Here is a 115,343-nt window from a genome sequence, read left to right on the forward strand (position 1 = left end):
CACCGCTGTCCATTTCGAATGCTTGATAGCCAAGCTGTTCACCAGCATCCCTGACTCTGGCCATCAGTTTGCCGTCCAGTAGAATGGAAGAGTTGTCTACTAGAGTTTCTATTGACATTGTAACATTAAACTCTTCTTCTAAACCTCTGCAAAATGCGATAATTTCATCAGCCATTTTACGTTTCAATTGATCGTCTACCGAACGGATATCGATTCCCGCTCCTGCGTACCCGGGAATGACATTCATGACATTCGGCTTAACGTCCAGTGTGCTGACTGTCGCTACAAGAGGTTTCGATGAAGCGGCCGACAACGCCTCAGCTGTATTTGACACAAATGAGATAAGGGGGGCAAGCGCTGCAAGAGCGTCTCTTCTTTTTCCCATCGGGGTCGTGCCTGTATGGCCGGCCATTCCACCTGCCTTCACCTTCAACCGAATCGGACAGGCCACCCCGCGCACGACACCGAACTTGGCCCCGTGATCCTCGATTTGTGTACCCTGTTCGATATGAAGTTCGATGAATGAAAGAATCTCGTCTTTTGAACGCTCTGCATTCAACATATTCTCCCATTTCAACCCGACAGATTCCACCGCCTGTTTCACGGTGATTCCGTGTCGGTCTTTAACCTCCTGAACAGCAGGCTCAAGGATACCGGAGACACTTTTACTCCCAATCGTAGACACCCCAAAACGCGCGGATTCCTCAGAGGCAAAACAGACAACTTCAATCGATGCTTGCGGCACAAATCCATGTTCCTTCAATTTTTTCACAGCACCAAGGCTGCAAAGAACACCCGCAGCACCGTCATATCCTCCCCCGTTTTCAACGGTATCGAGATGGGAACCCGTCATGACGACGTTCTCGGAAACGCCTTCCCATCTTGCAAAGAGATTCCCTGCTTCATCACGACGGACCTTCAGACCTAGTTCTTCAGAAACTTGTTTGAAGACAGCCATGGCTTCAAGCTCTTCCTCCGAATATCCGAGTCTGGTAAAACCGTCAGGACGTTTCATCGAATCTGTGAGGTTAAGAGATTTCAATGTGCATTCCAGCCATTCATTCATCATAAGACCCTCCCGCTTTAAGAATTAATCGTGCAAAGGCATCAACCGCAATGGTCAGGACATCTTCTTCAAAATCAAACCCTTCGTGATGGTGTCCCTTTTTCAAAGGAGTCCCAAAGATCATGAAGGTCGCTTTACCCCCGTGCCTTTGAACTTCATTGATCATGTAGGTGACATCTTCTGAAGCTTTAAGGGGCACACTTTCATGCACCTCCGTTATGCGGCTGCTTTCTTTACAGACTTCTCTCAGCCACTCAAACCATTCATGATCACAGGCTGCTTCAACCGTATTTCCGACTTTTTCAATGACCACCCCTACATCATACAAATTGGCAGACGCCCTGATAATCCGCTCAGCTTCGTTCAGCATGTATTGATTGAGGTCCCTCGTTTCACCGCGGGTTTCAATTTCCATGTAGGCTTCATCGGCAATAATGTTTCTCCCTGATCCAGCTTCAAGCCTTCCCACGTTGATTCTTGTCGCACCTTCTGAATGTCTTGGGATCGAATAAAGATGAACGCTTGCAGACGCAGCAGCGAGCAGTGCATTCTTTCCTTTCTCCGGTTCAAGCCCTGCATGCGCTGATTTCCCCTTGTATTTCACATTTAGTTTGGAGGAGGCGAGAAAGGAGTGAGTGGCGGCCGCCACAGCCCCTAAGCGGGAATCCCGTATCCCGATATGTCCGCTTGCAAAATAATCGACATCCGCCAACCATCCCTTTTGAACCATGGCGTTTGATCCCCTCCCCCCTTCTTCAGCAGGTTGAAAGAGGAGGGTAAAGGAACCGTTTAAATCATGTTGATAGGCTGATAGAAATTTCGCTACCCCCAGGCCGATTGCTGCGTGACCATCATGACCGCATGCGTGCATGACCCCTTCTTCCCGGGAGCGGAAACCCTGGTTTGCCGGGAAATGACCATCCAAATCATCGGATTCTTTGATCGGAAGTGCATCGATATCAAACCGAAAAGCCATTTTCGGTCCCTGTTTGCCTGTATCGATTGTCGCTGCAAGCCCGGTATGACCGCCTTTCATTTTGACAATCCAGGCTTCTTCCACTCCTTCCCTTCTCGCTCTTTCTTCATGGAGAAGAAGAGTCTCTTCGGATGGGACCCCCATTCTTTCTTCAGACACGAGCGCATCCTTGCCCAGATGAAGGGTGAAACCAAGATTCTGCAATTCTTTTCCGATCAGATAGGTAGTTACATATTCGGTGAAACCCAGTTCAGGTCTTCGATGTAACGTCCTTCTGAATTCGATGAGTTCAGGTGAGAGCTCTTTGAGAAACGCTTCAAGCCGTGACATCTTTCATCTCTCCTTTCTTTCCAGTTCGCTCAAGGAATCAAGAGCAAGTTGAACCATTAGTTTGACACCTTCAGGCAAGGCATCTTCATTCAGCTTAAAATGTGGATCATGCAATGGAAATTGCTGCTCTGTCTCCCGGACAGAAGTACCCAGCCAGTAAAATGCGCCGGGGTACCGCTGTAAGAACCGGGAGAAATCTTCCCCTCCAAGAGATGGAGAAACCTCGGGCACAGAATCTTCACCCAATACCTTTTCAGCAGAGGACCGAACCAGCTCCGACCATTCAGGAGTATTCACTGTCGCCGGGTATCCATCTGAATAGTCCACTTGCACATCTGCCCCAAAGCTCCTTTCAACCCCTTCAATGATCGTATGAAATCTGCTTTTCACCATCTCTTTCACTTCTTTTCTGAACGTCCGGATCGTCCCTTCAAGTGTTACCTGATCTGCGATGACATTATAGCGGTAACCTCCCTCGATTTTCCCAATTGTCAGGACAGCCGAGTCCAATGGATCTGTATTTCTGCTTACGATCGTTTGCAGTTGAGTAATCAGATTGCTGGCGATGATAATCGCATCATTTGACTGATGAGGCATACTCGCATGACCTCCGGAACCCTTTATCGTAATCTTAAAGCGGTCAGATGCCCCCATGATTTCATTTGGTAAAACGCCGACTTTTCCCACAGGCAGATCCGGCCATACATGCTGGCCGAAAATCACATCCGGCTTAAATTCGTCAAAGACACCATCTTCCATCATCTGCAGTGATCCGCCTGTCGGAGCATCTTCTTCCGAAGGCTGGAACACGAGGAGAACGGTACCTGAAAGCTCGGATTTCATCTGCTCCAGCACCTTTCCAGCTGCAATCAGCATGGCCGTATGTGCATCATGTCCGCATGCGTGCATTTTGCCTTCTGTTGACGATTTAAACGCAAGGTCACTATCTTCCTGAATGGGCAGGGCATCTATATCCGCCCTTAACGCCACGGTCCCGCCAGGTTTGTCTCCTTGAATAATCCCTAACACACCTGTCTTTGCATAACCGGTCTTGAAAGGGATTCCCGCTTCTGATAATTGCTGTTGAATAAATGAAGACGTTTCAAATTCTTCTCCGCTTAATTCCGGATGCCGGTGAAGATGCCGCCTCGTCTCGATCACTTTATTCTCTACTGATTTCACAAGCTGTTCTAAAGTCATTTCAACGAACTCCTTTTTCTGTCGATTGCTCATTTAAGGAAATATTCCTTAATGATTCCGTTAATAGATATATTCGTGATAACATTTGAAAATCCTACATGAATTGAAAAATATTCAACAAAAAAAACCAGATCCCCTCATTAAAAGGATCTGGATTCTTTATTAGTTACCTTTCTTTTTACCTTTACCTGAATTCCCAGGAATTTCAGGACCTTCTTCACTCATGAAGAACCATTTTCCTTTGGATTTAACCCATCCATTCTTGTCCTCTTCATTAGGTCTCAGCCATTTCGCATTCGAATTGGCTCCTCCGAATTTAAGAGTCCCGTCTTCATTCAAGTGATACTTCTTGCCGTTCCACTTGATTTTGCCTGTTTCCATTTCACCATTGTCATTATAGAAGTACCAGTTGCCATCTGTATATACCCATCCAGTTAAAACAGGCTCTTCCGCCTGTGCTTCTTGAACGATTCTTCCTTCAACCTGAGGTGAAACAGGACTGTTTAGATTCAAATAATCCGTAAATACTTCAAAGTCCACCAGGAACAAGTCGGTTTGACGGCCTTCCTCTTTCGCCTGTTTGAACATATCATAACCGTCTCCGCCATTCGCCGTAAATGCGTTGGTCGCTACACGGTATGTCTGTTCCGGATCGATATCCCTGAAACCGTCAGCCGTGTTCACTTCGACAGACCATACTCTCTCTCCGACCGGTTTGTTTACATCATATTTAAAGTGAATACCGGATACCTGCAGGAATTCACCCGGTGCATCTTCACCTTCCACACGTGACACACTGTGCTCAAGGGCATCCAGGATCTCTTGCCCTGTCAGATCAAGAGTGACAAGCTGATTGCCGAATGGCATCGTTGTCAGCACTTCACCAAGGGTGATTTCCCCGGCGTCGATTGATGCGCGGATTCCCCCGCCATTTGTAAGTCCGATATATGTTTCGACAAACTCATTGGCTTTCGCAACCATTCCGTCTGCGATCAGGTTACCCAGGTTGGTTTCTTGTCTGCGGACGTCATTACGCTCACCATTAAGCGCGACTTCCGTTGATCCCACTACTTCGCTTTTCAGTTCCTCAAGCGGAGCTTTATATTCCTGTACTTTCGCAAGAGCTTCAGGATCTTCTTCGTAATTTGCTAAATCAAGTACTTCACCTATATGGCTTGTGACAACCCCTTCAGAGTTGAACGTCACATCCAATAACCCAAGGAGATTCAAGTACTCCCCGGCCTGCACGATCAGGGTCGGTTCTTCTTTGTCGATCACGACCGGCTCTTCAAGAACCGTATGGGAGTGACCTCCAACGATGATGTCCAGGCCGTCCACTGCTTCAGCCAGCTCCAGATCATTCGAATAACCCAGGTGGGAAAGCGCGATGATTTTATTTACGCCTTCTTCTTTCAGCATATTGATCGTAGCAGTTGAACTTTCAACTGCGTCTTCAAAGACAACATTCTCTCCCGGACTGGAAATAAATGCTGTATCCGGAGTTGTCAGTCCAAAGATTCCCACTTTTTCACCATCTACTTCTTTGATCATGGCAGGGTAAATGTTCCCGCCTTCTCCCGGCTTGCCAATTTCATTTTTCACTAATGGTTCAAGATCAGCATCACCTGTCACCGTCACGTTTGATGATACCATCGGGAAGTTCATTTCTTTGATAAAATTAGCAAGTGTTTCTGAATCTTTATCGAACTCATGGTTGCCCAATGTCATTGAATCGAAACCAAGTTCGTTCATGAACCACAAATCAGCTAATCCTTCATATTGACGGAAGTAAAGTGTACCTGAAAATACGTCTCCAGCGTCTAAAAGAAGAGAATTCTCTTTTTCAGCACGGATCTCGTTCACTGCCGTGAATAAACGAGGATATCCTTCAACATGGGCATGTGAGTCATTTGTGTGCATGATAGAAAGATTAAAGTCTTCGTTGGTATGTTCTTCTGCAAAATCAAGCTGTGCAACCAATGCATCATGATCGCTCGCACGGCCGTGTTCTTCCATATAAGGAGAATTGAAGTTCACGATGTCAAACTCAGCGCCTGCAGCCAGTTGGTTGGATACAAGCATATGATCAAGAACCTGCGCGTTCCCTTGATAGGTGTACGTATATCTTTCGTTTTCAGGAAGTGTTTCAACAAGATTTGTTAAAACGTCTCCTTTAAGAGTTTGCAGCGGGTTGGAGAATTCAAAATCATTCAGGTCTCCCATCACCACAACGTTCGCCTCTTCATTCTTTTCATGAATGTCAGATACAAACGAGTTTACGATTTGGGCGATTTCCAGACGCTGCGCCTCGCTTCCCAGTACTGGAGGTTGATTTTTACCGAATAACGGCTCGTCCCCTCCTTTTGAATTGAAGTGGTTGTTGATTACAATCACTTCTTCTCCGTTAAAGTCGAATTCGGCTGCAAGCGGTTTGCGGCTGTCATCGAAAGCCGGATTCGTCGGATCGATTCTTCCCGGGTTTACCGTTAGTGAACCGTCTTCATATGCAACAGCAGTAGTTGCATCACCCTTTTGAGCTTCTGCAAGAGTCACCCGTTCAGGATTGTAAAGGTAACCGACACGGATATTCCCGCCCGGCACGCCGCCATCCTGCTTATCTTGCGGTGCAATCTCGGTCCACGCATAGGTTGGACCTCCAAAGCTTGCAACAGCATCGCTCAATGCTTTGTAGTTAGCATCTGCTTTTACAGTGCCGTCATCTGTCGTTCCGCTTTCATCAAGCACTTCCACAAGCCCGATGATGTCAGGGGAATTCAGGTTCTCCACCATCGATTTGGCAAGCTTATCACGCTTATCCGTGTCAGCAGCTGCGAAGTTTTCAATGTTGTATGCAGCAATGGATAATTCCTCATTATCTTTTTCAATTGTTGTCACTTCCGGAGTGAATTCTCTTTCATTTAACTCTGGAAGTTCTGCCTCATTGACTAAAATCTTGAAGTTGCTGTAACCGTAGCTGACAACGCCATTAACGGTTCCGTTAAATTGATCGCCCGTTTTCGCAACATAGTCGCGGTTATCCAGCAATAAGAACATTCTTTCAGGGTTCTGATTATCTTTAGTCAATAGTGGAGCGCCTTCTTTTGTGTAGGCTTTCCCATCGACTTTCTCAGTAATGACTGGAAGTTCACCGTACTTTTGAGGACCTGTGATCATCGGACTCTCAAGTGCGACGCGCATCCCTTCCAGACTTTCATAAAAATCGATTCCATCCTGTTCAGGATCGAATTCACTGAATTGATCGTTGTCGATCACGTCCGTCGGTGGTGTAACATCTTCCCCGATGACAAGTGCTTCAGGAAGGTCATTGCCGCTTGAATCGACAATGACATTACCGTATTGAGCATTGATTTCAGTCATCGCCAGGTCTGTCTGTAATTTCTCGTCGTAACCATCAAGCACCCATTCCTTGACCTGACCGTCGACCTTTACATGGTCACCGGCCTGCACACCGTGAGAAGGCTTGTACACCAGCAGTGCCTCGGAAGTCTCAGGATTCTCATCCGGATTGGGGTCCTGCATGTAGAAGTTGCTTGCATCCTCTACATGTGTGACGATCCCTTCCACTTCTTTTACTTTTTCAGAAGCATAAGGGGATGTATGACTTTCACCCTGGATGTCATGGATACTCAATCCTTCAATGCCTTCGTACGGAGTCGGTTCCTCAGGCTCCTCGCCTTCGAAGGTCATGGCTGTCGCATTTTTCAAACCAGGTACAGTAAAATATGCCGTTAAGTCTCCGGTTATCGTTACTTTTTTACCAATGATATCAGGATTAGTCTGGAGACCAAATGCCGGGCGGAATACACTCGGAATCTGTACTGGGAGTATTTTAGCAGGGTCTGTTTCATCCACGCTGTCAGCAATAGCTAAGTTATAGTCATTGCCAAAAGGGGCTTCAAAATTATAACTGTCGGTCGCCTTTGTATGACCAACAATATAACCACTTACTGTTCCGGTTCCCTCATTATTCTCAATTGCTTCCTGAACCGTTAAGGTATCATTTGCAGATGCAATCGAGCCGACAGGCAGGATATACCCGGCAAGCAAGGCGAAAATCGTTGTCAAAATGAACAACTGCTTTTTCATGATTTTCAAACTGGTTCCTCCTCTTTCTTTGTTTAACAGTAAATTTGGCACAGTCAAAATGCAAACGCTTACATAAGATTTCACTTCTCTCCGCGAAAACCCATCCTTTTCCCCAAAAGGACCTTTCCCGGATATTTACTTTATCCTATGAAAACACCTCCACGAATTATTTCCATTAACCGCTTAGTATGTAGAATTTTGACTAAGCTTCCTTTTAAATATAGCATCTTTCCGTCGAATTTTAAGATATTTTCAATTATTTTACAAAATCAGAACTTTTGACTTATGATTGTAATATTTCTAGGGTAATTAGACCTAAATAGTTTGTGTAAATTGTAAATCTGCATTCAACCTTAGTTTAAATGAGGTTGGGATATAACTTAATAACTCTACTTTTAAATTCGAACAATATCTGGATTAATCATACTTTTTACTCTGTTAGAACCGCTGTTGATCTCCGCTCAAGACTTCGCTTTCCGCGGGTAGCCGGTGAGCCTTCTCGTCACAAACACCTGCGGATCAGAAAAGTGGATGCTGCTCACTCAGAGACTAATGTCTCGAGCCTCTAGCCGCCGGTACTGGACAGGTCTCACCTGGCTCTCTTTTCCAGCAGGAATCTTCGTCTTGCACTTCAATCAACTGCTGGAACAAGCAAAAAAATAAAAAAGAAGGACAGGCAAATGGATGCCCGTCCCTCACTATTAGGCTGTTAACTAACTCTATTCCATCCACTCCGGCTTCCCGAATCCTTTGAATTCTTCATCAATAGTCTTCTCAAACTCATCGGCTTCAACCACCGCCTTGATGTCTTTCGCGATCTGTGAGTCGACGTCTTTCGTGTTCATGACAACTCGGTTGCGGTATTGGTCCGGCATATTCTCAAGCTGCAATGCATCCAGTAAGTCCATTTTCGCCGCAAGTGCGTAGTTGCCCGGTACTGCTGATAAGTCGACACTTTCGACCGCTCTTGGAAGCTGAGCCGCTTCGATCGGCTTGAATTGAAGGTTCTTCACGTTTTTATCGATGTCCTTTTCAGAAACCGTCAATGGGTCGGTCCCCTCTTTCAACGTGATCAGCTCTGCGTCCTCTAAGATTTGGAATGCACGTGCTGCGTTGGTCGGGTCGTTCGGGATAGAGATGGCGCTGCCTTCTTTGATGGTATCCAGAGAATCGAATTTATTCGAGTAGATCCCCATCGGTGCTGTCGGGACGACGATGACTTCCGAAAGCTCCATGCCGTGCTGTTCTGCGAATGTTTCCATGTAGATTTTATGCTGGAACAGATTCGCATCAAGATCACCCTGTGCCAATGCATTGTTAGGCTGGATATAGTCACTGAATTCCTTCACCTCTACCGTGTAGCCTTTCTCTTCCAGCCCCGGTTTGATCGCTTTTGTAACCATATCACTGTAAGGACCGGATGTCGCCCCGATGGTTATCTCTTTCTTTTCCCCCGAGCTTGCCTCTTCGCCTCCGCAGGCTGCAAGTAAGCTGACGATTAATACTGCTGCTAAAAATAAAATCCACTTTTTCATGAAATCTTCCCCCTAAATTGATTATCTTTTATCTACTAATCTTGCAAAAATATCCCCTGTGTACTGGATGAGCTGCACCAGGCAGATCAACACGACGACCGTGGTAATCATCACTGTATTGTCGTAGCGGTAGTAGCCGAAACGGATGGCGAGATCGCCGACTCCGCCTCCCCCTACGATTCCTGCCATGGCGGAATAAGCAACAAGGCTGATCGTTGTAATCGTGATCGCCTGTATGACTGCCGGTTTCGCTTCCGGAAGCAGGACGTCCTTGATGATCATCCATGGACTCGCCCCGACCGACACCGATGCTTCGATAACACCTTTATCGATCTCACGCAGTGCTGTTTCAACCATTCTTGCAAAAAACGGGATCCCCGCAACTGACAATGAAACGGATGCGGCTGTCGGTCCAATTGTCGTGCCCGTCAATAGTTTCGTAAGCGGCAGCAGTGCAACCAATAAAATGATGAATGGAACCGAACGGACCATGTTCACCACAAAACCGACGATCTTCTTAACGAACCCATTCTGTAAAAAAAGCCCCTTGTCTGTCACGAAAAGCAGAACACCGAGCGGCATCCCGAGTAAAATTGCGATAGCCAGTGAAATGCCGACCATATAGACGGTTTCGAGGAATGCTTTATTCAACTCTGGTAAAATCGTAATCAATGATTCAGGCAGCACGGTCCAGCACCTCCAGGCTTTGTGTTTTGGCGGTTATGTAGCGGATCGCCGCCTGTATTTCAGCTTCATCGCCGATCAGCTCCATGATAAAAATCCCAAGCGGGGTTTCCTGGATGTATTCTATTTTCCCATGCAGGATATTGCCGCGTACTTTGTATTTCTGGAATACTTCCGATACCACACTTTCTTCAGCGATCGAGCCCTTGAACTGGATCTTGATCAATTTCCCTGTCCGACTGTTCAATAAGTGCGGCGGCAATTCAAACTGCAGGATGTTTTCGATGAACTGCTTTGTCAGCGGCTGTACCGGGTTGGCAAAGAGGTCGTATACCGCCCCTTCTTCAACGATTCTGCCATCCTGCATGACAGCCATCCTGTCGCAGATTTCTTTCACCACTTCCATTTCGTGCGTGATGAGGACGATCGTCAATCCAAGCTGTTTGTTGATGTCTTTCAATAGTTTAAGGATCGATTTCGTCGTGCTCGGGTCCAGTGCGGAAGTCGCTTCATCGCACAGCAGCACGGATGGCTTGTTCGCAAGCGCCCTCGCAATTCCGACGCGCTGCTTTTGCCCGCCGCTCAGCTGGGCGGGATAGGCCTGGGCTTTATCGCTTAACCCGACCATTTCTAAAAGTTCGTTCACCCTCGGCCCGATTTCTGCCTTTGGGACCTTGGCAGCTTTTAATGCGAACGCAAGATTCTCATACACCGTTTTCGCTTTGATGAGGTGGAAGTGCTGAAAAATCATGGAGATCTTCTGTCGTGCAAGACGGAGATCCCTGGAAGAAAGCTTCGTCAAATCCTGTCCGTCGATGATGATTTCACCCGATGTCGGTTTTTCCAGCAGGTTCAGACAACGGATGAGAGAACTTTTCCCTGCACCGCTGTAGCCGACGATGCCGAAGACTTCCCCTTTTTGTATGGTGACAGAAACGTTATCCACACCGAGTATCGTCTGCTTTTTTGTCTTGTATTCTTTTACAAGGTTTTTGATTTCAATCACATTGACCACCCCTTTTATTTCTACCTATTAAACCAAGCTGCAGTACTTTTAAAAATAAAAAATGCCCCTTTCAATTACTGAAAGAAGCATCGCTCATGTATCTCGACTTATCTCTCAGAATGAAATTCATTCTGCAGGAATTGGCACCGTTCCACATTGGAGGTTGCCGGACGTCATAGGGCCTGATCCCTCGGTCACTCTTGATAATTGAAAGTATTTAATTTTCGAATTTTTTATCTTATAGGTGATATTATATGGTTTGATATGGAAAGTCAACAAGAGATTTTGGCGGATGCTTGTGTAAGCGGTTTCTTTGCTTTAGAGTCAGTGGAGAAGTTTTTTAAGGGTGGCGGCTGCATTTGAAGTATGTTCCTTGTAACATCTGCTGTTGAAAATAGGGTCTAGCTTTTTCAATCCAAAAAATTTAAACAAACGTATGATTAAGGTCTGGAAACCTTTTGCGACAAGGGGTTGGCGGGTTTAAACAAACGTTTGATTAAATTTGCATGGCCGTTCCCATGAGGGTCATTTGTTTGTCAAACAGCCGTCTGAACAAACTGAACAAATTTGAAGAGGCTGGGACAAAACAAAAAAACAACTACTAATTCGAACATTATCAGTGTTGACTCTAGATACCGCTAATGATTTCCGTGCAAGACTTCGCTTTCCGCGGGTGACCCGTGAGCCTCCTCATCGCATTCGCTCTTGCGGGTTAGAAAAGCGGAGGGGCTTTGCTCAGAGGCGTGTGGCATAAGGCGAATCGGCAACGAAGGTGTTCCTTGCCTTCTTGGACGAGTCGCCTTATGAAATGTGCCTCTAAGCCCAGGAGCTGGACAATTAGAAAAGCGGAGGCGGCTTGCTCAGAGGCGACAAGCATAAGACGAGCAAGCCGGAAAGGCGCTTTTTGCCTTGTTGGCTTGATTGACTTATGACCTCGAGCCTCTAGCCGCCGGAGCTGGACAGGTCTCACATTAGTCACTTTTCCCGCAGGAGTCCTCGTCTTGCACTCCAATCAACCGCTGGGACAGACTGAAAACAAATGAACTGTTGAATAAAACAATTAAAAAACCCGAACATACTTGAATCCTGGAATTCAAATCAGTTCGGGTTTTACATAGACTAAAACACTTTTGTCCCAGCCTCTTACTTCATCTATTATAAAACTTCATAATCCGTTACATTACGTTCAACCACGCGTGCTCCTTCTACGCTAACCAGTGTGCCGCTTGAGCTGCCGAATACGCCGGTTGCGATCAGGTTGTCCATTGCCGCTTTCACCTGGATGGTATCAATCGGGTCAATCGGGTCGTTGAGGCTGATTTTCGCCGATTTCCCTGTATCCGTTCTAAATTGAAGTTCAAGTACTTTTGCCATTATTAATAGTCCTCCTTCCCATTAAATTTCAACGATCATTACGCGTTGATATCGAAATTCTGGATCTTTTCCACGTTGAACAGGTTCTTCTCAGAAAGACCTGCGAGTGACTGAGCCGCACTGTTCATTTCATCCGCTGTAGCCGAACCCTTGATGTAACTGTAAGATTTGTACTTATACTTCGGATTTCCTTTCTCATCCATCCCATCGTTAAACGCAAATCTCAGCTTCGTTGCTTTCAAATCCGCCGTTGCCATTGTGCCTCACCTCCCTTCACCTTCTATATAGAGATTGGGGGAGGAAAAGGATACCTTTGGAGGGAAAAATGTTTGGATAGGAGAGATTTTTGGAGTGGGGTGTGGTGCCATGCACGATATCTGTGTTTTGTGCCTGTCATCAATTCGGGATTCTGTATGCCTGGTACAAACTCACCGTTTTGGGCCTGGAACAATGTAGGCATTTTGTGCCTGGCACCATCCCTGCCCCAAAAATCGGACAAAACAAAAAAAACCCTGCAAACCGTAAAACAAAATACGGTTCACAGAGGTTCCAAATTAACGCAATTATCCGCGATCACTTTTCACTTCATCCGGATACCCGGCCTTCGTCGCGCGCTTAAACTCTTTCGCCCAAAGCACCTCTTGCGTATCCGTTAATCCATTGTTCTTCTCCGTATTAATCCCTTTGTAGGGAAGCTTCTTCGTATGTCGTTCTGCCATACTGAAATCTCTCCTTTCAAAGTTATTAATTCTATAAATCCTTTACCCGGTAGGCATTTACATAAACATAAAGAGACGGGAAGGGATATTTCGCTAAATCTCCGTCCCTCAACACGTTAATTCAATAAAGCTTTCCTTGTCTGTATAGCAGGGTAGACAATTTGGTCACTGAATGGATATAGCAATTCTGGCGCAGCGGGAACGGGTCTCCGAAGAATGGCGGAAGGACCGTATCCAGGGTTGCCTGCATTTTTTCGAAGAGGAGTCTGAATACCTCGTCTTCCGAGTAGAATTGGGTTTCCCTCCCCTGCAGCCATTCGAAGTAGGAGACGATGACCCCTCCGGCGTTGGCAAGGATATCCGGAACGATGATGATTCCTTTTTTACTCAGGAACTCGTCGGCTTCCGTGGTGACGGGTGCATTCGCTCCTTCCACAAGGATTCCCGCCTTTACTTTTTCCATATTGTCTTTATGGATTTGATCCTCCAGTGCCGCCAATATCAGGACATCCACTCCGAGGTACAAGACATCCTCTCTGTCTGATATTTCTGCTTTTACATCGATGTCTTTCAGTTGTTCTTCGGTTGTCGGGAGGTCTCCTTTATTCCTCATCGTGAATTCGACGAGTGCAGGAATGTCCAAGCCATCCGCATTGTACAGCGTCACGTTCCGGTCGCTCACGGCCACCACTTTATTCTGAAGATGAGTGGATTGATACGCTTCTAGGGCGGCGACCGAGCCAACATTTCCGAACCCTTGGACGGAGATGGTCAATGGCTTGTTTTCATATTTCAGGGCTGTTTTGGCAAAAATATTATCCGTTTTTGTCATCAGGTTCTTTTGGTTTTTGATAAAATCGTGCATCATATAGCGGAAGGTGAAATATACCCCTTTACCGGTTGCTTCACGGCGGCCAAGGGATCCCCCGTTGATCACGCTTTTTCCTGTAAAGCTGCCCCTGTATGGATTGCCGGGATGTATGCTCTTGAATTCGGCCATCATCCAGTCCATCTCCCTCTCGCCGGAACCCATATCTGGTGCAGGGATATCTTTATCCGGACCGAGTACATCACTGAAATATTGAACGTATTTTTTCGAAATGACATTGAGCTCTTTTTCGCTGTATTCGCGCGGATTGATGATAATCCCGCCCTTGCCGCCGCCGAACGGGACGTCATGCAGGGCATTTTTCAACGTCATCAGCGAAGCCAGGTTGACCACTTCATCCTCATTCACCATTTCATGAAACCGGATCCCGCCCTTATAAGGCCCAAGCGCGTTATTATGCTGGACACGGAACGCAGGGATGCGGTCGACCCGCCCATTTTCGAGCGGTACCCTCAAGTACGACTTATGTACATGGTTCGGGGTGGACAGGATGGCCGTCAGAGATGTAAATGCCTGCTCCCTCGCGTCACCCATCAATTCCGGTAGAAAATTCTCGTCTTCCAATAAAGCATCCAATGATTTTTGAACAATGTCTCGCGTTTGACTGATCATAGTTCCCCTCCTGAACAATAATTAGTATATATTGTCTATATATATAAAGTTACCCAATTCAGTATGAAAAAAACGGATACGAAATATTTTTTTGAATGCGTTTACTTATAAGCAGAATCAGGATCTGCTAAATTTCCTCTCCCTAAAATGAATGGTCCATTGCAACCGGGTTATATGGTACTATAGTAGTATCAAAAACAGATTAATCTAGTATTTTTTAATAGAAGGACGGTCTTTCGCATGCGATCAAGATTGAAAAAGATTTGTTCCGAACGGGGTATCACATTAGTTGAAATCATTGCCTCCATCGCAATTCTGACGTTGATCATCTTGACGTTCATGCCGATGTTCACACAGTCCATGCGGTCAACGAAGATATCAGCCGATATGCTGGACGCAACGTATTTAGCGCAGTCCACAATGGAGGATGTGTATCAACTGACTGAGACTTACCCATTTAGTGAAGCTGTCGATCAGGTTGACGATATGACGTTCCTGGAGAAAGAAGATGGGTGGTACCGCTATGTCCAATTTAAAGACGGTGCTTATATTGAGTTATCAGTGGAAGAGCCTGACCGCGGACTTTCCAATGTGCTTGTCAAAGTGTACACCGATGATTCGAAGAGTAAGTTAATGGCCCAAATGGAATCGATTTACAGATGGGAGTAAGGACATGAGATCTTTTTTTACTAATCAAAAGGGCGTAACACTTGTTGAGTTATTGGCTGTACTGGTACTTGTGTGCACGGTGATGCTGCTGATCAGCAATGTGCATCTTTTCGGGCAAAAGCAGTTCAGCAGCCAGTCCAAGCAGGTTCAGCATGAATCGAACGTCCGCTATGCGATGAATGTCATCACCAAGGAGATCCGCACATCACCTCCTCAAACCATATCGGTTGCGAATAATAGGATTGAGACTTTAAATGGGGCTTTCAGGTTACAAGGCAGCACACTCTACAAAGATGACAAGGTGCTGGAAGAGGGGATTGCTGAGTTCACCGTTGAGCAAAACGGGAATGAAATCGTGATTTCAATGAAGAGCGTGCCGAATCAATTCGATAAAGCCGCATCTCTTTCCACGAATCTTTATATAAGGGAGTAATGTTGCATGAAGAAAGATGTTTGGGTCAATGAGCGGGGAATGACGCTGGTGACTGTGCTGTTGGTATTGATTGTTCTGTCTGTTCTCGGACTTGGCCTGCTGTCTCTCACCGTCAGTCATGCCAAACAGAACTCCGCGGAACGCTCCCATCAGTCGTCTTACTATATAGCAGAAGCCGGTGTGACGGCTCAAATGAAAACACTGGAAGATGAAGTGAAACAGTACTATGAAAACACAGATGACCAAGCGCAGTTCTTTTCTCAGTTGGAACAATACTTCCTGAACGAGCCCGTCACGATTGATTCTTTTGAAACCGCGTTTGGAAAACAGCCGAAAGCCGTGGTGACGATCCAGAAAGTCAATGATGACGTTCCCCGTACTTATAAAATCACTTCCACCGGTACGATTGGGAAACACTCGAGAAAAGTTGAAAAGACATTTCATGTTAATTGGCAGAAGAAAGGAGGGCTTTCACTCCCGGGAGAGATGGCTGTTTATACGGACACCACTATTTCTCTGGCAGGCGGTGCTGTGATCAGCGGGAATATCGGGACCAACTCAAATTCCGCCGGCACCGTTTCCTTTGATGGCGGTGCATCTCATCGAAATGGCAGTATTTATGTTCCTAAAGGGGCTGAAAACTCAGCGATTGATGCACCGGATTATATGGATATTGACAAACCAATCGCAATCGATAAGCCCACTCCATTGACACTGCCTCCTTTTCCGGAGTATCCGGAGTACCCTGTTTATCCTGATAAAAAGATAGGAGATAAGTGGAATCAGCACGTGGTCGTAAAAGACGGCAAGCTTTTAATCGACAATTATCTGGCAGACAATTATACACTGGAGTTAAAAAACGGCGCTTCTTTTTCCGAAATCAAATTAGTCAGTAATAATACACTGAATATAGACGTCGGAGATTCTGACAAAGCCATCGTCGTTGATCATCTGAACGTTCAAAATGGACAAATCAATATTAAGGGATCCGGGAATTTGACCTTTTATGTGAAAGAAGAAATAACAATGGGATCTGGAAGCACGATCAACAACAACGGTACTATTGAGCGTCTTTCTGTTTATTTAAAGGACTCAAAACAGTCGAAAAAAGTGAAATTGAGCGGCAGCCAGAAGATCTTCGGTTCCCTGTATGCCGAAACCGCCGATATTGAAATTACCGGCGGCGGCGGATTCCAGGGACATATTTTCACCGGGGGCGCTGAAGTGACCATTTCAGGTGGGGCCAGAACCTATTCTTCCCTCCTTTACGCACCTTCAGCAACGATCAGAATTTCCGGTGGAGGAAGCGTCAAAGGCATGATCCTTTCACACTCCTTTGACGCAAACGGAGGAGCATACGCTGAATTTCAAGAACTGGACATCGACAGTATTCCGTTTGTTTCAAACGGAGAAAGCGGAATGCCGGACGACCTGATTACATCAGAACCATTGAGAGAAGCTTCCCGATAGATTTTATCGGGAAGTTTTTTTGTTTGAGTGAAATTCAATGTGAGGTGAGTTTCTTTCAATCGGAAAGGGTTCTACACCTTATATTAACCTTACAAACTCTTCATAAAAGTAAATTTCCAAGCAACCTTGACAATCCCTACCAATACACTATAATTAAATTCATTAAATCCCGATTAAAACAATATGATTTATAAGAAAAGGTGATTATTTGTTCATTCAAATCGGACATCTTAACAAACAATATGATGACAAAGCCGGAAAGCCTGTCGATGTATTGAAAGACATCAACCTTGATATCAATAAAGGTGAATTCGTTTCGATCCTCGGCCCGTCAGGCTGCGGGAAGTCTACGCTGCTTTCGATTGTGGCCGGGTTGACGAAATCAACCAGCGGCGGAATCACAGTCGCCGGAAATCCGATCAAGAAGCCCGGAAAAGACCGAGGCATGGTATTCCAGCAGGCCGCCCTTTTTCCCTGGCTGAACGTAAGCGACAATGTGACGTTTCCTTTGAAAAAAGAAATGTCGAAAAGCGAAGCGAGGCAGCAAGCTGCCAAATATCTGCATATGGTCCAGCTCGGAAACTATCAGGACCATTACCCTCATGAGCTTTCCGGAGGCATGCAGCAGCGGGTCGCCATTGCACGTGCACTGGCGATGGATCCGGAAGTCTTATTGATGGATGAACCGTTCGGCGCACTCGATGAACAAACCCGTTCCCGTCTGCACGTACAGCTTGAAACGATCTGGATGGAAACGAAGAAAACGGTCCTTTTCGTCACCCACAGCATCTCGGAATCCATTAAACTATCAGACCGGATCATCGTTATGGGGACCCGCCCCGGGACGATCCTCGCCGATATCGAGGTGGATATCCCCCGGCCCCGTGAAGCCCATAAAGAAGAAATGGTGAAGATCGAGGAGCACATCATGAGTTACTTGAAGAAGGAAATCGATAAAGTCATTCGTGAGGAACTTGCCTATGAACACAGCTCTTAAACGCATCATATTCTTTGCACTTATCATTGGTTTCTGGGAAGCCGGTTCCCGCTTCGGACTGTGGACAGAAGTCGTCCTCCCTTCTCCAACTTCCGTCTTCCAGTCGTTGATTGCCGGAATATCCGACCAGACCCTCATCATCGATTTAGCCGCAAGCTTCAAACGGCTGCTGATCGGACTGGGCATTTCACTCCTGATCGGAACCGGTATCGGCGTCCTTTTGGCAAAATCAAAGACCGCCGACGACACACTTGGTTCCGTACTGCTCGCCCTGCAGAGTGTGCCGAGCATCGTATGGCTGCCGCTCGCGATTATGTGGTTCGGATTGAATGAAAAAGCCGTCATCTTCGTCGTCATCCTAGGGGGGACATTTGTCATGGCGCTGAATATCCGAATGGGGATCAAGAACGTATCCCCACTGTTCATAAAAGCGGCCCAGACAATGGGATCGGGGGGATTGGATTTGTTCATTCGGGTCATCTTCCCTGCCTCCATCCCCTATGTCGTTACAGGTTCGCGCCTCGCGTGGGCATTCGCATGGAGAGCGCTGATGGCCGGCGAGCTCTTGAGCACCGGTCCCGGACTCGGTTACACACTCCGGTACGCTTCTGATTTTGGTGATATGAGCCTCGTGATTGCGGTCATGATCATCATCGGTGTCGTCGGTGCGATTGTGGATCAACTGATCTTCCAGCGTATTGAGAAGTCGGTGATTAAGCGTTGGGGGCTGGAGTCTTAAGCAGTAGTTGAGTCCTCGTCATATTAATTGAATTTAATTGCTTTTGATCATTAAAAAAACAAACGTTACATCACACTGTAACGAAAATAGATGATTCAGATCGAAGATACCCACACAAACCCATTAGGAGGCTGTAAAATGAAAAAAATCTTTCTATTCACAGCGATTTTCTTCTTGTTCACCGGTATTTTAGCCGGATGCGGAACAAGTGACTCTACGTCCGGTTCCTCTGCTGATAAAGACAAAATCGTCATCGGTTACTTCCCGAATATCAATCACGTCCCTGCGATGGTGGCAAAAGAAAAAGGCTACTATGAAGAACAGCTTGGGGACGGCACGAAGATTGAATACAAAACATTCCCGGACGGTTCATCCTTCATGACCGCCCTGAAAACGGGTGACATAGATGCCGGGCTTGTCGGACCGGGACCTGCCATGAACAACTACATGACTGGTGCAGACGTGAAAATTGTCGCCGGCGGATCCACAGGCGGCACGGTCGTACTCGCAAGTGAACAAAGCGGCGTGAAATCCGTAGAGGATTTTGCAGGAAAGTCATTCATCACACCTGCTGTCGGTTGTACTCATGACGTTCAAGTCGAGACATTCCTGCAGGAGCACGGCATTGAATCATCCCGGATCGGTGGAACGATGAAGCATGTGACCGGAAATCCGGCTCAATATGCAGCGATGCTGAAGTCAGGGAAAGTCGACATTGCCGTCGCACCTGAACCTTGGGCTGCGGTCATCCAGCAGGAAACCGGCGCGAAAGTCATAATCGACCATGACGAGATCTCATTTGGTGAAACACTTCCGGCTTCCGTCCTGGTCGCTTCAGGAAAATCAGTAAAAGAGAACCCTGAAAGAATCCAAAGCATCGTGGACGCACACAAGCAGGCGACAGATTTCATTGCCGGCAACCCGGAAGAAGCGAAAGAAATCACCATCAACGATATTAGAGAAGTGACAAAACAGGAACTAAGCAAAGAAGTCGTCGACCAGGCATGGGAGCGCATCGGATTCACTTACAAAGTGGACTCTGAAGCCGTCCAGGCATTCGCCGACTCATCGTACGAACTCAAATTCCTAAAAGAAAAGCCAGCATTCACTGACCTGATCGACAAACAATTCATCGACTGATCGAAAGGCCCGCTCATCGCTGCCAAGTGAAGAGCGGACCTTTCTTATAAGCTAACTTCTCAATTCAGAAACGTAATGGACATACAATAATTAGGAAAAACAGCATGTTTGTGAAAAACCTTTCTTGTAAAAGGAGAAGATCATTATGAAGGTTAAGCTGGGATTAGTCATCATGATTGTGTTAATGACAGCGCTTGGAGCATGCGGGAGTAAGGAAGATGTGGAAGCATCGTTTCCGATGAGTGTCGAGGTCGGTGAACTGGAGGCCGTGAATCAGGATGGAACCAAGGTCAGTTTGTCCCAGCTTAATCAAGATAAAATCATATTAGCGGATTTTATCTTCACGAACTGTGATACGGTCTGTCTGCCGATGACGGCGAATATGGCGAAGCTGCAGTCAGAAATCAAGAAAGCCGGCTTGGAAGATGACGTCCAGCTCGTATCGATATCGATCGATCCCGAGCAGGACACTCCTGAGACATTGACCGAATACAGCATACGCCACAGTGCTGACTACAGCAACTGGACGTTCCTCACCGGCTACTCACGTGATGAGATTGAAACATTCGCGAACGTTTCGTTCAAAACTCCCGCAGCAAAAGTGGAGGGTTCGAACCAGTTTGTCCATGCGACTTCCTTTTTCCTGGTGAGTGAAACGGGCAAACTTCTCAATAAATATGAAGGCGTATCGGATCCGCCTTTTGAAGACATCATCAACGATATCCAAAAGCTGAAATAAAAAAAAGCTTGGATTCCATCGTATGAACGCGACGGAAACCAAGCTTTTTTATTGTTCCAGCCACTCATAAAATCCGGCATCCCTCAACACCTGCCGGGAGCCTTGCCCAGCCCCGACGAATGAAATCCGAAGTCCTTCCTGCTTCAATACATACACAAGATCAATCAAAGCAGCCAGGCCGAACCGATTGGTGAATTCAAGTCGGCTGATGTCGAATGTGATGTTCTTGAAGCGTTTAAAGTGGTATCTATAATTAAGTAAGAACTCATCTATTTTTTCAATCGTGGACGAGCCAAGCTGACCAGCAAGTGCAACCTGCATCGTCCCGGAATTAGAAAAAGCATCTATCTTCAAGCTATTTGAATAAAGACGAGTGTGACCCATATTGATAAAAAGATCTTTCCCTAATGAAGGCTGATGATAGAAACATATTCCCCTATTGACTGAAAGATTCATAGGAAGCACCTCAATCTTTTGGTAGTTGAATTTCTTCGCGTAGTAATTTTTACCCATATTCATTTTCATTTAAACGTAATTTGCGAGGTTTTTTTTCCTAAAAAATTCACTTTTCAATAAGTAAGTCCCGGTATAGGAAGTCATTCATCGCACCACAATCCAATTTATGTGTAATTAAAATAAGGGTTGAACCCGAATTTCTGGTTCAACCCTTATTTTTAACGTCACTCTAGAGAGTGACAGCCTGATTCAACGGTATCCGTATCGAGAAAGTCGTTTTTTCGGCGCTGGATTGACAGGAAATGTCCCCGTCATGCTTTTCAATCAGCTTTCTGCAAATAAATAAACCAATTCCCGTCCCAAGTTCTTTTGTGGTATAAAAAGGTTCAAAAATGGCATTGATGGTTTCGTTCTGAATCTGAGGTCCATTGTTGCTAATCTCAAGAGTCATATCACTGTCCACAATTTTGGAAGAGATGGATATCTTCCTCTCCCCTTCAACCTGCTGAAGGGCGTCGATCGAATTCATGACCAGATTCAGGAAAACCTGTCTAAGCTCATCCTTATTCCCTGTAATCCACACATTTTCAGCCACGTTCACTTCTGTTAAAACTTCTCCTGCAAGCAGGCTAGGATAAAGAAATTCGATCAGCTCACCAAAAAGTCTGGAAACAGATACTTCCTCCCTCTTGCTGCCGATGATTTCTTTTCTCGATACATGAAGGAATTGGGAAATCCGATAATTCAATTGATCCAGTTCATGCTGCATGATTTCGAGGTAAGGCAGCTCCGGGTAATCGTGCTGAAGGAGTTTCGTAAACCCGATAATCGACGTCAATGGGTTTCTGAACTCATGAACAAAGCTAGAGCTCATCTGTCCGAGGATCGTCAGTCGTTCCTTGTGTGTCTGATCAATATAAAGCTCTTTCTCCTGAAGCTGCTGGTCACGGATGTCTGTGTATTGTTTCACGGCAAAATAGGAGAAACGGTCGAATAACGAGTTAATTTCCTCGAGGTATGGCTGAAGGGCATCCCATTCTATGCCCGACCGGCTGACCCACTTGATGATTTCGCTTTTACCGACATTCACGTTGTAAACAAACTCACTGATATTGACACTTGCTTCCACACGTTCCTGTGCCGTCTTAAAGGCAAGCGCCCTGATTTCCTCTTCGCTCAACGGGTTCTCAATGGCGCGTTTCACCAACTGAAACATGCGGAGGCCGTTTTGAAGAACCTCTTCCTTGTAAAGGTCATTTTCAGAAATAACAATCTTCCCTCTCCAATGATGCAAAAATTCAGTGGAATGTTCGTCTAAAAAAGCAATGAGTCTATCAGAAGTACTAGTCATTTACCGGCAATCCTTTCTTCCCCAATTTTCAGGCGCTCTCTTTCCTACTATCATAACAGAAATTAACAGCCCTTGAGACTATTTCTATAAATTTCAAGGCCTGTTTTGCTTTCTGCTAAAGTGCTAAAGGACTAGGCACCCGTGCCGCATTGTACTAAAGTACTAAAGTGAGTCTGCAGGCAGGTTTCGGATGGTTTCGACAATGGGTGGTTCATTGTAATTATTTCGATTATCGAAAATTATCGAATTAAACTTTTCGATGCCCTAAATTATCTACGCCACATTCATGTAACAGTCTATTATCTCTAGTAATGACACGGGCAGTAGTTCGTTCCATCTGTTCATGTATTTTACTAGATTGCTCTTTATACTTAATATCAAACGACAAAAGGAGGAAATAAATTGAAGAAAAGAATAATTGCACCAATAGCACTATCCACTGCACTAATGGCATCTGCAGCTCTGCCCCAGGGTCAAGTACACGCTGTCCAGCCTCAGGACCTCGCCGCCTCGCAAACACAATCGGTCAAGCAATCGAATAATAAAGCGAATGTTCCTCTGTTCGTAAAAGAAAAGCATGCTGAAAAACGCCTTGTCGCGAGCTTCAATGATGCAATCAATTATCTTCATGAAAACAAATCCAACCTCAATATTAAGAATCCGAAAGCAAGCTTAAAGGCAAATAAATTAGAAAAAGATGAGCTCGGCATGACCCATGTCCGCTTTAACCAAACCAAAAACGGAATCCCGGTAGAAGGATCGGAAATCATCGTTCACTACAATAAAGACAATGAAATTACCACTGTGAATGGGTCCTACCTTCCAACAGTTGAAGAGGCAAATATCAGCGCAGTACCTGAACTGGCAAGCAGGAAAGCAGTCGAAAAAGCCAAATCAGCTGTAAAGGCGCCAGATCAATTAACCTATGAACCAACCTCGGAACTCGTCATCTATCCTTTTAAAGGAGAAAATCACCTCACTTATAAAGTGAACGTCAATTTCCTCGGTGACGCGCCAGGCAACTGGTTTGTTTTCATAGACGCTAAATCGGGAGACGTGGTTGACCAATACAATGCCATTATGCATGCGGAAGATATCAAAACCCAGACCGGAACCGGTATAGGTGTACTTGGGGATCACCGCCTGCTGCATATTTCCCGAACAAAAGAACAGAAGGAAGGGACCATGTTCCAGCTCGCTGACTTCACCCATGACGGTTTAGAAGGGATATTCACTTACGACTATTCAAATAACCGGATTGAAATGTTCAAAAATAATGACGCTTCATTTAACGATGATTTTGACAGACCTGCTGTTGACGCCCATTATAACTCTGAAAAAGTGTATGAGTATTATCTGAATGAACACGGCCGAAATTCTCTTGATGATGAAGGCATGCCGATCCAATCGGTCGTTCATTATGGAGATAACTATAATAATGCATTCTGGAACGGCACATATATGGTGTATGGTGACGGAGACGGTGAATTCATGGTCCCTCTTTCCGCCGGACTTGATGTAGCCGCCCATGAAATGGCTCACGGCGTGACTTCCAACTCTGCAAATCTTCAATACAGAAACCAGTCAGGTGCCTTAAATGAAGCGTTCTCCGATATATTCGGTGCACTGATCGATGATGAAAACTGGGAGATGGGTGAGGATATCATGGCCCCGGCGGCCAAGGAAAGCGGAAGGGAATCACTCAGAAGCCTGAGTGATCCAAGTAAATATCCTGTAAAGGCGGATTACGGGCCTTATGGGAACGGCGACGGTATGTACCCATCCAATATGGATGAATTCTATGATCTCCCACTAAACCTGGATAACGGCGGAGTTCACATCAATTCTTCCATCATCAATCATGCCGCTTACTTAACGGCTCAGGAAATCGGTCGTGAAAAGCTTGGTAAGATCTATTACCGCGCACTTACTACGTACCTGACCAGCACATCTGACTTCAGTGCGGCCCGTCAGGCAATTATCCAGTCTGCTGTGGACCTTTACGGTGAAGGCAGTGCAGAAGCTGCGAGGGCAGCCGGCGGCTTTGATGCGGTTGGAATTACAGAGTAATGCCCATGGCGTGAGTCTAACACTAATAAGAGAGGGTATATTTACAAACTATCAAGTCGATAATTTATAAAAGAAAGCTGCCGAAATCAGGCAGCTTTTTATGTGTTTTCATAGGTATCGAGAGGAGTGAAATGTATTTTTTGCATTAAAAAAGAAGCCTTAACAATAAGCCTTCTTCCCTCCATCTATTAACCTTGTAAGTAGCTTTGATCTTGATTGGTTGGTTCAATCCCATTATGAACATGAAATTCAGAGAGTTCGCCCTCTTCGATACTTTCAGCTTCAACAGGCAGCGAAATATGTAAATTCATATTTTTAAAGGCGAAATGATTCATCGTGACTGCCGCTCTCTCCCGCTGTCTATTAAGAACCCTGATCGAACAGTTCACTTTTAATTTACAGCCGTTTATAAAAGTAATATAGGTTTTATCTTGTGTCTGAGAAATTTCAAGGATATGCAGGTGGAATAGCCAGATGCATTCATATTTGTCTGGGGACATGGTGGGAAAAGCATAGATATGTTGATCTTTATTAATGATCAGAGGTGTTTTTCTATGATAGGGTAATGCATGCCGTACTGCTTTAATCTTTCCTTCATAAGACGCCCCGTCTTCCAGGCAAGCCTCATTGATAATTTCCTTCGCCGGTTCCTTACTCCAAACCTTCTTACCCGATAAATCCAATATAATCGTTTGGTACACATGATGATACGCAGGAAACAATGCCACCGTAGTAGATGTAATCCATCCTTTTTCTTTCCTCACTATAACACCTTCCTTTTCTAAAAATAGAGTAAGCTTGAGATTTCTGAAAACTAAGAAATTTGTAACTTTATACCTATTATAAACCAACATGAAAATTTTACCAGTATTATTTAACCGGATTTCGTAAGTTTTTGTCGATTTTTTTTTCTTTCCTTATTTCTGTCGATAGTGAACAGCAGACTCTCAGTTGCAGCAATTTAATTGAAAACTTATCAATTAATATCCTCTTTCATTTTGAAAAAACAATTAGTTTTCTAATTAAGAAACACTCTCTTCCCTCTTAGGAAACGGTCCGTTTTCTCTTTTGTTCACACCAATAATTGTTTGTATGGTTAACTTACCTAGGAATCACGGAGAGGCGCGCTGATCAGAAGGAAGCTTTAATGGAATCATTCGATTCTGTTTACAAGCAATATGAAGGTATGATCCATAAAATCATTCGGAGTTTGAACATTTATAAGAACAAAGAAGAATTCTATCAAACCGGCTTGATTGCTCTTTGGGAGGCGCATGAGAATTTTGATCCTGTAAAAGGGACATTTCCTCCATATGCATACTCTTATATCAGGGGAAGGATTTTGTCCGCCCTGACAAGGGACAGCCGAACGGAAGAAAGGACGGTTTTTCCATCAAAGGAAGAGTTTTGGGAGCTGATCGAGGACGATCATCCAATAGAGGCTTTAACTCGAGAGCTTTTACTCAGTTATTGTGATGAGCTCACAGAAAACCAGACCAAATGGGTGGTCTATACGTCCTTACACATGCTTACCATCAGTGAAATATCAGATTTAGAAAACGTATCTATATCAGCGGTGAAAAAATGGCGGAAGGGTGCAAGGGAGAAATTACGGGATTAATTAGTCAGATTCAAAAAAACAGGCCTGTCCCTCTATGCTTTAAAGCAACGAGCGACGGGCCATTAGCTTAGTAAAGATACTTAATCCCTTTGACCTTCTCTCTTTCCAGGTTTATCTTTTGATTTTCCCTTTGCCTTCCCCTTCTGATCAACCTTAATAACCACAGTGGTTAAAGGTTCAACCGTCAAGGTCTCTTTCTTCAATTTGAATCCTGATCTTTCCTCAACGGGCTTTACTCCCGCTTCGTCACTGTCGACTAACACCTTTGCACCTCTGAAGTCATAGTCGCCTATTGACAGGATACGCCTTTGACGATCTGCGTTGACGAATACGTAGTATATGCCTGTATCGTCTGTGGATACGTTTTTGTAAGCCAGCATAAGATCGGTATCCTTGATTTCAGGAATATCTAGCAGGGATACGTTTTGATCGACGATCTCTTTTTCACCCAAACGGAACGCATTGGTCGATTTTCTTAACTTGATCATACCTTCCGTGAACTTCCTCGTTACAGAATTCACAGCAAATTCTTTCTTATTAGTGGCTTTCTCCCAATCGAATTTATTGATCGCATCCGAAGAATCGTAAGAATCATGGATGAAATACCCAAACGGATTGCCGTCCTGATCCTTTAGCTCATGATATTTCTGTTCGGGCACTCCTTCACCGAGCCACTGTTTCGTTCTGCCGTATTCCTGGCCGGCGTGGAGGAATGCTGTACCTTGCGATGTCAGAATCATGGAGTTACCAAGTCTGATGCGTTTGTGGATCTCAAGGTTATTTTCCGGAATTGCAGGATCCTTTTTAATCGATTGAGCAATGACATCATACAGCGGCAGGTTATCGTGCGCTGCGATGTATTGGACCATGTCACCCGGATCATCGTCAGCCGTGTTGCCCGGCTGGCCTTTGATGTTGTTAAATATGGTGTTGATGTCTCTTGCGCCGCCAGTGATGAAACGCGGCTCTCCTTCCGATCCGAATCCTGATTTCAACTCGTTTCGAATTTCATCCGAAAATACGCCTACATCATCGGTTTTATCCATCCAGTCCTGGTCTGCACCCATTCCTTCAAGCTCAGGGTCAGCCAGATGGCCGGCGAATGTTCTCCAGCCTTCTCCGATGAATAGTGCATCAGGGTTCACGGAAGCAGCTGCGTCGTATGCGTTTTGCACTGCAGGGTACGTCGCATCACCCATCATATCAAATCGCATACCATCAATCTTGTATTCTTCAAACCAATATTTCACTGAATCCACCATCAGCTTTTCAGCCATCTTATGGTTGGTTGCCAGATTGTTTCCGAATCCACCTAAGAAGTTCCCTTTTTCATCCTGAAACGCGTAGTAATTTGGAACAATGTCATTCAGCGTGCTGGTTTGTGCCATGTGGGTGTAAACGACATCCAGCAAGACACCCATTCCGGCGTCATGAATCGCATCGATCAACTGTTTGAGTTCCTTCACACGCTGTTCAGGGTCTTTGGCGTTTTCCGAATACGCCCCATCCGGTGAAAAATAACTGTGCGGGTCATAGCCCCAGTTATATTCATTGCCTCCAGCCGAGTACTCAAGCTCTCTTTCGCCCATCTTGGTTTCGTCACCATAGTACCAGGCCATGACCGGCAGCAGTTGTACGTGCGTGACACCAAGGGATTTAATGTAGTCGAGCTTGTCGATGAAGGCTTTATAAGAGCCCCATCTCGCGTTAAGGTCACCTTCAATTGAAGGATCCGATGTAAAGTCACGGATGTGAGTTTCATAGATGACGGCATCTTCACGTTTTTCATAACCATCGATGTCTGCATGGGTGAACCCTTCTGGATTTGTGCCGCTCAAATCAACGATTGCCGCTTTTCCGACCGTATCCCCGTCCGGACCAGCATCACCTTCCGTGTTGACAGTGAAGGCAGCCATGGATTTCGCATACGGATCCAGAACTTTCTTAGTCACCCCATCGTTTGTGACTTCGTATTGGTAGTAGTAGCCTTTCAAGTCTGATACACCCAGGTCACTTGCCATGACGTTTGCTGACCAGGTTCCTTTTTCGCCAGACTCCAATTCCACGCTGCCGATTTCAGTTGCAGCATCTTCTTTATCGTAAAACTTCGCCACTACCTTGCTTGCTTTTGGAGCCCATAATTTAAAGGTCGCATTGCCGTCTTTATAGGCCGCACCAAGGTCGTAGCCATCGTATCCATACATTTCATCAAGCATCCTCCAGCCCGTCGATGCGGATACCGTTCTGCCTGAATAGGTGATGGATAGAGGAAGTTTATCCAAGCTGAATGAAGCTTTTACTTCAACGGTTGTATCACCGGTGATTTCAACATTTTCTACCGCTACATCTGCTCCCTCGCTGTCTTTGATCGCCAAGCCTTCTTTTACAGATTCAGGCGTTAAGCCTTCCGTCATCGTAAAACCAAGGCGGATCTTGTCTTCCGAGATGACTTCTGCAGACGTGATGCCTGAAGCCACTTCCCAATAAGGCGAGACATAGACCGTATCATCGCCCTGCTTGACCCATAAGCGGTTGTATTTATCCAGCAGGTTGAACGTTTTGTCTCCGCCGTCTTTTCCGGCATCGCCTTTCGATTCATCCATGACGATGAAGCCGATTTGTTTCGCATTTTCTTTCAACGGAATATCTACATAGGCTCCATATTGGTCCTTGCCCGCTAAATCAGCCGCGCCTGCCGGCCAGTTTTCTGAAGGAGCTGCTGCATCTCCCCAGTTCCATACTCCGAAATTTTCATAATTTGCGTCATCACGCACATAATGAATACGCACGGTGTTTTCGGGAAGATCAACCGGCTCGTACGTGTAGACTTTATCAGAGCCTTGTTTGATCCAGATTTCGTTCATTTCATCTGAAGTAATGGTAAAACCTTTGTCCCCGCCGTCTTTACCGCCATCACCCTTTGTTACATCCATGACCAGGAAGCCGATATTCTTCGCGCCCTCCGCAAGCGGTACATCAATATACGCATAATAGCTGTCAGTCTTCTCGAACATGGTCGCACCTGTCGGCCAGTTGGCAGAAGGATCTTTTACATCATTCCATAGCCAAGCACCATAGTTCTCATAATCTCCATCGTCACGCTTGTAGTGAATACGGATATTGTTCTCTGGCACCGGCTCTAATTCAGGCTCACCGCCATCGCTTGAACCTGCTGCAGCATCTGTTATTGTACCGCCTTCAACTGTCAGGAGGACGGTGCCGCCTTCAGTTATGGAAGGAATCGTTAAAGTCACTTCTTCTGCTCCGGAAGCAGGATACTCTTTACCGGAGTAATGGTCCGTGATGACTGCATCAGGAGAATCAACGGAAACCGTGACCTCGTTTGCTTTTTCACCTACATTCAAGCCGACGTATGCCGATTTCCCCTCATACGTACGGGAGAACATCAGGAATTCATCGCCGTTCGTACCGCCTGTAAAACTTCTTTCCCCTTTAGCAAAAACCTTCGAATGGTCTCCTCTAAAGTTAAGGATCTTCTTGTAATGTTCTAAAATATCGTTATTTTCTACCTGATCCCAGGCAAAATCATAACGGTTGTCATACTGCGGGTAATTGTTCGCTCCGCTTTGGCCAAGCTCTTCACCGTAATAAATGACCGGCTGTCCTTTAGCCGTAGCCTGCAGGGAAGCTGCCACTTTCAATTTCCCTTCATCTCCGCCCAGTGAATGCAGGAACCCGTCTTCATCATGGCTTCCAAGGAATTGACCAAGTGTCGCCGTGTTATCGATTTTTTCGTTTCGTGCAGTCAGTTTATCATTAGCCGCTTTCAAGCTGCCGTCCACAAACTCTTTTGCGATGCCTTTGAATCCAAAATCAAGCAGGGAGTCCATCATTCCGGACTCAAGGTAGCCGTAATCGTTGTCTGCATTTGCTCCCCATGCTTCCCCGATCATCTTGTGTTCAGGTAATTTTTCAGTGATGGCATTTTTAAAAGCCATCCAAGTCGGCTTATCGACGTGCTTCACTGTATCTACACGGAAATAGTCGATCGTGTTCCCTTTAGCCGTTGTCGCTTTTTCAATCCAGTCTGTCTGCCAGTCGATGATTTGCTGACGGACTGCCGGATCTTCGGTGATGACGTCAGGCAGGCCTGCCAGTTCACCTACGACTTCATCCGTTCCTACATCAGAGCCTTGACGCACGATGTCACTGAAGCGTGTACGCTCTTCGTCAGTTGGATATCCGACAGGACGCTTTTCTTCAGAAAGCTCCCCGTCAACCTCTTTCAAACCATAACCCGTGTGATTGACTACCACATCAACCATGATTTTGATGCCGCGCTCATGGGCTTCATCAATCAGCGTGTGGAACTCGTCCATTGAACCAAAGTGCGGGTTCAATTCACCGAAGTTACTCGCCCAATAACCATGGTAGCCAAAATAAGGCTCGTCCGACTCTCCGCTCGTTTCAACAGAACGGACATCATACTTGATGTTTTCCACGACCGGACTGATCCAGACAGTATTCACACCAAGCTCATCAAGATAATCCAGTTTTTCCGTAATCCCTTCAAAGTCCCCGCCTTGATAAGTACCGCGTTTCTCCTTATCATAGTTCAATCCATAAGGATCATCATTCGTTGAATCCCCGTTAAAGAAACGGTCTGTCAACATAAAATAGATGATCGATTCGTCCCAATCAAAATCATTTTCTCCGACAGCCTGTCTTGTTTTCACTTCTACTTCAGCCGTTCCTTCATGAGAGTTTCCGTAGTTGTCCACCACTGTGAGAGGAATCGACTTGGTACCGGCCGTCACGTTATCATCGACTGCTACCGTCACTTTTTTCAAGGATGGATCGATTGCAAGCATATCTGACCCGCCGAGTGAAGAAAGGTCTGCAGTGATTTTAGACACTTCAAGTCCTTCCGTACGCCCTTCAACATCAACTGACAATACTGCATTTTCGTTATAGTCGATGGCTTGTGGATCAACTGAACCCGTTACAGTCAAATCACTTTTTTGAAAATCAATGTACGACTTTCCATCAACCGAATTGTAAGGATCACTTACCTCAGTTGTTTCACCGTATTTTGTCACCAAATAAGAATATGGCGTTTTGCCATTTGGAATATCTTCATATGAAACCACGAATCTCTCATTTTCCGGTTCATACGTCATTTCCTTCGTTTCCCCATTAAACTTCAATTCTACTTTTTCGATCGTGTCCATTGCATCGCTTGCGAACAGCTCTTTGTCACGATAGTAAAAAGCAGCATCCCCCTGATCGATGACCGGAGCCGATCCATCAGGAACGATTCGAATTTCCTCGACACCGCTTGTTATGTAAGCTTTTGTGAGTGTGTCGTTTTTGTTCACCTTTATAAAACGGTCACCGAATTCTTTTTCAGCAGTATTCCAATCCTCGGTACTTCGGAGCACAAATCCGAATTGTTCTGTCTCGGGAGCCACCGCAATATTCGCAGTTGCCACCCCGTTTTCGTACGAATCAAAATTGATCTGATCGTCTTTCACCCCAGTATTCCAGGCCCAGATATTCCAGCCGTCGTACTGACCGTCTCCCCGATCGTACGTGAAGCGCACGGTGCGTTCTGTCGACTGGCCTGTTTCCAGTGCCTCACCGGCAGACGATGACTCTGCCGCCTGAGCCGGCACGTATGGCAGCCACAGGCTCATGACCATCAACAGCGTCATGAAAATCGAGAAACGTCTCTTTGTTCCTTTCTTCATGGTCTTATTTCCTCCCTTTTTTATATGCTGCTTAGTTGTGGAAACGTTTGCACAAATGAGTATAGATAATAAAATCAACTCGCTCGAATCTCCTATCAAAAGAATTTAAGAACGGCATCGGTTTACTTTCTCAAACTCATCAATTAATGAAAACGTTTTCAATTATCTGTATTTTAAAATTTTACATGATATTTACAGGAGTGACAATATGACTAAAGACTCAGGGACAGCGGGGACAGGTCCACTGTCCCACCACTCTTCACATTCCATTATTATCTACAGCTACTGCTCTCCTATTAACAATACAGATCACCAAACCACATAGTATTCCCATAGTGTCATATCCTACATCCACTAAACACCCAGTTCTAGAAAAATGAAGCTGCATAACTTCAGTGAAAAACGCAAAAACCATTGATACAATAAAGGCTGCAGACACATTCTGCAAAGCCCAATAGACAACAGCCGCTAAAATAAAAAAAGCTGCACCATGCCCTGCCTTTTGAAAGATATAAGAAGGATCATTAAACGAATTGGAATAAAATTCAAGTAAGTTCATATAATCCGGATTCGAGACCTATTGAAATGAAATTGTCCCATCTTCGAACAACCCTGGCAAACTTTCTATAAACGTTAAGATAAAAAGATTAATGCAATACAAAAGAACCACTAATACACGCAATGACCACCACTTCCTTATGACCTTATTTACCAACGCTTTCTTAAAAATGAGCCTGCCCTTTCAATAAATGGATCATTTTCATCTCATGATACTCTATTTTTTGCTTCAATTTCTTTTTCAATTGACAGTCCAGGCAGCCCTCTAATAGCGCTTGGTTATAGAGTACCCTTAAGGAATGCCATTTTAATTTCATATTTGAAAACATCTTTCTCATCTTCATACTATTCCTCCTCCATTTCATAAGTCGCAGGAGTCCGTGTTCGGAAACTGGCGAGCATAGTCCGCGTGACATTAGCCCCTTTAGTTTTGCGTCATCATTTTTCAATGATTTTGCCTTTGTCGTACGAGTTATGAAAGATCGTTAGTTTTGTGTGTCAATGATTCTACGTACAATCAATCGTGATAAAATAACTAGATGATTTAAATGAAAAGCGAATCATTTTTTACTACTTTTTGATAGTGCCATAATTCTCTCCGAAATACTCGGCATATTCTCAAAAGAATATTTACAAGATCTTCGTTTGTGTATTCAACCTAAAATATGGCTAATCAACCCTCACCTCCTTTAATGATATATGAGATATTCTCTGTACTCAGAATACCTGGGTAATAGAAACCTTTCGTTCTGCTTTTCTCAGTAGACATGGTGCCATTGCCTTTCCCCTCGGTTTGATCCTATTAATCCTAATGTTATAGAAGCTAGAGTAAAGAATATGTATATTTGTGTAGACAACCATCCCAAAAGTTCCGACAAATGGGGACAATGGGAGAAGGCAGAGACGGAGCAGCTTCCCCAAAACTGATTCTATTTTCACATAATCAACATACATATAAATTGAAATCTAATGATAAAGGAGTTTTTTATGAAAATTACCCGCTTAGGTCATTCGTGCTTTGTTATCCAAACAAATACAGGGAAGAACATTATGATTGATCCATTCCTGGGACAAAATCCTGCCTGTCCTAAAGAATTCCTTCATGAGGATTATTTGAAGCAAATCGATGCGGTGTTGCTTACACACGGTCATTTTGATCATGCTTCCGGACTGGAAGATATAAAGAAGTACCATTCTGAAGTATTGGTCATTGCTCAGTACGAGCTGGCATTAAAATTAATGGGAGAAGGATATAACGCCTTCCCCTTAAATTACGGGGGGACATATCGTACAGATACATTTGAAGTAACGATGGTAAATGCGGTTCATACATCTTCGTTCGGAGAAACTAAAGGAATTCCACAGCTTGTCGGGCTGCCATGCGGGTTCGTATTGAATGTGTATGGTGAAAAAGTTGTCTATATCTCTGGGGATACAAATGTAATGGCAGATATGAAAATTATCCAGGATATCTATCAGCCTGCCGTAGCCATTCTCGCTTGTTCAGGTCAATTTGTAATGGGTGTCAAAGAAGCTAAATTTGCCCTTACTCACTTACTGAATGTAGAAAAAGTAATTCCTTGCCACACCTTTCCCAAAATTGAGGAAGTTGCCGATCCAGAAATGATGGCTGGTTTGGTGAAAGGTTTTCCTGTGATTGAATTTATGATAGGGCAGGATGAGGAATTGAAAGACGCTATGAAAGATACAAGTGTGGATGTAGAAATAATTGGGTACGGTGAGACGAAAGAGTTATAGAGGGACAGTGGGACAGGTCCACTGTCCCTCCTGCTTTTGGGGACGGCGGGGAGGTGGGACGGCGGGGACAGGCACTGTGTCCCATCAAATCCTATCAATCACACTCTTCGACACTCCTGTGATCCTCGACAGCTGTCTTATTGTAACACCATCTAGTTTCTTGATTTCCACTAAAATTCCATTTCGGAATTCTTTGTGCATCTGTTGAAGCTCACTGCTATTTTGTATCCCCAGGGTTTTCAAATACTCCCTTACTTCGTTGTCGGTTTTTCTGTTACTAGGGAGGTCTTCTAAACACTTATCGTCATTATTCTGCTGGATGAATTCAGTAAAGGAGTGTATGGCTTTGTTTGGATCCGAAGAAAATAGTTGGAGGGTAAATGCTGTATCAATGATGTTTGAGTTTTTATAGTATTCATGAATACTCGTCCATTTGCTATTAAAGACGGTTGATGCTAAACCTGCTTTTAAACAATTTTGATGGATGTATCGAAGGACTGTTAAAAAGTATGCCCTTGCTTCAACATTTTCGCTTTTAAATCGTTCTTGAAATAGATGCCCGCATCGATCATATTTCTTATTAAACCAATACACATAACTGGAACTAATCCTCTTGATAATATCTGAAATGGGTACTTCCGATTCCTTTATTAGCAAATGAACATGATTATCCATTAAACAGAACGCAAAAAGCTTAAATTCACTTTTTGTTTTACACTTTACTAAGAGCTCTAAATATTTTCTCTTGTCTCCCTCATCTTCAAAGATAAGTTGTTTATTAATTCCTCGCATCATCACATGATAAATCCCGCTTTTACTCTTTTTCCTTGCCTTTCTCGCCATTTCATGAATCACCTCTAACTATTAAGTGAATTTATCTCTCTCTCAAGGATTATTCATTACTTGTATGAAATCGTTATCTGGTCTATAGCTTAAAAAGGCATATCAAATAAATTTCCAGGAGGTAGGGAGTAAATGTTTCTCAGCAAAATATTTGAAAAGATGGGACAAGGCAGGTGAAGTGAGTTTTCCTCTAAAGCGATAGAGTTGTAGAGTTGTAGTGAAGAAAGAAGAAAGTAGAGTTAGAAAAACCTGAAGAGAAAAGATATTAATAGGATATTTCGACAAAAATAGTAAAAATCCTTCAAAATTGGCATAACTTTTCGAAGAGGGCTCTCCCTTCTGGACAGGATCTGACTCTAGCGAATTGGGACAAGGTGCCTGTCCCCCTGTCCCGTGTCCCCCTGTCCGCCCCCGTTTACTTAAACGGCTCTTCCGACAACTTAACCGATTCCGTCGGGCAGTCTTCATATGCCTCCTCTACGTCATCAAGGTATTCTTCGGGGATGGGGGTGTTTCCCTGGTTGTTATCCAGCAGCACGAATGCCAGTCCTTCTTCGTCATAGTCGTATACTTCAGGGGAAGATACGCCGCATGACCCGCAGGCGATGCAGGTTTCCTGGTCGATGATAGTGTATTTAGCCATAATCAATTAATCTCCTTTCCTTAATGAACGTATTTGGCGTTTCATTTGAGTGCTTCTCTGATTCTTATCCAGAAGTAAGATTTTTTGGTCTTCTTTTTCATGGTCGTATACTTTAGGGGATGATATGCCGCGACACTTGCAATCAGCGCAGGTTCCCTGGCCGGTGATCATATTTTTGCACATATTCACTCGATCTCCCTTCTATTTTATACGGATCAGGCTTTGACAGCTTCTTTCGTATCCTCCTTGCCCATCACACTTGTACTATGTAATGGCTGGACGCGTGCCGTGGGGTCAACATATTGTTTGGCATGGCTGACGGCGACAGGGGCCTCTCCGAATCCTGTGGCAATGAGTTTGATTTTCCCTTGGTATGTGGCGATATCGCCGACGGCAAAGATTCCTTTGATGTTCGTTTCCATTTTGTAATCGACGAGGATGGAGTTTTTCTCGATTTGAAGCTCCCAATCTTTGATGGGACCGAGTGAAGAGATAAAACCATAATTGACCAGTACATCATCTACATCGATGATTTCCGCAAACTCTTTCTTGGCATGCTGCAGTACGACATGGGTGATCTTGGAGACTTCCGATCCCGATCCCAATTCAGTCACATTGAATGGCGTCTTGACCTTGACACTGGAATTCATCAACTGCTTTACGCTATGCTCGTGGGCCCTGAATTTATCCCGCCGATGAACCAGGGTGACTTTTTCCGCAATCGGCTCCAGCATATTTGCCCAATCCACTGCGGAATCACCGCCACCGCATACAAGTACATTCCTTCCTTGGAAACGGCTCAAATCATTGACAAAGTAATGTAGGTTTTCATACTCCTTATTTTCTTTTTCAATTCCCAGCGGCCGGGGCTTGAATGCTCCCGCGCCCGCCGTCACGATGATCGTCTTTGTTTTGTGTACTTCCCCGTTGCTTGTCGTTAATAAGAACGACTGATCCTGAAGCCTTTCCACCTTCTCTACCGTCTGCCCAAGGCTAACCGATGGGTTGAATTGATTTGCCTGTTCCCTTAAGCCGTCCACTAAATCCTTAGCGAGCACTTTCGGTAACCCTGCCACATCATATATATATTTTTCCGGATATAAGGCTGAAAGCTGGCCACCCAGTTGAGGCATACTTTCAATGATCTTCACGCTCATCTGGCGCATGCCTGCGTAGAACGCTGTAAACAATCCTGCCGGTCCTCCGCCAATGATGGTGACGTCAAAATTTGTCCCTTCACTCATATTCATAACCCCTTTTCTTAAACTCTTTTTACCTTTTCAGTATAAGAAGCAAATCTGTCTCTACCGCTGCATTGCCGGGCAGGGAGCTGACACCCACTGCACATCTGGCATGTTTTCCATTCTCACCGAATAACTCCACCAACAAGTCCGATGAGCCGTTAATCACCTTTGGGACATCCGGAAAGCCATGCTCACAGCTGACATATCCGGTGACTTTTACAATCCGGTCGACCAAACTCAGACTCCCGATCACATCTTTCACAATTGCAAGCTGGTTGAGGGTTGTCAACCTCGCAGCTTCATACCCTTCTTCGAGCGAAAGATCCTCTCCGACCTTTCCCTTATAAGGAAGGCTGTCATTCCACTTACAGGTCACTCCGCTTACAAACAAAAATGGATCTGCCTGAACCGCCCCCAAGTAGTGTCCAGATGGTTTAGGTTTATCCGGAAGAGATAATCCGATTGATTCAAGCCGCTCTTCAACTGACATCAATTGTTTTTCCACATCTATCTTCCTTCCTGTCGGCTAAGTACCTTAAGCATCCGGTTAAGAGGTTTGTAAGAGAGCTTTATTTTTATTTTTAAATTTACAAGGTTTATGAGAATAGTACACATTGAGGTTTGCCGGCCTACTGCAGAAAGAACAATTAACTCCTTCTGGTGCTTTGCGGATATGAGGGACGTCTAATAGTTCAATTGCCTTTGTCACATGCTTTTTACATGACCACATTTGCTTCACCTCTCCCATTTAGTGTGTAAGCTATTTATTCACTGCTTCTTTTTTGATTTTATCAGGCTTTCTTTTCTTCACTACCTTGGTTGTTTCTTCATCCCATGAAATCGTTACATCCCCATTTGTCACAAATGTCTGGCATCCCAACCGGTAGCCTTTTCCGAGCCACTCTTCCCCAAGTTTTCTCCGCTCCTGCACTTTCACTTTATCTAAATACTCCGCTCCATCCTCGATCTTGCAAAGGCAAGTCCCGCAAATGCCTCCGCCGCATTTGTTAGGAAGGTCGCCATCATATCGTAATGACATTCGCAATATATTCGAGTTATCAGGTACATCCAGTACTTTGCCACTTGTAGAATAATTGATTTTAGGCATCGAGTATTCCTCCCTTGATTCTTCTTGGTATACAATATACCACATACGCAATATTCTGACAATGATATTTTTAGTCATTTCTAATTTTTCTGAATAATGATTGATAAACGTTAAAGCGATTGATATACTTTTTGGTATACCAAAAGCCAACCATTCTAAATGAAAGCGGGGATTCTATCATGTTAAAAATCGGATTAATAGGATATGGGGCGATCGGAAAAGATGTCGTTTCCTATATAAAGGGGAAAAAAGTCGCAGGGACTGAAGTAGTCGCTATCCTTGTAAGAAACACGGATCAATATGGAGAATTAGAAACTGAAAAATTCACTGTGACAGACAATGAAGAATGGTTCTTCTCTTCCGGCTTGGATGTGATCATCGAATGTGCAGGACATGAAGCTGTCTATCAGTATGCTGTGAAGGCTCTCTCATCCAGGAGTCATTTTATTACAGTATCGGTAGGGGCCTTCTCTGATCAGGAACTTTATGATGAAGTGATTGAAGCCGCAAAGCAACACGAACGGAAATTGATCCTTCCTTCGGCTGCTATCGGAGGACTGGATCGGATTGCTGCTTCTTCGATCAATGAACTGGAGGAAGTGAAGCTCATCACCCGGAAGCCTCCCGCAGCCTGGAGAGGGACCATCGCCGAAGAGAGCGTGGATTTAGACACAATCATTGAAGAGCATACAATTTATGAAGGGACGGCTCGCGAGTCCGCTAAGCTTTTTCCGCAAAGTACGAATGTATCAGCCGCTCTTAGCATTGCGGGGGTGGGGTTTGACCGGACAAAGGTGCAGGTGCTGGTAGACCCTGCAGTGAACCACAATACTCATCAAATTGTGGCTAAAGGATACTTCGGAGAGGTGGAACTGACGATCCAGAACACGCCTTCTGTGGACAATCCAAAGTCAGGCTATATCGTGGCAATGAGCATTTGCAAAGCGTTGTATAATCTGACCTCCCCAGTAGTGATCGGGATATGAATTCAATTTGAATCCATAGAGAAAGACTGTGTCCCTTTTCCAGACACAGTCTTTCTTTATTTTCTCTTTACTTTTTCCTTCTGTCTTTCAATAAACTGAATATAGGCTTTCTTGGAATTTTCAATGTGGATTTTGGTCAAGTATTCAGCCATATCCGCTTCTTGATCCCTTACCGCTTTCATGATTTGGATATGTTCCTTGATGGATTCTTTTCTACGACCAGGTGTTTCATATCCCATATTGGCAGACATCTGTATATAGTCGGTCAGACCGGAGAGAATGTCGAACAGCTTGGGACTTTTCGCTGCTTTATATAGAAGGAGGTTCATTTCGATATGCTCGGTATCGCCGCCTTCGACTTCGTCTCTCTCCATTGCTTCAAGCTTTTCTATCTTATTATTGAATTCCCCAACGAGGGGGTCATCCATCTTCTGGGCTGCTAGCCTGGCCGCCAGGACTTCGAGTGAAGAAAGAATCGTGAACACTTCAATGACTTCTTCTTCAGAAATATTGGATACAATGACTCCCTTTCTCGGGACGGTTTTGACAAAGCCTTGTGACTCCAGCCTGAATAACGCTTCACGGATCGGCGTCCTGCTTATATTCAATTGACTGGCGACTTCTCTTTCTATCAGGCGGTCCCCAGGTTTGTATTCACCGCTCAGGATCAAATCCTTCAAGTAAAGATAGGCACGCTCACGGATTGAAAGTAGTTCCTCTTCTTCCCACTTCATTTCATTATCTCCTTCTCCGATATAAAATCGCTTTCTATCTATTTTATCAAAGACTTTGTCATTTTCACATTATTAAGAAAAGGTTAGGTGTACATTTTGTTTAAGCTATGCTAGTAATGTCCTTCTAATACCGCTTTTGATTTCCGTGCAAGACTTCGCTTTCCGCGGGCGGCCGGTGAGCCTCATCGTCGCTGCGCTCCTGTGGGATAGAAAAGCGGATGGGCTTTGTTCAGAGGCGGATGGCATAAGGCGAATCGGCCATGAAGGCGTTCTTTGCCTTCTTGGCCGATTTGACTTATGCCACCCGCCTCTAAGCCCTGGAGCTGGACAGGTCTCACATTAGCTACTTTTCCCGCAGGAGTCTTCGTCTTGCACTCCAATCAAAAGCTAGATCCGTTTTAAACATTATTCCAATATTTCTCATCGGATCCTTATTAAAGCAAAAACGACCAAGTGTAAACTTGATCGCTTTACTCTTTAATTCGATAGAAATATCCCACCGTATACCAATGCACACAGGATGACAAGTGCGGGATGGATCTTCAATTTTTTCATGACCAGGAATCCTGCTGCGGTCAGAATGACGAGTTGTAGGAGTCCGCTTTTTTCGAATGCGGTCAGGAAGAATTGGTATGCCAATACTCCCAGCAGGATGGCGATGACGGGCTGCACTGAAAGTGTCATCAGTTTGACCTGCGGAGAATCTTTAAAGAGATTCACGAATTTAAAGAGGATGATGACAGCGATCGCTGAAGGCAGGATGGTGGCTGCAAGAGCGATTACAACCCCCAGCGGCCCCCCTACTTCATATCCGATGAAGCCGGCCATTTTTGTCGCAACCGGACCGGGGAGGACATTGGCGATCGCAAAGAGATCCCCAAACTCATTGAGTGTCATCCATTCATAACGATTGACCACTTCATTCTGAATCAACGGAATGGTCGATGGCCCTCCGCCGTATCCCAGAAGATTCGATATGAAAAACGCCCAGAAAATATCCCAGTAAATCATACGCTTTTTTCCTTTCTTGGCTCGACGTGCAAGTCATGTGATGTATCTTCCGCTCTCTTCTTATACACCGCTATAATGAAGGCACCTAAGAGACACGCCCCGATCATGATTCCAGGATGCAGATGCAGAAAATGGATCAGCACCAGGGAGGCGCCGCCCAGCCCAAAGGCAATCGGTATCCCAAGACCTTTTCGGGCTTTATCCGCAAATTTGTATGCCATTTCGAGTAACATTACCCCGATAATCGGGGTCACTCCCTGCACCATGCCGCTTACAATCGGTGAAGTCCGGAATTTGTAGAGGAGTCCGAGCATGAAAAGCATGCCGAATAATGACGGCAGGATATGGGCCAGGATCGCCACTGCTGCGCCTATTCCCCCATTCACCTTATAGCCGATATACGCTGCCATCTTCGTGGCGATCGGACCCGGAAGCGTGTTGGCGAGCGCGAGCGTCTGCCCGAATTCTTCTTCTGTCATCCATTCATACTTCTTCACGGCTTCATATTCGATCAGTGGTATGGTGGAGGGACCTCCCCCATAGCCGGTCACTCCTGTTCTTGCAAATCCAATCGTAAGGTCCACATAAGATTTCATCTAGACTCCTTCTTTCTATTACATTATGGTCAGGACCCCGGGAGTAATCGATTATTTCTTAATGTCTGCTTCTGTTACGACTTCATAATCCTGTAAGTGGGACTGCAATGCCTGAAGGGCAGCTGTACCGACGGCCGTATCCTGTTCACCATTGCCGCCGCTGACACCAATTCCGCCAATGACTTCCCCGTCCACTACAATCGGGAATCCGCCGACAAAGACAGCGAATTTACCTGGAAGCATTTGCTGGATCCCAAATGCCTCGTTACCCGGCAGTACCGGTCCGTTAGGTTCCTTGTTGAATAGATGAGTCGATCGCTTATGGCCGGCTGCCGTGAAGGCTTTGGCAATCGAGATTTCCGGGCCTGTAATTCTCGCTCCATTCATCCGTTCAAGGGCGATCACATGACCCCCTTCGTCGACAACGGCAATCGTTTCCAGGACATTGATTTCTTCTGATTTCTTTCTTGCTGCTTCAATGATCACTTTCGCTTCTTCTAGTTCAAGTCTAAGTATTTGTTTCATAACTACATTTACCCCCAGATAAATTTTAGTATCCTATATATATAGTCTTGATTTGAGTAAAAAAGTCCAGTCCGGCTCTTCCCGACTCCCTGAACGTCGAGGTACTTGACTTCTTGATCCCTCCGAACGGGGCATTCATCAGGTTCCCTGTCGTTGTCCTGTTCACTTTAACCGTGCCTGCTTTGATGTCCTTTGTAAAACGATGCGCAGTTTTCAGGTCATTGGTGACGATTGAAGCCGACAATCCATACTCGACGGCATTGGCAATATCCATCGCTTCTTTGTAGCTTTCCACTTCGATGACCGCGATGACCGGCCCGAAGATCTCTTCCTGGGCAATCCTCATCGATGGAGTTACGTCGGAGAAGATGGCAGGGCTGACATAATATCCGTTTGAAAAATCCCCTTCCGCCACGTGCTCGCCGCCGTACAAAAGGGTGGCCCCTTCCTGTTTTCCGATCTCGATATAGTTCAAGACATTCTTTAACTGCTTTTCACTCGCTAACGGACAAATCGTGACCCCATCTTCAAAACCGCTGCCCATTTTGAGTGTTTGTGTCTTTTCAACCAATGTTTTCAGGAACCTCTCTTTGACTTCTTTCATCACGATGACCCGGCTGGTACCCGTGCATGCCTGACCGGTCAAATTATAGCCGCCGTTGACCGTAAGGGTTGCAGCAAGCTCGATATCCGCATCCTCCATGACGATGAGAGGATTCTTTCCTCCAAGTTCCATCTGCGTCCTCGTATCGAAGGATACATTTCGGTGGATGCGTTCACCTGCACCGGTGGACCCCGTGAATGTCACGGCTTTCACCGCCGGATGGTCGACCAGACTGTCACCGATCTCTGTGGAATGGCCCGTTATGAAGTTCAGCACCCCATCAGGGAGTCCGGCGTGGACCAACGCTTCCACTAATCGATAAGCAACAAGCGGTGTTTCAGAGGAAGGCTTGAAGACCACCGTGTTACCCGTGATCAATGCAGGCGCAATTTTTCTTGCAGGGATGGATAATGGAAAATTCCAAGGGGTGATAACCGTGATGACTCCCAGCGGCTCCAGGCGGGATGAAACCTCCATTTCCGGATCATCCTGCGGAAAGGTTTCTCCGCTGTGGCTCTGTCCTTCCACCGCATAGTACTTCAATGTTTGTGCAGATCTTAGCACTTCCCCGCGGGCAGCCTTGATTGGTTTCCCTTCTTCCCTCGTCAATTCTTCTGCAAATTGTTCGGCGTGATCGATCAAATATTGGGCCGCCTTATTCAGGATTGCCGCTCTCTTTGAAGGGGCCGTTGCAGCCCAGGAATGAAAGGTGTTATCAGCTGATTCAATCGCCCGCTTTACATCTTCTTTTGTCGATGCCTGGAAAACCCCGACTACTTCTTCTTTATTGGCCGGGTTGAGGCTGACGAATGTTTTCTCACTCGAAGAATCCTCCCACTGTCCATTGATCAGATTTTTATACAACTCAGCTTTTGCTACTAGCACATGAAACATCCTTTCCTGTTTATTTCTAACGGGTTGATGAATAAATGGCAGTTTCCTTCAAGGAAACTGCCACTTATTTATTTTTCATATTGTTCTAAGTATCAAGCCTGGACGAGACTCCCTAGATCCTGTTCAAGGTACTCTCTCCACAATCCGTCCATATACATGCGGCGCATTTTCGCACCGACTCGTACGATTTCCAGACACTCCTGCTGAAGCTCAGGTGTATCAGCGTGCTCCAGGACAATCTTGAATCCGCGCTCTCCATGAATCTCATCAGATACAATGTGCAGATCGAAGAACTCGATTTCTTCATCTGTAAAGCCATATTTTTCACGAAGCACAGGCGTTTGTTTGCGATAGATATCAGGCACCTGTGACTCTAATCCAACAACCAGTGCTGCCGTCGCAATCACGAAATTTTCACGCGCAGCCACTGAGTAGCACCAGCTTTGCAGACCGAGCGTCGTCGCCGCCATATTCTTTGGATCTCTAACTCTATCAGCTGTCGTACCGCACGCTTCAGCAAAACGGATCAACAAGTCCGTATGACGGTCAGCTGCAATTTCTTCCTCGTACATATTCTGCAGCGTAAAGTCCTTTGCATCTTCGAATTTCGGATTATCCGGTGTGTTGTGATAGATATAAGAAAGATAGTTGGCGAATGGCCCTACATAGTGGTAATGGTTTTCAGCCCATTTTGCAAAGTGCTTTCTCTCAAGCTTTCCATCTGCCCAAGCTACTGTAAAAGGAGCCTTTTGACTATGGTTTCCTTTGATTGCTTCTTCCAGCTCTTTACGGAATTCATCTTTCGATAATAGATTTGTCACGATCAATCTCCTCCTAAAAGTGTGCTTCTGAAATTACTGCACATTGTATTGTGTATTTTGTATACCAAATAGTGCCGAAAAAACAACCATATCCTCCCTTCTCACTAATAATGCAACATCCAAGAGATACAGTCTTTGAAAACGTTTATTCTTGATTCGCTATTTGGTATACCATTGCCTTTATACTACCCTATGAAACTTTGTTTGTAAATATACTTTTCTGATTTTTTTAAAAATTACAAACTTAATAGCTGATTACATGAACAAGATCGCGGCAAGAGTAGCAACCACAAGTCCTGTCATGACAGGTATGAAATTCTTCCTGGCAAGCTCCAGGACCGAAACACCGCAAAAACCTGCAACAGCCACAAGTGATGACCAGGCGATCAACGTTCCTCCACCCGTCCATACAGATCCCATCTGTCCGATTGCAGCAAGTGTTCCGGGATCGACGCCTGCAGAGTTCGACATTGCCCCCGATAAGGCACCAACCAACGGAAGGCCGGAGAATCCCGATCCATCCAGTCCCGTGATGATTCCGACTAACAGGATACCGAACGCACTAAAGAAAGCGTTTTCAGGAATGGACGCTTGTGCAGACTGGACCAAGTCGAATAGGAAGGCCGGTTTGGCAGCTTCTTCTCCCAACGATAAAATCGAACCTGTAAAATCCGAACTTCCCAAGAAGAAGAATCCCGCAATTGGGATCACCGGTCCCATAGCACGAAACGCAAAGACAAATCCGTCGGTGATATGGTCCCCGATCTTATCAAGCGCATGAATCCTTCCAAATGCAACCGATGCCAAGATAAGCAATACAGCGGCCACTCCGCCGATAAATGCAGCACCATCTCCCCCTGCAAATGTGCCTGCTTCACTGTTTCCAATCTTGGTAGAAAACATGAAAATCATGACGGCAAGCATAGACAAAGGGACAAGGACAGCAAACACTTTTCCCCATATTTCTTTTCTGCGTCCAATGGCCACTTCGGATGCTGCAGACACTTCAGCTTCCACACTATCCTTGTCAGCGGTCATTGCATTCAGTAGATCGACGGCATCCTCTGCTTCTTCACTATTCGGTTTAGCAATCGACTTATACATCATCGCATAAGCGACTGAAACCGCCGTCACTCCGGTAATGACGGACAAAATCATAGCTTTATCCGCAACCTGCACCGTTTCCATTCCCCCGGATGTAGCCGTAAGCATCGGCGCAATCTGCATGATGTAGTCGGAAGATAGTGCCATCCCTTGTCCTGCAATGGCCACAATCATCGCAGCACCCATCGCAGGAAGTCCTGCCCGCATCGCAGCCGGTACAAGCAGCGCACAAATGAGCGGAACAGCAGGCGTCGGCCAGAAAAACAAAGAAATCACATACGTTACAACCATTAATACAAAATAAGCAATATGCCCGTTTACCATGACTTTTTGAATTGGAATAATCATTCTCTGGTCCGCCCCGAGATCTTTCAGCGAGTTAAGAAGCGCAACCATAAGGGTAATAATCAGAAAGATGCTGAATAATTCTCTTGCTGCAACCAAATTGGCATTAAAGACCGCCATAAAACCCCCGACAATGGAACCCTTATATACACACGCAACCAGGAATGTCCCTACAATCGTCGGCAGTACAACCCCCCTGCGAAACAACATCGTGACAATGACAACCAGTGTAACCAGAGCATAAAGCCAGTGAGCAGCAGATAACTCCAAATGCATTCACCCTTCCCCTTTTTTATCGCATTCTAATTCAGCAATTCAACTTCAATCCCTAATAATCCTCTTAGCGATTCTGCAATGTTCTCTGTTGCCTCTGTAACAATCTGTTCCCCAATTTCTCTCGTTGCTTTTGTCGCGTCTCCGATGCATCCATTCTTCGTCATTTCCTCATACCGGTAAAATCCTTGAATGGCCTTGCCTGGTCTTAATTGTTTATATCTCCCCCCTTCACAGAAATCTCCTGATGTAAGCTTGTCCGGTCTTACAAGATAAGGTGCCAAATACAGAGCTTCAGATACTTCACGCTCACAACTGTGGCCGAATATAGGGGATTGGATGAATCGATTGATGGACTCTTTTGCAGAGGAGGTCGTCTTAGCATAATAGATTTCGACCTTTTCCTCCTGTGACAGCACTGTGCTTGCCACACTCAACGTTGACTGATTTCCCCCATGAGCGTTCAGGAATAAGAATTTTTTGATCCCTTGATGTTTCAAGGACTGAACGATATCCCGCAAAATCGCTATCAATGTGTCGGGCTTCAATGAAAGGGTACCCGGGAAGTTCAGATGATGAGGCGATACGCCCATATTAATGGTCGGAGTAACAAGAACATACGGATGCATGCGTTCTGCCACTTTCTTTGCCATTTCCGTCGCCAGGACGGCATCGCAGCTCTCAGCCATATGAGGACCGTGTTGTTCATGGGCTCCAATTGGGATGATCGCCATCTTTACCGTCTTTAATGCTTCTTCTACTTCCTCCCACGTCATATTCGTTAACAGATAAGAATTCATTGATTTTCCCCCTTACTCAACTACGGTATTTTGTATACCGTGAGAATAAAAAATTATCCCTTCGCCTCAGCTGCTTCCCTTTTCCTCTTCTTCACGTCGATCCCTTCCTGGGTAAGCTCGATATCCGCCTTTATGCTGAGCTGGCAAGTAAGACGATAGTTTTCCCCGACCAATTCCCCCAGCATTTTATCCTCTTTCCAATTCGGCGGATCCAAATCTTCCATCCCCTTCATCACTTTGCATGTACACTTTGTACACTTGCCCATCCCACAGCCGTATTTCAGCTTCGGAAACTGTTTAATACCAGCGAGGACAACCAGATTGGCACCATCTTTTACATCTTGTTCGATGATCTCCCCATCCACAAACAACTTAACATTTGGCATACATACACCCCTTAGTGTGACATTTATCACAATTTTTTGAATTTTCTTCAGTATACCTTTGTATCTTAAAAAATGTAAACCCTTCCGTCAGTTTTTCTTACAAAAAGCTTCCTGAATACTTTGTAAAAACACTGTTGGGTAAAGGGGTTTCCCTATTAAATAATATAAAAAATAAAAAATTCTGAACATTCTCTTGATTAATTTCCGGACTTGTTTTAGACTGTGAGTAACGCGATTTGGTATACCAAATACAAATAATGTGAATAGAGGAGTGGTTTTGAGTATGGAAAAGTATATCGTACTGACCAATAAGGAAACGTTTCAAACCGTATTGGAGAATGACGGGTTTCAGCCTGTAGAAACCTATCATTTCTATTTTTTTGACAAATTGAAATCAACGTACACAATCGCGAGAGTCCTCGATGATGATGCGAAGATCCAACTATACGAAAAGTATGAAGGAAAAGAATATATCAATCATATCCGAATGAAGTTCTTCGAATCGTTCGAAACGATCGAAGGGGCACGCGAAGAGCTGTATGAAATCGTCAAAGCAAATGGAAACAGCGAAGACTCAAAGCATTCCAAGCTGGTTAAGTCTGACGAGTTGGCAGTTTAACTTTACTTTTGAGGTGAAGCAGGAAGGAATTCTCGTGGAAATCTCTGTCGGACACCCTGTTGATTCCATATAAGACTTCGCTTTCCGCGTGTGACCCGTGAGCCTCCTCTATCATACCTCGCTGCGGGTTTTCACATTAGCCGCTTCTGCCGGAGTCTTCGCTTTACATTCCAACCAACTGCCGGAACGACTCAAAATGAAATTTATAAGCCTATAAAAACACCTCCCTTTCACTGTACTGAAAGGGAGGTGTTTTCATTTCGTATCATATCAACAACTGCAAGAAAATGAGATACAGCATGACCAGGCTCAGAAAAGAAATGGTAAAGACGGAATTCCAGTTCGAGACCTTGTATGAGCTTGTCTTCACGATCGTGGACATCAGCCCGATCGTCGCATTGTACGGCCCCATCAAAAAGGCGGATACAGCTCCGGCAAGCATCGAAACCGTCAAGATATACGGCGAAACATCCAGACTGTGAGGATCAAGCGTTCCAGCGAGCAGCGCAAGAGCCACTGCCGGATGCAGGCCAATGAATGCCAGTGCCAACGGGATCAAAGGGATGAACAAAACAAAGATTTCGATGCCGATCACATTCTTAAATGACGTGATCCATCCATTCACCACATGGTCTGTACCTGAGAATTCGATGGCCGAAATGAAAAAACCTGCTGAAAGGAAAATAAAGAATTGGTCTTTCATTTTCAACAAATGTTTCTGATAATGCTCCACGAGTCCTGTTGTAAAGCTTCCTGCTTGTCCCAATAAGAGACACCATACAAACGCAAAGGGGATGACCAGAATCGATACCACAATCAAGAACGAAAGCGACAGCGAATGTTCCAGGATAGAGATCACGATATTAAAGAGTATGATGGCAATCAGGATATGGGACAGCTTTCCAGTTCCTCCACTCTTCCCGTTTTCCACCTCAATGGCAGCAGCCGTTTCATCAATCGCCGTACTTGTCCCAAAACGAACACGCTTCCGCTTCCTATAACCGCCAGTGTACCAATCCAACAGTAGCCCCAATACACTGAGGGGAAGCACATAGGGAAGCATAGCGGCCCATTTCACCCCCGTCATATCAATGACGATCCCCACGATCGGGGTGACCGGTGCCCACATCAAAGGCATTGAAAATCCATGCGTGATGGCCCTGCTCATGAACCTCTCCCTATTCTCCAAAGGAAATCCATCCGCTGCCGGCCTGATTGAAAAATACGTCATCGGCAAAGTAGCCAGGTTCATGAATATGCTAAAAAAGTAAGAAATCCCTGAAGTCAAGCTATATAAGCTTGTGGAAGACCGGACCCGCCTAGAAATAAAGCCTTGAATATTCTCTGAATATTTTCCGAGCTTGATCGGCAGTGCAAGCAAAGGAACCAGAGCAAACAGGGTCAGAAGATTAAGCATCGGACCGAAAGAAAGAAGGATTTCCCCCAGCCCTGCATGACTCTTCAACAGCATAATCAGCCCCAGTGCAAGGAATGCCCCTCCAATCAATCTGACAAACTTATCCACTTTCACTATAGTCATACTTACAATAACGAAGCAGATAATGGAGATCACAGGTGAAAGTTCGATCCCATTTACAAGTTCATTCAGCAAGTAAAGGACGATCGAAACACCCGATAACAGTTTAATCATAAAATCACCGCATTTTTTCTGATTATTCTTTATATTAAACCTGTTGAGAATGAAAATCAATTAGTTGGTATACATTATTTCAATAAAAAGATACATTTTTTAAATTCGTTATACACTACCATGTTGTACGAAAAGATCAACAATTCGCTATAAAAACCCCTTTGAATCAATATTTTAAAAGGATATTATACGTTTCGTTTCACTTAATATGGTATACCAAGTTATCTTATTAATCAACTTAAACTAAATATTTTTTAAAAATATACGTATTTGGTATACCAAATTGTTGACTGATGAAATAAATCCCCTTATAATCAAATTATAAAAACGTAATCATTAGGAGGGCATCATATGTTTCAATTCTTATTTGGTTCAAAACATGCTTTAGAGAAAGCAAACCGTAAATTTGCTCGGCTGAAAAGGACATTAAAGTTTTAATGAAATAATATATGTTAAGTAGACATTCTCATTTATAGATTGATAAAAAGGCATCCATCTCCTTCTCGTCAGGGGTTTGGATGCCTTTTTTCAAACTTACCACACCTTTTTGAAATCGACAGAATCTACATATATTTATCAACTGCAGGCTCGATTTTCACTTCATGATAACGATTCGTCAATTGTGCTCCGATTGATAAATTAACGATTGTGTTTATGATTTGAGCAATCACTCCCAATTCTCCAACAAACTGAAAAGCTAATATAGCTGCAAGTGCAGTATTACATAAACCAACCTGAAATAAGATTGCCCTGATATCTTCTTCGGCTACTTTTAGCTTCCTACAAATAAACAGAGAAGCAGCAATAGGTAAAAGGACTTGAAGCAGGCTAATTTGCCCCCTCATGAAAGGAGCCAATTCGATTAGGATCGGTACTTGCTACAATAATGCCCTTCGTATCTGTCACAATCACATGCTGGTGAATATGCTTTTGTACTTCCTCTACTATTCTTTGTGCCAATTTTTCATTTAAGAGCAATTTATTCCTCTCCTTATCGATTCTCTGAATTTACCTTTCTGAAGTACTACACCCATACATCCGTCATTTTTTGATTGATATCAGCCTGCTTATACTGTGAAGGAATTTCTTGTAAAAAATACCCCTTTCTTCTTGTGAAAGAGGTATTTCCTGATTCTATTAAACACATAAAGCTACCCGCCAATAATCTTATTAATAATCCAAGGCGCGGCGTATAGCACCATAAACTGAACACCATAGTTAATCCCCCAGCGGTGAAGGATTCCTGCTACCAATCCGATAAGCAGCACGCCTCCGATATTGATCCATCCTGCATCCATGAAAGCAAGCATGAGAACCAATCCGAAGAATAACCCAAGCATTGCTTCATGTGGAACTCTTTTAAACACAAATGCACAAATTTGCTGTGAAAATTTAATCGTCACATAGAATGTAAGCAGCAATGCGATAACTGCACCAATTAATGTAGCCCATACAAAGTCTGAGGTCGAGAGGACATGATGCATATTATGTTCAAGCGTAAATACGGGTGGTGCGTTAAATAAAGCGTTGGCAGGTCCGATGGCCATTGGGGACAACGGAATTCCTAAAGCAACAAGAGGAATGAGCGTTCCGGATATATACGCTGCATTCGTTAAACCGTCCATGCTTGAAATCGCCCTGGCGGCTTTTTTAACGGGATCTTTAACTCTGCTTGATAGAGTTTCCCCTAAGAAAATCGTCATACCTACTGGACTCATGAAAAATGTAAGAGAGCCTAAGAATGAAGCAAGTGCACTGGTTCCTACTTCTTTTCTATCAAGAATCTTAAATGGGTTAGGAAATCCCTTTTCCATTTTTGTCCTGTACAAAGTAATATTCTTCTTATCAAAACGCTCCAGGTTCTTTCGTTTTTGATTATTCAGTAATTCAAATAATGTTAAGATGACTGGTCCGATGGTTATTCCCAAGAAAAATGATATGAACACAGTTGTATCAGCAGGCACGGCCCCTACTCCCCAATATAAGTGGCGCAATCCCTGAATAAGAAGGGCAAAAGGGACAATCATTGCTAAAGCCAGCCATCTATTCTTACACATCAATGCAAGAAACACAGCACCAATAAAGAATAATGGACTTGCATATTCCTTGATTACATCAGCCATTGGAATTAAGGCATTCGCAAGGATTAAGCTGACCGGAACAGATACTAACGTCCCAATGACAGAACCCGAAGCCATTTTGCGGATACTCAAATCCGGGACACCATGTTTCTTTAATATCATTGCATGCTCGACCATGGGAGCAGCCATCACCCCTCCCGGTATCCCAGCAACAGCAACGGGAATTGAATCGGTGAGCTTTTTCGCAACAATAGCAGAAATAAAGAATGCGAGAATGACGACAGGCTGAAAACCGGATAGTACGAGTACCAAAGTTACAGGTGCTAATACCGCAGTCTCATCCGTTCCAGGGGCAATCCCGATGATTGTGTAGATAATGGCTCCTAAGGCTGCAGCTCCTATCATTTGAATAATAATGACCGGATCCATATTTACCCCTCCCTATCTTCGTATCTAAAGTTTCTTTTCGGTTTAATCATTACGCTGCATAGAATAAATCCAATAAGTGCTCCAGCAAGACCAAATAACAATGGTTTAGGCGGTTCGTTCGGTGCTATGAGGTAACCGCCCAGTGTAGTAATTGAACAAATGATTAAAGAAATCACTAAATCCTTTATCTTGACTAAATCTTCCCATACTTCGATATTCTGTTCGGACGTTTCAATGGTAGTCTGTTTATTTGTTGGTGTACCTAAGTCTGACACAGTCATCCCCCCGATTCTTTTTTAAAGCTGCTCTAAAAGATTGGTGTTATTGAACTACGCATATAGACCGGAAGTGTAAAAGATTACTTCCACTGATCTACCAATTCCTTTGCCCGGTCAACTCTTACCTGTCCTTCCTTGACGAGCTGGTCAGCAATGAAATCCACAACCTCTTCACCAGCTCCAGCCATAATCGCCACGTTTTTGGCATGTAATTTCATATGCCCTCTTTGAATACCATCTGTTGCCAATGCTTTTAAGGCAGTAAGATTTTGCGCAAGCCCAACAGAGGCAATGATTTCGGCTAATTGATGGGCTTTCGTGACCCCCATAATCTTTACATTCGTTTTAGCTTTGGGATGAATCGATGTGGCTCCTCCGATAATCCCGACTGCCATCGGGAGCTCGATTGTCCCTACTAAGTCACCATCATTACTCTTCTCCCAAGTAGTTAATGATGAATAATGACCTAACCTTGAAGCATAAGCATGTGCACCTGCTTCCACAGCCCTTGTATCATTCCCTGTTGCCAGGACAACTGCACTAATTCCATTCATGATCCCTTTGTTATGGGTAGCTGCGCGGTAAGGATCTTGAGAAGCGAATTTAGAAGCCGTGATAATGGCATCCACTACCTGTTCTCCATTTAAATCCTCCTTTTTTACCGTGCATCTGGATCTCGCTAATCGTTTGTCTGCAAGGTTCGAAATAATCTTTAAGAGTACTTCCCCTCCGGTTAGTGATTCCAGGAACGGAGCAATACTTTCTGCCATAGTATTAACAGCATTTGCCCCCATTGCGTCCAAAGTATCAACTATTAAATGGACGATCAGCATTGGATGTTGATGTTCAAAGATCCTTACTTCTATATCTAATGGCCCCCCACCCAAATGATCCAAGGTTGGATCTTGCTTTCGTGCCAACTCGAGAATTTCTTCTTTATTTTCAAGGATCTTCATTTTTGCACCGTGTAAATCTGCTGCCCCTACCAACTGGATTTGAGAAAACATAATGGAACCCGTGGTAGTGGCTTTGAACCCGCCGGATGGACGAGCCAATTTTGCAGCGTGACTGGCTGCGGCTACAACGGACGATTCCTCCGTTGCCATCGGAATGAATAAATCCCTTTTATTCACTGTGAAATTCACTGCGATCCCTAAGGGAATTTCAAGCGTTCCTATTGAATTTTCTATTAATTGGTCTGTCAATGCTTCACCTAACCCACCGTAATTCTGGTACAAATGGATCTCCTCTGATGACAAACCCTTTACTCTTTCTAGCAGGATTTCTTGCCTTTCTTTCATTGATCGCTGATAAAATTTACTTATTTCTGATGTCAACTACAACCCCTCCTTACCTTTATCAATGCAAGTAGTGTGCCAACTTTGATAAAGTAAGTAGCAGCAATGAAATAGATTTATTATTCAGAAATTTCGTTTCGTAGCGAAACAAATTGAAAACGTTATCTCGTTTCTAATCGATACAATCGTTTCTAAAGGAAACATGACTTCACCTTATTATGTATTCCTTTAATTTCTTATAAAATTTCTTTCTGCTCATACCCAATAACTCCATTGCTTCTGTCCGGTGTCCGTTCGTTCTTCCCAGTGCTTCTTCAATCGCTAATTTTTCTATCTGATCCCACCGCTTGTAAAGGACTATGTAATCTTCTTCTGCGGCACCGCCAGACTCGTTTGTCAGATTCAAATACTCTGGTAAGTTTTCTTGGTTTATTCGTCCGCTTTTTTCAGCCATAATTACAGCATGCTCAATTACATTTTTTAATTCTCGTATATTTCCTGGCCAGTGATAATGCGCCAATAGATTTTGTACTTCGGCTGTAAAGGATAATTGCTTATTTTGGATACGACTAAATTCTTTAAGAAAGTGAACGGCTAATGGCATAATATCCATTTTTCTGTATCTCAATGGAGGAAGTTCTATGGGAAAGACATTTAGACGGAAGTATAAATCTTCCCTAAACTTGCCTTCTGCTACCCGTTTTTTTAAATCAGCATTTGTTGCAGCGATAATTCGCACGTTTACTTTAATGGGATTGATTCCTCCTACCCGTTCTACCGTTCGTTCCTGAATCACCCTTAATAACTTCACTTGCAGATTTATAGGCATTTCCCCAATTTCATCTAAAAAGATGGTTCCTTCATCCGCTAATTCGAATTTACCAGCCTTGCCCCCTTTTCTTGAGCCAGTAAAGGATCCCTCTTCAAAACCAAAAAACTCACTTTCCAGTAAAGCTTCGGGAATAGCTGCACAATTCACTTTAATAAATGGGCGTCCCTTCCTTGAACTAGCCTGATAAATCGTATTAGCGACAACTTCTTTCCCTGTGCCGCTTTCCCCGGTTATAAGTACCGTTGACTCGGTAGGAGCGACTTTTTCAATTTTATTAACGATTGTTAAAATTTGATCATCATTTCCCACCATATCAGTAAATAACTCTTTCTTCTTACGATTCATTAATTCATCCTCTAAGTATTTCGTATAGTCTTTTAATCTCTCAAGCTCTTTCGTCAATTCTGTCACTTCAGTGACGTCCCTGAACACAGAAACAGCACCAACGATTTCTTGATCCTTTCTTATTGGAATAATATTTGCCACAACCCTGATATTGGTTGTATCCACCAGAAACTCAGAGTTAATAATAGGGACCCCCGTCTCAAGCACTTCTATAATCCGGGCATTCGGCTGACTTTGTTTAAGAGGTTTCCCGTGAATCGTATTAACCGGAATTCCCAATATTTCATAATACGAAGAATTGGCAAACACCACCTGGGTAAGTGAATCGATAATAATGACACCTTCATGCATGTGATCAAATACAAGCTTATAATCTAGAGTCGGGTTTTCTCTTAACATCTTATGACCTCCTTTGTCCTTCCTATTATTTCGCCACCCTAATTAATAGTCTCTATTATAATCAAAGACAAAGGATTTATGAACCGGGTATTAAAATAGGAATTCTTTAAGGAGGGCAGACGAATAGTATAAAAAAATAGGGCGGAGCAGTGTAGTAAATAATGCAGCAGCTTATCGAATGGCAGTTAATAATAGTAGGTAGTCATGGGATTAATATAATAGTTTCGCGTTTGAATGAACTATAAATTGAATTCAATTAAACGTTTGTTTAATTTCTGAAGCAGGCTTTTCCTTAAGATGGAAAACTTCAATCAAACGTTTGTTTAAGAAATGAGAGGGTTGGTGGAGGATATTATTAAATGGAAGTGAAAATTACTTTTTAATAAATCTGAAGTGTATAATTAAGAATTTGAAATAGGTCTGTTCTTCTACTTCCTCCAAAAAGTTGAGGAAATACCAAAATTGCCCCCTTGGCACAACCATCAAAAAACCCAGTTGACCCCAGCTTATTGACACTGCCCATATTTGGCTGCATGGACGTGCAGCGTTTGAAATGAACCCGGAGCTGAACTACGAGCTGAGACAGCGCGGCCAGTGCTTTAAATAATCATGAAGACCCGTCCCTCGCCGCTTCAGGGCAAAGGACGGGTCTTCATTTAGTGTCCATAGGTGGCACAAGGGGTTCAAAGTCATATAATGAATTTCCTGTCCCCTTGCCCCGTTCACACTAACCCTTAGTTTGAAAGAGAACCAGCTTGCCAGACATCCCTGATTGATTGAACGTTTTGTTCCAGCAAGTCTTTGATATTTTCTTCCGCATCGCTTCTTTCTAAATGCTTTGAGAAGTCATCCAAGTGCTTGAGGGCTTGTTTTGTTCTTCCTTTATCATAATGGTGCCGGGCCTCCTTCAGTCGGTTCAGAAGCTGTTTCACTGTGGCATGATCAAGATCTCCGCTTTCTTCCATACCTTGTATTTGAGCGGACAGTGTGCCGGTCGTAACATCGACGGTGATTTCCAGTGGATTGGATGTGACCGTCTCACCATTATACGTAACAGTCGCTTTTATTTCGGCTCTGCCTGCATTAAGCGCCGATAGTTCTCCATCAACAAGATTAACCACTGCACCATCACTGTTCTCCCATTCAACTTCAGCCCCGGCAAGATCAACCTCTTGGCCGTTTTCCAGTTTCACACTCAGTTCTAGTTGTGTCTTCTCCCCTTGAAGAAGGCTGCTATTTTCTGCGGTCAGTTCGGCTGCTTCCAAAGAGACAGGCAGTTTCATCAAGTCTGCTCCCTTGGCATAATAGATATTCCCTTCATTATCGACATCCATCAGGTTGACCGTATCCCCGATCAATTGTTTGCTCATCATGGTTTCAGGATCGATGACTGTCAATTTTCTTCCGACAGTGGTATAAAGCATTCCCTGCTCATCCCATCTCATGAAGAATGGACGCCATTGACTGCCGCGGTGGACACCGGTGTAAAATGACTTCTGCTTGATGATTTCCCTTGAATCAGGATCCATCGCAAACACGGCACTGTTAGCCTCTCCTTTTTCATTCACTCCATAGGCGGCTCCCCAGAGATTCCCGTCAGGACCGAAGGAAAGTTCGCCGATCATTTCAGGTGTTTTGATCCCTTCCACTTCCATGTCAAATAATTCGTATTCCCCGGAAGCTGCTTCATATTTAAACATTCTCGCCTTTTCTTCTGTTGGATCAATGCCAAGTCCGCCGGCAGTGGTAGATCCCCCGTATAACATTCCGTCCTTATATGCGAGGCCGATGATGCTTTGGTTCTCAATGATGTTCCGAATCGTATGCCACTCACCCGTTTTTTCATCATAAATAGTCAGTGCGCCGCCGAGCTTGCCATAATCAGAAATGGTTCCGGTGAATAATTTATCGTCTCCTGATGCAAAAGTGAACGGCCTGCTCTGGTCATCCCCGATGTCATGCACCATCTCCGGATTATCCCCGCTGCCTCCCTTATCGTACTTAAAAGGAAGCTCAGGGTTAAATTTGTAGATTTGTGCACCCCCGTAAATCCCCATATATACATTCCCATTCATGAACCCGATTCCTTCGATCTGATGAGGATTTCGTTCGCGCAGCAGATACGATTCAGTGGACGTATCGAATACACCAAACGAACCTTGATAGCCGCCCATATACACCTTCTCGTCAGGACCTATTTCAAGGCTCTGAATCGAGAGACCTTGCAGATCCACCTCTGGATAGACGACTTTGACTTCATTTGTTTCAGGGTTATAGGTGGAGTATTCGATTTGATGGTGAAGGATTGACAGGACCTGTTCACCTTCATCATTGGTTGTCCACTCATAGGATTTCACCGGTGAAGAGGGTAACGTGATTTTTGGCTCAACAGGCTGCGTTTCATCGGTATCCATATCATAGGTCCACAGTTCGCTTGTACGCTTGTCCTTAAAGTAGATCAAGCTTTCATCATAAGGGGAAGGAGGGGATATCAACCCGTCATATGCAGACTCATCTTCCCAATTCATTTCATGAACCACTTCTCCTGTGTCCACATCAAGCACCAGCAAACTTGTGCCATATGCGACAAACAGCCGGTCACCGTATTCCCACACATTTGAAACCGAAGTACTCGTACCCGTGATCGGCAGGTCGATTTCCTCCCTTTCTCCGGTTTCACGGTTCATCTTCATCAAATAGGCTGTTGTACCAATTCCTACATATAAGTTTTCATCCGTTACACCAAGTCCCCTTGCGTAGTTCTGTTGGTCATGGAAGCGCCCAAGATCCGAGAGGGTATCAGCCTCAATGTCATATTCGAACACTTTGGCATTCGGATAAGTTGCCCCGTAGATCTTCCCATCTTCTGTGGCATCCAGCTGCCAGATCCAGTTATCGGAAGGACTCTTACCGACTTCCTCCAGTTTCTTTTCGTCTACCAGGTATCTATACAAAATGCCGTTGTATGTACCGGCAAAGTACACATTCCCATCCGACCCGATGGTCATCCCCCATACGACATCGCTGCCCGGCAATTCATGCGAGAAAATCTTTTCCCCGGTTTCAGCATCGTTGGCATAAAAAGTTGCCGGGGACCCATTCGTCGCATAGTAGACTTCACCGTCGCCGATTGCAGCTCCCTGGGTTTTGGCCGCCAGTGCCGAAGGACCGATGTTGATGGGGTCCCCATATTCAAATGGCAGCTCCAGCTGTTCGTTCGATTTTTCAAAAAATTCGATGTTATCATAGTAACCTTTTGTCACTGTGCTCGTGGTCTGATAGAGGAAGACCTTCACTCCTGCAGCACCTGCAGGAGCGTTTGCTTCAATCGCAACTTCCTGCCACTCTCCCTCCTTTAGCCCCTCAAAATATTTTGGTGTGTTCCCAAAGTTCTTTCCTTCAGCATCATACCAGCGCAGCCAGATCCCGGGACTGCCGGTTACCAATTCGTCTGCAAACATCTGAGCAGTCAGCTTATAGGAATTCCCTTCCGTCACTTCAATCAACTGACTGAAAAGGCCGAAAGATCCCGAGTTGTCAATCCTGAGGCTCCTCTCGCCTTCAAATGCCTTTTCGTTCGACACATTCATGCCGGTTTTAAGACCTCCACTCCAGATCACCCAAGCGGGAATGTCCTTATCCGACCCCGGAATTGCTTCAAACCCTCCATTTTCTACCCGAAGCTCTTCCCATCCCCCATCAGCCGACACCGCCGGCTGCAGTGACGGGACCAGTGAAATGAACAAGATGAAAGAAAGCATCACTGAAACCATACGCAGTACTTTTTTACTCATTCTGTTTCTCCCTTCTGCATTTCGAATTATTTTGACAGAAACGGTCCTCCTTCCTTGAAATTTGTTTACATTTAATGACTTCTTTCAACTTCTTCCGTAATCCTCTGAACGACGATTTCTACTCTCTTAATAGACACTAAAGGGGCCATAATACCCAGGCAGCGAAGTATTCTTTTCCGATCCTAATGGGACAATGAACCTGTCCCCCTGTCCCGTCACAAAAAAGAGCAAGCATAGGATTTCTGCTCACTCCTTTTTATAAACGATTTCCCCGGCGACGATTGTCATTTCCACCGACAATTCTTCATTCAGCACAACAAGATCAGCATCGAATCCATCCTTTATACTTCCTTTCTCCGCTTCTTTTCCGATTGCTTGAAGGGGTCCCTTTCCCGCTATGTAGACAGCGTCTTCCAACGGAATCCTGCACTGTTCAACAGCATATTTAACTCCTTTGTCCAAAGTGATTGCGCTGCCTGCGAGCGGCCCGTCCTTCAGCCTCATCTGATTTCCTTCTTTGATCAAATGTTTCCCACGAAAGAAATACTCTCCATCGTCAAGGCTGTTATATCCCGTACAGTCCGATATGAGCATCAATTTTTCCCTGCCTTTCACTTTGTACAGGAACTCAATCATCTCAGGATGAACATGATGGCCATCCGGAATGATTTCGCACGTCAATTCTTCGCATATAAGCGCAGCTGCTGCCGTCCCCGGACTACGGTGATGAACAGGACTCATCGCATTGAAGGTGTGGGTGACCTGACGGAGCCCATGCGTGATGGCAAGCTTCATATCCTCAAGACCGGCATTTGTGTGACCTGCGGAGAGCCGGATTCCATTTGAATACAATTGAACGAGAACGGAGCGGTCTTCCACTTCTTCTGGGGCAAGCGTGATGATGGAGATGATGTCAGAATGGGGGAGGAGGATATGCTGTGCGTCCTCATTGGTGAGACGTCTGATCAAAGAACCTTTCTGTGCCCCGGGGTATGCAAGGCTGATCCAGGGGCCTTCGACATGGACACCAAGAAGGTGAGCATAAGAAGGCTTTCGTTCAAATCTTCTTGCATGCATCAGGAAATCCTCCAGATCAGAAATAGATGCAGTCCTTGAAGTTGCCAGGAAGGAAGTCACCCCATAACGGGGCAGACGCTGAGCAATCTTGTCATAAGCTGCAGCAGAATCCATGAAATCATCTCCGCTCACGCCATGAAGGTGAATATCCACGAAACCTGGACAGATCACTCCTTTTGTGATGTATAGGTTACTCGCGTTTATAGGCTCTTCCTCTCCGACATAGAAAATCTTCCCTTTTGAAATACCGATCGTTTTATTGAAAAAACGCTGTCCGTCAGTGATGATGTCGCCTTTAAGATAGTACATGTACAATCCCCCTCTTAAAACCCGGGTCTAGTGGTACGATGAAGCCGCCTCGCCTATAGATGTACCGTTGCTCTCGTATGATTTGATTTGTAGGCTGCAAGGGCGGCTTCCAGTGCTTTCAGACCATCGAATCCTGAAATCGAAGGCTTCCTTTTCTTTTCTACACAGTCCAGAAAGTCTTTTATGAGTCCGAAATCCATGTCATTCCCGTAGAAGACATGTTCCAGCGATTTGCTGCCGCTCGTGTAAAGCCTGAAGTGTTCCCGGAAGGCGTCCGCCTTGACGGTCTTCTTCGTGCCGATCACCTCGATTGTCGCATCCCCCCACATTGGATATTCGGTGAACCGCGACCAGCTTGCATCATGAGAGGCGATGACGCCATTCTCAAACTCCATTGTCAGGATACCCGCATCGTCTATCTCAATGTCATGGAAAAATGAATCGACGATCGCATGGACAGAGGTGATCTCTTTTCCTGAGTACCAGCGCATGATATCCACCATATGGACGGTGTGATCCAGGACGGCTCCTCCGCCCGATTGTTCCGGATCGATGAACCACCCACCTGGATTTTGTCCGCGGTTGGTCGTTCGGAAAGCCACAATGTCACCAAGTTCGCCGGCATCGATCATGTTCTTCACCTGCATGATCGGATCGCTGAATCTGACCGGGAAGGCGATCTGCAGGATCACCCCATGTTCTTCACAGACAGAAATCATCTCTTCGGCATCTTCCACGTTCATGGCAATCGGTTTTTCACAGAGGATATGCTTTTTCGCTTTTGCCGCATTCACGACCATTTCTTTATGGCGGCTGTTTTCACTGCATATGATGACGGCATCCATATCAACAGCCAGAAAGGCATCCTGATCTCGAAAGTATTTCGTATGATAGGATCCTGCGGCTTCTTTTCCCCGTTTCTCATCGTCATCATAAATCCCTGCGATCTCGACACCGGGAAGCTTCATCAGACCGTCTGCATAGCTGTACGCATGCATGTGGGCAAAGCTCATCATGCCAATCTTCATTCACTGCCACCCCCTTTTACTACCGTCTTATATCGTTCCAATTGTTCATGAAATGCCACATCGGCCGTATAGGATTTTTCTAAGATGTCTTCAGCATAATAGACGAGGGGAAGAGAGGTGATTCCGATCGGTGTGATCGGGTTCATTTCATCGCTGTCGAACTCTGCGATTGTTTGAATCCCGCTCCATTCAAACTCAATCCGTTCTGCTCCTTCTCCAAACGTGTACTCCAAATGAGCCATCTTCCCCCCGCTGAACCTGATTGTCAGGATAACATGATAAGGAATTGTGCCGCGATCCGTAGACAGGACCTTGATTTCTTCCGCTTCCCCCGCAACAGAAGAGAGAACGAAGAGGTCACCAACCATGACGGACTCGCGATCATGTCCTGAAAGGGTCCTTCTGAGACGGAGAACCCCTTTGGATTTTCCATCCGTTGTTATGACATCTTTCATGCTTTGAAAAAATGGATACAGCTCCAAATCAAAGTAGACCTTCACGTTCTTCTTCCCTATGAAATCACCGGCCAAATCAATCGGGATGAACAGGTTATCGGTGTTTTCCTCAATCGATTTCACCCTCTCATCTTCCGGAGAAAGAAGGATGATTTCCTCAGATACGGAGCTGCGCTTTATTTTTCCCAATCTGCCAATCACCGCATTCTTCATAAGCAACCTCCTATTTCAGTAGTTTTTTCAGTCGTCTGACGGCTTCTTCATTTGAATCTTTCGCATCATCATGCCCCTCATATTCAATTGAGAGCCAGCCCTGATACCCTTCATCCTTCAACCCTTCCACTATATAAGCCAAGTCTACCTGCCCGTCTCCCGGGACGGTTCCAATCAGTTCGACTCCTTGTGTGGATTTGAATCCTTTTATCTCTTCTGCGGATTCTTTTTCCCTGAAATCCTTAAAGTGTACATGAACGATTTCGTGCTTCAGTCTATCAAAAGCGCGCTGCGGTTCTTCATGGACCAGCAGAAAGTTTCCTGTATCAAATGTCGAACGGACGAAGGGGCTGTCAACATTTTCGATGATTTCTTTGACCTGTTCACTTTTACCGGCAAGCAGACCATGGTTTTCAATAGCCAGGCAGACTTGTTCTTCTTCCGCTTTTACTGCACACTTCTTCAATCCCTCCACAATCCAGCTCTGACCTTCTTCATAGGTCAAGTCACCGTGGAGGTCACCGCAGAATACGCGTACGATATTCGTCCCGAGCTTCTTTGCGGTCCCGATTCCTTCCAGTACCTTTTCAGCCTCTATAGCGCGGGCCTCCCTGGACTCTTTCACAAAATTGTTCGATACATCATAAGCGGACACGGTCAGGTCATGTTTCCTTAAAGCCTGGTTGACCAGTTCGATTTCCTTTTCCTTAGTGCTGCCATCTTGCCAATAGAAATCAAGCAGCTCAACTCCATCAAGCGAGATGCTTTTTGCATAATCGATGAAATCGATGATGGACCATTTTTCTTTTTTGATTGTCGATGCGAGACTGTACATGCTGACGCTTATCTTCATAGGAGGTTCCTCCTTATTTAAGTAGTTGCTTTGCAACAAAGGCGATCTTTTTTTCATCATGAAACGTATTCATTTCATGAGTGAACTGAGGATATACTTCCATCTCTTTTTCACGTGACTGCAGGTGATTGAATGCGGCAAAGACAGTCGATGGCGGCGTGACCGAATCTTCCAGACCAGCCGCCATCAAGGCGGGGCACGTGATAGATTCGCAGAAATGAAGGCTGTCTATATAGCTTAACGTATTCTTCACCACATCCTGTGTCTGGTATTGAGGATCATTCCACTTGAAGTAATGGACAATTTCCATATAAGGACCGAGAAGGGCGATGTCGAGCGCCCGGTCAAAATGGGTTAGGAACGGCCAGTCAGATACGACAAAATCCAGGTTTTCATAGAGTCCCGCGGCTCCGAGAGCGAGACCGCCTCCCTGGGAAGAACCCATCACTCCAAATTTCGTCGCTGTCACAAGAGCATCCTCAGACTTCACCCAGCCAAGCTGCGCGAGGATATCCCGGTATACATTGGTATAATAATAGCTTTCATATTCAAGGATGCCATTCAGCATCCACCCCGGCACCCTGCTGCCGTTCCCGTATCTAGCAAAGTCGGGGGATGACCCTTGTCCCCGGATATCAAAGGAATAGACAGCCGCCCCCAGTGCTGTCCATTTTAAATAATCGGCAGCAAGCCCGCAGCTGCCGGTGTATCCGTGGAAACAGACAATGACCGGGCATTCTTTCATACCAGCGGGTTTCATGAATATACCTGTTAAAGGTGTCCCGTCCCAGCTTTCAAAAACAAGATCGGTCACTTCGACAGCGGGAACCGGGTACGGGCGCCTTGATGCTTTTACAACAGGATGGAATGAATTCATCCTTTTTTTCTGCTGAAACCAGAATTGGTTGAAATCATTCGGTTTACCGGTAAGCTCCGGCTTATATTCGCGTAATTGTTCAAGAGGAAAATCACCAACGTTTCGTCCCATGAAGGGTCACCCCCATTTCCCTGTTAAAATGGCCATTCCAGCTCGAATCCTTCCTGCCTGAGTTCCTGCTGGAATGTCGTTAACAACTGTTTATCTTCACGGACTGCTTTCGGGTCGGCGTTGTGGCGGATGCAGTAGGCTGCGAGGGCACCGCATGCTTCTCCGATGTTCCACTCCACCGGATGCAGCCTGTAGCAGCCGTTTGTAATATGGGTCGTCCCGATATTCTTGCATCCCGCCAGCAGATTATCTGCATCTTTCGGGATGAGTGCCCCGAGCGGAATATAAAATGGTAGAGCTTTAATATCAAGATAATTTTTCCCGGCCATGCTGGGGTGCAGGTCGATACTGTATGATCCGATTCCCACGCGGTCTTCATACTTCTTCCCGGCGGGTCCATCATTGTACGACGGTGAGACATCCTGTTCCACGACTGTGTATTCCGCCTTGATGCGTCTCGACTCCCTGATATAAGGGGCTTTTGCCAGACCGTCTTCCGTCTCGAATAAATCCTTTCTCAGCTTCAATCCGGGATATCCCTTTCCGCCGTCCGGCCTTGGGGCTTCCTTCTGCAGCCAATACAGCAGGGAGAGACTGAGCTGTTTTCCCTGATACATGTTCTTCTCTTTCTCCTCTTCCGGCACATCATAGACATTGCCCAGAAAGTAATCGTTTTGCGGCCAGTTCATCAACGTGACATCACCGGCGGGGTAATCCGATTCAAATTGTTCGGAGTCAAATATTCTCCTGTACTCCCATAAAGGAAAACCTTCCTCTTCCCGGAACAGCGTATACGTCCGTTTCTCCTTCGTGATCGGATGAGGTGCATAAAAGCTCAGCAATTTATCCGGCCAGATTTCAGGGTGGAAGTTCCGCCAGAAAGAGTACATATCAGGCTCGGGAATGGTGTGATCTTCACCGCTGCGGTATTCCATCCCGAGCACATACGTAAAGGCCTGTATGTCTGCCGGATCCGCCGCTTCCAGCGCATGGGGCTCTCCTGTGTCCGCCTTGGCTTCGGCCCCGGTCACATAATCCATCCCGGCAAGCGGCAGTAAATCTCCCGCTTCCGTCGCGTCAATATAATACTGTGCACTTATTTCTTCTTGCAATCCCGATTCGCCGTTCAGCAGTGTGATCGTCTGTAGCTTCTTCCCCTCTTTCGATACAGACATCACCCTCGTATGGCGCAGGATTCGCAGTTGGCTGGTCAGTACATAGGGAAGAAGCATTTCATTCAAGACGTGCAGGGTGACCCGGGGGTCATGGCAGATATTGCTCACCAATCCATTCCCCGGATTCAGGAACTCCCTGGTTTCATTGATGTTCAAGTTGCTTCGGTACACTTCCCTGACTCTGTTGCGATACTTCCGGTACCTGGAAGTCGATCCGAATTCTTCAATCCACTTATGTTCATCCGGAGGGACACCCTGGGATGTAACCTGCCCGCCGATCCAATCCGTCTCTTCCGTCAACATGACCTTCAGGCCTTTTGAGCAGGCAGCCATTGCCGCGGCACATCCACCCAGCCCTCCGCCTGCAATCAGCAGATCCACTTTGGTATTGTCCATTATAGATACACTTCCTTGCCGGTCCGCGCTGATTCGTAAACGGCATTAAGCATTTTCATGACCTGTACGCCATCTGAGACGGGTGCGATCGTTTCTTTTCCTTCGAGACAACATGAAACAAAATGATCGATTTCATTATGGAACGCCTTGGTGAAGTCAAAATTCAGGTCATCCACTTGCGGCGTGATGTTCAGGATCGTATTATGCCTCTCGGTAACAATCGCAAGTTCCGGCTCGATTTCTGCGCCTCCTTTATCCCCGAAAAGCTTGACGTACAGCTCATCTTTTTTCGCCTGTAACGTAAAGCTGACGTCGACCAGCAGCGAAGCACCATTCTCAAACCGGATCAATGCATTCGTCAGATCCTCCACATCATTGAGTGCCGGATCATAATCGGCAGCTTGATAGAATGATAGATTCTCGATATGGCTTCGGTTACCCAATTTCGAGTATGCATTCCCGCTGACCGATACAGGTTTCGGTTTCCCCATGAAGTACCAGCAGATATCGATCATATGGACTCCTAGATCAATCAGGGGACCGCCGCCGGATTTCGTACGGTCGCTGAACCAGCCGCCCGGGTTCCCCAGTCTTCGCAGACAGGACGTTTTCGCATAGTAGATTTCCCCGAGTTCTCCATGATCCACGAAATTCTTTAACAGCTTCGCATTATCGCCATGACGCCGCACGAATCCGACTTGCAGCACTTTTCCGGATTCCTCAACAGCCGCTTCCACCGCCAGCGCTTCCTCTAACGTCATGCACAGCGGTTTTTCAACGAGCACATGTTTACCCGCTTCCAAAGCGGCAATCGCGATTTCTGCATGTGAGTTATTCCACGTGCAAATACTGACTGCATCAATTGCGTCATTCTTCAATAATTCTTTGTAATCGCTGTACAATTGAGTGACACCGTATAATTCTCCTTTTTCCGCCAGACGTCCTTCATTCATGTCGCATAGAGCGATCAGTTCCGCCTCTTCATTGGCAAGGTACGGCTTGATATGGAATTCAGAAATCGATCCTGTCCCTATCACAGCAACTTTCAACATCGCACTCTCTCCCCTCGAAACTTAGTCAAACCGGATTTCTTTACCGAGATTCGATGATTCATAGATTCCCATTAACAGTTTCAGCACTTCATATCCATCCTCCCCGTTACTCGACGGGTTCGAACCCTCGCGGATACAGTCGATGAAATGGGCGATTTCGTCCTTGAATGGCTCATTCTCTTCAAATATTGGCTGCTGTCTACTCAGAAGACCATCCTCTTCTGTAAAAATGGTCAGTGGCGACAAGGCAGCACCGCCTTTATTTCCAAGCAGTTCAATTTCGATCCCTTCATCCTGCTCAGCATTCACCGCCCAGGCGATTTCCATCGATAAGACGATGCCATTCTTAAATCGGATCCAAGCAGCCCCAAAATCCTCAACATCGAAAATATGGTTGCTGTTCAGCCGCTTGTTGTTCGACTCCCAGCTCGATACATATTTCGTTCCATAGTTCCCGAATCCGGCAATCGTTTTGCCTGTGATACTGTGCATTTCCGGCCTGCCGATCAGCCACCAGGCCAAATCCAATACGTGCACACCAATATCCAAGAGCGCCCCGCCCCCGGATAATGACTTATTCGTGAACCAGCCCTTTGGCGTGCCGCGGCGCCTGTAGAGCTTCGCCTTCACATAGTAGAGATCCCCGAAGGTCCCCTTAGTTGCGTATTCTTTCAATATCCTGACATCATTTCGAAACCGGTGTGTCATCCCGACCATAGTTAAGACGTTCTTTTCCCTGGCGAGCCGTAAATAATCTTCCACTTCTTTCAACCCTGTCCCGATCGGCTTTTCCATAAAGACATGTATCCCCTTTGCTGCAGCCTTCTCAGCAATCGGGATATGGGTCTGGTTAGGTGTACAGATCATGACGGCATCCAGGACGGATTTCTCAAGCATTTCGTCTGCACTTTGAAAAGATTGAGGGATATCATATTTCAATGAAATTGCCTTTGCCCGTTCGGCATCCACATCGGCCACCGCAGCCAATGTTGCATGATCTGCAGCTTTCAAATAGTTGATATGAGTGGTTTCCGCTATCGATCCCAGACCAATCAGGCCGATATTTATATGACTCTTCATTGGCTCACTCCTTACCCTGAGAAGTTGATCAATTTTGTTAATGTGACAGATTGCTTATTTACCAGTTCTGCATAGGCAGAGGCTGCTTCATTGAAACTTATTTCATCTTTGACGAACGCGCTGACATCGATTCGTCTTTCACTGACGAGACGGATATATTCGCTTAAGTTCCTGCCTTCCGTCCAGCGGACAAAGCCGTATGGATAGTCTATTGCCTCTGCCTCATAGACCTTATCATACCGTCCCGGTCCGCCTGCCCGTGAAATCAGGAGCTCGGCTTCTTTACTGAACATTAAATGGCGCGGGAAGTCGGGCTCGATATCACCGACGATGACCACCTTCCCTTTGTTCCGGATCCATTCAAGACTTTGATGGGTCAACGGCGACCTTTTCCCGCCCGCACATAATAATACGGCATCTGCCCCATTTCCATTGGTGCTTCTCACAATTTCCGCTTTCATTTCTTCTGCGCTTGAGAAGGCTTTGATTCTTGTATTCTCCTTAACCATGTTCGAACGCTCTTCATGAAGATCGTATGTAATCACGTTATACGAAGCAGCATCCGCAATCTTGGCAATCATCTGACCGAGAAGCCCCAGCCCGACGACGACGGCGGTTTCCCCGAATTGCAGTTTGGCGATTCTCAGCGCATGGATGGCAATCGCTCCGATCCCCCCGAGCGCCGCCTCTTTCGGTTCTATATTCTCAGGAACCTTCGCATATAATGTTTTCGGAACAAGTAAAGTATCAGCATGCTGGACGTAAGGAGCGCCATACACCGCGACGAGGTCCCCTCTTTTGACATCGGTGATGCCGCCCCCCGCTTCTTCCACGACACCCATCGCACTATAACCGAGGGTGATCGGCTCATTTTTACTGTTTTCAATAATCGTCAGTTCTGTTCCAGGCGAAATGACTGAGTAGCGTGTTCTTACCAATACATAAGAAGGCTTCACTACCGGCTTCTCATCTTTTACTATTTCCACCTGTTTGTTCGAGACTGTAATTTTCCTCATCAGATCCCCTCCGTGTCCGTCCTCTCTAATTGCCTAGCCATCTTGCCAGGTTTTTTTCAACGAAATCATCGTCATGCAAATGAGGATATACTGCATAAACACGGTTAATTTCGTCCATTTGACCCGGACTTAACTCTTCCTTGTCCAGCAGACACCAGCGACCTTTCATTAATCCCTGGCTGGCCAATACCTGGTTGATTCCCGCAATGCTGCCTTTGAATTGGTTCCTGGCGTCAAAGAATGCTCCGTTCGCATCGGTGATCTCCTGTGCCAGGGTCAGCATGCTGTCCGGGACACAGTCACTATTCTTCATTTGCTTGATTTCTTTAAAGAGTTCCACCGCCCGCTTTGTCCAAACTGACCAGTGCCCCAATAGCCCGCCTACTATCTTCTTTTCCTTCACAGTTCCGTTTATTTTAAACTTATAGGTTGTCAGTAAATCGTTGACGATGTTGTCGTCATTGCCCGTGTAGAGGGCGATATCATCACTTCTTTCCGAATGGCAGACGGCCCGGACGACCTCGAATGTCAAATATCGGTCAAACGGAGCAAGCTTTATGGCATGAACATTCGGGATGCCGGCAAATCTTTCCCAAAACTCATAAGATAACACCCTGCCTCCCACAGCCGGCTGCAGATAGAAGCCAAACACCGGGATGATTTCTGCCACTTTTCTCGTCCGTTCCAGCAGCTGTTCTTCTGAATAATCCTCCAGACCGCCCATACTTAACAGCCCCAGATCATAACCGATGCCTTTACTGAATTCCGCCTCTTCCACCGCCTGTTCGACCGGGCCGCAAATGCCGGCTGCTTTAATGAATGAATCGGGCACCTTGGCTTTTTCCATTTCTTCGACGGCAAGCTTCAATACCCTTTGATAAAGATTGAACCGGGGGTCGCGTATTTCAAATTGTGTCGTATGGACCCCCACTGCAAGGCCGCCCACACCTGAATCGAGATAATATCTTGTTAATGCACGCTGACTCGTTTCATCGAGTTCTTTATCCTCGGTAATGGCAAGCGGGTGTGCAGGTATGAAGGCCCCTTCGTGTAAGGATTTCTTAACTTGGGATTTCAACATTTAAAACGCTCCCTGCCGCTCTTGAAAGTGGGTCGGCTTGTTGTAGGTATAGCCGGCATTCCCCACCCACTCTGCTGTCATATCAATCATCTGCCCGATCGTTACTTTCGGATAGCCGAATAATTTATGGGCCTGTGATGCATCATTCAAGAGCGCAGTCGGCTGTTCCTTATTGACGAACACCGGCTGTTTAGTAAAGCGTTTGGCAAACTCTTCACTGAGCCAGCGGACAGAGATCGTCTCCGGACCCGTCACATTCAGTAGCTTCGGCGGTGAATCCGTATGCAATAAAGACCGGATGGCATATTCATTCGCGTCCCCCTGCCAGATCACATTCACATTCCCCATCGTCAGATCAATCGGCTGCTCATTATAAACCTGTCTGGCCACCTCAAGCAGAACACCATAACGCAGGTCGATCGCATAGTTCAGCCTGAACATCAGCATCGGTGTCTTATTTTTATTGGAAAAGTACGTCAGCACACGTTCCCGTCCCAGACAGGACTGAGCATATTCCCCGATGGGATTCACCGGTTGAGATTCCGAACAGTGACTGCTTATAACTTCCGTCAGCGGATATACATTGCCAGTTGAAAATGAAACGATCCGCGAGTCGCTGAATTTATCTGCAAATCTGCCCGGCAGATACGCGTTCATCGCCCATGTAAAGTGTTCATTACCGACAGTGCCGAACTTGTTCCCGGCCATGTAGATGATGTTTTTCACATCCGGCAGAGCCTGCAGATCTTCATCCTTCAATAAATCCGCAGAAATCGTATGGATGCCGAATGCATTTAATTCATTCCGCAGCTCAGGAGTTGAAAACCTGGAAATACCGTAAACCTTTTTATTCAATCCTGCCTTGTCAATGGCCCTCTTTGCCATCTTGGCAAGGGTCGGGCCCATCTTACCTCCGACTCCGACGATCATGATATCTCCATCCAGTTTGCTCACATCCTGTATAAGCGCCTGTGAAGGTTCCGTCATGAAAATCTCTAATTCTTCGATTGTTTTCATCTCTACACTCTCCTAAACTTCCAGATTGAACTTTCAGAAAATTACTTACCAACATCTTATGAATGTGCATATTAAAAGACAAGTCTTTAATTGGTCTTTAAAGTTGACACCGATAATAAAACAAAACCATTTAATTTTGACAATTCTGATAATTAGAAGTATCATATGGACAAAAAGACATGTCTATAAATGGGACATAGGGAGATGAGTGTTTGAAAAGCCATAAATCCATACATGATAACTCTGAAATTAACATCGGTATCATTGGACCCGAAGAACTTGTCAATCAAACAAAAGAAACGTTAAAGTCATTTCCGAATTTCAAACCTTTTTTCGGGGTCATTAAACCCGGAAGCATCATTGCTGAAGTTGCAAAAGATTTAATGTATGACGTGGATGTCCTTATGTTCACCGAATATCATTTGTATAATCTGGCCAAACAGTTCCTTGATCTGCCCATCCCGGTCCATCATGTCCCGCTGATGGGGACAGGATTATACAGATCCCTCTTTCTCATTAAAAACAACCATGGTTTGAAAAGCCTTTCGATTGATACCATTGAAAAGAAATATGTCGAAAAAATACTGGGCGAACTCGTAGAAGAAAATTATGAACTCCAGGTATTTCCGAAAAACTCTACCCCGCCGCTGATCAGCGACATTGTCGATTTTCACATTGAGCATCATGAAAAGCTCGGCGCCATCGCCCTGACGGGTATCCAGGAAGTATCCAAGCGGCTGGCTGACATGAACATCCCCTGCGAATGGGTCACACCGACCCAGCAGGATTTGATCGTTTCCCTTGAAAGAGCACTCCTCGCCACTGAGACGCGCAGAAACAAGGAATCTCAAATCGTGTTCGGTTTGATCAACGTCGATGATTTCAAAAGTGTGACCGAAAAATATCATTCCGAGCACGATGTTCAATTATTGAAGCTAAACATTCAACAAATGCTGCTCGATTACATCAAACAACTGGATGGCCATCTCATCAACCTGGGCGGTGAAGAATATTCCTTCATTACGACCCGGGGCATCTTCGAACGGGAAACACGCGGATACAAATTCATCCCGCTCCTTCAAGAGACCAACCAATCGATGGGCATTACCTTGAGCATCGGTGTCGGCTTCGGTTCGACAGCAGCGGAAGCGGGCAGCCATGCACGGCTGGCGCTCAGACAGGCCAAGGACTCCGGCGGGGATGTATGTTACATCGTCCGCGAAAACAGAAGCGTGCTGGGACCGGTGGATATCACGACAAATTTGCAATACGAACGATACGACTTAGCCATCACCGACGCTGAATTATTGGACAGAGCGGAGAAAGCGGGAATGTCCGCATCTTATATGACGAAGCTGATGGCCCGGGTTGAACGATATGGAATCGTTGATTATACGGCACAGGAACTGGCATCTACCCTCAATATTACGGTGAGGAGTGCCCACCGGATCCTGTTGAAATGGATGGATGCCGAACTTGTGGACATTGTCGGCGAGGAAAAATTAACCCATAAAGGCAGACCGCGCCGTATCTATCGCTTGAGTTTTACGATGGATGAAGTGGTAAAGTAAGTATGGAATAGAATCCGGGCTGTTGTCCGGATTCTATTTTCGTTTCAATCCACCATTCAATCCGACCGGGAACCCTGAGACCCTGCTTTCATTTGCCGCCTCGATAAAACGGATGACCTCAAGCGTTTCACTGATCCTGACTTTCGGACTTCCGTCGTTAAAGAAGCCAATGACCTGTTCCAGCAGACTGGCATAAAAGGGCTTGGGATGTGACCCGATATCGACATATTCCGTCCCTTTTTCAAAATGGACGAGCGCCCCGAATTGTTGATTGCCGGACCGGTTTCCCCTGACTGTTCCAAACCTGCCATCTTTCCACCTGCCGACCAAGCAATCGTGGGGGCCGCTGGATTCAACGGTGACCGCTTCCGCCCCTTCCCCCAATATGGAAAAAAGCATTTCGACAGCATGAATACCGTACCAGAAATACCCCTGACCGCCTTGAAGCTCCATCGGTCCAAAGCAATCTGCCCCGATAATTTCACCTCTGTCAGACCTGGTTAACACCTGCCTCAATCCCTCAGCAAAACGCAGGGCTGAAGCACTCATGATCGGTGTTCCGTGTGTACGGGCCAATGCCGTCATTTCTTCAGCATCTGCAGCACTCAAACTGAATGGTTTGTCGATGAATACGGGCTTTTTATAACCGGCCAACCTGCGGAACTGTTCCAAGTGGCTGCCTCCGTCAACGGATTCCAGCAGGATGGCATCTGTCCGGTCTGCTGCTTCCTCGAGTGTGTCCACGATTTCCACCCCATGCCGGCGTACCTCTTCTGTTATTTTCCCGATCCTTGATAAACTGAGTTCAAAGCCGGGCGATCCCCCCGGAAAAGCCTTGACTACTCTTCCTCCCCGGACATGGTGATCCCCGCCTGCATCGTTCAATAATCTGGTAAAAGCCGCGGCATGGGATGTATCCAAACCCACCATGCCAATTTTGAGATTTTTCACAATCCGGCCGCCTTTCTATCAATCTTCTGCACTATTTAAGCCCTGACATCTGGATCCCTTCCGTGAAATAACGCTGGAAGAACAAGAAAATCAGGAAGGTCGGGATGAAGGATAATGTCGAACCGGCCATTTCGATCCCGAAGTTCCCTTCCTTCCCAAGAATGGATGCCAAACCGACTGTCACCGGGAACATTTCTTCTCTTGTCATATAGATCAACGGCTGGAATAGATCATTCCAGTTGGAGATGAACGAGAACGTACCGACTGTTGCGACGACAGGGATCGATAAAGGCAGAATCACTTTAAAGAACACCTTTATATCATTCGCCCCGTCGATGCGGGCCGCTTCTTCCAAATCATTCGGGATGCTTTGCAGGAACTGGCGGACAAGGAAAACACCCATGATTCCCCAAAGCTCTGGAATGATCAAAGCCCAATATGTGTTAATCCAACCGAAGTCAGCAAACATGATGTACTTCGGAATGATGAGCAGCTGCTGCGGAATCATGATGACGGCCATGAACACCCAGAAAATGATCTCGCGTCCCGGGAATTGCTTCTTTGCAAAAATGTATCCAAGTATCGCACAAAACAACATCTGGCTGAACACCGGTACAATCGTGATAACAACCGAGTTGAAGATCCACCGCACGAACATGCCGTTTCCAATCAAGTATGTGTAGTTGCTCAAAGTGGGATCTTCCGGTATCCAGAATAACGGATCCAATAACGCATACTGCATATCTTTAAAAGACCCTAATGCCATAATGATAAACGGCAGAAGGAAACATAAAGCCAATATCGTTAAAGCGGCATATTTAATGATCTTGCCCATTTTTCACCCTCCTTTTCGCGGTGATTAATAATATTTCGTTTCCTGACCCATATACTTCCGCTGAATGAGCGAGATGACCAGGATAATAAAGAACAATACATAGGAAAGGACTGCAGCATAGCTTAAATTCAGACCACCGAAACCTTGCTGGTACAAGTAAAACACAATCGTAGTTGTCGCATAGTTCGGACCGCCGCCCGTCAGGAGGAACGTGGAGTCGAATATCTGGAACGAACCGATGGTCGTGATGATCGCGACATAAAAATGAATCGGTTTCAATAGAGGGAAGGTGATAGACCAAAAGATACGGAATGGCGTGGCACCGTCGATTTTTGCCGATTCGTAAAGCTGCTTGTCGATCGACTGCAGACCTGCAAAGTAATAAATCATCGTACTTCCCGCCACTTTAAAAATACTTAATCCGGCAAGAACGATCAGTGCCTGGCTTGAATCAGATAAAAAAAGCTGCGTATCGATACCGAATTGACTTAACAGGTAGTTCACCATCCCTGATTCGGTCCCTCTGAACAGCCATCCCCATATACCGGCGATGATGACAAAGGATGTGACAACGGGCAGAAAGAAAATCCCTTTAAAGAAGCTTTTCATCCATACACCTGAGTTTATGATCAAGGCCAGGATCAACCCGAGTGCCATGGTCGGTACAATATAGTACAACGAGAATAGAACCGTGTTCCAGATGGCCTTCCATGCCAGTTTATCTTCCAAAAACCTCATCCAGTGTTTAAGCCCCACAAATTCAGGGTCACCGATGATTTTCCAGTCCAAAAACGTCAATACAAAACTGAACGCAAACGGAAATATTTGAAAAATCAAGAAGTGAATCAATGTCGGGATAAGAAAGATATACACAATCGCGTTCCGATCCCATTCACGCTTGATTCTTGTTTTCAAAGGCAATTTTTTTTTGTTCATTTTCAGTTCACGTTTAACCGTCTCTGTGTTAATCAGTTTCATCACCTTCTTTTTATGTAAGTTAGGAAACAGAGAGTACCAATCTCGATTGAGATCAGTACTCCCTGTCTAAAACTCTATTGCTTTGCAAGTTCCGCTTTTATTGCTTCTGCAGCTGCATCCGCTGCTTCCTCAGGCGTTTTCTCCCCTGCCATCATCGTTTGCACCTCAGCCTGGATGCCCGGCATGATGGAACGGCCGATCGGGTGGATGACCCCTGGCTGTGCATATTGCGTATACTCAGAAAGCTGACTTAAATATTCCTGATCATCAAAGATATCCTTCGCTGATTCACGGGCCGGAATGTACTGAGTCAGTGTATTGAATTTACGCTGGTTTTCAGCATTCGTGACCACTTTGATAAACTCGGCTGCTGCATCCGGGTTGTCAGTATTGGAAGGAACCACGAACATTCCCGTTGTGCCATATGTGGCCTGTTCTTTATGTTTCAGCGGCGGAGCAATGACGAAATCGAGTCCGCTCTTTTGCAGATTTGTCAATGATATCCCTGACCCTTGTACAGCCAGCATTTTACCGCCGTTCCATAAGGCATCATGTTCCATTGCTGTTACGGAATCCTCTGGAATCCAGCCTTTTTCATACATATTGTTAATGAATTTGAAAGCTTCCACTCCCGCTTCATTATTGATCTTCACTTCATCATCCTGGGTAATGACTTCCCCTCCGGCTTGCCATAAGAATGGATACAATGTTCCGTTCATGGAACCCCCGCCCTGATAGCTGAGTGCGTAGAATCCTTTGTCTTTCGCTTTTTCAGCCCATGCAGAGAACTCATCCCATGTTGCAGGGAGATTCTCGGGGTCTTCCCCGATTGATTTGATTACTTCTTTATTGTAGAAGAGCGTGTAGGCTTCCTGTAGGATTGGAAGTCCGTACGTTTTATCCTTCCATTTGGTCGACAGCAATGCTGTATCGACAAAGTCATCCATATCGTTATCTTTCAAATATGGGTCGAGTTCAAGGAGCATTCCTTCATTCGCGTATTGAGGCATTTGATCCGGAATCGCATAAAACACGTCAGGACCGTTGTTGGCAGCTAAAGCGGTCAATACTTTTTGGTCACGGTTTGCCCAAGGAATGGTTTCAATTTTCACTTCTACATCAAATTCTTCCTGGTAGGATGCAACGATTTCATCCCACATCTTTTTCTCGGCATCCGCATCACTCGTATAAGGATGGACCCAGACCGTGATCTCACCGGAAACCTCGCCGTCCCCTGCCTTTCCTCCTGTCTTTTCATCCTTTGAGCTGCATGCCGCCATCAGGAAGAGACCCATGACCAACACCAAGAGAAACGTCAATTTTTTCATGAATGATCCCCTTTTCTTATTTGTTTTTTTAAAACTGAAAATACTGCCGAGATTCTTCATCCACCCCCTTGAATTCTGTAACAGCTTAGGTAAATGCTGTCATTGTTCAGGTTTCCTTTTTTGTAGAATGAACGTTGATGTTCCAATGATGTGCTGGAATTGTAAAAATATTCATAACCTTTCCTCAAGTCTAATTTGTTTTTTATAAAGAGACAAGTCTCTTAATTGTCTTTAATGCAAACCAGAAAAATATACGTGAAAGAATTTTGAATAATAAGAAAACCATTGCAATGCATTTAAATCGTAACGTATAGTAAAGTCACAGAAGGAGTGAGAATTTTGGGAGGATGGGACAGGTTCAATTCAATCGTATACGGTATGCTGAAGCTTGCATATCTCAATCTGCTGTGGATTTTATTCACCTTGACCGGCCTGGTGATATTCGGCCTTTTCCCCGCCACGATCGCGATGTTCACCATCGTTCGAAAGTGGCTGCAGCGGGCGGATGAGGTCCCTGTATTCCGTACATTTTGGCATACATATAAGAAAGAGTTCATAAGATCGAACGGCTATTCTCTTCTTTTCATTGGAATTGGATATATTCTCTACTATGACTTTACATTTATCAGCCTGAACAGCGGCAGACTTACTTTCCTTGTTCCGGTGCTTGTGCTGATTTTGATCGGCTGCATCATCACTCTGCTTTTTTTCTTCCCTGTATACGTTCATTTTGAACTGCCTTTCTTCAAGACATTAAAACAGACACTGCTGATCGCGTTGACTTCGCCGTTTGAGGCCATTCAAATTCTTGCCGCCGCCTGCCTTTTATACGGAGCCATCTCTCTCCTGCCCGGCATCATCCCCCTCTTTACAGGAAGTGTCCTATCGATCGCAGTGATGTGGATCAGCCTGAGGGCATTTGAAAAAGTGGAGAAGAGAAAAATGAGCAATGTGAATTCGAAACAGCAGCATAGAGGATAATCAAAATATGCAGAACCGCCTGGCTGGCGGTTTTTTCTATTTAATAAACACCCAAAACTTCGCAAGGACTAAATACCCGAACAACCCCTTCGCACGCAGGTATTACGACCCATCTAACATTACGACCATTAAAAGACTTGTCTCCCAGGTTCTAAATCAATAAAAATAGGAATAACAGCAGACGATGCTTTCATACAGGCAGGGTACCATCCTCAATATGGAAAGCGCTTACTCAGATGATACACAGGAATTTATATGCAGTCAGAAAGGCGGTGTAAGTAAGTTTTTTTACGATGAAGTGTTCGCAATCGAATATCCAGAGGAGATGGGAGAATGAAGAAGAAAGTGAAAGTGCTTTGTTTTGTTTCATTGGCTTTTATCATGATGATCGGCTCCATGTTCGCACCGGCTGGCCCGGCTGCTGCTCAAACGGACAGCAGTTTTGGTGAGCCTGTCAATCTCGGTCATCATATCGAGAGTGTCGCTGTGTATGATTCCGCATACGGCAAGGAAAATGGTCATGACGTCATGTATACTACGGCTTCAGGGCATCCGGCCATTTTTCAGGTAGTCGACCTTGAAACCAAGGAAGTACTAAGGACTTATCCTCTTGAGGGTACGGGATCAGTCTGGACCCATATCAAGGTGCCGAATGGAAATGTCTATATCGGCGGAAACGGGTATTTATATGAGTATTCACCAGAAACACAGGAAGTAAAGAATGTCGGCAGTATAGGAGAAACAGTCGTATACGGGCTTTCCTATGATGAAGAAGGCCGCATCTACTTCGGATCTTATCCTAATGCGAAAGCAGGGATGTACGATCCAAGTACCGGTGAAATGAGAGATTACGGCACGGTGGCTCCCGGGCAGAGCTACACCCGTTCCACTGCCTATCACAATGGATATTTATACCTTGGCGTCGGTGTTGATAACCGTATGGTCAAGCTTGATGTGGAGACCGGCGAGTATGAGACAATCGCACTGCCGGATCATGTCATCCAGGGAACCAGCGTCTGGCAGATGGATGCGTTCGGTGACTATATTGTGGCAGGTGTCGGCGGCGGGGATAACTCGCTTCTGTTTTACAACACGAAAACGAACGAGTGGGAAGATACTTACTATGAAAACAATAGAGGTCTCAGGCTCATCCAGGGGCTTCCGGGAAGTAATAAAGCCTATTTCCAGCAAGGCGGACGGATCATGGAAATTGATTACGAAACACTCCAGGCTGTAGACACAGGGGTCCGGTTCGGGACATTCATCCGGAATACAACATGGGTGGAGCTTGAGGACGATCCCGATTTTCCAGGTTATTCACTGGTGACCGTCCAATTCGCCGGGCAAGTCACGTTCATGAACCTCGAAACAAAGAAAGTAAAAACGATTCAGTATCCGGTGGCAGGGAATCCGATACCGATTCAGACAATGGAAAAAGGACCGGACGGCCATATGTATATGAGCGGCTATCCGGGTGGAAAAGGGGCGGTCTATCGCACGGGTGACGATACTTCCGAAATGTTCACACTCGGACAGGCTGAGGGCATGGCTGCGATCGGCGACAACATGTATTTCGGTGTCTATTCAGGGGCAACCGTCTTTGAGATGGACACAACCAAGGATACGTTCGCACCGAAACAAATCTTTGATATCCCCCATCAGGACAGACCGTTTGAGATGGAACCGGTAAATGAGAAGCTCTATATCGGCACCATCCCTGATTACGGTAAACTTGGCGGATCACTGACAATCGTCGATCCATCAGCTCCTCAAAGCTCGCAAGTATTTGAAAACGTCATTCATAACCAGGCAATTGTCGGTCTTGCTGAAAACGGAGAAAAGCTGTACGGCTCCACCACGGTTGCAGGCGGACTCGGAATTGATCCGACGGAAGAAGCAGCGAAAATCTTCGTTTGGGATCTGGAGAAGAATGAAGTCATCACTGAATTTGTTCCGGACATCCCAGGATTGGACTACAGCCCCCGCATGATCAGCGGCATGAGTGTCGGTCCCGACGGACTTTTATGGTCGGCAGCCGACGGGACCATTTTTGCCATGGACCCTGAAACGTTAGAAGTGGTGAAAAGCAAGACCATTTATGAAGACGTGACCAATTATGGAAGATGGCGCCCTATCCACATCCGCTGGGATGATAACGGAGTGATGTATACAACGCTCGCGGGTAAATTGACGGCAATCGACCCTGATTCGCTTGATTCTGAAACCCTCGCTGAAACAGAACTCATGACAGTGGGTGAGGACGGGAACATCTACTATACCGTCAGCAGCGATTTGATGCGTATCGATGTGTTGGAAAATACGCTCGAATCCGCCAGAGACCTGATCATCCAGGAAGGGCAGGATGGAAACATCAAACACTCAGTGGAAAAACAACTGGTCAACTCGCTTAAACAGGCAATCCACCATCGTGACAAAGGAGATGTCGATCAAGCCGCTAAACATCTTCAAAAAGCGTTGGATCAGCTGAGAAAAGCCAAGGATGCTGATGTTGAGAACGATTTAACGATAAAGCTCGCTCTCGGGACCGTTGAGCTGTGATTTAGTAGAAAGAACCCGGATTGGTGCACTGGCACCGATCCGGGTTCTTCTGATTTATACATTTCCTTGCGTTTACCGTTTTAGGTATTTCGATTTACGGACGATAAGATTTAACTATATTCATCCCACCGATTTACCGGCATTTCGTTGTCAATTTCCTCACCCCGTGCCGAACGTCCTTTTCATCCGCTCCAACGGATCATCCTCTCTACCTTCATCCCATTCCAAAGCCTGGCCAGCATTCAGAAGGACTTTTTTCAATAGAGCATCATCCACTTCCTGTACCGCTGTGCACTCGTGGAAAGCGAGAGCCGCTGCCGCACCTGCCGATTGACCGAGGATCATAAACACCGGTTCCATCCTGATGGAGCCATACGCGATATGAGAACTCGATAAACAAACTGGCACCAGCAAGTTCAGGCATTCATCTGCCCTTGGTGTGATCGAGCGGTAAGAAATCGGATAAGGGGAGATGGGAATCTCGACATCCCCTTCATTCACACACACACCGTCGATGGCGACCCGTCTGCAGTGATGGGAATCCATCTGATAGGATGCCAAACCGATTGAATCTTCCACGGTGGTTTGCCCGAGGCAATTCCGGTCCGTCATCACATAGTCGGACACCATCCTCCTGCTCTCCCGGATGTATAATTGATGAGGCCAATGACCTGTCTCGGGGAACTCATCTTGCGGCAGCCCCCACTCAGACACCTCTTCCCGGATGGACGACGGAACACGTTCGTCACAGCTCAGAAAATAAAGCATGCCGAGGTTGTAGTTGAAATGCTCTTGAAAAATCGCTTCCCTTGTTTCGTAATTGCCATCCGGCCAAGCATAATTCTTTCCTATATAATCAGTCGACACCGCGCCATGATTGTTGAGATCGGATTTGCCATTCGGCAGCATGATATGGAGTTTCATGGCGTCCCAGACACCGGCTTTAATATATCGGAGCAGCAGCTCATAGGTTTCCGGTTCATACTTCGGTGGTTTGGGAATTGGGATAGAATTTCCAGGATCGTTCGCTAAACAGATGCGGAAATTATAAGCCTGGATCCTGCCGTCCCCCTTTCCTTCTTTAACCGTGCCCGCTTCCAGCTCCGTCACCCCTTCGAGCAGTCCGCTTCCCTTGACTCCTTCTATCACATACGGATCCACAGGTATTTCGAATTTATGATGGGGTTCACCAAACCGGACCCCGTTATACGTTTCATTGTATGTAGAAATGGATTCACGTCCTACCGCATAGGAAACACCTGCCTTCGCCATGATATCTCCTTCATAACCGGCATCGACGAAATAGCACCCTTCAAACACACTTCCATTTTCCATGATGATCCTCTTTATTTTATTATGGACTATCACGACGTCTTCCGGGTGCTGATTGAAATAAACTGGAATCTCATATTCAGACAGCCAGGTCTCGAAAACGGCAGACGCTGCTTTCGGCTCGAATGTCCACTGTTCTTCTTTTCCATAGTACGCTCCGATTCTCCGGTAAAACTCTCTGGATAATCCGCCTATCGCCTCTTTTGCCCCGAAATCGGTCGCACCGAGCCCGCTGGCAGTGATGCCTCCGATGTGACGGCCAAATTCGGCAACCGCAACTGATAGCCCCATCTTCTTTGCCTGAATGGCACATGTGATGCCTGCAGGAGTCGCCCCGTAGACAATCAAGTCCATTTTTACCATTACAGCCTTATCTTTCGAAGGTTCATAATACCGAAGCTGACTGAAGTCCATCCACATTTCCTCCTTGCCACTCTCGTTTACATCTAACAGCTGTTTTCTTTACATAATAGAAGTAAATCTGCAGCATTTCTTCCATTGTAAAGGAATCAAAGTTATCTTTATTTTGAATGTCCAGTAATTCTTCACTGACAGCAGGCGTATGCTCATTTAGAAAATCGATCAATTCATCCAGGCAGGTGACAATTTCCTGACTGGATCGCGCCTTCACTTTTTCAGTATCTACAAGACGTGCCGGGAACAGCGGGACATTCCATGCCGTATGTTTTGCCAGGATGTTCTCCAATTCCAAAATGATCGACAGATATGTCTCTTTTTTCTCTCCAAGCGGGGAAAAATACGCGTCGACCAGACTGTCAAAGTCCTTTCCCCAACACAAGCCTGCATATAAGAAGTTATTCAGCCCATGGATCCATTTCCACGGATAATCAGCGTTGATTCCCTGTGAAAGCGGCTTGATATGACAAGGTACAATCAGATTCAGGACCCCGTCTGCCTGCAGCTTCTTGTAGTCCGCCATATCCTGCTTCATCCTGTTTAAGAGCGGCGGAAATAACTCACTCAGCATGAAATGATCACTGTAATATTCCAGCACGGTGAAGGACCTGTTTTTTATTTTCGTTTCAGTCCTCCAGTCCATCAAACTGGCGGCAGCACGTTTCTGTTCTTCGCTTGCCTCATGAATGGACGCTGAATAATCCCTTCCCCAATAAGCGTAAAGCACATCCGCTTCTTGGGAGACATTTGTCCCTGCAGCGCGTTCAAGCATCTTCCACTCAAGACCGGCATTATAGACAATATGCTCCACTTCGACGTTCAACTCTTTCAATGATGCACGTAACTTTTCCGAAAAAGTAATATACGCAGGCATGAAATCATCGTACTCGTCTTGATCAATTCCGATGTCCTCCGGCCACAACGACACCCTGTTAACAACTGGCGACCCGATGCAGATCTCATGGATTCGACTGATGACGTGATCCTGCATGCCGGAGTCCCTCAATAAGTGATTCGGCTGCATCCCCATTTCTTTCGTTAGAAAAGCCAGGCTGTGTCCGCCAAGCGTAACCTTCATATTCCGCTTGACGAGCTCTGGTTCCACATAACTCTTCACTTTATCCCATAGAAAGAAGGTGAAAAAGAATTCATTCAATCCGTTTTTCACGCCCCAGTCAATCAGACGGTTTATGTAAAGGGGATCGTCTATGGTCTCGATGATGTTGCCCCGCCGGGAAAACAAGGGGGTCTGCACACTTGTCGCATTTTCCGTATAAGTACCACACCTGCCTTCATTAAGATGAACCCAGCTGTACCCCAGTTTCTTCTCGCAAAAAGAATACACGCCATATAATAATGAACGTTCTTCCTTCCCGACGATCCAGACGTCATCCCCCTCATCGATCAACGCAAACCCATCTTTACTCAAGGTTAAAGGGGATTTACATAATGGAGATGAATGATACTCCTTTTCAAGCATGATAAAGATGGAACCCTGCAAATCCCTGTGACGGCCCCTTCGATTCATACCCAATTCGATTCCCGCCTGCCTGAACAGCCTCCGCAGCTCCTCCACAGCAAAACAAGTGGTGGCATGGCTGTTAAAGTACGCAATTGACTTCACGGCAACTCACTCCCTATATCAGAATCACTCCATGTTCTACTACTAAACATACCGGTAACCAGCCGTCCATAAAATGTCTTTAATGGCGGCGGGACGGGTTGACTGGGGGGGACGCGGGGACAGGTCCGCTGTCCCAGTTAAATGCAAAACGGGACAAGGTACCTGTCCCCTAGTCCCGCTCCTGCGTAAAGTGATAGACGGCTCCGATCATTCCGGAGTGGTTCTGGTGTTTGGCAAGCACGATTTCTGTCCGATTATAGAAGCTTTCAACCGCATATTTCTTTACTTCTTCTTTTATATCTTTCAGGAATATATCCCCTCTCAGTGCAATTCCACCGCCAATCACGACTTTTTCGGGATCGAATACATAGAGCAGATTGGAAATGCCGATTGCCAGATGCTTATAGAAAGTGGAAACGGCTTTTCCAATCTCCTGGTCGCCCTGATCATATAGATCGAATATCGTTTTTCCTGTCCACTCCCCACCGCCCTTATACTCTTTTGCCATTCTGATCAAACCGGGAAACGACGCCACTTTTTCAAACTGCTCCCCCTCAATTCTCATATATCCCCACTCTCCGGCACTGAATGAATGGCCGGAGTAGAGCTGATTATTGATGATGATGCCTCCGCCAACACCTGTACCTACCGTCAGCATGAGGAAATTCTCAGCTCCATGATCCCCGAGCCACTGTTCGCATAGTGCCGCACATTCTGCATCGTTTCTGACTTTGACGGGGAGGTTTAGTTCTTTTGAAATCAGCTGTTTAAGTTCCATTCCTTTATACCCCGGGATATTGTTGCTCTCTCCCAGCACGATCCCTTTTTCAGCATCCACCCTGCCGGCGGTGCTGACGGCCACACCATCCGCTTCATAACTCTTCAGCATTTCCCTGCTTAAATGAATCAATTTTTTAACAATCGATGGTCCTCCCAGGTGAGCTTCGGTATCATCTAAAAAGCTTGCAGCTACACTTCCATCCTCACGCACAATTCCGTATTTAATATGTGTACCCCCGATGTCAAATGCGATAAATTGTTTCACATTACCTCCCCTTTCAGTAACTATGATGGAACAAGGAGGAGAAGGTACATTGTCCCTCATGAATGGGACAATGTACCTGTCCAAAACCTTACTTCCTATTAGCATGTCTCTCAGCATAACGAACACATTACAAGCACACTCAAATTCATTTTGCTTTGACTTTAAAATAAATTCGCGGGGATTGTGGCGTCTTCCTGCATATTTCTTAACTATCTGGTTCAAAGAACTTCTAAAAGATCTGTTTCAAAGTATTAAAACCTTCCTCTTGCCATACGAATTATTGTCTAGTTAATAGTACTATTCAATCGAAACTTTCATGGCTCCTCTCCCCGTACCAATTAACAAGGAGGCAAACAAGTATGTGTTTTATAAAATCGTACCTCCTCTATTACGCTCCGCACAAAAAATCCTCTACACCAGTCAGTGTAAAGGATTTGGAATATATTGTTATGAAATATTCTTTTCAATCGGGTCTTCTTTTTTGGATGAAAGATCTAAGGTGGAAATCGCTTTCCAGATCGTGAAGCCTGAGTAAAAGATGAGCAGAATTCCTGGAATGATGAACATTAACGCTCCATTTTTCGAATTCATGAAATTCATGAAGTAACCGATGAACGGGATGGTAAACCCTTTATACTCAGCCACTACATTCTCTGATAAAACGGGTTCAAGATCCGGAGCATCATTGTTATCTCCTTTGGTTTTGTACATTACATGTTCTCCGTTCTTGACTACTTCCAATACTCTGTGTGTAATAAGGATGTTTTCTTTCTCTTTAAAGGTGATGACATCCCCTTCTTTGAAGCGGGTTAAGTCTCCTCCAGGCTTCACTGCGATGATCGAACCCGTTTGAATGCCCGGCTCCATCGATCCTGACAACACTGTCTTTATTTGATATCCAAAGAACTCAGGCTCCCCGCCGGCAGCCTTTGAAGAGACGACTACGAATATCATCATAAACAGGACAGCATACAAGATAACGGTAATACTAGTGCTTACAACTTTTCTCACTACTTTTAAGTTCATTGTTTATCTACCTTACCTTTCTGTTATTCTAGCGAATTATTATCACTTGTCGAAGAAGGTTCTTCTGCCGATTCTTCAGGATCTTTTTTCTTGACCGGCTTTACATCCGACTGCGGTTCACTTGCTGCTTTTACTTCGGCTTTTTCTTCAGGCTTTGTTTCTGGTTCGGGCTCTGCCGGGGCGGCCGGCTGTTCAGGTTCCGGCTTTTCTTCTACAGGTGGTGCCGATTCTTCTTTATTTTCCACTTTACTCTGATCTATCTTTGCCTCTTCAGGGTTCGTCACTTCCTGATTTTCTTGTTTATCTTCTTTCTTAGTTGGTTCAGGCTTGGTTTTACCTCCGCCTTTATCTTCTTCGAGTTTATCTTGTTCACAGGTTATCGTGATGGTCTCACTCCATAATTCATGTCTGATATCTTCTTTGTTTCCGTGACCAGGGCGTTGTAAGGCTTTGAATTTGTAGGCACCAGGTTCTGTTGTATGGTAGGTCAATATGTCACTTCCACCTTCTACTATTGGTTGAATATCGCCACTGCTTATTTTTTCACCAAATTTCATAGGATTCTTGCCACTAGATTGATAATAAACCGTGTATTCTGTTGTACCTTGCATTGTACTTCCAGTATTGATTATTCTCGCTGAAATTTCCTTAGGAGAGCAAGCTCTTATTGTCCTGTCTTGTTCATCAGGAAATTTCAAAGAACTTTTGTCCCAAATACTCCAAGTTCCTGCGGTGATGACACCAGTGACTTGGTCCTGATTGTTAAAATAGGCTCCGGTACTCCCATCTATGAACGAGCTGGTTATGGTGGTGGCATACCAGATCGCCATCAGCTGGCATAACAGCTTCCACTTTTTGAATGGGGTTTTATGTTTTTTTGTTCTTGTGTATCTTATGGGGATCACATCCTTTGGATATGTGATGGAATTTAAGTTCCTGCAGAAGACAGATTTAATCATTTCTATCCTCTGCAGAAATTTAAATGTTGATATTAAGAAAGGCAGGTGGGAACCACCCACCTTCCTATAAAACTTTATTTATCTTTCTTCGCCATCAGTTTGCATACCAGTAAATGTCCATTCCAGATTCAGTGAATCTTGTTGGAACTCATTTTGATCAGAGCCATCATCAACAAATTCAAACTGAACATAAAGTAGGTCACTTGAGTTTGTTGCTAAACCTTCGGTTCCCCATCTGTCTCCAAAAATAGTCTCCCATGTATCTTCTACAGCTTCAGGGGACATGTTTGATAAATCAGCTAGAGTAGTAGAATAAACCGGAACATCTAACTTATCGACATTAAACATGAAATTCACTTTAATGTGCTCACCCAAATCATTACCATTATTGTTGTTTCCGTGATCATTTACACTATAAGCAGTATCAAGTACAACATTCTTAATGTCCAATGTACCACCATTGACTAACTCAAAAGAGCGGAGCATCGTATCTCCCGGCTTTAAGTTGTTTACGTCAATAATTGTAGTTGGATCTACTGATAAATCTAATTTACCTGCAGCAAAGGTATTACTTGCTGTAGCTGTATCACTAAAGTAAGCATATGTACCTCCCCCGACTAATGCTAATCCTAGTGCTGCTGATGCTACGCCTAAACCTAATTTTTGCTTAATACCCATTTCTAAATTCCTCCTTGTTTTCCCTTAGTTATTGATTCGTTTAAGAGTCTGTTTTGTTCTTTTTAACGAACCTTACATTTGAAGTATAAGACAAATGTCATGTATTGAAAAACTTCAATTACAGCCATTTATTCGTTAAAAAGAACATTAATCGTTCGTTTTCTCGTTATAGCTCTAGTTATCTTACTATTTAGTAAATTATTAAGAACATTTTCGTTCTTTATAGTTTACAAATTGATGTACTGCTCAGCTCTGCCATTATTCAAAAAAAGCGGTGAATCCTAAGCTTGCCTGCCTGATCCACCGCTTTTGCTATCTAAGCCTACAAGGAATGAACACCGTAAGCTTATACCGCTAAACGTATAGCTAAGCCTATATATTTTTCGTTAATAACGATTCATATTTCACAGATAAGAAGAGAATACTTTTGGCATTCCTGAATAGTATAAACTCATTTCAGGCGTTACATGACATTCAAACTCTTTTATTCCAACGCATCCAGCAAAGGATCACGTAAAGCCCCGGCCATCGTCCTCGAATACAACGTCGACAAATGATGATAATCCCTATAATTCAGAACATTCCCGACAACTGGAGGGCAGGTAAATCTTCCTTTACTGCCAAGGGCGATGACACCGGCTTCTTACCTGAAGCAGGTTTCACATCATTCGAAATGGACATGGCCCCCAGGTACTCCTCCAAACCATATTTTTGCTCATCCTGACCTGCTACATAATAAGCCCATCCTGCATTCACACAGAATAATGGAATTAATAAACTTGCCAGAACAGCCGCCAATTTCTTTTTTGATTTTTTAATACTGATATTCCGGACCGGCGTTTCGAGAATTCTGACAGAAGCCAGGGATAATAAGAACGCACTCACGATGATTAACAGTCCGTCGACAAAAGGTACTGTTTCTAACAGGTTCTTCCCTTTTCTCTTTTGCCCTTTCGCATATTATGCAGAACGATTTATTTAGCATCTGGCAGTCTGGCAGGACACATAACTTGCATCCAACTCCAGTGTCGAAAAATATTGTTTCGAATGCCTTTAAAAAGCTATTCCCATTTATGTCACTGGTCATTATAATTATTTCAGGAACTTATTTCCTATACTCGTATTTTCTTGAAGGAGAATGAACATGGTCACGAAGAAAATATTAACTACTACTGTTTTGGCAACTTCTCTATTATTTTCAAGCACATCAATTATTTACCCTGGTTATTCGGCGGAAGCCGCACAGGCGGTCAATTATCAGCTGGAGTTGGATAAATTCTCTTCTCACTATGCAGGCATCATCCGTACGCTGGAAAGCTATACAAAGAAGATTGATGTTGCAAAGTCAGAAAATGAAATGATGAATTTGTACGAAGCGTATTTAAATTATTTTGATGACGTATTAGAGAAAGAAGCTCCTATCAATCCTTCGAACACTGCCATCGTGGAGTTGGATGAATATATTTATAATAGTTTAATTGAAGTTTATAATTCGGAGATTGATACAATCGACTATTATAATGGAGATCTATCAGGGGAAGATTACAAGAAAGCTCTCAAAACGATGGAAACCAATGTTGCACAGCAAGAGAAGTTTTTCAATCAGACAGCTAAAAGCTACAAATCTAGGCACCGCATTACCTTCAGTAAAGACATGTATTATCTCCTAGGAGAAAATCCTCCAGCTAAAACTGAAAAAACAAGCACTTATAAAGTGAAGAGTGGAGACACCCTCTCTGCAATTGCGAAGAAATACAATACAACGGTAAACAGCCTGAAAAAACTTAATAACTTAAAGAGCCACCGGATCTATGCAGGACAAACGCTGAAGATATCCGGTACTGCTCCTAAGCCAGCAAATAGCGATAGTGAAAATCTGGCAAAAACAACGACTTACAAAGTAAAAAATGGCGATACACTCTCAGCCATCGCAAAGAAATACAAAATGACCGTAAACAGCTTGAGAAAGCTTAACAATCTTAAAACTGATATGATCTATGTTGGACAGGCTTTGAAAGTTTCCAGCTCTGCACCAGTTAATTCAAAAGGTAAGAACGCTGACCCTTCAAAGTCGACGACTTATAAAGTAAAGAAAGGCGACACCCTTTCCTCCATAGCTAAAAAATACAACACCACAGTGAGCAAGCTAAAAAAGGCAAACAAGCTGATCAGTGACCGTATTTATGCAGGGGAAGTTTTAAAGGTTAAGGGTATGTAAAGCTTTGTTAGCAGTTTAAAAGATTCGGCTTTGAATTCTTCTCATCCGAAATCGAAGGCAAGGCTGCAGTCACCTTGAACCATGACATTGGGACGCGGAGACAGGTCCCTTGTCCCATTGATCTATACTTCAAACCATCACATGGTACACTGTACATGTCCCCGGGTCCCACCCATTCAAAAGCCCGTCCCTCATCGAGGGACGGGCTTTCAATTTATTTAATCTCTTCCAATAACCCCAAAGCTTCCTCCCTGCTCTGCACATTCAACAACTTCTCTCGATACTCTTCATCCATCAACTGACGGGACAGCAGCTGAAGAATCTTGAGGTGTTCATTGCCTTCGCTTTCTTTCGGAACGGCAATCATGAAGATCAACTTCGCATCAGAGCCGTCCAGACTGTTCCAATCGACTCCATCCTTCTTGATGCCGAAAACCACGCTTGGTTGTTTCACTGCATCCGATTTACCGTGAGGAATCGCGATGTTCATGCCGATTCCAGTCGTGCTCTCTTCTTCCCGGCTGATGATGGCTTCTTTGAAGGACCCCGAAGATGTGATACTTCCTGATTGCTTTAACAAATAGATCATTTCGTCGATCACATCGTCGCGTGTGGATCCATCTAAATCCACATTAATAAGATTAAGATTCGTGATGTCTGTCAATTGGTTGATTTCGCTGAGTTCCGCCTTTGACTGCGGCATTTCTTCTGGTGCTTTCTCAGACTTTGATTTAACCTCTTCTTCTGTCACAACACTTCCGGCAACTTCTTCGTGAACTTCCTTCTTCAACAGGTTCACGACTACTGCCGTAACAATCGAACCTGCAATGACAGCGATAAAGAACATCACCACATGATCAACTGCGCCAAGAACAGCAACAATCGGTCCTCCATGAGCCACCCTGTCTCCTACATGCCCAAGCATGGCAATGACTGAACCCGTCATCGATCCGACCATAATACTTGGAATGACACGCAGTGGATCTTGGGCTGCAAACGGGATCGCACCTTCTGTGATGCCGAATAACCCCATCGTAAACGAAGCTTTTCCTGTTTCTCTTTCAGCAGATTGGAATTTCTTTTTCCCCATGAATGTCGCAAGTCCCATCCCGATCGGCGGGATACAGATGGCAACGGCGATCGGCCCCATGATTTCATAGTTTCCCTCTGCGATCATCGCTGAGCCGAATAAAAAGGCAACCTTATTGACCGGTCCTCCCATATCGAATGAAATCATTGCTCCGAGGATCAATGCCAGTAAAATAGAGCTTGTCCCCTGCATACCTGCAAGCCAATCCGTCAGCACCGTGAAAATCCCGGCTACAGGAGCACCGATCAGGAAAACAAATGCCAGTCCGACAATCAGGGATGACAGAACCGGTATGATGATGATCGGCATGATGGGCTGGATCGCTTTAGGAACTTTGATTTTCTTAATATAAAGGGCAACATAACCTGCCAGGAAACCGGCGATGATTCCGCCAATGAAACCTGCGCCAGCTTCACTTCCATAGAAGCTTCCATTCGCTGCGATGTAACCACCGACCACACCGGGAGCCAGACCAGGTCTGTCGGCGATGCTGTACGCTATGAATCCGGCAAGGATCGGTACCATGAAGGTAAACGAAGCTCCTCCGATTGCTTCGATGCTTTTCCAGAATGAATCATCAGGTATGGACAATCCGCCCGGCGTTTTCACACCGCCCATAGTCAATGCAACGGCAATCAATAATCCGCCGATCACGATGAACGGAATCATATACGATACACCGTTCATTAAATGACGGTAAATCGGATTTTCCTTCCTGTCATTCGCCTTCTTCTCTTCACCAGAGGCTGCATGATGGACCGGCACATCTCCGCTCATGACTTTTTTGATGAGCTGTTCAGGCTTGCGGATGCCGTCCTGCACGCCTGCCGCTAATACTTTCTTACCATGGAAACGATCTTTGTTGACCGTTTTATCGGCAGCAATGATGATGCCGTCTGCTTCTTCGATATCCTTCATTGAAAATTCGTTTTCGACTCCTATCGAGCCCTGTGTTTCTACTTTTAGTTGGATGCCCAGCTCTTTCGCTGCCTTTTCCAAATTCTCAGCAGCCATATAGGTGTGGGCGATTCCATTAGGACATGATGTGATGGCTAGTAGTTTCATCTCTAACTCTCCAATCTATTTCGTAATCGCTTACATTTACTGTACACCTTTGCTGCAGCACATAAAGTCCTTTCTTTTACCGGAGCTTCCGGTAAAAAGGCAAAATTAAAAAGCAAGGCACCTTCACCTTGCTTCAATTCCCTTGTAAAGAAGTTAAAAATTGCATACGTTCCGTTTCCCTTAGAAGAGATTGGATCCGATCGGGGTCTTCACTTAACATGGAAATTTCCCTGAACAACTGTTTCACATTTTCTTGTTTATCATCTTTGACAGCCAGCATAAAGACGAGAGAAACTTTCTCTTCACCCCATTCCACAGGCTCTTTTAGGGTCGCAGCAGCCATCACGGACTGCCTGATGAACCTTGGGTTTCCATGAGGTATCGCAATTCCCGCACCGACCGTTGTCGCAGCCATCCGTTCGCGGATCATCGAGCTTTCCATGTACTCTTTTTCGACATAGCCTTTTTTGTGCAGCTCGACTGACAGCTTCTTGATGATATCATATTTATTTGTTTCATCGAGATGAAGAAACACCAGAAAAGGATTCGTATACCTTAATAGAACCGATTTTCCGCTTCGCACTTCAGGGCTGTTAATCTGCTTGACCCATTGTTCAAGCCGATCTTCATCACCTTTTTCCAACAAGGGAGACACCACAATATGCGGTTTCTTCACACCTTCGAGAGGAACGGTGCTGATGATGAAGTCTATCTCATGCTCCCCGATAAATGCCGGTAATTCCGAATGGGCGATGCAGTCTATCACTTGCAGGGTGTGAAATTTACGTTCAATCTTTGTTCTCAGCAATTGAGACATCCCGATCCCCATGTGGCACACAACGACTGCCTTCTTCACCGCCCAATGCTGATTCTTGAGCCGCTCCAGGGATGCCTGGAAATGAAGCGTTAAATAGGCAGCCTCCTCTTCAGGAATCACGACTGGAGAAGTTTGATTGATTTCTTCCAATGCAAACAAGATCTGATCAAACATATAAGGATACATGTTCTTTATTTCCTGAAGCATTACGTTCGATACCGGGAGGCCGTGCTTCAAACGGTTGAGCGTCGAATACAGATGAACGCGCAGTCCGTTCAGTAATTCAGTATCTTCCTTAAACTTAACCCCGTTCGACTCGGAAAGATTTCTCACCAGTTCACTTGTCATCATCGACAGAAGTTCATCTGTACCTCCCAGATCATCACGATCCCTGTGCAAAAGTTTCCCTCCAATGACGTGCAGCGTCAAATACGCCCGTTCTTCATCGGGAAAACGAATCGAAAAGAACCGCTCCAGCTTATCAAGCAATTCCCCTGTCCAATTAAATTCTTTTTGCTTTTTCATAAATGAAATATCAGCGTCCGACAGCGAAATGAACTGGTGAAGCTTTGTTCTCTTCACCATCATGAGGGTGTGAATCACGATTCTGTCAAAGGAATCATCGGTAAAAGCCATGGTATGGTTCCTTTGCATTTCTCTCAGCTCAAATATGACCCTATTCACCTCATGAAAAGGAAATTGTTTCTTTAAAAACATACTGGTGTCTTCAGGTCTCCGGACCAGCTCAGATAAGCGTGACAGTGCCAGCCGCTTATTCTTTTCCGTTCCTTCTAAAATCAAACCGACTTTCTGTTTAGACTCCAATGTTAAATTGAAACGGCTTAACCATGTTTCAATTTGGTCTGTATCTTTTTTAATAACAGATTTACTGGCATAATGACTGTCCATCAAATCCTGAACAGTAACAGACTTCGTACTCATCAGAAGATGATAAGCAATCCGAATCAGCCTCTCCTCATCTTCAAGCGTGCTTCCCTTTGAACCACTAATGGTTTGGAGTTCTTTATACATCGCCGCTTTATCATTTTCATCAATCTCAATACAAATACCCAGACCTGGTTTCCGTATCAAAACGGCTGATGGGTATCCCTCCAGATATGACTCTATCACCTTTAAATCATTTCGCACCGTTTTTTCAGAGCACTCCAATTTATCAGTCAAATCCATAACAAGCATGAACCGATTGGACTGACTTAACAGAATGCGAATAATTTCCTGTTGTCTCTCATTCATTGTTACACCTTCTTTATTATGAGGCAGGCATTAAGATTTCTACCTTATGATACTTTTCTCATATAGAAAAGTAAAATAGGTCGGTGAAAGTTCAATGGAGCAGAACATTTAAAACGGGACAACGGACCCGACCCCTTGTCCCCGCCACACCCATTGGGTAAAATAAACACATCAGTAACAACAAGGAGGACATGGCTTGATTACAATCAAAGAAGTGGCCAAGAGGGCGAACGTTTCAAGCGCGACGGTTTCACGGATGCTGAATGATTCCGGGTATGTAAGTGAAGAAGCCAGGGACAGGATCCTTAAAGTAATAGAAGAAACAGGGTATGTTCCGAGTGAGAATGCGAAATCGCTGCGGACGAAGAAGACGAAGGTGATCGGCGTCATCCTTCCGAAGCTCGGGTCCGAGACGACGAGCCGGATGGTGAATGGGCTGGACCGGGTGCTTGCTGCGGAGGGTTATCAGCTTTTGCTGGCGAATACGAATTTAAATGCCGGCAAGGAAATCGAGTTCCTTAAGCTCCTGAAAAGCAGGGATGTGGAAGGGATCGTCCTTTCGGCGACGAATACGAATGACCTTTTACTAGCGGAAATCCAGAAACTGAATATCCCGTTCGTGGTCGTTGGCCAGGATATGCCGGATACACCATCCGTTGTCTTCAAGGAAACGAGCGCAGCCCAGGAGATGATAGATTATTTGATTGAAAAAGGACATGTGAAGGTAGCTTTCATCGGGGTCAGTGAATCGGACCGGGCCGTTGGGATGCTTCGGAAAAAAGGGTATCTTGCTGCAATGAAGGAACATGACCTGCCAATAGAGGATCACTGGATTCAAACCGCCGTTTTCGATGTGGAATCAGGCTATCACGCCATGAAGAATATCATGGAAAAATCAGATCAGCGACCCACTGCGGTGTTTGCCGTTACAGACCGCCTGGCCATCGGGGCCATGAACTACATCAAGGAAGCAGGATTACGGATCCCCGAAGACATGGCATTGGCAGGAGTCGGTGCGTCCGAACTTTCCCAATATGTAACACCATCCCTGACCACCATCGACTTTCAATACAACAACGCCGGACAGGAAGCGGCAAACCTGATCCTATCCCTGATCAATCAGAAAAACATACCAAAAGGCAAAATCGTTTTAGACTATGGACTAGTGAAAAAAGATAGTGTATAATTTTGTGTAATCGATTTCATAACAGTATGACGCATGTGTTATCGATTACACAGCAACAAGGAATGTTCTAGTAAAATCTTAAATTAGTATAGGCATCTACCTGCTTATACTTTTATTTTCAATCGGTATGTAATCGATTACACATATATGCAAAAGGAGGAGAAACAATGTCAGAGAACAGAAAAATCGCAGAAGATATCCTGGCCGGTGTCGGCGGTGAAGAAAACATCCTTTCAGTCGCTCATTGCGCCACCCGCTTACGAATCATGGTGAAAGACAAAGAAAAAATAGATCAGGAAGAAGTAGAAAATACGGATAAAGTAAAAGGCGCATTTTTCAACTCCGGCCAATATCAAATCATACTCGGAACCGGTACCGTCAACCGCATCTACGAAGAAGTGAGGAATCTGGGGATTTCTGGATCGACGAAAGCCGAACAGTCAAAGGAAGCTGTGAAAAGCGGAAACGCATTTCAACGGGCAATCCGTACATTCGGAGATGTCTTCGTGCCGATCATTCCAGTGCTCGTGGCAACCGGACTTTTCATGGGATTGCGCGGACTTGTCATGCAGGAGCAAATACTCGCATTCTTTGGGATGACACCGGACGATGTGTCACAGAACTTCATTTTATTCACGCAAATCTTGACTGATACAGCCTTCATCTTCTTGCCTGCCCTTGTCGCCTGGTCGACCTTCAGGGTATTCGGCGGAACACCGATCGTCGGGATGGTCCTCGGGTTGATGCTTGTCAGCCCCTCCCTGCCGAACGCATGGGGAGTCGCAGGCGGGGATGTTCAGCCGCTTGAGTTCTTCGGGTTCATCCCTGTTGTAGGCTACCAAGGATCCGTTCTCCCTGCCTTTATCGCAGGTATCCTCGGGGCAAAATTGGAAAAACAAATCCGAAAACGGACACCGGAAGCACTGGATTTAATTGTGACGCCGTTCCTGACATTGCTGATCATGATCACGCTGGCATTATTCGTGATCGGACCAATCTTCCACAGCCTTGAAAACGTGATTTTGGACGGCACGATCGCAGTCCTTGAATGGCCGTTCGGCATCAGCGGACTCCTGATTGGGGGACTCAACCAGATCATCGTCGTCACCGGGATCCATCACATCTTTAACATGCTCGAGATTCAACTTCTGGCGAAATACGGAAATAACCCGTACAACGCCATCATCACCTGCTCGATTGCAGCACAGGGCGGCGCCGCACTGGCAGTTGGACTAAAAACAAAATCAAAGAAACTGAAAGCATTGGCACTTCCTTCTTCCCTGTCAGCGTTCCTCGGCATCACTGAACCAGCCATTTTCGGGGTGAACCTGCGCTACGGAAAGCCATTCATCATGGCCCTAATCGGCGGAGCTGCCGGAGGATTTCTTGCTTCCATCATGGGATTGAAAGCGACGGGAATGGCCATCACCGTCATACCGGGTACGCTTCTCTACCTGAACGGGCAGATCCTTCAATATATCCTGATCAACATCGTCGCAATTGTAGTCGCATTTATTTTGACATGGATGTTCGGATACTCGGATAAGAAAGAAGCATGATTTAATAAAAGTCGATAGAAGCAGGAAAGTGGGGGCACTTGCCTGCTTTTATTTTTTCAGAAAGAAAGGAATGATGATTTTGACAAGATACACCGAACCGAAATACCGTACCATCCACGACGCAAAGGAAAATGAACTCGAGCTGCTGAAGGAAAAATCGGCCAATTCCGCATGGAAGCCCGGTTATCATATCCATCCCGGCTACGGACTGATGAACGACCCGAACGGCCTGGCGTACTTCAACGGGGAGTTTCACGTGTTTTATCAGTGGTATCCGTTCGGTGCCATTCACGGGATGAAGCACTGGGCGCACGTGAAATCTGCTGACCTGGTTAATTGGGAGAGACTTCCCACAGCGATCGTCCCTGTTGAAGAGTATGACTCACACGGTGCCTACTCCGGTGCCTCCCTGGAAATCGAAGGGGAACTCTACCTGTATTACACCGGAAATATTAAATACAATGCGGAAGAACGATCTGCGAATCAATGCCTGGCCATCATGGACAAGAATGGGGATATTCGCAAACATGAGACGAATCCGATTATCAAGGGAGTTCCCGTAGGCTATACAGGGCATGTCCGTGATCCGAAAGTGTTTAAAAAGGATGACCGCTATTATATGCTACTCGGTGCCCAGCGTTCCAATCTGACCGGTGCGATCATTGTTTACGAATCAAACGATGCGCGGAACTGGACGTTCAAAGGGGAACTGGATTTGGAGCTGGATTTACCGGATTCCTGTTACATGCTCGAATGCCCGGACTACTTTGAACTGAACGGCCAGGATGTGCTCGTTGTCTCCCCTCAGGGTTTAGAAGCGGAAGAACACGCATACCAAAACCTGTATAACGTCATGTATGTCCTTGGGGAACTCGATATTGAGCATCTCACGTTCAAAGTCAGCAGTCATCATGAACTGGATAAAGGCTTCGATTTCTATGCCCCTCAAACCTTTGAAGGAAAAAACGGTGAGCGCCTCCTGTTTGGCTGGGCCGGCATGGGTGAGATCGACTACCCTTCCGACAAAGAAGATTGGGCGCACTGCCTGACCACCCCGCGTGAGCTTGACATCGTAAACGGCAGGATAATTCAAAAGCCTGCGCGGGAGTTGAAAAAGCTCAGGAAGCATTCGGAATCAGCGGAACTGAGACTGGAGGATGGAAGCAAAGAATGGAGTCCGGGTTCCGTACAATATGAACTGGAAATCTCCTTACAATCAATAGAAGCCGGGACATTCGGCATTGAACTCTTCGCTTCCGAAACAGAAAGCCTGGTGCTTGAGTTCAACCGTTCTGCGCAAGCCGTCACCTTGAACCGAGAAAACTTCAAAGAGAAGTTTGGGGGAGAACATGGATTTGAGAGAAGTTCAAAACTTACAATCGGCGAGACCGTCAATATACAAATCTTTGTTGACCGAAGCATTGCCGAAATCTTCATCAATGATGGGGCAGTTGTTTTTACATCCAGAGTGTTTCCTGATGTAGAGTCGACAGGCATTAACGTATTTAGTGACGGGAAGCTGAATGGCAGTTATCATAGACACGAATTGAGTTGCAGGAGTTTGCTTTAAAAAAACAAGGGGACAGGTACAGTGGGTGAAAAAGCCGCTGTACCTGTCCCCTTATTTATTTTATCAACCTCACAACCTGCTCCACTGTCACCCGGACCTGTTCACTCGAAACCTCTTTCGAAAGAGCCTCCTCAAGCGACCGGCACTCGGTCTGGATGGAGAATACCGCATCCAGATATTGATTCACTTCTCTCAGATCCGTATCAACACGGCCGGCAATCCCGATCACTTTCTTGCCGTGCTTTTTTGCAAGCTTGGCCACCCCGACCGGGACCTTTCCCATAAGAGATTGCTTATCCAGACTGCCTTCTCCGGTAAAAATAACATCTGCTTCCGCAACTTTTTCTTCTAAGTTTGTGAGCTTCGCGATAGTTTCTACCCCGGATTGTATAACACCCTTCAGTCCGGCGGCAATTCCTCCGCCAAGTCCCCCGGCAGCTCCGGCCCCTGCAACCTGCTGCAGATTGATTCCATAGGCTTTTTCAAATAATTCAGCGAGGTCTGCAAGACTCTTGTCCAGTTGAATAATATCTCGATCTGTTGCACCTTTTTGCTTTCCGAAAATATGTGCGGCCCCCTGCAATCCATAGAACGGATTCGTGACATCACTGGCTATAGTAAACGTGCATTGCCCGAGTCCGGGAAGCCGGTCATCATCTGAAAAAGAAGCCACCTTCAGCATTGGATTCTCTTCGTTTCCAACCAGATCTCCATCCCGGTCATGAAACTTCCACCCAAGCGCCTGCAGCATCCCGACGCCGCCGTCATTCGTCGCACTTCCCCCAAGAGAAATGACGATATTGCGGTAACCGCTCTGAACGGCATCCCGAATCTGTTCCCCGAGCCCATAGGTATTGGTTTTCATCGGATCGCGGTATTCAAAAGGAACGAGCGGAAGTCCGCTGCTGCGGGCACTTTCGATAAATACCGAATCCTCTTCAAGCACCACATAGCTGGCTGTTATCCGGTTCATTAGCGGATCGTGTACGACAACCTCTTTTTCCTTCCCTTCCATGCATGCCAGCAGCGCATCGATCGTCCCTTCCCCGCCGTCTGCCATCGGAGAATTCTCGACCCCGGCATCCGGTACCGCCGAAAGAATCCCCTGCCTCGCCGCTTCCCCCACTTCATAAGCAGAAAGCGAATCCTTAAAGGAATCTGAAGCAACCAAAAATTTCATCCTCTCCACACTCCTAAATCGGGACAGGGGGACAGGTACACTGTCCCCCTCCCTCCATGTGATTGGGGCGGGACACTGAACCTGTCCCCTCGTCCCGCTATTTAACCCACATAAACTGATAGGGCTCCAACTCAATAAACAGTTCTCTTTGTCGGGCGCATGTCATTGACCCTTTTACCTAGCCAGGAATTTTCCACTTTCATTACTAATTCGTTTTTTGTCATGTCTTTACCTTCTTGCAATCATTTGTGTTGTAAAGTGGTGGTTCTTGACTGATACTGTCCCTACCCACAGGTATATGACCTATTTACTTGAAAAGAGCCTCTTTTTAAAACCCTTCCGTTGGGTGGATTAAATAATCTAATGTGTAAATCCGTCTGAAGAGAGGAATATATATTCGTGATTGAGCCGGTTTCTCAATAATTGTGCTTTTTCAGAATAATTACTCCACTTCTGAAGTAATTGAGCAGGTCTCACCAAAATTGCGCAACTTGTCGAATTTTCTCTATAACCTCTAAGCGGGACACTGATACAGGTACACCGCCCACTCTAGCCCCGAACGCGCCATTTCCTTAAACGATCTTTTCCGCCCCACTAAACTTAATCAAACGTTTGTTTAACCCCACAAAATCCTTTCCCATCAATGCTCCAGCCATCTAATCAAACGTTTGTTTAAATTTCACAAAACGCAAAAAGAGCAAAGTTCCCAATTCAGGATGCTTTGCTCTTTTAATCCTATTTTCTCAACAACAAATCTCAAACATGAGAAACAATCAGTTCGACTTGCCCCTCCAACTCAAAAGTCTCGATATCAGCAGGCAAAATAAAATGATCACCCTTCTTCAAAGCATACTCTTCCCCATGAACCTTCAGCGTCCCAGCTCCATCCAGAACACTCGCCAACTGGAAAAGCTGATCCTGAACGAATGAAGCGTGTCCATCAACCTGCCATTTATAAACGGTGAAGTACTCAGCCTCCACAAACTTTGTCACTCCAACCCCGTCACGCTTTTCCACTACAGGCTGCACATCCGCATTACGATGCGGAATCGTCGTCACTTCAATCGACTTCCCGATATGAAGCTCACGCGTATTTCCTTCCGCATCCCGGCGGTCATAATCATACACGCGGTATGTCGTATCCGAGCTCTGCTGCGTCTCCAGCACGAGGGTACCTTTGCACAAAGCGTGAATTGTCCCGCTCGGCACGTAGAAGAAATCTCCAGGCTTCACCGGAATCCGGCGGAGCAGATCATTCCACTCGCCCTTCTCAATCATCGAGACAAACTCTTCCTTCGTCCCGGCTGTATGACCGAAAATCATTTCCGCATCGTCATTACAATCAATGATGTACCAGCATTCGGTCTTTCCAAGCTCGCCTTTTTCATGCTCATTTGCATATGTATCATCGGGATGCACCTGCACAGACAAATCTGCGTTCGCGTCCAGAATTTTCGTCAGTAAAGGAAATACCGGTGACGTGTGCCCTCCGAATAATTCACGGTGCTCATTCCAGAGTTCACCGATCGTCTTCCCGGCAAACTCTCCGTTCACAACGGTGCTCTGTCCGTTCGGATGACCCGAAATCGCCCAGCATTCCCCTGTTTGATCTGATGGAATTTCATAATTGAATTGATCCTTTAACGCCGTACCTCCCCAGATTCGTTCCTGGAATACGGGTTGTAGAAATAGTGGTTGGTTCATATGTGCCTCCTGAATCTTCCCAGTAAAATGGGACATAAAAATAGATTACTGATGATTTTACTATTTTGATACCTTTTTTAAAAGAGGGGGTGAGAACTTGCTGTTAAAACTTGCTTCTACATAAATGGGTCAAGGGACCTGTTCTCATGTCCAGCTCTAAAGTGATTTCACCAATCCCAACGCCCCCGCCAATCCGGCATTATCACCCAATCCAGGCGGAACGATATACTCATCAATATCCTCAAGGATCTGTCCACTCTGAACATACCCTCCTAGAATCTCTTTCACTTTCCCTCTCACTAGTGGAAACAGCTGATCCTGCTTCATGACCCCGCCGCCAACGATCACTTTCTTGGGGGATAAAATGAGAATGTAATTTGCAATCGCCTGCGCCAGATAATGTGCTTCCATTTCCCAGACTTCAGGGGATTCCTTTAATTCAATACCTTTCTTTCCCCAACGTTCTTCAATGGCAGGACCTGCAGCCAGTCCTTCAAGACAATCTCCGTGATAAGGACAACGGCCCGCATAGGTGTCATCACCATGCCGCCTCACCATAATATGGCCCATTTCCGGATGCGTCAGCCCATGAATCAGCTTTCCTTCAACCAGTGCACCGACACCGATCCCTGTCCCGACCGTCATGTACAGGCAGCTGTCAAGCCCCGCAGCTGCTCCCCACAAGCTCTCTCCAAGAGCCGCCGCGTTCACATCCGTATCGAATCCGATCGGCACATCAAAATACTTTTTTAACTCGCCAACGAGGTCAAACTGAGCCCAATGGGGTTTCGGTGTACTTGTGATAAAACCGTATGTAGCACTCAACTGTTCGAGATCAACCGGTCCAAACGATCCGACTCCTAAAGCCTCGATCCCCTTATCTTTAAAAAATGACACTACCTCTGCCATCGTTTCCTCCGGCGTCGTAGTCGGGATGGAAATCCTTTCGGAGATTACACCGTCTTCATTCCCGAGACCGCAAACAAACTTCGTGCCGCCTGCTTCTATTGCTCCAATCACCATCTATATATCCTCCCGTCCATATTACTTCTTCATAAGCTTATACTAATGATTTTTGCACAATATGACAAACCTTTTAGGAAGGTGCAACGGGAACTTTATGACAAAAAAACAGCCAGGGAACAACATGAGTCACCCTGACTTCTCTATGCTCTCTTCACCACAACCGTTGCTCTGTACCCAGTCTATAGCAAAACCGATCAGCTCGTATGACCAATCGCTGAAAATCTCTCAACCATCTTCGAATGGGACACAGTACCTGTCCCCTGCGTCCGCCCTGCGAATCAAGGAAAATGGGACAACGGACCTGTCCCTACGTCCCACTCCCCATCACAGTCCTTATCACTTCTTCCACAAAAACAGGCGTTTTCACAAAGGCACTCTCAATATGAAGGCGTTCGGTACGTTTGTGGGCATCTTTTCCGAATGGGCCTACGTTGAGGACAGGGCCTTTAAGTTTGTGCATTTCCGCGAATGGGATGGTGTAGGTTGTATTCCATACCGGAGTATTTTTTTCATAGACGGACCAGCCTTTGTTTTCGTCTTTGTAGTTGACATAGCTCAAGTCAGAGATGCCGTTGAAGTAATGGATCTGTTCGACCGGGAGATTATAGTGCTTCTTCGCAGACTTTACTACAGCTTCGACACACGCTTCCACCAACGGGTCCCCGGACGTATTCACGGGCGGGTAATAGGGCGGCGTGAACATGATGACCATCGCAGGGGCGAGCTCCTGACAATTGATCATGAGTGTGTCGGCAATTTTGAAAGACTTTTCCCTGTCGTCTCCTTCATGGCCGCCGATATCATGCTTAAGGGCTTCAATATAGTCCCTGCCGAGCTTCTTTTCCGCATAGGCTACCAGCTCTGAATACCGAAGCACCCCGACTTCACCGACCGATGGAATTCCTTCCCTTTCACATAACTCCCTGTACCATTGATTGCACTCAGCCGCTGCAGACATGGCGACTTGCTCGAATTCATTCATTACATCTGCGGCGGTTTTTTTCATGGTGAAAACATTGTATAAAGCAGCGGTTCCAAACGGCGTCTGCGCGGAATAGTTGAGTCTTAAATCATCCTGCTGCAAGGTCACGGGCAGCGGGGTAGTTTCACCAAAGTCGATCTCCTTAAACAATGGATTCCATTCCATCTTCCTTGTAAGGAATGAAGCGATGAACGGAGAGGTCATCCCGCTAAGCGGCTCCCCGACATGCGTTTCCCTTCCATAGAACAGAGCAGAGGGCATGATCTTCCCGATGGTACCTGAATACACATTATAAGACGTATCAGTCGGATTTTGAGAAAAAACCGGTTCTCCGTTCAAGAACAATGTGTAGTCGAAGCCATGCACTTCCTTCAGTTCATTCAAGTGAACCACAGCCGCCCTCATCCCGGATGAATTGATTTCTTCATCCGGTACAGTCACAAGGACAAGGTTGACCGGCCAGCCTTCATCGGCAGCTTTTTCAATGACCGCCATGTGAATGGCCAATCCTGCCTTCATGTCCATCGTCCCTCTCCCCCACAAGTAGTTCCCTGATTTCAAATCATTCTGTGCATCCGGATGGAGTTCATCAATGTAGTTCGCGAGCTCCCTGGTCAACAGTTCCGGGTTAAAGGCAAGGACTTCAAGCTCCCCATACTCCTCCGTACTCACCGTGTCAAAATGACTGATCAGGACAATGGTCTTTTCAGCTTTCTTGTGCTTGTAGAGAGCAGTTAAAAAGCGCCGTCCATAATCGGCATCCCCGAGGTGAAGATGAGTTGGATTAGCACGGAAATAAGGAACATCCCCCATCTTCTCATACACTTTTTGCGGGAATTCAATCTCCCCCTCTGTCAGCGTCCGGCTGTGCCAGCTGACCAGTTCACAAAGCAGGGATCGCAATCTATCAGGTGTCCCCCAATGCCTCATGATAAAACCTCCTTTTTCAAAGAAACTGCTGAATCAGTCATCTTTCCAGTAAATAAATGGCATCCAGGTATAGATAATAATTGCCGTATATCAGAATGACCCGACCCTTGTACTGCTGCGTTTATTGATAACGACATACTCTGCTCTATTTCATTAATCCCGGTAACCAAAGGGTCAGAGGCGGGAAAAATGTAATAACAAGAAGACAGATGAACATCGAGATCAGGAATGGAACAATCGCCCACGCAATTTTCTCAAACCTGACGCCGCCCACACTCGATGCGACAAAGAGATTGACGCCGAGGGGAGGTGTGATAAAGCCGATTGCCAGGTTCGCCACCAGAATAACGCCAAAATGAATCGGATCCACTCCTACAGCCGTCACAATCGGCAGCAGGATCGGCGTTAACACGACCAGGGCAGAGATGGTATCGATAAACATCCCGACAATCAATAGCAGAATATTGATCGCCAGTAAAATAATAATCGGATTTGTGGATAAGTCAGTCAAGAAGGCTGAGATATCATTCGGAATCTGCTCCAACGTCATAAAATAGGCAAACGAAACAGAGAGACCGATGATAATCATCGTAGTGGCGTTGATCACGACCGCTTCCCGGAAACTTTCAAATACGGATTTCCACGTCAGCTCCTTATAAACGAACAATCCTACAATCAGTGAATAGACAACAGCCACTACAGCTGCTTCAGTCGGGGAGAAGACGCCTCCATATATCCCGCCTAAAATGATGCCCGGAATCAATAATGCCCACTTTGCATCATTGGCTGCTTTCAACACATCTTTAAAACGAAAAGGCATTGCCGCCTCCGGCTTATAGCCCCGCTTTCGTGAAATGATATAGGCTGTGAACATCAGCCCTCCCCCGATCAGGATCCCCGGGATAATACCTGCGAGGAACATGCTGCCGACTGATACGCTTCCGATAACCCCGTATAACACAAATGGGATACTCGGCGGGATGATGACCCCGATTGAGCCTGCAGAAGCCGCCACTGCCGATGCAAAGCCGCCTTCATATTTACGGGCCATCATGGCAGGAATCATAAACCCGCCGATTGCAGCCACGGTTGCAGGACCGGACCCCGAAATCGCCGCAAAAAACATACAAGCCACGATCGTGACCATCGAAAGCCCTCCTGTCATCCAGCCAACCATCGCGGTGGCAAGATTCAAGAGTCGTTGTGAAACGCCGCCCTTCCCCATCAGAATCCCGGCGAGCATAAAGAAAGGTATCGCGAGCAGCGGGAAAGAATCGAGTGACGTAAAGGCTTTTTGGGTGATGATATCAAGAGGCAAAGTGGACCCGAAGTAAATTGCCACAAGCGCCGATACCCCCAAAGAAATCGCAATCGGTACCCCGATCAGCAAACAAACAGCGAGTGTACCAAATAACAGCGCGACTGTCATGCCCCCACCTCCCCTGAAGGAGGATCATCATTACTGCGCCAGATGGTCAACATTTGCTGCAGCAGCCGGAGCGCCATTCCCGCTCCTCCTATCGGGATGGCCAGGAAAGGAATCCACATCGGCAGCTGCATGGCCGGGGTAACCTGTCCATTTTGAAGACTCGCCAGAACGAGTTGTGTCCCAAAGACGGCAAGGAACAGGGCAAGCAGAAACCAAATGATCAGGGAGACTGTTTCAATCACCTTCCTTGAAGTGCCTTTAAATAACTCCACAAAACTCTCAATCCGGATATGCTGCCTCTTTTTTACGGCGTAGCTTGCCCCGATCCATACCTGGAATATATGTATATAACGGGCCATCTCTTCTGTCCAGCTCGGTGCAGAAGCGAACACATAGCGCCCCACAACCTGGCCGAAAATGAGAGCCACCATCAATGCCAGCGTCAAAACAAGAATCGTCTCTTCCATAACATCGAATTTCTTTTTCATCTAAGAAGCTCCTTTCTGAAAAAAGCAAGGAATCAAGGTTTACCCTGATCCCTTGTTTCATGCGGATGATTAGTTGTTCGCTTCCAATGCTTTGTCCACTAAATCCTGACCAATGCGATCTACGTATTTGTCGTATACGGAAGATGCTGCGTCACGAAATTTGTCCCGCTGTTCATCCGTTAATTCATTTACTTTCATACCGCTTTCCTTCAGCTTCTCCAAGAACTCCACGTCCTGCTTCTGAGCCAGTCCGCGCTGCTCTTCCCTGTACTCCTCGGAAGCTTCAGTTATAAGCTTCTGCAGATCTTCAGGCAGTTCATTATAAAAATCATTGTTCATCAACAGCGCCGTAGCAGCATACACATGACCTGTCATTGATAAATAATCCTGTACTTCATAAAATTTATTCGTATAATAAAGCGAAACCGGACATTCCATTGCATCGTATGTACCTTGCTGAAGAGCCGTGTACAGTTCACCGAAGGCAAATGGGGAAGCATTCGCGCCAAATGCTTTGAATGTATCCGTGTGAAGCGGGTTTTCAAGCGTTCTGAACTTCTGCCCCTCTATGTCTTCGGGACTTTCAATCGGCCCTTTGTTATTCGACATATGACGGAAACCATTTTCGCCAAAGACAAGTCCCTTAATGTTATTTTCTTCGAGATCCTTCATGAGCTCCTGACCAAGTTCCCCATCAAGCGCTTTATAAGCCGCTTCATTGTTGTTGAAAAGGAATGGAAGATCGAACACCATGAACTTTTCATTGAAAGAAGCAAGCGGCGCTACAGCTGGAATCGTCATTTCGATATTCCCTAATTGAACCGCCTCGATCGCCTCACGGTCAGAACCATACAGCTGTCCGTTCGGATACAGTTCCACTTTGATACGCCCATCCGATTCTTTTTCAAGCTTTTCTTTAAAAGTCTCGGCGGCAACATGTGAGGACTGTTCTTCAGGTACAAGGTGGGCAATGCGGATCGTGTATGTTTTTTCGTCTCCGCCTTCACTCCCTGATGAACTGCTTGGACGTCCGCATGCAGCCATCACCACCACTGCCATTAACAATAAAATCAAATATTTTTTCATTCCTCTACCTCCTTCAAGTAATAGCCTTTAATCCGGCTTGCGATGTTTTTCATATGGTCAGCCATCTCTCTCTTGGCCTCTTCAATCATTCCAACTTCCAGTGCATCCACAATGCGTTTGTGCTCCCCATATGCTTCCATGGCACTTACTTGCAATGTATTCGACAGAACCAGGAACGCCCTGTTCACCCCGGTATTGACCGATTGGATTAAAGCCCTAAGCCTGGGATTGGGGTTTTCACCGGCCAGTAACAAATGGAACTCCCGGTCGAGATCGATGAATTCTTCATAGCGACCAGCAGTAATCGCTTTCAATTGAGCATCCATGTTTTCTTTTATCTTCTCAAACACTTCATTCTTTAAAGGTGAAACTGCTTCAAGATTGTACACTTCTAACAGTTTCCGGATTTCCATGAAATGCATCGCATCCTCTTCTGTAAATGAGGCAACAGTAGCGATCTTTTGATCAGATAATACGACCAGCCCTTCTACAGCAAGCCTTCTCAGCGCCTCCCGGACAGGCGTGCGGCTGATACCGAGTTCCTGCGCAAGCTTTTTTTCAGGAAGCTCCTCTGCCGGTGCCAGCTTTCCTGATATGATCTCTTTCTTGATCAGGTTAAAAGCCTGTTCAGCCAGCGATTCTTTTTTGATCACCCTATGCAATTTGTTCCCTCCTTTTTTGTACATGTGCCAGGCACCACTTTTTCTGTTTTCAATTGAATGAAAGTCCAGTAGTTCATAAGACTAAAAGCTATGTATGTTTATTCTTGGAGTTTAATAGAATGTGTTTTGAATGCAGCGGTTATTCAATAAGAAGGGTACATTGTGAATTGGAGATTTCTTCGTGTTCAATGGGATGAAATGATATTCTTGGTGGGTTTCTATTCATGATTCAAGGCGGTATACCGTATACATGTATGATAATTTATGCTAATCTATTTGTAAATATAAAATTTAGAATATTTTAAAAATGGAGGTAGTAGCTGGATGAGCACTGAATGGATCGAGAACCTGCAAGATTTGATAGGGGCTGAACGCGTCAGTATAAGCGAAGGGGATCTTTTCCGGCACAGCAGGGATGAATCGTTTCACGATCCCGTACAGCCGGAAACGGTGGTGTACCCGGAATCGACACAAATGGTCAAAGACATCGTGAACTTTGCAAGGGCGAATAAGCTTCCTATCACCCCTTATGGAGCAGGGTCGGGGCTTGACGGCCAGGCCATTCCCGTTTCAAGGGGCATTTCCATGAATTTTGACCGGATGAAACAGATCATCTCCTTTAACCCTGAAGACTTATCCGTTACAGTCCAGCCCGGTATCACACGCCTTGAGTTGAACCGGGAAATCAACCGGCAGGGACTCTATTTCCCCATCGATCCAGGAGCTGACGCCACGATTGGCGGCATGACTGCGACAAATGCCAGCGGAACGACCGCCGTTCGCTACGGGTCCATGCGCGATCAGGTACTGAACCTTGAAGTCGTGCTGGCGGACGGCAGGATCATCAAAACCGGCAGCACCGCAAAAAAATCATCCAGCGGATATCATCTAAACGGCCTGTTCACCGGTTCGGAAGGAACGTTAGGCATCATCACCGAAATTACCTTGAAACTTCATGGCATCCCGGAACACACGATTGCGGCACGCTGTACGTTCGATACACCAAAACAGTGTGCCGCCGCAGCACAAGCCGTGCTCACGAGCGGCATCCCAGTGGTTCGGATGGAACTCGTTGATGCCCCCAGCATCAAGCAGGTCAATGCTTATGGGGACTACCACTTCCCGGAACAGCATTCGTTATTCTTTGAATTCTCAGGCACACGGACTTCCGCTGAAGAAGATGCCGCATTTGTCGAGGAACTGATGCAGGATATGGGCTGCAGGAACTGGGAGCGGGCAAGCGGATCCATCGATCGTGCCGAGATATGGAAAGCAAGGCACGAACTTGCATACGCCTTCCGTCACCTGAAAGGAAAGGAAGTAATGGGATCCGATGTATGCGTCCCCCTGTCAAAGCTTGCCGACATGGTTGACTTTGCCCGCGCAAAGATTGAAGCAAGCGGGCTGCCTGGAAGTGTCTTCGGCCATGTTGGAGACGGCAACTTCCATACCATCATCGTATATGACCCAAACATCCCTGAAGAGAAATTGACATCGGAGACGATCAATGAACAGCTCATCCTAAAGGCAATTGAAGCTGGTGGAACCTGTACCGGAGAGCATGGCGTCGGTCTTGGGAAGATGAAGTATCAGAGGTTGGAGCATGGTGAAGCGGTAGAGGTGATGAAGTCGTTTAAAGAGCTTCTGGATCCGGATGGGTTGTTGAATCCGGGGAAAATTTTTTGTGATTGAGAGTGGGATAGGATGAAAGAATTCAGGGATATGGATTTAAATGGGACAGTGGACCTGTCCCTCCGTCCCAGGACACAGGACCTGACCCACTGTCCCTAAATAAACTAAAAAGGTCCATTCTTCTACTTCCTCCAAAAAAGGTGAGGAACTACTAGAATGGACCCTTTAATCATTATTGGATCGAGTGATGGGAATCAAACCCACGACATCAGCTTGGAAGGCTGAGTTTTACCATTAAACTATACCCGGACCGTAGTTGAAGCAATTTTGGCAGGGGCAGTAGGAATCGAACCCACACCAAAGGTTTTGGAGACCTTCGTTCTACCGTTAAACTATGCCCCTATAAAATAGATTAATAAATACTCTTCGCTTTGAGCGTATTGCTCCGCTTTCGCTGCCAAAGGTTAAGGAAGCTTATTTTCACTCCGCTTGCGCTCCGTGAAACAAGCTAAATGGAGGGGGGCAGATTCGAACTGCCGAACCCGAAGGAGCGGATTTACAGTCCGCCGCGTTTAGCCACTTCGCTACCCCTCCACGAGAGAATGAAATATGGCGGAGGAAGAGGGATTCGAACCCCCGCGGGCTTTAACACCCCTGTCGGTTTTCAAGACCGATCACTTCAGCCGGACTTGGGTATTCCTCCGTTTGATTGGCTGCTGGTAAAGTTGAGCACCCGAATTTTTAATTACCTATTCTAAGGCTAGCTAAACTTTTGCTTAGTGATGCTCCGCTGTCGCTTCGCAAGGTTAAGGAAGGATATTTTTACTGCGCTGTCGCTTCGTAAGAAATCCATGGTGGAGGATGACGGGATCGAACCGCCGACCCTCTGCTTGTAAGGCAGATGCTCTCCCAGCTGAGCTAATCCTCCCAATAAAGAATGATAGAATATCATCCGTTAGACAAGACCTATATTAATCTATCAATTCCTTTCAAAAAAGTCAACTTCAATTCACAAATTCTTCAATCATAGTAATGGATACCCCTCTTCCCTAATTTCTCATGCACACTGTCTCTATCCCCTGTCATACACAACTTAAATCGATTATTTCTGTTAAACTTGTTAAATATGGATGTTTGAAAAGGGGGGCGGGAATATGGATTATTCTGCAATTGGAAAAAAGATAAGAGAGTTGAGGAAGGTTGTGGGGCTCACGCAAGGTGAACTGGCCGAGGGAGTTTGTACACAGGCGTTGATCAGCAGGATTGAAAAAGGGGATATTTATCCAAGTGCCATGGCATTGTACCAAATCTCCGTCAAGCTTGGTGTTGATGTAAACTACTTCTTTGAAATAGGCACCACACCTCGACTTGATTATATTATGGAAGTGGAAAAACAGTTAAAATTTCACAGAATCAACCGCAGATACGAAGAAATAATAGAACTGGTGAAAGCCGAGGAAAAGAATCCTCTCTTCTATAAAGACATACAGCATCTGCAACTTCTTTATTGGCATAAAGGAATATATGCTTTTGAAGTATTAAATAATGAAGACGATGCATTTTCACTTTTAGATGAAGCTTATTACCTGACTGCCAATCAGAAAAAGGCGATGACAGAAAGAGAGATGCAAATCCTTTCTAGTAAAGGTGCTATTCTTTTTTCATTAAATCGGCACCCTGAAGCCCTCCATCATTACAACCTGGTTGAGACTGCCTTGAAAACGGCTGAGCAACTACATGATAAATCTATCAAAACCAGGTTATTTTATAATATATCCAGAGTACTAACACGCCAAGGCAAATATGAGGAGTCTATCGCTTATTGCCATAAAGCCATCAATTGGTGCATTGAAGAAGAACTGCTGTGGGGTCTTGGAGAATCGAACTATCAAATCGGCTATAACTATGAGCTCCTTCATAATTATGAAGAAGCCCTTCCATTCTTCAAACGTGCTTTTCATATGTTTGAACTCCTGCAAGACAAGAAATATGTAGATTTTATCGAAAAAAAGATGGAACATCTTCTTCAGATCTGGACATAGAGGTTGGGACAAAAAAAACTGCCTAAAGGCGAACATTATCAGTGATGACCCTAATACCACTAATAATTTCCGTGCAAGACTTCGCTTTCCGCGGGTAGCCCGTGAGTCTCCTCGGCAAGCTGCACTGGTCTCACTTGTCTAGCTGCAGGGCCTAGAGGCACATGTAATAAGCCAAACCGACCAAGAAGGCAAAGAGCACCTTCCAGGTCGATTCGACTTATGCCACCAGCCTCTGAGCAAAGCCCTTCCGCTTTTCTAATAAGCTACTTTTCCCGCAGGAGTCTTCGTCTTACACTCAAATTAACCGCTGCAACAAACTATATACTAAATGATGATTTGAACAAAGCTAATAAATAAACCCGAACTTACTTGAACTATAGTTCAGATTAGTTCGGGTTTTATTCAGACTAAAACACTATTATTCCAACCTCATTTCCCTCTTATCTCTCTTAAAATAATGGATATCCCCTCCATTCATCTCATAAAGTTATCTTGTGCAAATAAAAAAAGCATCCTTTGATCGGATGCCACTAGTCGTTCATCGAAGCTTTGGTTTTATTAATTTGATATTCGGAAACCTGCACCAGACCGATGACCTCGGTATCTCCAGCACAACCCTGTAAAGAGATGGAACCACTTCTTTCCTCGATGCTGCCACAAGTGGTATTCACAGTTTCTTCTCCTGACCCATTCTTTAACGAATAGGATAATGTTTCCCCATCACATACTTCAATTCATTCAAACTTACCTGCAGGTTGAAAAAGTTGGATAATGTCACTTGAGACTGCTTACTTTCTTGTACCTCTTCAATAAAATGCAGCAGCTTATCGAGATTTCCCACTTTGCCCTCTTCATCCACGATTACGTCCCCTTTATCAGCCGCTTTCTTGACCGTATATTTCTCCTCCTCCTCGGTCAATCTCGATTGAACACCCAGCCAGCAGAGCAGCCCCTATCAGAAAACAAACCATTTTCTTTTCAAAGCATCACCCCCTATTTGATCTTTCAAAGAGATAAACATATATGATAAATATATAGCATTTATATGGAGGGTGTATTCTTCGCATTGAACGGCTGGAATTTTGTTTTGCCAACTTTGGACCTGATTTCGCCGTTTATCTATTAATAATATGAATATAGTAACAATCAGCCGGGAGGACAGGTACTTTGGCTTAACTTAATATGCAAGGTACCTTATTCCCAAAGCTGAACTGCGGGCCATATAAGAATTTGAGCATTAATAAAATTCTTCTCTTCCTATTAGGATAGAAGCTTTCTGCGAGAGTGGATAGTTTGGTCAGAAACTGATAAGGACTATAAAACTACAACTTTTTAACCAATGAAAGTTTTTCAGTATGTAGATAGGAGAGTTCTTTTTTTATGGGATAGTCAAATGAATAAAGGAGCCGGTATCAAACGGCTAAATTAATGGAAGAGCTAAATCGCGTATTAATAGTAATCAGGCCAATCTCGTCATCATTTCTCTAAAAACAATTATATATTTTTTGTCAAGACTTCAAATTTTTACTAAAGTAATAGTATAATCAAAAGGTACTAAGACCAAAGGAGGTGAAACATAATGAAAGCAAGATTGCGTAACGATGCAGGTGTAGCAAAAGAAGTGAAAATTGGCTTTAGCTGGACTACTTTCTTTTTTGGTTTTTTCCCTGCCCTTATAAGAGGAGATTTAAAGTGGGCTGCAATCATGTTCATCACGGCTGCTATAGTCGGAGCATTTACCTTTGGGTTCGGAGCGTGGATTCCCGGAATCATTTTTTCTTTTGTATATAATAAAATCTTCATTAAAGAACTGCTCGAAAAAGGCTACCGTCCGGCAGATGACCAAACTCAAACAGAACTCGTATCAAGAGGAATCGTATCACTAGTTACCAAAGCTGTTTAAACTAAGTAGCGGGACGCGGGGACAGGGACACTTCCCCCGCGCCTTTAACATACCGTAAAGCTTATCCATGAGCAGGAACCAGATCCCCCTCAATCTTCATTTCTACGATCTCATCCACTACTTTGCAACCTGATTTCTTAAAAAAACACCTTTCTCTATATCTATTCGCTTTCTAGATATAGAGAAAGGTGGCAGGGCACTGTCCCATTCATCAATCAAATAAAAGTTTCTTCACTTCAACTTTATCGTAATATACAGTTCCCATGGAATATGAGGTTGTATAACAAATCACTCTCATTGTTTCAGCGTTCTCAGGGGCTTCCGTTGTAATGGAGATGTTCTGCCATTTGTTCAGCCCTGTGTTTGTATGAACCGGTTTATCGATAATCGACTTTCCGGCTTCATCGTAGAACCTCACCATGAAACTTCCAGTCCCTTCTTTAATGAAGAGATTTGCCGAAGTTTCAAAGACCTCGCCTTTGGATACTTCAATGGTATCACTCATTAGTGCGACTGACTTATTCCTGGCTGTGTCCACAAGCTTCAGGCTTTTTCTTCCATGAGAATGCTCCTCCCCGGATACAGTATATCCAGCCTGATCATCCGTGTTGAACATCGATGTCCAACCCGTGATATCATCGCCCTTTACCGGTCTTTCGAATTGGTGATTCGTTACAGTCATTTCTTCTTTATCAGAAACCGGCTTCACTTCCATCTTATGAAGCATCGTCCGGTTTTCTCTGGAAGCGTAGTAAAGATTCCCATCCTGACCTACGGAGAAATCGTACACTCGTGCGATTTGCTTACTATCCAAGGTATTCGGATCGATGGCGGTCAAATTCCCGCTGAAGTCTGCATAAAGGAGGTCATTTGACCATTCAAGCTCAATCTTATTCCACGCTGATAAAGGCAGAGAATCATATAGCTTCCTGCTTTTTACGATGGTAAGCGTTTCAGGATCCATTGCAAAAATGGTGTCGATGGAGGCCCCCCATAAAAATCCGTCCGGCCCAAAGGACAAATCCCCTATCGCTTCGGGCTTTTCGAGACCATCTATGGAGAGTGTGATCTCTTCGACCTTTTCTTCCGTTTCGGTATCCCATACGAAAATCCTTGCCTCTTCAGCAGTCGGGTCCGCTCCGAGCCCTCCATTGATGGTGGTGGATCCATACACCTTTCCATCTTTATAAGCAAGGCTGTTTACACTCTGGTCCTCTACGATATTTCTGAAGGTCTTGACTTTTTCTTCATCTGGAGCTTCCGGATCATATACTGTCAGTGCCCCGCCTAATTCTCCATAGAAAGGGATGCTGCCGATATAAGCTTTTCCATCTCCTTCTACAATTGAGTGGATTCGATTCTGTTCCTCTCCGAGTGTGAACAATGTCTTCGGATTGGAGTCCGATGGTTCCTGAGCGGGATCAAACTCTCTGACATCCCCTGCAGGATATACACCGAAGAGCAGCTTATCCCCGAACGCGGCAATACTGTCACCCTGTCCCATGTCAAACACTTTTTTCGTCTTATTGACCGTGTCGTAGATGGCTCCTTTCCCCGTCTGGACTCCGCTCATATATAGTTTGCCATCTGGTCCGGTCTCGATTTTATTAATGACGTTTGCTGTTCCTTGAGCAAGCACCGGTGTCTTGATCGTCTCCTTCTTCTCCAGATTCAGGATCGAAACATACCCGCTGAAGTTGATAGTGACAAGGCTTTTTCCAGGCAAGTCAGAGGTTCCGAATTCCACCCAGTCAACTCCCCGGAAGCCGCTCCCATACTCGATGCCGGTATCTTCTACAGCCAATGTCTTGATATCAAACGTCTGCAATTTGTTCTCAGTATTCATGAAATAAATCTTCCCGTCCTCAGATTGTTCAGGAACATGGAGGCCGCGGGCTTTTGGTATTACTACATCAAGCCATTCCCTTTCCTGGGTATCATACACATAGCCATTGCTGGAAAGTTCATAGCGTGCGAACAGGTAACGGTCATCGACCTTATCCAGGTCGTAAATATGCCCCTGCTCGCCGATTGATGCAGCGATGTCTTCCTTCTCACCCGTTTCCTTATTGTAATGGATGATCTTTCCGTGCCCTGTCCCGGAGTAGACATCATTTCCTATCACGGCGAGTGAGCGAATATACTCCTGGGAAGATTCCCCGATCATTCTTCCGTAATCATCCACGCCCCCGTTTGCAGGATCATACTCATACACTTTGCCGCTTGGATAAGTCCCCACATAGACCTTACCCTGATCAGAAGTGATCGCAAATGGGAAGGTTTCACCGGAAAAAGTGGCTACCACCTCCGCTGTGTCGGCACCAGGCGAGTATTTCCACAGCTTGGCTCCGCCTCCGATGGTCGCTATGTAGAGATCACCATTCGGAAGAACCTCGTGTGCCCATGTATTCTCTGCCCCTTCCAGCGGAATGACCCTAAGCAGTTTCTCCGATTTAATATCCATGACATTCAGTTGTGCCGGAAGTCCTTTAGTCGTGGTATACATCACCGGCCTCCCATCCTCTGTCCCTACCGCCCCATTGAAGATGCTGATGGCATCAGTCAGTGGGGTCAAGAGCTGCTCCGGCCCACCGAAATAAGTGGAATCCAATTTACTCACTGACTCTGCCCCGACTGACTTTC

At 45.4% G+C, this 115,343-nt stretch carries 95 protein-coding genes, 5 tRNA genes and 2 riboswitches (2 of these 102 cut by a window edge); of the genes, 22 read left to right on the forward strand and 78 right to left on the reverse strand.

The features are described from left to right. From V6B33_RS05125 to V6B33_RS05175, 11 genes are all read right to left on the reverse strand, one after another. Positions 1-1,069 carry the 5' portion of a M20 family metallo-hydrolase gene (locus tag V6B33_RS05125; RefSeq protein ID WP_334216673.1) on the reverse strand. 167 nt of this gene lie to the left of the window's left edge, so 1,069 of the gene's 1,236 nt are visible here — the first part of the coding sequence; its start codon is at positions 1,067-1,069; its stop codon lies beyond the left edge, outside the window. Beyond that, positions 1,059-2,372 (reverse strand): amidohydrolase, encoded by a 1,314-nt coding sequence (locus V6B33_RS05130; RefSeq protein ID WP_334216674.1) that lies wholly within the window; start codon positions 2,370-2,372, stop codon positions 1,059-1,061. The genes V6B33_RS05125 and V6B33_RS05130 overlap by 11 nt, the downstream gene beginning before the upstream one ends. A gap of 3 nt (positions 2,373-2,375) precedes the next feature. Beyond that, entirely contained in the window at positions 2,376-3,572 is a 1,197-nt protein-coding gene (locus V6B33_RS05135) for a M20 metallopeptidase family protein (protein ID WP_334216675.1), read from the reverse strand. A 162-nt stretch (positions 3,573-3,734) separates the two neighbouring features. Beyond that, positions 3,735-7,679: a 5'-nucleotidase C-terminal domain-containing protein gene (locus V6B33_RS05140; protein ID WP_334217061.1), complete on the reverse strand. Its 3,945-nt coding sequence runs from the start codon at positions 7,677-7,679 to the stop codon at positions 3,735-3,737. 719 nt (positions 7,680-8,398) lie between these two features. Then, positions 8,399-9,214: a MetQ/NlpA family ABC transporter substrate-binding protein gene (locus V6B33_RS05145; protein ID WP_334216676.1), complete on the reverse strand. Its 816-nt coding sequence runs from the start codon at positions 9,212-9,214 to the stop codon at positions 8,399-8,401. 21 nt (positions 9,215-9,235) lie between these two features. Then, positions 9,236-9,901 (reverse strand): methionine ABC transporter permease, encoded by a 666-nt coding sequence (locus V6B33_RS05150; protein ID WP_334216677.1) that lies wholly within the window; start codon positions 9,899-9,901, stop codon positions 9,236-9,238. After that, positions 9,891-10,904 carry a methionine ABC transporter ATP-binding protein gene (locus V6B33_RS05155; protein WP_334216678.1) on the reverse strand — a complete coding sequence of 338 codons (1,014 nt, stop codon included), beginning with the start codon at positions 10,902-10,904 and terminating at the stop codon, positions 9,891-9,893. The genes V6B33_RS05150 and V6B33_RS05155 overlap by 11 nt, the downstream gene beginning before the upstream one ends. 104 nt (positions 10,905-11,008) lie before the next feature. Next, positions 11,009-11,114: riboswitch (SAM riboswitch) on the reverse strand. A 945-nt stretch (positions 11,115-12,059) separates the two neighbouring features. Continuing rightward, entirely contained in the window at positions 12,060-12,278 is a 219-nt protein-coding gene (locus tag V6B33_RS05160; protein ID WP_334216679.1) for a DUF2922 domain-containing protein, read from the reverse strand. A gap of 38 nt (positions 12,279-12,316) precedes the next feature. Next, complete coding sequence (locus V6B33_RS05165; RefSeq protein ID WP_334216680.1) at positions 12,317-12,535, reverse strand: DUF1659 domain-containing protein; 219 nt, start codon at positions 12,533-12,535, stop codon at positions 12,317-12,319. A 306-nt stretch (positions 12,536-12,841) separates the two neighbouring features. Continuing rightward, complete coding sequence (locus V6B33_RS05170; RefSeq protein ID WP_334216681.1) at positions 12,842-12,997, reverse strand: YfhE family protein; 156 nt, start codon at positions 12,995-12,997, stop codon at positions 12,842-12,844. A 121-nt stretch (positions 12,998-13,118) separates the two neighbouring features. Beyond that, positions 13,119-14,498, reverse strand: a complete 1,380-nt coding sequence (locus V6B33_RS05175; RefSeq protein ID WP_334216682.1) for a Glu/Leu/Phe/Val family dehydrogenase — start codon at positions 14,496-14,498, stop codon at positions 13,119-13,121. Between the two features lie 240 nt (positions 14,499-14,738). Here V6B33_RS05175 and V6B33_RS05180 point away from each other — a divergent pair, with 240 nt between their 5' ends. The 7 genes from V6B33_RS05180 to V6B33_RS05210 all read left to right on the forward strand — a co-directional run bounded on the left by V6B33_RS05180 (position 14,739) and on the right by V6B33_RS05210 (position 20,685). After that, positions 14,739-15,167 (forward strand): type IV pilus modification PilV family protein, encoded by a 429-nt coding sequence (locus V6B33_RS05180; RefSeq protein ID WP_334216683.1) that lies wholly within the window; start codon positions 14,739-14,741, stop codon positions 15,165-15,167. Between the two features lie 4 nt (positions 15,168-15,171). Further along, complete coding sequence (locus V6B33_RS05185; RefSeq protein WP_334216684.1) at positions 15,172-15,600, forward strand: prepilin-type N-terminal cleavage/methylation domain-containing protein; 429 nt, start codon at positions 15,172-15,174, stop codon at positions 15,598-15,600. A 6-nt stretch (positions 15,601-15,606) separates the two neighbouring features. Then, positions 15,607-17,070, forward strand: a complete 1,464-nt coding sequence (locus V6B33_RS05190; protein ID WP_334216685.1) for a DUF7305 domain-containing protein — start codon at positions 15,607-15,609, stop codon at positions 17,068-17,070. 208 nt (positions 17,071-17,278) lie between these two features. After that, positions 17,279-18,067 (forward strand): ABC transporter ATP-binding protein, encoded by a 789-nt coding sequence (locus tag V6B33_RS05195; protein WP_334216686.1) that lies wholly within the window; start codon positions 17,279-17,281, stop codon positions 18,065-18,067. Further along, positions 18,051-18,806: an ABC transporter permease gene (locus V6B33_RS05200; RefSeq protein WP_334216687.1), complete on the forward strand. Its 756-nt coding sequence runs from the start codon at positions 18,051-18,053 to the stop codon at positions 18,804-18,806. Before V6B33_RS05195 ends, V6B33_RS05200 begins: the two co-directional genes overlap by 17 nt. Positions 18,807-18,944: 138 nt before the next feature. Continuing rightward, entirely contained in the window at positions 18,945-19,946 is a 1,002-nt protein-coding gene (locus V6B33_RS05205) for an aliphatic sulfonate ABC transporter substrate-binding protein (protein WP_334216688.1), read from the forward strand. 145 nt (positions 19,947-20,091) lie between these two features. Next, positions 20,092-20,685, forward strand: coding sequence for an SCO family protein (locus V6B33_RS05210; RefSeq protein ID WP_334216689.1), 594 nt, complete (start codon positions 20,092-20,094; stop codon positions 20,683-20,685). A gap of 48 nt (positions 20,686-20,733) precedes the next feature. Here the strand turns inward: V6B33_RS05210 and V6B33_RS05215 are convergent, their stop codons facing one another. Continuing rightward, the gene (locus V6B33_RS05215) at positions 20,734-21,141 is read right to left on the reverse strand and encodes an STAS domain-containing protein (protein WP_334216690.1); all 408 of its coding nucleotides are present in this window, start codon (positions 21,139-21,141) and stop codon (positions 20,734-20,736) included. Positions 21,142-21,370: 229 nt separating this feature from the next. Next, complete coding sequence (locus V6B33_RS05220) at positions 21,371-22,492, reverse strand: sensor histidine kinase (RefSeq protein WP_334216691.1); 1,122 nt, start codon at positions 22,490-22,492, stop codon at positions 21,371-21,373. Positions 22,493-22,894: 402 nt separating this feature from the next. Here V6B33_RS05220 and V6B33_RS05225 point away from each other — a divergent pair, with 402 nt between their 5' ends. Further along, a complete protein-coding gene (locus V6B33_RS05225) occupies positions 22,895-24,562 on the forward strand; it encodes a M4 family metallopeptidase (RefSeq protein ID WP_334216692.1) in 1,668 nt (555 codons plus the stop codon). A gap of 188 nt (positions 24,563-24,750) precedes the next feature. Here the strand turns inward: V6B33_RS05225 and V6B33_RS05230 are convergent, their stop codons facing one another. Further along, the gene (locus V6B33_RS05230; RefSeq protein ID WP_334216693.1) at positions 24,751-25,326 is read right to left on the reverse strand and encodes a competence protein ComK; all 576 of its coding nucleotides are present in this window, start codon (positions 25,324-25,326) and stop codon (positions 24,751-24,753) included. Positions 25,327-25,709: 383 nt separating this feature from the next. Between V6B33_RS05230 and V6B33_RS05235 the strand changes: the two genes are divergently transcribed. After that, the gene (locus V6B33_RS05235) at positions 25,710-26,183 is read left to right on the forward strand and encodes a sigma-70 family RNA polymerase sigma factor (RefSeq protein WP_334216694.1); all 474 of its coding nucleotides are present in this window, start codon (positions 25,710-25,712) and stop codon (positions 26,181-26,183) included. A gap of 80 nt (positions 26,184-26,263) precedes the next feature. Here the strand turns inward: V6B33_RS05235 and V6B33_RS05240 are convergent, their stop codons facing one another. The 3 genes from V6B33_RS05240 to V6B33_RS05250 all read right to left on the reverse strand — a co-directional run bounded on the left by V6B33_RS05240 (position 26,264) and on the right by V6B33_RS05250 (position 32,796). Beyond that, a complete protein-coding gene (locus tag V6B33_RS05240; RefSeq protein WP_334216695.1) occupies positions 26,264-31,894 on the reverse strand; it encodes a pullulanase in 5,631 nt (1,876 codons plus the stop codon). Positions 31,895-32,153: 259 nt separating this feature from the next. Then, on the reverse strand, positions 32,154-32,453 hold the full coding sequence (locus tag V6B33_RS05245) for a VanZ family protein (protein ID WP_334216696.1): 300 nt from the start codon (positions 32,451-32,453) through the stop codon (positions 32,154-32,156). A 163-nt stretch (positions 32,454-32,616) separates the two neighbouring features. Next, positions 32,617-32,796: a hypothetical protein gene (locus tag V6B33_RS05250; protein ID WP_334216697.1), complete on the reverse strand. Its 180-nt coding sequence runs from the start codon at positions 32,794-32,796 to the stop codon at positions 32,617-32,619. Between the two features lie 39 nt (positions 32,797-32,835). Further along, a riboswitch (cyclic di-GMP riboswitch) is annotated at positions 32,836-32,921 on the reverse strand. 518 nt (positions 32,922-33,439) lie between these two features. Here V6B33_RS05250 and V6B33_RS05255 point away from each other — a divergent pair. Continuing rightward, positions 33,440-34,210, forward strand: a complete 771-nt coding sequence (locus V6B33_RS05255) for a metal-dependent hydrolase (RefSeq protein ID WP_334216698.1) — start codon at positions 33,440-33,442, stop codon at positions 34,208-34,210. 84 nt (positions 34,211-34,294) lie between these two features. On the opposite strand, the gene V6B33_RS05260 is transcribed toward V6B33_RS05255, so the two are convergent. From V6B33_RS05260 to V6B33_RS05280, 5 genes are all read right to left on the reverse strand, one after another. Further along, positions 34,295-35,053, reverse strand: coding sequence for a transposase (locus V6B33_RS05260; protein WP_334216699.1), 759 nt, complete (start codon positions 35,051-35,053; stop codon positions 34,295-34,297). Positions 35,054-35,468: 415 nt separating this feature from the next. After that, positions 35,469-35,696 carry a ferredoxin gene (locus V6B33_RS05265; RefSeq protein WP_334216700.1) on the reverse strand — a complete coding sequence of 76 codons (228 nt, stop codon included), beginning with the start codon at positions 35,694-35,696 and terminating at the stop codon, positions 35,469-35,471. 215 nt (positions 35,697-35,911) lie between these two features. Beyond that, the gene (locus tag V6B33_RS05270) at positions 35,912-36,940 is read right to left on the reverse strand and encodes an NAD(P)/FAD-dependent oxidoreductase (protein WP_334216701.1); all 1,029 of its coding nucleotides are present in this window, start codon (positions 36,938-36,940) and stop codon (positions 35,912-35,914) included. A gap of 28 nt (positions 36,941-36,968) precedes the next feature. Further along, complete coding sequence (locus tag V6B33_RS05275; RefSeq protein ID WP_334216702.1) at positions 36,969-37,445, reverse strand: RidA family protein; 477 nt, start codon at positions 37,443-37,445, stop codon at positions 36,969-36,971. Positions 37,446-37,700: 255 nt separating this feature from the next. Further along, positions 37,701-38,048: a 2Fe-2S iron-sulfur cluster-binding protein gene (locus V6B33_RS05280; protein ID WP_334216703.1), complete on the reverse strand. Its 348-nt coding sequence runs from the start codon at positions 38,046-38,048 to the stop codon at positions 37,701-37,703. A 179-nt stretch (positions 38,049-38,227) separates the two neighbouring features. Between V6B33_RS05280 and V6B33_RS05285 the strand changes: the two genes are divergently transcribed. After that, a complete protein-coding gene (locus V6B33_RS05285; RefSeq protein WP_334216704.1) occupies positions 38,228-39,034 on the forward strand; it encodes an aspartate dehydrogenase in 807 nt (268 codons plus the stop codon). 56 nt (positions 39,035-39,090) lie between these two features. Here the strand turns inward: V6B33_RS05285 and V6B33_RS05290 are convergent, their stop codons facing one another. From V6B33_RS05290 to V6B33_RS05330, 9 genes are all read right to left on the reverse strand, one after another. Further along, positions 39,091-39,768, reverse strand: coding sequence for a GntR family transcriptional regulator (locus tag V6B33_RS05290; protein ID WP_334216705.1), 678 nt, complete (start codon positions 39,766-39,768; stop codon positions 39,091-39,093). A 477-nt stretch (positions 39,769-40,245) separates the two neighbouring features. After that, positions 40,246-40,779 carry a chromate transporter gene (locus tag V6B33_RS05295; RefSeq protein ID WP_334216706.1) on the reverse strand — a complete coding sequence of 178 codons (534 nt, stop codon included), beginning with the start codon at positions 40,777-40,779 and terminating at the stop codon, positions 40,246-40,248. After that, positions 40,776-41,375, reverse strand: a complete 600-nt coding sequence (locus V6B33_RS05300; protein WP_334216707.1) for a chromate transporter — start codon at positions 41,373-41,375, stop codon at positions 40,776-40,778. The genes V6B33_RS05295 and V6B33_RS05300 overlap by 4 nt, the downstream gene beginning before the upstream one ends. Before the next feature lie 51 nt (positions 41,376-41,426). Continuing rightward, positions 41,427-41,900, reverse strand: coding sequence for a GlcG/HbpS family heme-binding protein (locus tag V6B33_RS05305; RefSeq protein ID WP_334216708.1), 474 nt, complete (start codon positions 41,898-41,900; stop codon positions 41,427-41,429). 25 nt (positions 41,901-41,925) lie between these two features. After that, the gene (locus V6B33_RS05310) at positions 41,926-43,389 is read right to left on the reverse strand and encodes an aldehyde dehydrogenase family protein (RefSeq protein WP_442915473.1); all 1,464 of its coding nucleotides are present in this window, start codon (positions 43,387-43,389) and stop codon (positions 41,926-41,928) included. 101 nt (positions 43,390-43,490) lie between these two features. Further along, on the reverse strand, positions 43,491-44,219 hold the full coding sequence (locus V6B33_RS05315; RefSeq protein ID WP_334216710.1) for a TenA family transcriptional regulator: 729 nt from the start codon (positions 44,217-44,219) through the stop codon (positions 43,491-43,493). 255 nt (positions 44,220-44,474) lie between these two features. After that, positions 44,475-45,938, reverse strand: coding sequence for a hypothetical protein (locus tag V6B33_RS05320; protein WP_334217062.1), 1,464 nt, complete (start codon positions 45,936-45,938; stop codon positions 44,475-44,477). A gap of 32 nt (positions 45,939-45,970) precedes the next feature. Then, positions 45,971-46,741, reverse strand: a complete 771-nt coding sequence (locus V6B33_RS05325; protein ID WP_334216711.1) for a creatininase family protein — start codon at positions 46,739-46,741, stop codon at positions 45,971-45,973. A gap of 53 nt (positions 46,742-46,794) precedes the next feature. Further along, positions 46,795-47,127, reverse strand: a complete 333-nt coding sequence (locus V6B33_RS05330; protein WP_334216712.1) for a 2Fe-2S iron-sulfur cluster-binding protein — start codon at positions 47,125-47,127, stop codon at positions 46,795-46,797. A gap of 283 nt (positions 47,128-47,410) precedes the next feature. Between V6B33_RS05330 and V6B33_RS05335 the strand changes: the two genes are divergently transcribed. Beyond that, positions 47,411-47,746, forward strand: a complete 336-nt coding sequence (locus tag V6B33_RS05335; RefSeq protein ID WP_334216713.1) for a hypothetical protein — start codon at positions 47,411-47,413, stop codon at positions 47,744-47,746. Positions 47,747-48,011: 265 nt separating this feature from the next. Here the strand turns inward: V6B33_RS05335 and V6B33_RS05340 are convergent, their stop codons facing one another. From V6B33_RS05340 to V6B33_RS05420, 18 genes are all read right to left on the reverse strand, one after another. Next, on the reverse strand, positions 48,012-49,397 hold the full coding sequence (locus V6B33_RS05340) for a hypothetical protein (RefSeq protein WP_334216714.1): 1,386 nt from the start codon (positions 49,395-49,397) through the stop codon (positions 48,012-48,014). An 828-nt stretch (positions 49,398-50,225) separates the two neighbouring features. Next, the gene (locus V6B33_RS22050; RefSeq protein ID WP_442915474.1) at positions 50,226-50,375 is read right to left on the reverse strand and encodes a sugar diacid recognition domain-containing protein; all 150 of its coding nucleotides are present in this window, start codon (positions 50,373-50,375) and stop codon (positions 50,226-50,228) included. A 173-nt stretch (positions 50,376-50,548) separates the two neighbouring features. Continuing rightward, a complete protein-coding gene (locus V6B33_RS05345; RefSeq protein ID WP_334216715.1) occupies positions 50,549-51,907 on the reverse strand; it encodes a tripartite tricarboxylate transporter permease in 1,359 nt (452 codons plus the stop codon). A gap of 2 nt (positions 51,908-51,909) precedes the next feature. Then, the gene (locus tag V6B33_RS05350) at positions 51,910-52,188 is read right to left on the reverse strand and encodes a hypothetical protein (RefSeq protein WP_334216716.1); all 279 of its coding nucleotides are present in this window, start codon (positions 52,186-52,188) and stop codon (positions 51,910-51,912) included. A gap of 77 nt (positions 52,189-52,265) precedes the next feature. Further along, a complete protein-coding gene (locus tag V6B33_RS05355; protein ID WP_334216717.1) occupies positions 52,266-53,522 on the reverse strand; it encodes a hydroxymethylglutaryl-CoA reductase, degradative in 1,257 nt (418 codons plus the stop codon). A 169-nt stretch (positions 53,523-53,691) separates the two neighbouring features. Next, complete coding sequence (locus V6B33_RS05360) at positions 53,692-55,059, reverse strand: sigma-54 interaction domain-containing protein (protein WP_334216718.1); 1,368 nt, start codon at positions 55,057-55,059, stop codon at positions 53,692-53,694. Between the two features lie 734 nt (positions 55,060-55,793). Next, complete coding sequence (locus tag V6B33_RS05365) at positions 55,794-58,853, reverse strand: FIMAH domain-containing protein (RefSeq protein ID WP_334216719.1); 3,060 nt, start codon at positions 58,851-58,853, stop codon at positions 55,794-55,796. Positions 58,854-59,099: 246 nt separating this feature from the next. Continuing rightward, entirely contained in the window at positions 59,100-60,239 is a 1,140-nt protein-coding gene (nagA, locus tag V6B33_RS05370) for an N-acetylglucosamine-6-phosphate deacetylase (RefSeq protein WP_334216720.1), read from the reverse strand. 53 nt (positions 60,240-60,292) lie between these two features. Next, a complete protein-coding gene (locus V6B33_RS05375; RefSeq protein ID WP_334216721.1) occupies positions 60,293-61,267 on the reverse strand; it encodes a Gfo/Idh/MocA family protein in 975 nt (324 codons plus the stop codon). Then, entirely contained in the window at positions 61,264-61,935 is a 672-nt protein-coding gene (locus V6B33_RS05380; RefSeq protein WP_334216722.1) for a hypothetical protein, read from the reverse strand. Before V6B33_RS05380 ends, V6B33_RS05375 begins: the two co-directional genes overlap by 4 nt. Positions 61,936-61,945: 10 nt before the next feature. Next, on the reverse strand, positions 61,946-62,788 hold the full coding sequence (locus V6B33_RS05385) for a sugar phosphate isomerase/epimerase family protein (RefSeq protein WP_334216723.1): 843 nt from the start codon (positions 62,786-62,788) through the stop codon (positions 61,946-61,948). A gap of 13 nt (positions 62,789-62,801) precedes the next feature. Continuing rightward, positions 62,802-63,776, reverse strand: a complete 975-nt coding sequence (locus V6B33_RS05390) for an acetylxylan esterase (protein WP_334216724.1) — start codon at positions 63,774-63,776, stop codon at positions 62,802-62,804. A gap of 23 nt (positions 63,777-63,799) precedes the next feature. Continuing rightward, a complete protein-coding gene (locus V6B33_RS05395; protein ID WP_334216725.1) occupies positions 63,800-65,347 on the reverse strand; it encodes an FAD-dependent oxidoreductase in 1,548 nt (515 codons plus the stop codon). Then, complete coding sequence (locus tag V6B33_RS05400) at positions 65,347-66,399, reverse strand: Gfo/Idh/MocA family protein (protein WP_334216726.1); 1,053 nt, start codon at positions 66,397-66,399, stop codon at positions 65,347-65,349. The genes V6B33_RS05395 and V6B33_RS05400 overlap by 1 nt, the downstream gene beginning before the upstream one ends. A gap of 21 nt (positions 66,400-66,420) precedes the next feature. Then, positions 66,421-67,479, reverse strand: coding sequence for a Gfo/Idh/MocA family protein (locus tag V6B33_RS05405; RefSeq protein WP_334216727.1), 1,059 nt, complete (start codon positions 67,477-67,479; stop codon positions 66,421-66,423). 11 nt (positions 67,480-67,490) lie between these two features. Next, a complete protein-coding gene (locus V6B33_RS05410; RefSeq protein ID WP_334216728.1) occupies positions 67,491-68,495 on the reverse strand; it encodes a zinc-dependent alcohol dehydrogenase in 1,005 nt (334 codons plus the stop codon). 25 nt (positions 68,496-68,520) lie between these two features. Further along, positions 68,521-69,576: a dihydrodipicolinate synthase family protein gene (locus V6B33_RS05415; protein WP_334216729.1), complete on the reverse strand. Its 1,056-nt coding sequence runs from the start codon at positions 69,574-69,576 to the stop codon at positions 68,521-68,523. Then, the gene (locus V6B33_RS05420; protein ID WP_334216730.1) at positions 69,577-70,593 is read right to left on the reverse strand and encodes an NAD-dependent epimerase/dehydratase family protein; all 1,017 of its coding nucleotides are present in this window, start codon (positions 70,591-70,593) and stop codon (positions 69,577-69,579) included. 212 nt (positions 70,594-70,805) lie between these two features. Between V6B33_RS05420 and V6B33_RS05425 the strand changes: the two genes are divergently transcribed. Beyond that, positions 70,806-72,164, forward strand: a complete 1,359-nt coding sequence (locus V6B33_RS05425; RefSeq protein WP_334216731.1) for a hypothetical protein — start codon at positions 70,806-70,808, stop codon at positions 72,162-72,164. Positions 72,165-72,197: 33 nt separating this feature from the next. Here V6B33_RS05425 and V6B33_RS05430 read toward each other — a convergent pair whose 3' ends face one another. From V6B33_RS05430 to V6B33_RS05445, 4 genes are all read right to left on the reverse strand, one after another. Beyond that, the gene (locus V6B33_RS05430; RefSeq protein ID WP_334216732.1) at positions 72,198-73,115 is read right to left on the reverse strand and encodes a Gfo/Idh/MocA family protein; all 918 of its coding nucleotides are present in this window, start codon (positions 73,113-73,115) and stop codon (positions 72,198-72,200) included. A gap of 31 nt (positions 73,116-73,146) precedes the next feature. Further along, positions 73,147-73,950, reverse strand: a complete 804-nt coding sequence (locus V6B33_RS05435; protein ID WP_334216733.1) for a carbohydrate ABC transporter permease — start codon at positions 73,948-73,950, stop codon at positions 73,147-73,149. A gap of 24 nt (positions 73,951-73,974) precedes the next feature. Continuing rightward, positions 73,975-74,886, reverse strand: a complete 912-nt coding sequence (locus V6B33_RS05440; protein ID WP_334217063.1) for a carbohydrate ABC transporter permease — start codon at positions 74,884-74,886, stop codon at positions 73,975-73,977. A 116-nt stretch (positions 74,887-75,002) separates the two neighbouring features. Continuing rightward, the gene (locus tag V6B33_RS05445; RefSeq protein WP_334216734.1) at positions 75,003-76,256 is read right to left on the reverse strand and encodes a sugar ABC transporter substrate-binding protein; all 1,254 of its coding nucleotides are present in this window, start codon (positions 76,254-76,256) and stop codon (positions 75,003-75,005) included. A gap of 339 nt (positions 76,257-76,595) precedes the next feature. Between V6B33_RS05445 and V6B33_RS05450 the strand changes: the two genes are divergently transcribed. After that, positions 76,596-77,237, forward strand: a complete 642-nt coding sequence (locus V6B33_RS05450) for a YesL family protein (protein ID WP_334216735.1) — start codon at positions 76,596-76,598, stop codon at positions 77,235-77,237. A 333-nt stretch (positions 77,238-77,570) separates the two neighbouring features. Further along, positions 77,571-79,796, forward strand: coding sequence for an FIMAH domain-containing protein (locus tag V6B33_RS05455; protein ID WP_334216736.1), 2,226 nt, complete (start codon positions 77,571-77,573; stop codon positions 79,794-79,796). 159 nt (positions 79,797-79,955) lie between these two features. Here V6B33_RS05455 and V6B33_RS05460 read toward each other — a convergent pair whose 3' ends face one another. The 7 genes from V6B33_RS05460 to V6B33_RS05490 all read right to left on the reverse strand — a co-directional run bounded on the left by V6B33_RS05460 (position 79,956) and on the right by V6B33_RS05490 (position 87,762). Then, positions 79,956-81,542, reverse strand: a complete 1,587-nt coding sequence (locus tag V6B33_RS05460) for an FAD-dependent oxidoreductase (protein WP_334216737.1) — start codon at positions 81,540-81,542, stop codon at positions 79,956-79,958. Next, on the reverse strand, positions 81,514-83,169 hold the full coding sequence (locus V6B33_RS05465; RefSeq protein ID WP_334216738.1) for an alpha-glucuronidase family glycosyl hydrolase: 1,656 nt from the start codon (positions 83,167-83,169) through the stop codon (positions 81,514-81,516). Before V6B33_RS05465 ends, V6B33_RS05460 begins: the two co-directional genes overlap by 29 nt. A 169-nt stretch (positions 83,170-83,338) precedes the next feature. Further along, positions 83,339-84,214: an ROK family protein gene (locus V6B33_RS05470; protein ID WP_334216739.1), complete on the reverse strand. Its 876-nt coding sequence runs from the start codon at positions 84,212-84,214 to the stop codon at positions 83,339-83,341. A 447-nt stretch (positions 84,215-84,661) separates the two neighbouring features. Beyond that, positions 84,662-85,240, reverse strand: coding sequence for a signal peptidase I SipW (gene sipW, locus V6B33_RS05475; protein WP_334216740.1), 579 nt, complete (start codon positions 85,238-85,240; stop codon positions 84,662-84,664). Between the two features lie 23 nt (positions 85,241-85,263). Next, the gene (gene tapA / locus V6B33_RS05480; protein WP_334216741.1) at positions 85,264-86,199 is read right to left on the reverse strand and encodes an amyloid fiber anchoring/assembly protein TapA; all 936 of its coding nucleotides are present in this window, start codon (positions 86,197-86,199) and stop codon (positions 85,264-85,266) included. Between the two features lie 78 nt (positions 86,200-86,277). Further along, positions 86,278-86,877 (reverse strand): TasA family protein, encoded by a 600-nt coding sequence (locus V6B33_RS05485; RefSeq protein WP_334216742.1) that lies wholly within the window; start codon positions 86,875-86,877, stop codon positions 86,278-86,280. A gap of 573 nt (positions 86,878-87,450) precedes the next feature. Further along, entirely contained in the window at positions 87,451-87,762 is a 312-nt protein-coding gene (locus V6B33_RS05490) for a hypothetical protein (RefSeq protein ID WP_334216743.1), read from the reverse strand. Positions 87,763-88,021: 259 nt separating this feature from the next. Here V6B33_RS05490 and V6B33_RS05495 point away from each other — a divergent pair, with 259 nt between their 5' ends. Continuing rightward, positions 88,022-89,095, forward strand: coding sequence for a LysM peptidoglycan-binding domain-containing protein (locus tag V6B33_RS05495; protein ID WP_334216744.1), 1,074 nt, complete (start codon positions 88,022-88,024; stop codon positions 89,093-89,095). 214 nt (positions 89,096-89,309) lie between these two features. Here V6B33_RS05495 and V6B33_RS05500 read toward each other — a convergent pair whose 3' ends face one another. Further along, complete coding sequence (locus tag V6B33_RS05500) at positions 89,310-91,250, reverse strand: PTS fructose transporter subunit IIABC (RefSeq protein WP_334216745.1); 1,941 nt, start codon at positions 91,248-91,250, stop codon at positions 89,310-89,312. 133 nt (positions 91,251-91,383) lie between these two features. Next, positions 91,384-93,321, reverse strand: coding sequence for a BglG family transcription antiterminator (locus tag V6B33_RS05505; protein WP_334216746.1), 1,938 nt, complete (start codon positions 93,319-93,321; stop codon positions 91,384-91,386). A 196-nt stretch (positions 93,322-93,517) separates the two neighbouring features. Between V6B33_RS05505 and V6B33_RS05510 the strand changes: the two genes are divergently transcribed. From V6B33_RS05510 to V6B33_RS05520, 3 genes are all read left to right on the forward strand, one after another. Next, positions 93,518-94,507, forward strand: a complete 990-nt coding sequence (locus V6B33_RS05510; protein WP_334216747.1) for a LacI family DNA-binding transcriptional regulator — start codon at positions 93,518-93,520, stop codon at positions 94,505-94,507. Between the two features lie 167 nt (positions 94,508-94,674). Beyond that, positions 94,675-96,066, forward strand: a complete 1,392-nt coding sequence (locus V6B33_RS05515; RefSeq protein ID WP_334216748.1) for a sucrose-specific PTS transporter subunit IIBC — start codon at positions 94,675-94,677, stop codon at positions 96,064-96,066. 70 nt (positions 96,067-96,136) lie between these two features. Further along, a complete protein-coding gene (locus tag V6B33_RS05520; protein ID WP_334216749.1) occupies positions 96,137-97,636 on the forward strand; it encodes a glycoside hydrolase family 32 protein in 1,500 nt (499 codons plus the stop codon). Between the two features lie 55 nt (positions 97,637-97,691). Here the strand turns inward: V6B33_RS05520 and V6B33_RS05525 are convergent, their stop codons facing one another. From V6B33_RS05525 to V6B33_RS05560, 8 genes are all read right to left on the reverse strand, one after another. Beyond that, entirely contained in the window at positions 97,692-98,816 is a 1,125-nt protein-coding gene (locus V6B33_RS05525; RefSeq protein ID WP_334216750.1) for a glycerate kinase family protein, read from the reverse strand. Between the two features lie 756 nt (positions 98,817-99,572). Further along, entirely contained in the window at positions 99,573-100,520 is a 948-nt protein-coding gene (gene manA, locus V6B33_RS05530) for a mannose-6-phosphate isomerase, class I (protein ID WP_334216751.1), read from the reverse strand. Positions 100,521-100,676: 156 nt separating this feature from the next. Beyond that, positions 100,677-101,543: an ROK family protein gene (locus V6B33_RS05535; protein WP_334216752.1), complete on the reverse strand. Its 867-nt coding sequence runs from the start codon at positions 101,541-101,543 to the stop codon at positions 100,677-100,679. Positions 101,544-101,853: 310 nt separating this feature from the next. Then, a complete protein-coding gene (locus tag V6B33_RS05540; RefSeq protein WP_334216753.1) occupies positions 101,854-103,458 on the reverse strand; it encodes a M20/M25/M40 family metallo-hydrolase in 1,605 nt (534 codons plus the stop codon). A 145-nt stretch (positions 103,459-103,603) separates the two neighbouring features. Next, positions 103,604-104,887, reverse strand: a complete 1,284-nt coding sequence (locus tag V6B33_RS05545) for a TRAP transporter large permease (protein WP_334216754.1) — start codon at positions 104,885-104,887, stop codon at positions 103,604-103,606. After that, on the reverse strand, positions 104,884-105,375 hold the full coding sequence (locus V6B33_RS05550) for a TRAP transporter small permease (protein WP_334216755.1): 492 nt from the start codon (positions 105,373-105,375) through the stop codon (positions 104,884-104,886). Before V6B33_RS05550 ends, V6B33_RS05545 begins: the two co-directional genes overlap by 4 nt. Before the next feature lie 69 nt (positions 105,376-105,444). Further along, a complete protein-coding gene (locus tag V6B33_RS05555; RefSeq protein WP_334216756.1) occupies positions 105,445-106,461 on the reverse strand; it encodes a TRAP transporter substrate-binding protein in 1,017 nt (338 codons plus the stop codon). Continuing rightward, on the reverse strand, positions 106,458-107,114 hold the full coding sequence (locus V6B33_RS05560) for a GntR family transcriptional regulator (RefSeq protein WP_334217064.1): 657 nt from the start codon (positions 107,112-107,114) through the stop codon (positions 106,458-106,460). Before V6B33_RS05560 ends, V6B33_RS05555 begins: the two co-directional genes overlap by 4 nt. Before the next feature lie 333 nt (positions 107,115-107,447). Between V6B33_RS05560 and V6B33_RS05565 the strand changes: the two genes are divergently transcribed. Next, a complete protein-coding gene (locus V6B33_RS05565) occupies positions 107,448-108,815 on the forward strand; it encodes an FAD-binding oxidoreductase (RefSeq protein ID WP_334216757.1) in 1,368 nt (455 codons plus the stop codon). Positions 108,816-108,991: 176 nt separating this feature from the next. On the opposite strand, the gene V6B33_RS05570 is transcribed toward V6B33_RS05565, so the two are convergent. From V6B33_RS05570 to V6B33_RS05590, 5 genes are all read right to left on the reverse strand, one after another. Then, positions 108,992-109,064 (reverse strand) — tRNA-Gly (locus tag V6B33_RS05570). Between the two features lie 19 nt (positions 109,065-109,083). Further along, positions 109,084-109,157: transfer RNA gene (locus V6B33_RS05575), tRNA-Trp, on the reverse strand. A 111-nt stretch (positions 109,158-109,268) separates the two neighbouring features. After that, a tRNA-Tyr gene (locus V6B33_RS05580) sits at positions 109,269-109,349 on the reverse strand. Positions 109,350-109,365: 16 nt separating this feature from the next. Continuing rightward, positions 109,366-109,458 (reverse strand) — tRNA-Ser (locus V6B33_RS05585). Positions 109,459-109,607: 149 nt separating this feature from the next. After that, positions 109,608-109,683, reverse strand: a tRNA-Val gene (locus tag V6B33_RS05590). A 226-nt stretch (positions 109,684-109,909) separates the two neighbouring features. Here V6B33_RS05590 and V6B33_RS05595 point away from each other — a divergent pair. Next, positions 109,910-110,797: a helix-turn-helix domain-containing protein gene (locus V6B33_RS05595; RefSeq protein WP_334216758.1), complete on the forward strand. Its 888-nt coding sequence runs from the start codon at positions 109,910-109,912 to the stop codon at positions 110,795-110,797. Between the two features lie 530 nt (positions 110,798-111,327). On the opposite strand, the gene V6B33_RS05600 is transcribed toward V6B33_RS05595, so the two are convergent. Further along, positions 111,328-111,468 carry a hypothetical protein gene (locus V6B33_RS05600; RefSeq protein ID WP_334216759.1) on the reverse strand — a complete coding sequence of 47 codons (141 nt, stop codon included), beginning with the start codon at positions 111,466-111,468 and terminating at the stop codon, positions 111,328-111,330. Positions 111,469-111,491: 23 nt separating this feature from the next. Next, positions 111,492-111,716, reverse strand: coding sequence for a hypothetical protein (locus V6B33_RS05605; RefSeq protein ID WP_334216760.1), 225 nt, complete (start codon positions 111,714-111,716; stop codon positions 111,492-111,494). A 660-nt stretch (positions 111,717-112,376) separates the two neighbouring features. Here V6B33_RS05605 and V6B33_RS05610 point away from each other — a divergent pair. After that, positions 112,377-112,700, forward strand: coding sequence for a DUF2628 domain-containing protein (locus V6B33_RS05610; RefSeq protein ID WP_334216761.1), 324 nt, complete (start codon positions 112,377-112,379; stop codon positions 112,698-112,700). 211 nt (positions 112,701-112,911) lie between these two features. Here the strand turns inward: V6B33_RS05610 and V6B33_RS05615 are convergent, their stop codons facing one another. After that, positions 112,912-115,343, reverse strand: the 3' portion of a protein-coding gene (locus V6B33_RS05615; protein WP_334216762.1) for a WD40 repeat domain-containing protein. The gene runs 61 nt beyond the window's last position; the window shows 2,432 of its 2,493 coding nt (coding positions 62-2,493); the start codon falls outside the window, past its right edge; its stop codon occupies positions 112,912-112,914.

Source organism: Mangrovibacillus sp. Mu-81, from assembly GCF_036867415.1.
Taxonomy (GTDB): Bacteria; Bacillota; Bacilli; order Bacillales; family Bacillaceae_B; genus Rossellomorea.

Bases quoted from the DNA above. Each gene is read 5' to 3' on its own strand.
- V6B33_RS05130 (WP_334216674.1), bottom strand. From the start codon at position 2,372: ATGTCACGGCTTGAAGCGTTTCTCAAAGAGCTCTCACCTGAACTCATC.
- V6B33_RS05135 (WP_334216675.1), bottom strand. From the start codon at position 3,572: ATGACTTTAGAACAGCTTGTGAAATCAGTAGAGAATAAAGTGATCGAG.
- V6B33_RS05140 (WP_334217061.1), bottom strand. From the start codon at position 7,679: ATGAAAAAGCAGTTGTTCATTTTGACAACGATTTTCGCCTTGCTTGCC.
- V6B33_RS05145 (WP_334216676.1), bottom strand. From the start codon at position 9,214: ATGAAAAAGTGGATTTTATTTTTAGCAGCAGTATTAATCGTCAGCTTA.
- V6B33_RS05160 (WP_334216679.1), bottom strand. From the start codon at position 12,278: ATGGCAAAAGTACTTGAACTTCAATTTAGAACGGATACAGGGAAATCG.
- V6B33_RS05165 (WP_334216680.1), bottom strand. From the start codon at position 12,535: ATGGCAACGGCGGATTTGAAAGCAACGAAGCTGAGATTTGCGTTTAAC.
- V6B33_RS05170 (WP_334216681.1), bottom strand. From the start codon at position 12,997: ATGGCAGAACGACATACGAAGAAGCTTCCCTACAAAGGGATTAATACG.
- V6B33_RS05175 (WP_334216682.1), bottom strand. From the start codon at position 14,498: ATGATCAGTCAAACGCGAGACATTGTTCAAAAATCATTGGATGCTTTA.
- V6B33_RS05180 (WP_334216683.1), top strand. From the start codon at position 14,739: ATGCGATCAAGATTGAAAAAGATTTGTTCCGAACGGGGTATCACATTA.
- V6B33_RS05185 (WP_334216684.1), top strand. From the start codon at position 15,172: ATGAGATCTTTTTTTACTAATCAAAAGGGCGTAACACTTGTTGAGTTA.
- V6B33_RS05190 (WP_334216685.1), top strand. From the start codon at position 15,607: ATGAAGAAAGATGTTTGGGTCAATGAGCGGGGAATGACGCTGGTGACT.
- V6B33_RS05200 (WP_334216687.1), top strand. From the start codon at position 18,051: ATGAACACAGCTCTTAAACGCATCATATTCTTTGCACTTATCATTGGT.
- V6B33_RS05205 (WP_334216688.1), top strand. From the start codon at position 18,945: ATGAAAAAAATCTTTCTATTCACAGCGATTTTCTTCTTGTTCACCGGT.
- V6B33_RS05210 (WP_334216689.1), top strand. From the start codon at position 20,092: ATGAAGGTTAAGCTGGGATTAGTCATCATGATTGTGTTAATGACAGCG.
- V6B33_RS05215 (WP_334216690.1), bottom strand. From the start codon at position 21,141: ATGAATCTTTCAGTCAATAGGGGAATATGTTTCTATCATCAGCCTTCA.
- V6B33_RS05220 (WP_334216691.1), bottom strand. From the start codon at position 22,492: ATGACTAGTACTTCTGATAGACTCATTGCTTTTTTAGACGAACATTCC.
- V6B33_RS05235 (WP_334216694.1), top strand. From the start codon at position 25,710: ATGGAATCATTCGATTCTGTTTACAAGCAATATGAAGGTATGATCCAT.
- V6B33_RS05240 (WP_334216695.1), bottom strand. From the start codon at position 31,894: ATGAAGAAAGGAACAAAGAGACGTTTCTCGATTTTCATGACGCTGTTG.
- V6B33_RS05245 (WP_334216696.1), bottom strand. From the start codon at position 32,453: ATGAACTTACTTGAATTTTATTCCAATTCGTTTAATGATCCTTCTTAT.
- V6B33_RS05250 (WP_334216697.1), bottom strand. From the start codon at position 32,796: ATGAAGATGAGAAAGATGTTTTCAAATATGAAATTAAAATGGCATTCC.
- V6B33_RS05255 (WP_334216698.1), top strand. From the start codon at position 33,440: ATGAAAATTACCCGCTTAGGTCATTCGTGCTTTGTTATCCAAACAAAT.
- V6B33_RS05260 (WP_334216699.1), bottom strand. From the start codon at position 35,053: ATGGCGAGAAAGGCAAGGAAAAAGAGTAAAAGCGGGATTTATCATGTG.
- V6B33_RS05265 (WP_334216700.1), bottom strand. From the start codon at position 35,696: ATGGCTAAATACACTATCATCGACCAGGAAACCTGCATCGCCTGCGGG.
- V6B33_RS05270 (WP_334216701.1), bottom strand. From the start codon at position 36,940: ATGAGTGAAGGGACAAATTTTGACGTCACCATCATTGGCGGAGGACCG.
- V6B33_RS05280 (WP_334216703.1), bottom strand. From the start codon at position 38,048: ATGCCTAAAATCAATTATTCTACAAGTGGCAAAGTACTGGATGTACCT.
- V6B33_RS05285 (WP_334216704.1), top strand. From the start codon at position 38,228: ATGTTAAAAATCGGATTAATAGGATATGGGGCGATCGGAAAAGATGTC.
- V6B33_RS05290 (WP_334216705.1), bottom strand. From the start codon at position 39,768: ATGAAGTGGGAAGAAGAGGAACTACTTTCAATCCGTGAGCGTGCCTAT.
- V6B33_RS05295 (WP_334216706.1), bottom strand. From the start codon at position 40,779: ATGATTTACTGGGATATTTTCTGGGCGTTTTTCATATCGAATCTTCTG.
- V6B33_RS05300 (WP_334216707.1), bottom strand. From the start codon at position 41,375: ATGAAATCTTATGTGGACCTTACGATTGGATTTGCAAGAACAGGAGTG.
- V6B33_RS05305 (WP_334216708.1), bottom strand. From the start codon at position 41,900: ATGAAACAAATACTTAGACTTGAACTAGAAGAAGCGAAAGTGATCATT.
- V6B33_RS05325 (WP_334216711.1), bottom strand. From the start codon at position 46,741: ATGAATTCTTATCTGTTAACGAATATGACGTGGGAGGAAGTAGAAGAA.
- V6B33_RS05330 (WP_334216712.1), bottom strand. From the start codon at position 47,127: ATGCCAAATGTTAAGTTGTTTGTGGATGGGGAGATCATCGAACAAGAT.
- V6B33_RS05335 (WP_334216713.1), top strand. From the start codon at position 47,411: ATGGAAAAGTATATCGTACTGACCAATAAGGAAACGTTTCAAACCGTA.
- V6B33_RS05340 (WP_334216714.1), bottom strand. From the start codon at position 49,397: ATGATTAAACTGTTATCGGGTGTTTCGATCGTCCTTTACTTGCTGAAT.
- V6B33_RS05345 (WP_334216715.1), bottom strand. From the start codon at position 51,907: ATGGATCCGGTCATTATTATTCAAATGATAGGAGCTGCAGCCTTAGGA.
- V6B33_RS05350 (WP_334216716.1), bottom strand. From the start codon at position 52,188: ATGACTGTGTCAGACTTAGGTACACCAACAAATAAACAGACTACCATT.
- V6B33_RS05360 (WP_334216718.1), bottom strand. From the start codon at position 55,059: ATGTTAAGAGAAAACCCGACTCTAGATTATAAGCTTGTATTTGATCAC.
- V6B33_RS05365 (WP_334216719.1), bottom strand. From the start codon at position 58,853: ATGAGTAAAAAAGTACTGCGTATGGTTTCAGTGATGCTTTCTTTCATC.
- nagA (WP_334216720.1), bottom strand. From the start codon at position 60,239: ATGTACTATCTTAAAGGCGACATCATCACTGACGGACAGCGTTTTTTC.
- V6B33_RS05375 (WP_334216721.1), bottom strand. From the start codon at position 61,267: ATGAAGATTGGCATGATGAGCTTTGCCCACATGCATGCGTACAGCTAT.
- V6B33_RS05380 (WP_334216722.1), bottom strand. From the start codon at position 61,935: ATGAAGAATGCGGTGATTGGCAGATTGGGAAAAATAAAGCGCAGCTCC.
- V6B33_RS05385 (WP_334216723.1), bottom strand. From the start codon at position 62,788: ATGAAGATAAGCGTCAGCATGTACAGTCTCGCATCGACAATCAAAAAA.
- V6B33_RS05390 (WP_334216724.1), bottom strand. From the start codon at position 63,776: ATGGGACGAAACGTTGGTGATTTTCCTCTTGAACAATTACGCGAATAT.
- V6B33_RS05395 (WP_334216725.1), bottom strand. From the start codon at position 65,347: ATGGACAATACCAAAGTGGATCTGCTGATTGCAGGCGGAGGGCTGGGT.
- V6B33_RS05400 (WP_334216726.1), bottom strand. From the start codon at position 66,399: ATGTTGAAAGTTGCTGTGATAGGGACAGGATCGATTTCTGAATTCCAT.
- V6B33_RS05405 (WP_334216727.1), bottom strand. From the start codon at position 67,479: ATGAAGAGTCATATAAATATCGGCCTGATTGGTCTGGGATCGATAGCG.
- V6B33_RS05410 (WP_334216728.1), bottom strand. From the start codon at position 68,495: ATGAGGAAAATTACAGTCTCGAACAAACAGGTGGAAATAGTAAAAGAT.
- V6B33_RS05415 (WP_334216729.1), bottom strand. From the start codon at position 69,576: ATGTTGAAATCCCAAGTTAAGAAATCCTTACACGAAGGGGCCTTCATA.
- V6B33_RS05420 (WP_334216730.1), bottom strand. From the start codon at position 70,593: ATGAAAACAATCGAAGAATTAGAGATTTTCATGACGGAACCTTCACAG.
- V6B33_RS05435 (WP_334216733.1), bottom strand. From the start codon at position 73,950: ATGGGCAAGATCATTAAATATGCCGCTTTAACGATATTGGCTTTATGT.
- V6B33_RS05440 (WP_334217063.1), bottom strand. From the start codon at position 74,886: ATGAACAAAAAAAAATTGCCTTTGAAAACAAGAATCAAGCGTGAATGG.
- V6B33_RS05445 (WP_334216734.1), bottom strand. From the start codon at position 76,256: ATGAAAAAATTGACGTTTCTCTTGGTGTTGGTCATGGGTCTCTTCCTG.
- V6B33_RS05455 (WP_334216736.1), top strand. From the start codon at position 77,571: ATGAAGAAGAAAGTGAAAGTGCTTTGTTTTGTTTCATTGGCTTTTATC.
- V6B33_RS05460 (WP_334216737.1), bottom strand. From the start codon at position 81,542: ATGGACTTCAGTCAGCTTCGGTATTATGAACCTTCGAAAGATAAGGCT.
- sipW (WP_334216740.1), bottom strand. From the start codon at position 85,240: ATGAACTTAAAAGTAGTGAGAAAAGTTGTAAGCACTAGTATTACCGTT.
- tapA (WP_334216741.1), bottom strand. From the start codon at position 86,199: ATGATTAAATCTGTCTTCTGCAGGAACTTAAATTCCATCACATATCCA.
- V6B33_RS05485 (WP_334216742.1), bottom strand. From the start codon at position 86,877: ATGGGTATTAAGCAAAAATTAGGTTTAGGCGTAGCATCAGCAGCACTA.
- V6B33_RS05495 (WP_334216744.1), top strand. From the start codon at position 88,022: ATGGTCACGAAGAAAATATTAACTACTACTGTTTTGGCAACTTCTCTA.
- V6B33_RS05500 (WP_334216745.1), bottom strand. From the start codon at position 91,250: ATGAAACTACTAGCCATCACATCATGTCCTAATGGAATCGCCCACACC.
- V6B33_RS05505 (WP_334216746.1), bottom strand. From the start codon at position 93,321: ATGAATGAGAGACAACAGGAAATTATTCGCATTCTGTTAAGTCAGTCC.
- V6B33_RS05515 (WP_334216748.1), top strand. From the start codon at position 94,675: ATGTCAGAGAACAGAAAAATCGCAGAAGATATCCTGGCCGGTGTCGGC.
- V6B33_RS05520 (WP_334216749.1), top strand. From the start codon at position 96,137: ATGATGATTTTGACAAGATACACCGAACCGAAATACCGTACCATCCAC.
- V6B33_RS05525 (WP_334216750.1), bottom strand. From the start codon at position 98,816: ATGAAATTTTTGGTTGCTTCAGATTCCTTTAAGGATTCGCTTTCTGCT.
- manA (WP_334216751.1), bottom strand. From the start codon at position 100,520: ATGAACCAACCACTATTTCTACAACCCGTATTCCAGGAACGAATCTGG.
- V6B33_RS05535 (WP_334216752.1), bottom strand. From the start codon at position 101,543: ATGGTGATTGGAGCAATAGAAGCAGGCGGCACGAAGTTTGTTTGCGGT.
- V6B33_RS05540 (WP_334216753.1), bottom strand. From the start codon at position 103,458: ATGAGGCATTGGGGGACACCTGATAGATTGCGATCCCTGCTTTGTGAA.
- V6B33_RS05545 (WP_334216754.1), bottom strand. From the start codon at position 104,887: ATGACAGTCGCGCTGTTATTTGGTACACTCGCTGTTTGTTTGCTGATC.
- V6B33_RS05550 (WP_334216755.1), bottom strand. From the start codon at position 105,375: ATGAAAAAGAAATTCGATGTTATGGAAGAGACGATTCTTGTTTTGACG.
- V6B33_RS05555 (WP_334216756.1), bottom strand. From the start codon at position 106,461: ATGAAAAAATATTTGATTTTATTGTTAATGGCAGTGGTGGTGATGGCT.
- V6B33_RS05565 (WP_334216757.1), top strand. From the start codon at position 107,448: ATGAGCACTGAATGGATCGAGAACCTGCAAGATTTGATAGGGGCTGAA.
- V6B33_RS05595 (WP_334216758.1), top strand. From the start codon at position 109,910: ATGGATTATTCTGCAATTGGAAAAAAGATAAGAGAGTTGAGGAAGGTT.
- V6B33_RS05610 (WP_334216761.1), top strand. From the start codon at position 112,377: ATGAAAGCAAGATTGCGTAACGATGCAGGTGTAGCAAAAGAAGTGAAA.